Raw genomic sequence first — 115343 nt, 5'->3', positions numbered from 1 at the left:
CAACAAGGAAAGCTTCCACTAGGAAAAGAACTTGCCGAAAGACGTAATCTCTCCATAAAATCTGAATACTTAGGAGGTGATGGAAAACCAATCGACGTTACGAAATTGCGACAAGGAACCGAAATAATTGCCAAAGTAAGTGTTACCAATACTTCGGGAGATTGGATTAATAATGTGGCCTTAACGAAAATCTTTCCAAGTGGTTGGGAAGTTGTAAACACAAGTTTTTCAGAATTGGGAGGTGGCGCAACTGGAAACGCTCGTTACACCGACATTCGTGACGACCGCGTGAATTTCTTCTTTGACTTAAATAGAAATGAAACGAAAATTTTCACGGTAAAACTGAATGCTTCCTTTTTAGGAACGTATTATTTGCCGGGAACACAGGTTGAGGCTATGTATGACAATTCGTATTATGCACGGAACAAAGGGATGTGGGTGACTGTTGAGTTGTGATTTGTTCCTAATGCCAATGAAATATAACTGTGTCACGCTGAGCCTGTCGAAGCAGTCGTGGGTCTTCAACAAGCTCCGACTAAAATCGTTCTGCAAAATTTAAATTGAAATAAATTTGTCACGCTGAGCCTGTCGAAGCGTTTTATGATTAATTAAAATATATGAAATTCTATTTCACATATATCCTTCAATGCTCCGATAATTCCTATTACACAGGAATGACAAATGATTTAGAACGCAGACTTGTGCAGCATAATGAAGGAATAAAAAAAGATTGCTATACTTTTAAAAGGAGACCAGTAGTGCTAAAATGGCACTTACAATGTACAAATCCAACGGAAGCAATAAGGATTGAAAAACAGATAAAAGGTTGGTCACGAAGAAAGAAAACTGCATTGATTGAAGAGAATTGGCAAGATTTAATAGAATTTTCAAAAAATTATACTGAATACGGGCATCCTGATAAGAGAAACCCGTCTTCGACAGGCTCAGACTGACATTCGAAAACCTCATAATAAATTGAAATATAAATGTCAGTCTGAGCTTGTCGAAGCGCAACACACGAGTCTTCGACAAGCTCAGACTGACATTTGTCTACATAATTGATTTTAGGAATTAAAATTGAAAAGAACAACTTTAAAAAAGCATTTTAAAACCCACAAAATAAAACTCAGCATCGCGTTAGTTTTATTCGTGGTTTGGCTCTTCTGCCTTCCCTCGCCATTATTTGAGGTTCCCACCGCAACCGTTGCCGAAAGCAGCAGCGGGCAAATGCTGGGCGCACGAATTGCAGACGATGGGCAATGGCGATTTCCGCAAATGGATTCGGTGCCGGAACGGTTTGAAAAATGTATTCTTTACTTTGAAGATGAGCATTTTTACTGGCATCCCGGTTTTAATCCGGTTTCTATTTCAAAAGCACTTTATAACAATCTTACTACCGATTCCCGTCGCGGTGGGAGTACAATTACTCAACAAGTAATCCGTCTTTCCCGACAAAATAAAGGACGAACTTATTTTGAAAAATTAATTGAAATCTTTCAAGCCACGCGTTTGGAAGCAGGTTTTAAAAAGAAATCGATTCTGAATTTATATGCTTCGTATGCGCCTTTTGGCGGAAACGTAGTTGGATTAGAAACTGCGTCCTGGCGCTATTTCGGGATTCCTGCAAGCGAATTGAGCTGGGGGCAATCCGCGGCTTTGGCGGTGCTTCCGAATGCGCCATCCCTTATTTTTCCCGGGAAAAACGAAGAGATTTTAAAGAAAAAAAGAGATGCTTTATTATTAAAACTTTTCAAAAAAGGAGTGATTGATGAAACCACGTATCAATTGGCATTGGACGAAAAACTACCTGGAAAGCCGATGCCGTTGCCCGAATTTGCATCGCATTTAACTGAGAAAATTCGAAAAGAGCATCCAGGAAGACGAATTGAAACAACCATTGATTTTTCACTTCAGCAAAAGCTAAATAATATTGTAAAAGAGCATCATTTTTTGTTGAGTCAGAATCAAATTCAAAATGTTGCTGTTTTGGTGATGGATGTGAATACACGTGAAGTTTTGGGCTATGTGGGCAATTCACCAACTACAAAAGAACACAATAATTATGTAGATGTTATTGAAAAACCACGAAGCACGGGTAGTATTTTAAAACCATTTCTATTTGCTTCAATGCTAGATGCTGGTGAGATTCTTTCGAATACTTTAGTGGCCGATGTTCCTACTTCAGTGAATGGATATACACCTGAAAATTTCGACAAGCAATTTAACGGGGCTGTTCCAGCGAGCGTCGCACTTTCACGCTCCTTAAATATTCCTTCAGTTAGAATGTTACGCGATTACGGATTGCATCGATTTTATAATATTCTAGGAAAAATGAATCAAAAGTCTGTAAATAAATCTGCTGATTATTATGGTTTGTCTATGATTTTAGGCGGTGCAGAAAGCAGTTTGTGGGATATTACAAAAGCGTATGCAGGAATGGCTTCAACCTTAAATTTCTTTAACACTTCTTCCAGCGAATACCGAAAAAATGAATTTGTGGAACCCGTTTATGTGAAAAATCACAAGGAAATTGACTTCGGAAAAATTCAGCAAAATCCGTCGGTTTGGAATGCTGGAGCAATTTATGAAACCTTCGATGCAATGCAAAAAGTGAACCGCCCCAGCGGTGAAGAAAACTGGGAGTTTTTTACAAGCAGTCAGCCGCTGGCTTGGAAAACAGGAACGAGTTACGGTTTTAAAGATGCCTGGGCTGTTGGGGTTACCCCAAAATATGCAATAGGCGTTTGGGTTGGAAATGCCGACGGCGAAGGGCGTCCAGGTTTAACGGGAATTCAAGCTGCGGCTCCCATTTTGTTCGATGTTTTGAATGTTTTGTCACAAAGCGGTTGGTTTAGTATTCCGTATGACGAATTAGTTGAGGTTGAAATTTGTTCAAAAAGCGGTCATCTCGTTGGACTTTTTTGTGACGAAATAAAGAAGGAATGGATTTCGAAAAACGGTGCGAGAACCGAGGCTTGTCCGTATCATCAAACTGTTTTCTTGAATACTTCAGAAAGTTATAGAGTAAACTCTTCGTGTTATTCCCTTTCAGAAATGGTTCAAAAGAATTGGTTTGTGCTACCGCCGGTTATGGAATATTTTTACGCGTCCCTTCATCCAGAATACCATCCTTTGCCGCCTTTTGCGCCTAATTGTAGACAGGATGGTGAAAAGTTGATGGCTTTTATATATCCGAAGAAAAATGAAACAGTGTTACTTCCGAAGAACTTTGATGAAAATATAAACGAAGTAATTTTTAAACTTGCGCACCGATCATCAGAAAATATAGTTTATTGGTATTTAGATTCAAAATATATCGGGAAAACGGAAACGTTTCACGAGTTGGCTATTTCCCCAAAACCAGGAAATTATATTCTAACAGTTGTAGATAGCGAGGGGAATGAGTTGAAAGAGGGGGTCCAAATTAAAACACTTCAATAAATAAAAAAAGGACTTAAGACAATAGGACTTAAGACGTAGGACAAAATGGATTTACATTAATAAAACCTTTTTGAAATCTACGCTGTCTTATGTCCTACGTCTTTTAGTCCTAGGTCCTTTTTTAAATATTATTTCTTAACAAATCGAACAACGCTTGAGTTGTTGTCAGAAGTTAGTTTCACTAAATATGCTCCAGAAGCAAAATCTGAAACATTAATGTTAGCTGTGTTTTGAATTTCTGAAGCGTAAACTTTTTTACCTGAAACGTCGTAGATTTCAAGTTTGTAGCTTGTAGAAGCATCGCTTAACTGAACAGTAATTTGGCTGTTTGCTGGGTTAGGAAATAAGTTGAATTTAACATTCTGAAAATCTTCAGTACTTAAAACCACGTTGTCGTAACGTACAACGATTACTTCAGAACCTCCTGTTGGAGCGTAAGAGTAACCAGCAAGGATAATTTTATTGTCTGGCTGAAGTGTGATTGCTGTACCGTAATCTTCACGCTGATTAAAATCTGTACTTACCATACCATCAACTCCGAAAGTACTGTCTAAGTTTCCATTAGTGTCAAAACGAGCCATTGCAAGGTTATATTCAGTTCCGCGAATAGTATATCCAGCAATGATTACTTTACCATCGTCCTGTAATACAATATCGTCTGAATAATTAGGACCATCTTCTAAACGTGCTGTAGATACACCGTTATCTCCAAAGCTATTGTCAAAAGTTCCATCTTCATTTAGACGAACTACTGCCAAATCGTGTTTTAGTCCTATGTTGCTAATCCATTTATGGCCTCCTAAAAGGATTTTTCCATCTTCTTGTATAGCAATAGCTTCAGTAAAATCGTTTCCATTTCCGATATTAAATGAAACCTTTCCTTCGGTTCCAAAAGTATTGTCTAAGCTTCCATCACTATTTAATCTAGCAAGAGCCATTTCAAAAACGTTCTGGTTGTTAATTATAGAACCACCAAGTACAATTTTTCCATCGTTTTGAACTTTCAGATCCTTCACGAAGCTTGGGGCATTAACAAAATTTACAATAGACCAACCATTTGAACCAAATGTAGCATCTAAAGTTCCGTCAGTATTAAATCTAGCAACGGTGAAGTTATCATTAGTGTATCCACCAACCAATATTTTACCATCGTCTTGAATAGTCACAGCTTCTGAAACATCAGTATCATTATCAACAAGTGATACTCCATTTGTTCCAAAAGAACTGTCGAAAGTTCCATCTGTGTTTAGGCGTATTGCAAAAATATCACCTGAAACATTATCCCAAGTGTATCCGCTCATAACGATTTTTCCATCTGCTTGAAGGGCTACATCTGTAGCGAATGATTTTGCACTACCTACAGGCATAAGTGCTTTTCCATCTTCTCCAAAAGAAGTATCGATTGATCCGTCTGTGTTAAATCGAGTAGCGACAGCAATGTAAGTTGCAGGTTCGCCAGCTTGGCCAACCACAATAATTTTTCCATCTGGTTGAACCACAGTAGCACGTGCAACATTGTATGTGCCATTAATCACTGTGTTAACAAAACCATTGTTTCCAAAAGATTCGTCTACTACACCAGATTGTGCATTTGTAGCTATAGTAGCTACCATAAATAGAATTAGTAAGTAAAATTTGTTCATTGTATAGGGATTAATAATTATCGCGTGAAATTATTAATTATTCGTGGATTTTTTAAGGAAAATCAGGGTTTTAACGTATTGAGAATAAGAGTTGTATGTCTTGTATTTATGGTATTTATAGAGTTTTATGTTAAATCGAATTATATAAATAAAATACCTCATAATTTTTTAAATTATTAATCTTTAAACTTTGAATTTTATACTATCTAAATAGTGGCTATTTTATTCAAAATAACTTTAACAAAAATTTAAACTCTGTTTAGTTCGGTGTTTTGCGAACCAATCATATCTTTGCACTCTTATTTAAAAAATATTTTGAGTAAAAAAGATAAATTAATAGAGAGAATGGGTGTGCATTTGGAGCACAAGGAGCAATTAGCTCCTTTAGCGGCTCGAATTCTTGCTAGCCTAATTTTAAAAGGTAAGAAAGGTGAGACTTTTGAAAACTTAGTATGTGAACTTAAAGCGAGTAAAAGCACAATTTTTACTCATCTTACTACTTTGCAAGCTTCTCATCGAATTACGTATTACACCAAAACAGGTGATCGTAAAAAGTACTTTATTCTAAGTCCAAACGCTTGGGTGCAGTCTATGGATGAGATGATAAGTAGTTGGAATGAGGAACGTGATATTCATTTAGAGATTATTGACTATAAATCGGATATGAATAAAAGTTTTCCAGAAGATTCAGAAGAGAAGTTTGATATAAACTTTCACCATGAATATTTAAACTATTTAAATCAGGCTTCTAGCATGATGATAAATTTACGTACAAAACTAATTGAAAACCATAAAAACGACTAATTATACAAAGATGAAAAAAATACAATTTACTTATTTGCTTCCTGGTTTAGTAGGGCTTTGCTTGTTTTTTGCCAGTTGTGGTAATGATCAAAGTCAAAACCAAAGAGCTCCACAGGCACTTCCATTTCCTGTAGTTACAGTTCCTTCACAAACCGTTACAGCTTATGCTACGTATCCTACAAGTTTAGAAGGTATAATTAATAGTGAAGTGCGCGCTAAAACTTCTGGTTATATAACTCATGTTTTAGTAGATGAAGGACAAAAAGTAAGAAAAGGACAAACACTTTTTAGATTGGAAACTCAATCTTTAAGTCAGGATGCCGCTGCTGCAAGAGCTAATGTTAACGCAGCTCAAGTTGAAGTAAATAAGCTAAAGCCACTAGTTGAGAAGAACATTATAAGCGGTGTTCAACTTGAAACAGCTAAAGCTAAATTAGCTCAAGCACAAAGTGCTTATAACTCTATCTCAGCAAATATTGGTTATGCTACCATTAAAAGTCCAGTAGATGGTTATGTAGGTTCTATTCCTTTTAGAGAAGGAGCTTTAATAAGCCCATCTTCTCAAGTGCCATTAACAACTGTAGCCGATATAGATAAGATATATGCATTCTTTTCATTAAATGAAAAAGCTTATTTAGATTTTATCGAAAAGAATGAAGGAAAAACTCTTGAAGATAAAATAAAGAACCTGCCGAAAGTTCGTTTGATTTTGGCTAACGGTACATTATATGATCAAGAAGGAACTGTAGAAACCATTAATTCTCAAGTAAACCCTTCTACGGGTACAGTTTCATTTAGAGCTGTTTTTGACAATCCAAATAGGTTGCTTTCTAGCGGTTACAGTGGAAGAATTCAACTTCCAAATACATATGAAAATGCAACAGTTGTTCCTGCATCTGCTACATATGAAAGACAAGGGATCACATACGTTTATAAAGTACAAGGAGATACTTTAGCTACTACAAGTGCTATTAATATTTTAGATCGTGTTGACAACTTAGTGATTGTAAAAGACGGTATAAATCCAGGTGATAAAGTTGTTGCAAAAGGAGTTGGAAAGCTTAGAGACCAATCGCCAATTATTGCACAGCCAGCAGATTTTGACAGTATTGCAAAAGGATTAGAAAAAGTATTCAAATAAGAAGAAACTATGATCAAGAAATTTATTGAACGACCTGTTCTATCTAGTGTCGTTTCCATTATCATATTAATATTGGGGGTTTTAGGTATTACAACGCTACCTACCACTCAGTATCCAGAAATTGCTCCACCTACGGTACAGGTTTCTGCCAACTATCCTGGTGCGAACGCTGCGACAGTACTTGAAAGTGTGATTGTTCCTATTGAGGAACAGATTAACGGGGTAGAAGGGATGACTTACATCACTTCAACAGCAAGTAACAACGGTAGTGCAAGTATAAACGTGTTTTTTGACCAAGACGTAGATCCAGACATTGCTGCGGTAAACGTACAAAACCGTGTGGCACGTGCTACTTCATTATTACCATCAGAGGTAACCCAATCTGGGGTAATTACGCAAAAACAACAAACTAGTGCCTTAATGTTCATTACAGTTTATTCTGAAAATGAAGACTATGATGGTACTTATATCCAAAACTATTTAAATATTAATGTACTCCCAGAACTGAAAAGGATTAATGGAGTTGGGGGTGTAAACGTATTTGGAGGTAAAGATTACGCAATGCGTATTTGGTTAAAACCAGAAAAATTAGCTGCTTATAATCTAGAGCCAGCAGATATTACTGCTGCTATTAGAGAGCAAAGTAGAGAAGCTGCAGCAGGGTCTTTAGGACAAAACAATGCAGAATCTTTTGAATATGTTTTAACCTATAGCGGTAGATACAAAGAAGCTTCTCAATATGAAGAAATTGTAATTAAGTCGTTAGGAAATGGAAAGTTCCTTACTCTTAAAGATGTTGCTGAGGTTGAATTAGATGCTCAAAACTACGGATCTATATCATTCACCAATGGTAATCCAGGGGTGAGTATGGCTATCTATCAAACAGCAGGTTCTAATGCTCAGGAGATTATCCGTACTGTGCACGAGAAGTTTGAGGTTATGGAAAAAGACTTCCCAAAAGGAGTTAAGCATATAGTTAACTTTGACTCTAACGAGTTTTTGGAAGCTTCGATTAGTAAAGTAATAACAACACTTATAGAAGCATTCTTATTGGTGTTCTTAGTAGTGTTTATTTTCTTACAGGATTTCCGTTCAACTTTAATTCCTGCTATTGCGGTGCCGGTTTCTATTGTAGGTACCTTCTTTTTCCTAAATATGTTTGGGTATTCAATTAACCTGTTAACATTATTTGCACTCGTACTAGCAATTGGAATTGTAGTGGATGATGCTATTGTAGTTGTGGAAGCGGTGCATGCTAAACTTGAAGAAGGAGCAGAAACAGCATTAAAAGCAACTCACTCAGCAATGGATGAAATTACTGGGGCTATTATCTCAATTACCTTAGTAATGGCAGCAGTATTTATTCCAGTAACTTTTATTACAGGACCTACTGGGGTATTCTATGAACAGTTTGGTGTTACGCTTATTGTGGCCATTGTAATTTCGGCAGTAAACGCATTGACATTAAGTCCTGCATTATGTGCTATATTCCTTAAAACTCACGATGAAGAAGTTAAAAAGAAAAATCTATTAGGGCGTTTCTTTAGCAAGTTCAACACTGCATTTGCTGTTACAACTGATAGATATATGAGATCTTTAGGATTTTTATATAGGCACAAATGGATTAGTGTTGTCTTCTTAATTATTTGTGTAGTAGGAATCGTTTGGGCTTCTAATACTACTCCTACAGGTTTCGTTCCTGATGAGGATAGAGGGCTTATTTTCGCAAACGTGGAACTTCCTGCAGGTGCTTCATTAGACAGAACAGTTGGAGTTACTAAAGAATTACAAGAAAAAATTAAAGATATTCCTGGAATTAGAGATATCTCGTTAGTAAATGGATTTAGTATTATTAGTGGTTCAGGAAGTAACTACGGGATTGGTTTCATTAAATTAGATAATTGGTCTGAAAGAGAAGATGATGAAAGATCGGTAGAAGCAATTACCGGAAAACTTTTTGGTGTTGCCGCAACTATTCCAGATGCTAAAATTCTATTTTTCCAACCTCCAAGTGTACCAGGATTCGGTATCTCTTCAGGTTTTGAAATGAAAGTTTTAGATAGAACTGGGGGTAGTTTTAACGACCTTAGTATTGCTACTCAAAACTATCTGCAAGAACTAATGCAGAGACCAGAAATTATGTATGCGCAGTCTTCTTTTAATACAGATTATCCGCAATACGAAATAGATGTTGATATTTCTAAAACTAAAGAAGCTGGGATTAGCGTGAGTTCAATTCTTACAACCCTACAAGGATATATAGGAAGTATTTACGCAGCCGATTTCTCTAGATACGGAAAGCAGTATCGTGTGTTTGTACAAGCATTACCAGAAGATAGAACGTCTGTTGAAAGTTTGAATCAGATATTCGTACGTAACTCACAAGGTGAAATGGCTCCAATTACAGAGTTCATCACGTTAGAAAGAGTATATGGACCTCAATCGGTAACTAGATTTAACCTGTTTAACTCTGCAAGTGTGAACGGTGCAGCGGCGCCTGGATACTCTTCAGGAGATGCTATTAAAGCAGTTCAAGAAGTAAGTCAAAACTTGCCACAGGAATATACTGTAGCTTTCTCTGGACTTACTCGTGAGGAGATTTCAGCAGGTAGTCAAACTACATTTATTTTCATTCTTGTTTTACTATTTGTGTATTTCATTCTAGCAGCACAATACGAAAGCTTCTTAATTCCATTCTCAGTAATATTCTCTGTGCCAGTGGGTGTTTTTGGAGCATATATAGTTACAAAGTTTTCAGGATTGGAGAACAACGTTTACTTCCAAATTGCACTTATAATGCTTATTGGATTATTAGCGAAAAACGCGATTCTGATTGTTGAGTTTGCGCTTCAAAGACGTAGAACAGGACTTTCGCGTATGACTGCTGCATTTGAAGGTGCAAAGTCTAGACTTAGACCTATTTTGATGACATCGTTTGCCTTTATCGTTGGACTTTTACCGTTAGTTTTTGCTACAGGTATTGGAGCACGTGGTAACAATGCAATTGGAACAGGAGCAGTAGGTGGATTATTAATTGGAACTATATTCGGAGTATTTGTAATTCCTATTCTATATATCTTTTTCCAATGGATACAAGATAAAATGAATAAAACCCCAGATACATTTGAAGTTGAAGTTCAAGATGAAAAATAAAAGAAATCATACTATGAAATTTTTAAAAGGAATTGCAATTGCAATGGCTTTCTTAACGCTTCAATCTTGTTTTGTAGCGAAAGAATACAGCAGACCTGAATCAGTGGTGGAATCTGATAATTTCCGTACTGAAAACTTGCCTCAGGATAGTTTATCTATGGCAACAGTGTCTTGGAAAGAGATTTTTACAGATCCGATACTTCAAGGTTATATAGAAGAAGGGCTTAATAATAATATGGATATCCGTATTGCATTACAGCAAATTGCAATAGCAGAGGCTTATGTAAAACAAGGTAAAGCAGGATATTTCCCAACATTGAATGGTACTGCTAGAGTTGTTCATCAGGAACTTTCAGAATCAAGTAGATTTCCTGGTCAAAGCTCTTCAGTAGATCAATTTGAGGTATCTGGCGGACTTTCATGGGAAGCAGATATTTGGGGAAAAATTAGAAGTACTAAGCGTGCTTCTGATGCTACTTATTTGCAAACCGTAGCTGCTCACCAAGCAGTAAAAAGTAGATTGGTGGCAAATATTGCAGCTACATATTATCAGCTTTTAGCTATTGACGAACAGATTAGAGTAACCGAAGAAACAATTAGTGCTCGAACTGAAGGAGTTGAAACCACTATTGCTCTTAAGGATGCAGGTATTGGTAATGAAGCTGGAGTGAAACAAACGGAAGCTCAGTTATATACGGCTCAAGCTATACTGGTAGACCTGAAAAATCAAAGTAGGTTAGTAGAAAATACCTTATCTATTTTATTAGGAAGTTCTCCTCAACAAATTACTAGAGGTACCTTAGATAATCAAAGTATTGAAATTCCACTAGAAACAGGAGTTCCTTCACAATTGTTAAGTAATAGACCAGATGTGATAGCAGCTGAATATGGTTTGGTAAATGCTTTTGAACTTACAAATGTTGCAAGAAGTAGTTTTTATCCTTCACTTACATTAAGTGCTAACGGTGGTTTCCAAAGTTTGGATCTTGATAAACTTTTTAATGTGAATTCATTATTTGCAAGTGTTGTAGGTGGGTTGACGCAGCCAATTTTTAACGGGCGTAAGATTAAGACGCAATATGAAGTTTCACAAGCAAGACAAGAACAAGCTTTGTTGAACTTTAAATATGCACTTCTTATAGCTGGAAAGGAAGTTTCTGATGCAATGTATTCTATCGAAGCTGCAACAGAAAAGATTTCAATTAAAGAACGTGAAAACGAAGCCTATAATTTAGCTACTGAGTACTCAGAGGAATTATTAGATAATGGAATGGGCACTTACTTAGAGGTTTTAACCGCTCAAGAACGTGCATTAGGTTCTAGTTTAGATTTAGTAGCAGCAAAAAATAATCGTTTACAAGCAATTGTTGATTTATACGAAGCCCTTGGTGGTGGATGGAGATAAAAGTTTTTTTTTGATTTGGTTGGTTAGTTGATTAACTGTCCTAGTATTTATTGCTAGGGCAGTTTTTTTATTTCCAATTTTTGAAAGGATTTAAACTCAATTGTGAGTTGTAATATCTGATATCGCCTGTAACTTCTTTTCCTAACCATTCAGGTTTAGTAAAAACTTCATCTTCTGAATTAAGTTCTACTTCAGCCATAACTAACCCTTCATTTTCTCCCATAAACTCATCGATTTCAAAAATGTGATCCCCTACTGAAACTTCGTAACGAGTTTTTTCAATTATACCTTTCTCACAAAGTAGAAGCAATTCTTTAGCTTCATTTAAAGAAATTTGCTTTTCCCATTCAAAGCGAGACAATCCTGATTTATTGGACTTGCCTTTTATAGTAATATACCCGTTATCTCCCTTTAATCGGATGCGGACAGTACGTTCAGGATGTGTGTTTAAAAACCCTTGTGCAATTCGTGTGCGCTTATGAGCTTCTTTTTTAAAAGCTTCGGAAGTAGTTAAGAATTTACGTTCTATTTCTTTCATGTTTATTTCTACATTATGTTGTCAGGTTGAGCGCAGTCGAAACCTCTTAGTAGTCCTCGACTCTGCTCGAAAAGACATTTTTAGCCTACAATTTCTTTAATTTTTTCAGAAGTAATTATTTTTTCAGAATAACCATCTTTCGATAAAATACGCATGGCTTCAGCAATTGTTTCGGCTTCTATCATTTTGTATTTCGCAGGAATTAAAAATCCAAAAACCTTCATAAAAGCCTCTGCTAGATTTTCTCCAAACCGAGATTCATTTCTATTTCCAACAATCAAGGAAGGTTGTAAAATGTATGTGTTTTCAATTTTCTGGAGTAAAATATCACGTTGCATTTCTCCTTTAGTCTTATTGTAAAAAACACTACTATTTTCTGAGGCACCTAATGCTGAAATAACGATAAATGTTTTAATATCGTTTTGTTTTGCAAGCTTTGCAGCAGCAACAGGAATCCCATAGTCTATCTTTTTATAAGTATCTTTATTGGGCGTTTTAGATTTTGTGGTTCCAATACAACAGAAAACAACATCGGCTTTAAAGATTTCAGAATTATTTTCTAACTGAAACATATCTATAATATACTCTTCGATTTTAGGTGAATTTATTCCCACGGAACTACGAGAGAATAATTTAATTTTATCATAAGTATCATCCTTCAGAAGTTTTTCTAGTAAAATACTTCCAGTGAGTCCTGTTGCTCCTAAAATAATAGCAGTTTTTTTCATTCTATAAATATACCTACAAGTTTTGAATACCTTGTTAGATGGTATTAAATTTACATTATGCAAGAGTCTTTAATTGTTCGTAAAATAATTCACATCGATATGGATGCATTTTACGCATCTGTAGAGCAGTTGGATAATCCAGAGCTGCGAGGCAAGGCAATTGCTGTTGGAGGAAGTTCGGAACGAGGAGTGGTGAGTGCAGCAAGTTATGAAGCTCGAAAGTTTGGAGTTCGGAGTGCAATGAGTAGTGTAGCGGCAAAAAAACTATGTCCGGAACTCATTTTTGTAAAGACTAATTTCGACCGCTATAAAGAAGTTTCAAAACAAATTAGAAAAATATTTTTTGAGTATACCGATTTGGTAGAACCCCTTTCCTTAGACGAAGCATATCTTGATGTTACTGAAAACAAAAAAGGAAACCCGAGTGCTACAATGATAGCGACTGAAATTCGTCAAAAAATTAAGGATAAGACTGGTTTAAACGCCTCTGCGGGGATTTCAGTTAATAAATTTGTAGCTAAAATAGCAAGTGATATCAACAAGCCTAACGGGCAAAAAACAATAAGTCCAGAAGAGGTTATTCCATTTCTAGAAACGCTAGATGTAAAAAAGTTTTATGGTGTTGGGAAGGTGACAAAGGAGAAAATGTACCGTTTAGGGATTTTCACAGGAATGGATTTAAAAAATCAATCTTTGGAGTATTTAAATGAACACTTCGGAAAAAGTGGACAGCATTATTACAATGTTGTTCGAGGTATACATAACAGCATGGTGAAGCCTACCCGAAAGCAAAAATCATTAGCGGCCGAGCATACTTTTTCAGAAAATATATCATCAGAAATTTTTATGATGGAACGCCTAGAAGAAATTGCAGCTGAGGTGGAAGGACGAATGCTAAAACGCAAACTTGCTGGGAAGACAATTACCCTTAAAATTAAGTATAGCGATTTCACTTTACAAACTCGCAGTAAAACAGTTCCGTTGTTTATATCGTCTAAAGAATTGATTTTAGAAGTAGTTAAAGAATTGTTATTCCAAGAAAAAATGAAAGAGTCGGTACGATTGTTGGGAATTTCAATTTCGAACCTAAACAATGAGGTATCAATTAAAAAATCTGTCCCAAGCGAATCGATTGATGTACAATTAAAACTAGAATTTTAAGTATGTAAAAAAGCTACTTACCTTTATACTAATTAAAAACTCCAAATTATGAAGACTGTAGCTATCTCTATTTTTGCCTTTTTAGGTTTCGCATTATTATTTTCTTGTAAAAGTGATGTAAAAAACAGCGAAGAAATTCAAGCTGCCGTAACCGATTCTATTCCGGTAGAAACCACTCCGGATTATATGTATGTTACTGCTGTAAGTGGATTAACTTTACGAGAATTTCCAAATTTGCAAAGTTCAAAATTGGCTGTTATGCCTTTGGGTACAAAAGTGAAAATTTTAAAAGCCGAAGGAAAAACAACCATGAATGTTGGTGGGATAGATGGAGCAATGGATGAGGTTGAATTTAACAACAAAAAAGGGTATGCTTTTAATGGCTTCATGTCTAAATTTTATCCTCCTGGAGAAAATGCAGTTGCAAAAAATTATGCCGAAGAGCTCAAAAAAGATTTCCCAAAAGTAATTTATTCTGAAGCCACTGGCGGAACGGCAAGCAAGCCCACAAATACAGAGACCATAATTTTACCTACAGATAAGTGGCACGAGGGGTTTTTTAATGCACAGCAACTTTTCAATATTCCAAGGGCATTTGCCTTTCCAAATCCTAAAGGTGCAAATAGCGAAACGCAACATAACAACAATAAAAAGAAAACCGATTTTATAAGCGAATTAGTGATTTCGCGTGAAGAAAATGAGCTTAAAAAAATAGTGTATAACTACAAAACTACTGGTTTTGGGTATACGGTAAATATTACTAAAGAAGCAAACGGAATGAAAATCGAAAAGGTTGAATTTACCGATTAATAAATGAATACATAAACAAAAAATGGTCCGTGAGGACCATTTTTTGTTTGTTATAATAAACCTTATACCTGCGAAACTCGCAATGTATTTACCATTCCTTTATCTACAATAGGCATCGCCGCAAGGTTGATTAAGTATTCTCCTTTGGTTACAAATCCTTTTTCCGATGCAATTCTGTTTACATCTTCTACGGTTTCATCTGTACTCACATATTTATCGTAATAGAACGCTTTTACGCCCCATAAAAGATTTAGTCGAGCAAGAATACGTTTATTGCTAGTAAAAGCTAAGATAAACGCTGAGGGACGCCAAGCTGAAATTTGAAAAGCAGTGTACCCACTATTTGTTAGTGTACAAATTGCTTTAGCTTCAATTTCGTTTGCCATCAATGCTGCGTGGTAACAAATAGATTTGGTAATGTAGCGGTTAGTTTTTACTTGTGGCGGATTTTGTGGTACGCGTATTAAATCGGAATTTTCTACGCTCTTTAAAATTTTAGCCATTGTTTTAATAACTGCAACGGGATAATTACCTACCGAAGTCTCCCCAGAAAGCATCACCGCATCTGCACCGTCCATTACAGAGTTTGCAACATCGTTTACCTCTGCACGTGTTGGTGTTAATGATGTTATCATTGTTTCCATCATTTGGGTTGCGATAATAACAGGAATTCGTGCGCGCTTAGCAGTTAAAACCAATTCTTTTTGAATTAGCGGTACTTCTTCAGCTGGAACTTCTACTCCTAAATCACCACGAGCAACCATCAAGCCATCGCAATAAGCTACAATTCGGTCAATATTTTTAACAGCTTCGGGCTTTTCAATTTTTGCGATGATTGGAATTTTATAATCACAATGTGCTTCAATAAGAGCTTGTAATTCCTTTAAATCATCTGAATTTCGTACGAAAGAAAGTGCAATCCAATCTACTTGTTGCTCTATTGCAAATACAGCATCAGCTTTGTCTTTTGGTGTAAGTGCTGGAAGGGAAAGCTTGGTATTTGGTAGGTTTACACCCTTTTTAGAGCGTAAAGGTCCACCTTGAATAACCTTTACTTTTACTTCATTTTTCTTATTAGTTTTTAAAACTTCAAAAATAAGTTTACCGTCGTCAAGTAGTACTCGTTCTCCAACTTGAACATCTTTAGGGAAATTGTCGTAATTCATATAGACTTTTTCCTTTGTGCCTTCAAATTCTTCACCAGTACAAAAACTAAGTTCATCTCCTGGTTGCAGGACAACCTCTTCTTTCATTACACCTACACGAAGTTTAGGGCCTTGAAGGTCACCTAAAATGGCAACATGAAGACTTAATTCGTCCGAAAGTTTACGGATTGTTGCAATATTGGACTTAACGGTATCGTAATCTGCGTGTGAGAAGTTTATTCTAAAAACATCCACACCCTCTAATATCATACTTTTTATGGTCTCTTCACTATTTGTTGCAGGACCAAGTGTTGCAACTATTTTAGTTCTTTTTTGGTTTAACATTTAATCAAAAATTAAATTGTTCTTAGATTTTATTTTTTCGGTTTCTACAAAATAGGCCGAAATAATTTGTTTTATTTTATTGATTTCTGAAATTAAAGACTCAATCGGAAAACTTCCATAATCGGTTTGAATCTTTAAAAAGTAATCTACATTTTTCATTTCTGGTAATAAGTAATGAGTTGTTGCTTTTTCTGAAACTGACTCAGAAAATAAGCCTCCCGAACTTTGTAAACTCGCCTCCATCATTTTGCACTTATTTGCTACTAAATAAAAGCTATTGTACTCTTTTAAGTCTTCATAAGCATAAAGTGGAAACAAGATTATTTTTCCATCAGATGAAAAATCTAAGTCTTTTTTACTTCTTTTAAACTTAGTGTTTAAAAATTGGTTTAGCAAATAGGCTAGCTTATAATCCTCTTCACTGCAATGTATAGCCACTAATGAGAAAGGATCTTCCATTTCATCATCATATAAAAGTTTGTGGGTAGCCATTTTTTTGAATTTTTGGTTTAGCAGTGAGTATTGCTAAAGAAATAGATTATTAAAGTACAAAAATAAGCAAGTTACACCTTGTTTTATTTAAATACAATGTTATTATTTATACAGCGACGTATTAAATTATGTATTAGTTTTTAATGTATAAAAACCAATTATAGATAAATACGAAAAGTGTAGAAATAGTAAGATTAGAATAAGTAGTAGAAAGTATTTTAAAAAGAAAATTGTCGAAAAGTCTAATGCTTTTCAGTGTCAACTTTTATCTTAAGCTTATAGAATGCTCTTTTGGCTGCGCGTTCTTCTGCTTTTTTCTTGGAAGTGGCTCTTGCTTTCGTAATCACTTCATTGTCAAGTTTTAATCGAACGGCAAAATGTTTTAATTGATCTTTGCCATTGTCTTCATAAGTCTCAAAATTGAACTGCTTTTTATTTTTCTGACACCATTCAATAAAAAGACTTTTGTAGCTAATTACCTTTCCTTCTAGTTTTTTAATATCTACGTAAGGTTTGATAACTCTTTTTTGAATAAATTTCTCACAATACTTAAATCCTCTGTCTAAGTAAATTGCACCAACTAATGCTTCAAATACATTTCCGTAGATATTTCCGCTAAACTGTTGAGTTGGAATTGTAGTTTTTAGAAACTTTATAAGTTGTAAATCGCGGCCTAGTTCGTTTAAATGTTCACGACTAACCACTTTACTTCTCATTTTTGTAAGATATCCTTCATTGCCATCTGGAACTTTTTTAAAAAGGTGTGCAGCTATAACTGAACCCAGCATAGCATCCCCCAAAAATTCGAGACGTTCATAATTTTGTGGTTGCCCATCATCGTTTTTTTCATTTGTAGAACGATGCGTAAAGGCAGTTTCATAAATAGAGATATCCTTCGGTCTAAAGCCTAGTATTTTTTTTAGAGAATTGGAAAATTCCCCATTCTTTTCAGAACGGGAAGAAAATATGTTTTTAAAAGAAGCCATTTAGGCATCGATTTTTTTAAAGAGCACACAAGCGTTGTGCCCGCCAAAACCAAAAGTATTACTCATAGCCACGTTAATCTCGCGCTTTTGAGCTTTATTTAAAGTTAAGTTTAAAGAGGGATCTATATTTTCATCTACTGTAGTATGGTTTATAGTAGGTGGAACAATCCCATGTTTCATAGCCAAGATAGAGGCAATAGCCTCAATGGCTCCGGCAGCACCTAATAGGTGTCCGGTCATAGACTTAGTTGAATTAATATTAATATCTTTAGCGTGTTCACCAAAAACATTTACAATTGCTTTCAACTCAGCTACGTCTCCTAGTGGAGTAGATGTACCGTGAGTGTTTATTGTATCTACGTCATTCGGACTCATATTAGCGTCGCGTAACGTATTCAACATCACTCGTTCTACCCCGATACCGTCTGGATGTGGAGCGGTCATATGATAAGCATCGCTGCTCATGCCACCACCTACAACTTCGGCGTAAATTTTTGCGCCACGCTTTTTAGCGTGTTCGTATTCTTCTAAGATAAGTGCACCTGCACCTTCTCCTAAAACAAATCCGTCACGAGTAGCATCGAAAGGGCGTGAAGCCGTTTCTGGGCTTTCGTTACGAGTTGATAATGCGTGCATTGCGTTAAATCCACCCATTCCTGCCATTGTTACTGCTGCTTCACTTCCACCAGTTACAATAACATCACAATGACCTAAACGAATATAGTTTAGAGCATCAATTAATGCATTTGCAGAGGATGCACATGCCGAAACAGTTGTATAATTTGGCCCCATAAAGCCGTGTTTTATAGAAATGTTTCCTGGTGCAATATCCGCAATCATTTTTGGGATAAAGAAGGGGTTGAAACGCGGCGTTCCATCCCCTTCTGCAAAGTTTATCACTTCATTTTGAAAAGTTTCTAACCCGCCAATTCCTGCTCCCCAAATAACACCAACGCGGAATTTATCAACCTCATCGAGGTTTAATCCAGCGTCAATTATAGCTTCATCAGAAGATACAAGTGCATATTGGGCAAAACGATCGAGTTTTCGGGCTTCTTTCCTGTCAAAATGATCTAATGCGTTGAAATTCTTCAGTTCGCAAGCGAATTTTGTTTTGAACTTTTCGGGATCAAAATACGTAATAGGGGCGCAGCCGCTTTTACCAGCCACAAGGGCATCCCAATACTCTTGAATATTGTTACCAATAGGGGTAAGTGCACCCAATCCTGTTACTACAACTCGCTTTAACTCCATGGAAGAATCTTATTTTGCTGCTTCTATATAGGAAATTGCTTGACCTACTGTAGCGATGTTTTCTGCTTGGTCGTCTGGAATCTGGATATCAAATTCTTTTTCAAATTCCATTATAAGCTCAACCGTATCTAGTGAGTCTGCTCCTAAGTCGTTTGTGAAGCTAGCTTCGTTAACAACTTCATTTTCGTCTACACCTAATTTGTCTACGATAATAGCTTTTACTCTTGATGCAATGTCTGACATAATTCTTGATTTTAAATTTTAATTATAAGTGGCAAAAATAAAATATTTTAATTGAAAACACCATTTAATGTTGAAAATGTGAATTTAGTAATTTTTATCCATTTCACACGAGTTCAAAATTTGGAAACCAATTTAAACATTTTTGGGCGAAGTGAAACCCTATTGCCGTACTTTTGTTATTAATTTGTAAATAATACTTCTGAAAAACTTAGGAAAACTGAAATGAAGAAACGAATTGTAATTTTTGCGTCGGGTAATGGTACCAATGCCGAGAACATAATTAAATACTTTCAACGATCCCAATCTGCCGAGGTCGTTCTGGTGCTTTCAAACAAGAAGGATGCCAAAGTATTAGATAAAGCTAAAAGCTTGAATGTACAAGCGATGAGCTTTAGTAAAAGTGAGTTGTTTTCTGAAGATGGAGTATTAAATATATTAAAAGAAACAAACCCTAACTTAATAGTGTTGGCAGGTTTTCTTTTAAAGTTTCCTGAAATTATTCTAAAAAACTTTCCTGAAAAAGTAATAAATATACACCCTGCATTACTTCCGAAATATGGAGGAAAAGGCATGTATGGCAGTTTTGTACACAAAGCAGTAATGGATAATAAGGAAAAGGAAACAGGGATAACTATTCATTACGTTAACGAAAATTACGACGAAGGAGCGATTATTTCACAGCATAGTGTTACCCTTTCTGAGAATGAAACAGTAGATACAATTGCAGAAAAAGTTCATAATTTGGAATATAAATGGTTCCCTAAAGTAATAGAAGACATCTTACTTAATGGCTAAGAAAAAGAAATATTATGTAGTTTGGTTTGGTAATCCCACTGGTGTTTTTGACAGTTGGGCAAAATGCAAACGCGCAATTGATGGTATTGCAGGAGCTCAATATAAAAGTTTTGAGTCTTTTGAAGAGGCCCAGAAAGCATATAATAAAGAGTATGCAGATTATAAAGGAAAAACAACCAAGAAAACGCTTTCAAAAGAGCAGCTAAAAAAAATTGGTGAGCCTAATCTATATTCTATAGCAGTAGATGCTGCATCTAGTGGTAATCCTGGAGTTATGGAATATCGTGGAGTAGATACACAAACCAAAAAACAATTATTTCATCAAGGGCCTTTTAAACAGGGAACAAATAATATAGGAGAGTTTTTAGCACTCGTACATGGTCTAGCTTTTTTAAAGAAAAACAATAGCGATCGTATTATATATAGTGACTCGCGAATTGCTATGGGTTGGGTGAAAAAGAAAAAATGTAATACTAAGCTTAAGCAAACGGCTAAGAATAAAGAGCTTTTCGAGCTTGTTGCTCGAGCAGAAAATTGGCTAAAAACCAATACTTACACTACTACGATAGTAAAATGGGAAACCAAAGCATGGGGTGAAATTCCAGCAGATTTTGGTCGAAAATAAGCTTATAAGTTAATTTTCAGTATCCAAATTTTATTAAAGTACTCTAAATCCTTTGTTTTTTGCCATTTGTCATAAATTGGTAGTATAGAATTATTTTTAGCGATATATATATAGTGCCAATTATTTGCTGGGTTAATATAGGTTTTAGGTGTGTATCCTTTTTCTGCTAAATATTTTGACCAGCTTTTAGCATTGTCTAATTCTGCAAATACATTCGTAATAAGATAATAGCCAGAAACTAAACCAGGGATATTAACAGATTCGATGTTTAAAGTTCTTAACAGTAGTTCTTCTTCAGAAAGTTCTAAGGGTTCGCTCCCTACTTCTTTTTCAGCCTTGTTATTTAATGATGTTGCTTCTAAGTTAGCGCTAGTTGTTTTGGGTGTAAAGGCTATTGTGGAATTATCATCTTGAGCTTCTCTTGTTTTTTCTTCTAAATATTCCTTGTTTATTTCAGTTTCAAAAGCTGCAAAAAACATGTAGTAGCGGTCTTTTTTTGTTTCAAACTGAAGCTTTACCTCTGTAGTGGAATTGTTTAGTAGGTTGTTTTTTGGATTGGGAATTTCCATCTTCAATAAATCGAATCCTAAGGTATTTGTACTAGCAGGATTTCTTTTAGAAGAGTTTTCGCTGCCTAAAGTAATAGAGCTGTTAAAGAAATTCTTTTTATCTCTCATCGGTGTACTTAGTGCTTCAAATCTTCCTTTCTTCTTATTGAATATTGAAACTTGATCAGACTTTATATTTCTGTCGCCTTCCATAGCAGCTAACGCTATTGTAGTTTTAAAGTCGCCTTCTTCCTTACTTTTAAAATTCTTGAAATTTATTGTTACTGCATTGTTGCTTACTTCAGAGAGTCCATTATATGTAGTAAAGTATTTAGGGCTTTCATTTTCATCTTCATAAACAATATACAATAGCCATCCAGCAGATCCACCTCCTAAAATCTTACCTTCAGTTGCTTTAATGTTTGCTGCAGTATAGGTGCCATTGCGTGAAGTTAAGTTTTGTATCGTTTCGGTAATATCGGCATAACATACATAAGGAGAGTTTTCAATAAATAAATTTGATGAATAACTATCAAAAACTACCTCTCCAACTACATCTTCATAAGTGCCATTTGGAGTTTTAAACTTAATTGAATTTACAATAGTGTCTCTTTGGCCTTTTCCTACGTGAACTAATTTGTTTCTTGATTCATGTAAAGCACTTGTTTTGTAAGGATATAGCCCATACCAATAAAGTGCAGCATGTGCAATTCTAGCCCCATTTTTTAAATTTGATATGTCTGCCTGACTTGAACTAAATGTAGAAGGATCGCCGTCAACATCAATATATTTCATATTCACTTCATCGTTAGAAATTTTAGTATTCATTAATGGGTTGGTGGGGTGGTGTCCTAAAATATTATTTCCGATGAGAACAGAGTTTCCGTGCAGAAATATTTTTTTGTTTTCTTTAAATCGAGCGCCTTCTTGTGCAGTAGTTGTAATAAATATAAAAAAGCAAATAATTGAAATAAATGAGGAGATTTTCATGCCGAGGGATTAGTAAATTTGCAAGACTTTAATAATCCTCTAAAGTATAGAATTGTTAAATAACATCCAATTTCTTAAACACAGAGTTTTATATCTTTTTTAAGAAATAAAAATTCATCCTCAATAAGCATGGTTTAGTCCAAATATTTTGGCTTAGTTTTTATTAATTATGGTAGATGAAGCTTGGTCTAAGCACATAACAGTTAAATCTGCAATATTTACATGAGGTGGGCGTGTTACAGCAAACCATATAATATCTGCAATATCCTCTGGTTTTAAAGGTGTGTATCTTTGGTAAACTTGATCAGCTTTTTCAGTATCTCCTTTAAACCGGACCTTGCTGAATTCGGTTTCTACTAATCCTGGATTTATAGCACCAACTTTAATTCCTTTTCCGTTTAAATCGATTCGCATTCCTTGGTTTATGGCGTCTACAGCGTGTTTACTTGCGCAATAAACGTTTCCTTTAGGATAGACTTCTTTCCCTGCTGTGCTGCCGATGTTGATAATGTGACCGCTTTTACGCTCAATCATATTTGGAAGAATTGATTTTGAAACGTACAATAATCCCTTCACATTAATATCTAACATTGCATCCCAATCGTCAATACTTCCTTCGTCTATATTTTCTAATCCGTGAGCATTTCCAGCATTATTGATTAATATATCAATGTTCGAAAAGTTCTTCGGAAGTGACTTTATTTCTGAAATAACTTCTTCTTTATTGCGAACATCAAAGCTCAATGTGTGAACTTCTGTCAATAAGGAAAGCTCCTTCGCTAAAGATTCTAATCTGTCTTTTCTCCTTCCGCAGATAATTAATTTAAGGCCGTTTTTGGCAAATAGTTTAGCTGTTGCCATCCCAATTCCAGAAGTTGCTCCGGTTATAAAAGCTATTTTATTTTGCATTTTTCAGAATTTCTAATGTTATAATTATAAGTTTTTAGGAAGGTTAAAGTTGGTTAAAAGCAAGGTTAAAAATTCCTAAAGAGATAAAATTTTGATATTCATGTCAATATGTTTGTAAAACTAATTCTAAAAAAATAAAAATGAAATCCCTTTTTAAATTAAGCTTAATAGCAATGTTGTTTGTTGGGTTAGCATCTTGCAGCAACGATGATGATTCTAATCCAAATATTAATGAAGGCAATGCAAAGTTGGCCTTAAGATTAACCGATGCGCCGGGTGATTACGAAGCTGTATTTGTTGATGTTGAAGAAGTAGTTATTAAATATAACGGTGGACAAGAAGATGTTGTACTAGGCATTAATGCTGGTATTTACGACTTGTTGGAGTTAACTGCTGGTGTAAATGTGTTGTTGTATGATGATGAAGTTCCTGCTGGGAAGATTAGTCAAATTAGAATGATTTTAGGCGACGAGAATTCTATAGTGGTAAATGGAGAAGTTCATCCATTGGCAACTCCAAGCGCACAACAATCTGGATTAAAAATTCAAGTAAACGAAACTTTCGAACCAGGTATTTTGTATGAATTCATGCTCGATTTTGATGTTGACAAGTCTATTGTATCCCAAGGAAATGGTGGTTACAGTCTAAAACCTGTAATTAGAGCATCATCGGTTGCTGAAAGTGGAGCAATTTCTGGAAAGATTTTTCCTGCAGGTAATTTAACAATGATAACTGCAGTAAACGGACCCATTGAAATTTCAACTTATGCGAATGCACAAGGAGATTTTCTGTTAAGTGCTGTTCCTGATGGAGTTTATACTGTAACTATTCAAGCAGATTTAGCTTTAGGCCTTCCGGCTGTTGTTGTTGAAAATGTTATTGTTGAGCAAGGAGAAGTAACCAATATGGGGGTGATTAATTTATAAATCTAGAAATTAGATGTTTAGCATTAACAAAAGGGGAAAACTTTAAGTTTTCCTCTTTTTTAATTTAACCAATTGTTAACAGCGTTTTTAGCAATTATTGTACAATTTGCAGCAACTTTTTAAAAAGCATTCTACATTGAATCTAAATACAATATGGAAAACACAAATTCGACCTTTGACATAGGAGCGTTAAATGAAAAAATTGAGAGAGAAAGTGCCTTTGTGGACATTCTCACCATGGAAATGAACAAGGTTATCGTGGGCCAAAAGCATATGGTAGAACGCCTTATGATTGGTTTGCTAGGGCAAGGACACATCCTCCTTGAGGGGGTTCCTGGTCTTGCAAAAACACTTGCAATTAATACACTCGCAAAAGCTGTTCACGGCAGCTTTAGCCGAATTCAGTTTACGCCAGATTTGCTTCCTGCGGATGTTGTGGGAACGATGATTTACAATATGAAAGTCAACGACTTTAGTATTAAAAAAGGACCAATTTTTGCCAATTTTGTTCTTGCAGATGAGATTAACCGTGCCCCAGCTAAAGTGCAATCTGCGCTTTTAGAGGCGATGCAGGAAAAACAAGTTACAATTGGGGAGACTACTTTTAAGCTAGAAAAGCCATTTCTTGTAATGGCTACTCAAAACCCAGTTGAGCAAGAAGGTACTTATCCTTTACCTGAAGCACAAGTGGACCGTTTTATGCTGAAAACAGTTATAAAATATCCGCAAATCGCTGAAGAACAACTAATCATTCGTCAAAACTTAAAAGGTGGATTTGAGCAAGTAAATCCTGTTGCTTCTGTAGAACAAATTTTAAGAGCTCAAGCTTCTGTTCGTGAAGTTTATATGGATGAGAAGATTGAAAAATATATTCTAGACATCATATTTGCAACAAGAACTCCAGAAAATTATGGTTTATCAGATTTGAAACCACTTATTAATTTTGGAGCATCTCCGCGTGGAAGTATCAACCTAGCTATAGCTGCCAAATGTTACGCATTTATCCGTCGTCGCGGTTATGTGATTCCAGAAGATGTGCGTGCTGTTGTACACGATGTACTTCGCCATAGAATTGGTATTACCTACGAAGCAGAGGCAGAAAACATCACTTCAGAAGACATCATCAACAAGATTGTTAATGTAATTGAGGTACCGTAAGATTTGCGAATTTAGAATGCCGATTTACGATTTTAATGCTGTATAGCAGTCGTAAATCTAAAATCGTATATCGTAAATAAAAGCAATGGATACAAAAGAACTTCTCAAAAAAGTACGAAAAATCGAGATTAAAACACGTCGCTTAAGCGATCACGTGTTTGGTGGCGAGTACCACAGTACTTTTAAAGGTCGTGGTATGACGTTTAGCGAAGTTAGAAAATACCAATTTGGAGATGATGTTCGTAATATAGATTGGAATGTTACAGCTCGTTACAATGAGCCTTTTGTAAAAGTTTTTGAAGAAGAACGAGAGCTTACCCTTATGCTAATGGTAGACATTAGCGGTTCTGAGTTTTTTGGAACACAAGAGCAATTTAAAAATGAAATAGTAACTGAAATTGCTGCAACGCTGGCCTTTTCAGCAATGCAGAATAATGATAAAATTGGGCTAATTCTTTTTTCGGATGACATTGAATTATTTATCCCACCCAAAAAGGGAAAGTCGCACGTACTAAGAATTATCCGAGAACTAATTGAATTCAAACCTAAGAGTAACAAAACTGATATTTCTAACGCATTAAGATTTTTAAGTAGCGTAATGAAAAAGAAAGCTATTGTTTTTGTGCTTTCCGACTTTATTGCAGACAATTATCGAGACACCTTGAAAATTGCAGCAAAAAAACACGATGTTACTGGAATTAGAATTTACGATAAAGCCGAAGAAAACATTCCAAATTTAGGGATGGTTCAAATGGAAGATCAAGAAACAGGAGAATTAATTTTAGTAAACACAGCCTCAAAAAGTGTCCGTAATCAATATTACAGTTATCATCGTGAGCGTGTAAATTACTTTACCGAATCTTTTACAAAAAGTGGGGCAGGAGCTTTGAGTTCTAGGGTTGATGAAAGTTATGTAAAGAAATTATTAGGCTATTTTAAAAGACGTTAGATTTTAAACTTGAGATGTTAGATTTTAGACAAAATAATAATCAGAACTACAGAAAGTTGAGCTTTCAGAGCAACCGCTATTTTCTTTTTTCTCTATTCTTTGTGTTATTTTCTTTCCTCTCAAATGCTCAAGTAAGTTTTTCTGTAGATTCTACGAAAATCAAAATTGGAGAAGAAATTCTTTATACTATTAAAGTAGAAGCCGATTCTTCTGATATTGTTAGGTTTCAGGAAGAGCAAACTTTTATGCCTTTGGAGATGATAGAATCTTATAAGGCAGATACTACTTTTGAAGGGGCTAAATATCAGCTCATTAAAAAATACGGCTTAACGCAGTTTGATAGTGGTAAATACACCATTCCTCCACAGATTATCTTTATCAACGAAAAACCATTTTTTACTGATTCGGTTAAAGTAGAAGTAAACGATGTAATTATTGATACTACTAAGCAGAAAATGTTCGACATTAAACCTGCGGTAGAAGTAAAAAATCCACCTTTTAATTGGCTTCAACTTTTGTACTGGTTAATTCCAATACTTCTTATTGTTGGTCTTGCAATTTATCTATTCAGAAGAAAAAAGAGAAAAGATGCTGAGCAAAAGCAATTACCTCCTTATGAAGAAGCAATTGTAGCGCTTAAACAACTTGATAATTCTCAGTTGCTCAAGGAAAATAAAAGTAAAGAATACTATAGTAATCTTACTGAAATTGTAAAACGTTATCTCGATCGTGAGGTTGATGAAGCTGCGCTAGAAAGCACCAGTGATGAGCTTATCACAAGACTGATGATGCATAGAGATGCTGGTAGTTTCGATTTCGATTTGGAAACTATTCGCAAGCTTGATGCAATTTTTAAACGTGCCGATTTGGTGAAATTCGCTAAAATGAACCAAGAAACCGGTCAAGCGGTTGTAGATAGAAAAACTATAGAAGAGATTATCAACGAAACTCATGAAGCTGTTCCGGAGCCAACAGAAGAAGAGTTGTTAGAAACTCAAGAATATCTTGAAAAACTGGAGAAGAAACGCAAGCGCAGAAAGTTAATACTTGGAATTTCAGGAGTACTTGTAGCCATCATTTTAGCAGGTGTTGTTTATGGAAGTATAACAGGTTTTGACAATCTAAAAGATAAAGTTTTTGGTAACGAACTAAGGGAGCTCTCTGAAAATAGATGGATAAAAAGTGAATACGGATTTCCAGCTGTAATTATTGAAACGCCTGAAGTGCTTGTGCGTGTAGAAGCACAAGATGCAAATGCAGAAAATAGTATGATAAGTGGAAAAGATTATTTCATTTATGGTGAAATGAAATCTCCATTGCATATTATGGTTTCAACAACACGTTTTAGTCAGAAACAAGATATTGCTTTAGAAAATGCTTTGGAAGCTGTTCTTCAAGATTTAGAGCAACGAGGTGCTAAAAACTTAATCGTAAAACGAGACGACTTTGAAACTGATAAAGGAATAAAAGGAGTAAGAGCCTATGGTGAATTCAATGTTCAAGTTTCAGATTCGAAAGTTTTAAAAGAGAAAAGCACATACGAACTATTGCTTTTTGCTCAGCAAAATGGCCTGCAAGAAGTGTTGTTAGTATATCAAGACGATGGCAAATATGCCGAAGAAATTAAAGAAAGAATTATAGCTTCAATTGAGCTAGAAATTTCAGAGAAAGATGGGCAGTAATTTCGAATTTGTAAATCCGCAGTTTTTCTGGCTGTTTTTGATACTACCAGTGCTTGTGCTATGGTATTTATGGAAGCGAAAACAACAAACAGCCTCTTTAAAAATATCATCTGTACAAGGTTTTAAAACAGGAAGAAACTGGTTGGCAAAATTAAAACCTTTGCTATTTGTATTACGTCTTTTAGCGCTTTCAGCAATAATTGTTGCTTTAGCACGCCCAAGAACAGTAGATGAAACTACAAAGACCAAAACAACACGTGGGATTGATATTGTAATGGCAATAGACGTTTCTGCTAGTATGTTGGCAAGAGATTTAAAGCCCAATAGATTGGAAGCGTTAAAAACTGTTGCCGCTAGGTTTATTAATGGTCGTCCAAATGATAGAATTGGTTTGGTGGAATATGCGGGAGAGAGCTTTACAAGAACCCCAATTACAAGTGATAAAACTATTGTTCTATCTTCTTTAAAAAATGTAACCTATAACACTACGATTGAAGGAGGAACTGCAATTGGGTCGGGATTGGCAACAGCGGTAAATAGACTAAAAGATAGTCGTGCCAAGAGCAAAGTAATTATTTTGCTTACAGATGGTGTAAACAACTCAGGGTTTATCGATCCAAAAATTGCAAGTGAATTGGCAGTTGAATTTGGTATAAAAGTTTATACCATTGGATTGGGAAGTAATGGTATGGCGATGTCTCCTATTGCAATTCGTCCAGACGGTGGGTTTCAATACGGGAACGTTAAGGTTGAAATCGATGAAGCTTTAATGAAGGATATAGCCAATAAAACAGGCGGACAATATTTCCGTGCGACAAATAACACCAAGTTAGAGCAGATATACGAGGAGATTAATAAACTAGAAAAAACCGATATTGAAGAATTCAAATTCACAAACTACGACGAAATGTTCCGTCCAGTTGTGATTTTCGCTTTGATTCTATTAGGGCTTGAGTTTTTGTTGCGAACAACAATATTTAAAGGATTTTTATAAAATGGATCAGTTAGTATTAGAAAAACCAATTTACTTCTACGTCCTCATCGCCATTCCGGTGATAGTGGTGGGTTTTCTATTGCTTTTAGTTTGGAAAAAATCGATACAAAAAAAGTTTATCGATAAAGAACTATTAAAGAAATTAAGTCCAAACCGTTCTATTTTTAAATCGACTTTAAAAATATTCGTACTGTGTCTGGCGATAGCTTTATTGAGTGTGGCATTGGTAAATCCCAAAATTGGAACTAAATTAGAAACAATGAAACGCGAAGGTGTTGATATTGTTTTTGCTTTAGATGTTTCCAAAAGTATGCTTGTTGAAGATATTGCGCCCAATCGATTGGACAAATCTAAGCAACTCATTACTCAGATAATAAATGGTCTTGCTGGAGATAGAGTGGGAATTATTGGTTATGCAGGTAGCGCATTTCCGCAGGTGCCAATTACAACCGATTTTGGCTCGGCAAAACTTTTCTTAAACGGAATGAACACCGATATGGTTTCCTCTCAAGGTACTGCCATTACGCAGGCAATTGAAATGGCACAAACGTTCTACGACGATGAGAGCCAAACCAACCGAGTGATGTTCTTAGTTTCAGATGGAGAAGATCACGAGGGTAATATTGCTAAAATTGCTGAAGAGGCTGCAGAAAAAGGAATAAGAATTTTCCCTATTGGTGTAGGTACTATTGAAGGTGGACCAATTCCAATTAAAAAGAATGGAGTACTACAGTATTATCTTCGCGACAGAAATAATGAACAAGTTATAAGTCGATTAGGTCAAGAAACTCTTAAAAAGATAGCTCAAACTACTAATGGTGAGTATATTGATGGAGCCAATACAAAAGCTGTAGTAGATAGAGTAAAATCTATTTTAGGTGGAATGGATAAAAAGGAATTTGAAGCCAAACAATTCACAGATTTTAAAGATCAGTTTCAATGGTTTTTAGCTGGGGCACTATTTTTGCTGGTTTTAGATGTATTCTTTTTAGAAAGACAAACGGCTTGGCTTAAAAAATTGAATTTGTTTAATGAAAAGGAAAAACAATAAGATGATGTTTGTAGAAAGAACGTTTTTTCAGAATAATAAGATATTTAGAATTGTAATGATTCTATGTATATCTATTATTTCATTGAATTCATTTGCACAGCAGTCAAAAGAGCAAATAAAGGAACTTAAAGCTGCTCAGAATTATTTAAGTGAAGCGCAACAAATGCTTCAGAAAGAAAAATTTCCAGATGCAGAAGCAAATTATAGGCAAGCAATTTCATTAAACCCAAAAGATGAAACTGCCAAATACAACTTAGGTACTGCTTACTACGGAAAAGAAAAAAATGCAGAGGCAATGCTTCGTTTTAAACAAGCAGCAGTTACAGCTACGACCAAAGCTGAAAAGCATAGAGCTTTTCATAATTTAGGGAATACGTATATGAATGAAAAGAAATATACTGAAGCTGTAGAAAGTTATAAGAATGCACTTCGAAACAACCCTAACGACGATGAAACTCGTTATAATTTGGCATTGGCAAAAGATTTATTAGATAAAAATCCGCCACCACCAGAAGATCAAAACGATAAAAACGACGACAAGAAAAATCAGGATAACCAAGATAAACAAGACCAAGACGACAAAAATAAAGACGGCGATAAAGGCGACGAGGGCGACCAAAAAGACGATAAGGATAAAGGTGATCAGAAAGATAAAAAGGATGAAGGCGACAAAGATAAAGATGAAGGAAAGTCTGATAAACCTAAAGATTCGGAAGGAGATAAGCCACAACAGCAACAACCTGTTCCTGGTCAACTTTCTCCTCAGCAGGTAAAAAGTTTGTTGGAAGCAATGAATAACGAAGAGAAAAAGACGCAAGAAAAGATTAATGCTGAAAAGCAAAAAGGCGCCAAAGTGAAATCAGATAAAGACTGGTAGATTATGAAGACGAAGAGTTTGTTATTTCTTATAGGATTTGTGTTGTGTAGTATTGCTGCATCTGCACAGGTTCAATTTGATGCCAAGGTTAGTAAAAAAAGACTCGGAATTAATGAACGTTTACGAGTAGATTTTGAGATGAATCAAGATGGCGATAATTTTAGACCGCCTAATTTTGAAAACTTTAGAGTAGTTGGTGGTCCAAACCAATCTATTAGTAACTCTTGGATTAATGGAAAAAGGAGTTTTTCAAAAACATATTCATATTTTTTATCTCCTCAAACACGTGGAAATGTAACCATTGGTCAAGCAACGATTGAAATTGACGGAGAAACTTATAAAACGCTTCCAATAGAAGTTGAGGTTACTGCGGCTGTGGAAACTCCAAAAGATGGAAACAATGCCGATTATGTTGCGAGTGAGAATGTTCATTTAGTAGCCGAAGTTTCTAATGCTACACCATATTTAAATGAAGCCATTACGGTTACATACAAACTTTATGTTTCACACGATGTAAGTATCACTAGCCAATGGCGTGAAATCGACACCCCAAAATATGCCGATTTCTGGAGTCAGAATATTGATAACCAAAATAACTTTAAGGTTATGGAGGGGAAATATAACGGTCAAGATTATCGATATGTAATATTGCGAACTACCGTTTTATATCCTCAAAAAACTGGAAAATTAGACATTGAACCACTTACGTTAGACGTGCCAGTAGATGTTCAAGGAAACAGACGGGATATTTTTGGACGTAGAATAATGCAGCGAGTTAACAAAACAATTTCTGCAGGGAAAAGAACAATTGATGTTAAGCCGCTTCCTTTAGAAGGAAAACCAGATGGATTTAATGGGGCTGTTGGCGATTTTTCTTTTGAGGTGAACACAAATAAAACTTCTCTCAACGCAAACGAATCACTTGAGTTAGATTTAAAAGTTTCTGGAAATGGGAATTTAAAATTATTTACAATTCCTTCTGTAAAGCTGCCAAACACCTTAGAAGTTTATGAGCCTGAACACAGCGAAAATGTAAGAACTACAGTAGGAGGAATGCAAGGGTCTATTTCAAATGTTTATACTATAGTTCCTCAGTTTAAAGGAAGTTATCCTATAAACCCAATAAGTTTTTCATTTTTTGATCCTAAGACTGAAAAATATAAAACTATCACTTCCAAAGGATTTACTATCGAAGTAGAAAACGGCCCAGTTTCGGCTACAGCGCCTGTTGCTAGCGGTGGCGACACAAACAAACAAGTCGTTCTTTCAAAAGATAATTTTAAATACATCAAATTAGATGCTAATTTAAAGTCAAAATCGGAGAAGCCTTTCTTTAAATCAGCTTTGTTTTGGTCGTTGTTAGGGGGTCCATTTTTATTGATTCCACTATTTATTTTAGCGGGTAAAAAACGTAAAGAACGTTTAAGCGATGTTGAAGGTAATAAGTTGCGTCGTGCAAATAGACTTGCTAAAAAATACCTTTCGGAAGCAAAACGAAACACCTCCAATCCAACTGCATTTTACGAAGCTTTAGAACGTGCTTTACACAATTATCTTAAAGCTCAGTTGAACATCGAGACTTCCGAAATGGAAAAGAGTCTAATATCAAATATGATGTTAGAACGAAAGGTAGAAGCTCCAACAGTGGAAAACTTTATTGGACTACTGAAAAGTTGTGAATTTGCCCGTTACGCCTCTTCGTCTGAGGCTTCAGTACAACAAGATTACGCAAAGGCGGTAGAAGTGATTTCGAATATCGACAAACAAATTGTTTAATTAGGAAGGCTGAATTCAGAATTATGAAAACCAATATTTTAAATATAAATAGTTTATTTCAGAAGAAACTCTTCATTTTAACAATGATGTTCTTTCTTTCGTTTTCTGCATTTGCTCAAAATACAGCACTATTTGACCAAGGAAAAGAACTTTATAAAAATGGAAAGTATCAGCAGGCAATAAATGCTTGGATGCAAATTTTAGAGAGTGGACATCACTCTGCCGAGTTGTATTTCAATTTAGGAAATGCACAATATAAATTAAACCACATCGGACCGAGTGTGTATTATTACGAAAAAGCTTTACAGCTTGCACCAAACGATGCGGACATAAAAAACAATCTCGCTTTTGCTGAAAATGCACGAATTGACGCTATTGAACCACTACCAGAAACATTTTTTTCAAAATGGTATTCGAGTATAGCAGGAATTTTCACGTTTAATGGGTGGGCGATTCTTGCTGTGGTGTCTTCATTATCATTCGTAGCATTGTTTCTGTTATACTACTTTGCTTTTGCCGAAAAGAAAAAACGCCTGCTTTTTGCAAGTTCAATGTTTGCAGGATTATTTTTATTAGTCTCTTTAACAATGGCTTTTTTAACTTATGACGATTTCACAAAAAAGCAACCTGCAATTATTTTTGCAAGTGAAATTGAGGTAAAAACAGAACCAACAATGGGCAGCAATGTTGCTTTCGTTCTACACGAAGGCACAAAGGTTCAAATTTCTGCTAAGGATGGTAATTGGTATCGAATCACTTTAGCCGATGGAAAAGATGGTTGGATTCCTGCTTCAGACTTGAAACAATTATAAAATTTAGACTTACTTCTTATTGAATGCTATCTTCTTTTTCTTCAAAAGGAGAATTGATTTCTGGCATGTCAATATCTAATTCATCCACTTCTTTCAAGATGGCAGGAAGAATAGCCGGAGCTATTGATGCAACAGGTTCGTATAGGACCGAGGCTTCTCTTTGTTCCGGAGAAAGTATGCTATAATTTTCAGAAGCGTTTACAAACATAAAGATTACACTTATTAAGAAGGCAAATTTTAAAGCATTGAAAACCCCGCCAAAAAGCTTGTTAAAAATTCCCATCATTGCAAAATTGGCGACTTTTGTCAACACTCTTCCAAGTATGCTAAATACTAGCATTATCACCATAAAAGTGATTAAAAATGAAGCTAGACTAGTTAAATCATCACTCCAATCGAACCATCGCTCAACATATACCCTAGCGTAATCTGAAAAATACATAGCGCCATAAACACTTGCTACCAAACCAATTAATGATGCCAATGTTTTTAAGATTCCCTTTCTGAAACCCATAAAAAAGGCGATGATTAAAATAATTCCAACAACAATATCTATAGTATTCATATTTAAAAATTTTGATAAATATACAGTTTTCCAAATTCTGAATTCTGTATTCCTATTTCAGAATAGTAAAATGTATCTTTGCAGCTTAAATTATATATAATAAATGGCACGCGACGAACAATTAAAGGAAAGATGGGAGACTGTAGTGAGCATGTTGAGCAACCGCTTTGCAGATGGCGAAGTATTAGATCTTGATGCCATAATATACCTTGTTGGATTACAAGAGTTAGGTCAAATTCATAGAAGATTTAAAAAAGACGAAAAGTTAGACTTGATGCATATTGCAATTTGTCGACTTTTAGAGCCTTATGGATATTACGAATTTGATTATTTTGATGACCAAGGTTGGCCTCACTACCGTGTTTTGGAACAGCTTCCACCACTAAAAGCTGGTGAGCAAAGCGTTTTGATGAAAGAAGCTATTGTGCAATACTTTCTGGAAAAAGAAGTAATTGCATAATTCGTTTTTTAACAAAGATTATCACTAAAAGTACCAATTTAAAGATAGATTCTAGCAGTAAATAAATTATCTGAAAATGATAGAAACAGTAAAAAAACACATTGCCGAAGTACAAGCATTTTCTTCAACTAACAAAGAAGAAATAGAGAGCTTTCGTATAAAGTATTTAGGAAAGAAAGGACTTTTAAATGAGTTCTTCGCTGAGTTTAAAAATGTTCCAAACGAACAAAAAAAGGAGTTTGGCCAAATAATAAACACACTTAAAAATACAGCTCAAGAAAAAATAGATTCACTTAAGCAAGCCCTTGAAGACAGTGCAGAAGCTAAAGGTATTTATGGCGATCTTTCTCGACCAGGTGAGGCAATTCCATTAGGATCACGTCATCCTATTTCTATCGTTAAAAATAAGATTATTGATATATTCTTGCGCATTGGTTTCAACGTATCTGAAGGACCAGAAATTGAAGACGATTGGCATAACTTTACTGCTTTAAATTTACCAGAATATCACCCTGCTCGCGATATGCAGGATACTTTCTTTATCCAAACCAATCCAGATGTTTTGTTGCGCACGCACACTTCCTCTGTTCAGGTTAGGTATATGGAAGACAATAAACCGCCAATTCGTACTATTTCTCCGGGTCGTGTTTATAGAAATGAAGCAATTTCATCTCGCTCACATTGTTTCTTTCACCAGGTTGAAGGATTGTATGTGGATAAAAGCGTAAGTTTTGCGGATTTGAAACAAACTCTTCAATATTTCACAACAGAAATGTTCGGGAAGTCGAAAATTCGTCTTCGCCCATCATACTTCCCATTTACAGAGCCAAGTGCTGAGGTTGATGTATATTGGGGCCTAGAAACTGAAGCCGATCACAGAATTACAAAAGGTACAGGTTGGCTAGAAATTGGTGGCTGTGGGATGGTAGATCCAAACGTACTTAAAAATTGTGGTGTAGATCCTGAAGAGTATTCCGGATTTGCTTTTGGAGTAGGTGTAGATCGTATTGCAATGCTATTACACCAAATTCCAGATATTAGAATGTTTAGCGAAAACGACGTTCGCTTTTTAGAGCAGTTTAAAAGTGTTCTTTAAAAAAGACTAAGACCACTGTGCTTTGAGACATATGATTTTTAATACATAATTCCTACAAGGCGTCGTTTAGTATATTGACGATAAAGAAGATACCTTGTAAGTCTTATAAGAGTACCTTAAAATTTTAAAACCTTGTATTATGAAGAAATATCTTGTCATTGCCTTATTGGTCATTATTGCAATCGCTATTGCGTATCTAACTTTTGTAATTGCCTATATTAAAATAGTTGTTGGAGCCATTTTATTAGGTATATCTGCCATATCACTTTTGGCAGTATGGATAATGTGGAAAATTGAAGATTAATTATGCGAAAAGATATTGAAATACCTCAAGCAAAAAACATTAATATCGTTGCTGTAAAAGAATGGGACGAAGAGTTAGCTGCAGACTTGTGGACGGTTTATTTTGTAAATAACAAAGAAGAAGAAATCGATACTGTTTTAGTCATGTCACGTGGTAACACTGAAGACAAAACAACAACAACTTTACGTCGAAATTTAGGGAATGTTGCACCAAAATCATTCGCTAAAGTAGAATTCATTTCTGATGAGGTTTTAGGGTTTACTAACGAATATCTAGTTACATTTTTTGCTGAGAATAAGCTCTTTGAGCAAAAATTTGTTTTTGCCCCAAATAGTATATCTGATGAAAAATTAGAAGCTCTTCCTGTTTTCGAAAGTAAAGGGATTTTAGCTAATTAATTTCGGGATGCTTAGCGTTGAAATTGATTCATTTTCCTACACAGATAAAACCATTTTAAAGGATATTTATTTCACTTTAAAACCTGGAGAACATCTAAGTGTTATTGGGGAAAGTGGATGTGGTAAATCTACACTTTTACATCTTGTCTATGGTTTACTTCATTTAGATAAAGGAAGCATTTATTACAACGACAAAAAACTTCTAGGACCTACCAAAACTCTTATTCCTGGTGAGCCATTTATGAAATTGGTAGCACAGGAATTCAATATTATGCCGTTTACAACTGTTTCGGAAAACTTGGGTTCACACCTTTCTGGTCTTAATGAAGAAAAGGATACTGAAAGAATCGACGAGCTTCTTGAAGTGGTAGAAATGAAGGTGTTTAAAGACACTTTAGTGAAAAACCTAAGTGGAGGGCAAAAGCAGCGAGTAGCCTTGGCAAAAGCATTGGCAAACAAGCCAGAAATACTTCTACTTGATGAGCCCTTTAGCAATATTGATACTTTCAGAAAAAATAAATTGCAGCGAAAGATTTTTGGCTATCTAAAACAAAATAACATCAGCTGTATTACAGCCACCCATGATAGCGAAGAAGCACTGGCCTTTTCTACTGAAATTTTAATGCTTAACAAGGGTCAAGTTGAAATGAAAGGCGCTCCAGAGTTCATTTACAAAAACGTTGCAACAGAGTATCAAGCAGGTTTTTTTGGAGAAGCAAATTTACTTCCGAAAAATTTATTCAACGAAAGTGCATCTTCTGAAAAGATCATTGTTTTTCCGCACCAACTGCGATTATCTTCACAGAATACAAGTTTTAAAATAAGTGTTCAAAAAAGCTATTTTAAAGGCGATCATTATCTTATAGAAGGTGTTTGGAACAATCAAATAGTTTATTTTAAACACAATCAATCTATTGCAGTAGATACACTTGTAAACCTTTCCTATTACCTTTAAGTAAATTTTCTCGACAAGAGAACCCATTTTAGAACATAAATTAGGATAAAAGCTTTATTTTTAAGCAATGCTCCCTCAACTCTATAACAAATGAACTGGATTTTAATTGCCGAAATAGTTTATATAATTATAGTTCTCCTGGTATGTGTTCGGGTGGTTTACGACACACAAAACACAACAAAAACTCTCGCTTACCTTCTCGCTGTTATTTTATTACCTCTAGTTGGTATTATCATTTACTTTACCGTTGGTATTAATTACCGAAAACGGAAAATGTATAGCAAGAAAATTTTCAATAACCCTGAATTGGAAATGACAATGCGAGAAAGGATTCTAGAAACTTCACAAATTATTTTTAAAACGAGAAAAGAATCTGTAAAAAACTTTGAAAAGCTCGCTACTCTAATTCTCAATAAAAGTTTAAGTCCAATTTTTGAAGGTAATGATGTAACCTTATTGCTTAATGGGGAAAATAAATTTCCGCGTGTTATTGAGGCCTTAAAAAGCGCTAAAAACCATATTCATATTGAGTATTATATTTTTGAAGACGATGATATAAGTTGTCGGATTATCGACCTTTTAATTGAAAAAGCAAAAGAAGGTGTAGATGTAAGATTTATTTACGACGACTTTGGAAGTAGACCAATTCGGAAAAAACAAGTTCAAAGAATGCAAGCAGCTGGAATCCGTGTTTTTCCATTTTACAAAATAAAGCTCATCAGTTTTGCGAACAGAATAAATTACCGAAATCATCGAAAGATTATTGTTGTAGATGGAGTAGTAGGCTTTGTAGGAGGAATAAATGTTAGTGATAAATACGTTAATAATTCCAAAGACAAAAACAAGTTGTATTGGCGTGATACGCATTTACAAATTGAAGGTCCTATTGTAAAAAGCTTACAATATGTGTTTATGGGTGATTGGAATTATTGCTCTGGCGAAGCCTTAAAACCAACTAAAGTCTTTTTTCCTGATGATAGTACAATTCCTTCAAAAACAGATAAGGTTGTTCAAATAGCATTCAGTGGGCCAGATTCAGATTCCCCACTAATTCAACAAAGCTTGTTACAAGCAATCAGCTTAGCCAAAGAGGAGATACTTATTACCACACCTTATTTTATACCTGGTGATACTATTTTAGAAAGTTTAGTAATAGCGGCAGCAAGTGGCACTAAAGTCAATTTGTTAGTGCCAGGTATTTCAGATTCTAAATTTGTTAACTATGCAGCCCGGTCGTATTACGGACGTCTAATAAATGCAGGTGCAAATATTTATCGATATCAAAAAGGATTCGTACATGCTAAAACCATGGTTGTTGATAAACAACTTTCAATAGTTGGAACTGCAAATATGGACATCCGTAGTTTTGACCTTAATTTTGAAGTCAATGCAATAGTTTATGATAAAGAAATTGCAGAAGAACTTCACACTGCTTTCTACAATGATTTAAAAGATGCTATCGTTATTGATGCTAAAAAATGGAATGACCGATCTAACCTTACCCAAATTCTTGAAAAATTAGCGGGATTATTTTCACCACTGATGTAGGAATGAGATTAAACTGCCACAATCATTTTTCCTTTGTTTTTACCATCGAATAGGTCAATAAATGCCTTTGGAATATTGTCGAAACCTTCAACTATGGTTTCTAAATAATTTATTTTATCCTCTTCCATCCATTTAGCCAATTGTTTTTGAGCTGGCCCAAAATCTTTTACAAAATCCCTCACAGTAAAACCCTGCATTAAAAGACTGTTCTTGATAAGTTTGGTTTCAACTCTTGGCCCTTTTGGAGTTTTAGTTTCATTGTATAGTGAAATTGCACCACAGCATACCACGCGACCGTATTTATTCATATTTGCTAAAGCAGCATCCAAAATTTCCCCTCCAACGTTATCGAAGTAAACATCTACTCCATTCGGGCAAGCGTCGGCAATAGCTTTATGCATATTGTCTGTGGTTTTATAATTGATAGCCTTATCAAAGCCAAATTCTTCTTGTATTCGGTTTGTTTTTTCTTCACTACCCGCAATTCCAACAACATTACAACCTTTTATTTTTCCAATTTGGCCAACAACACTTCCTACGGCTCCAGCAGCTCCAGATACTAAAAGAGTTTCTCCTTTTTTAAGGTTTCCTATTTTTTCGAGCCCTAAATAAGCAGTTATTCCTGTAAGACCTAAAACACCTAAATACGCTTTTAAAGGCGCTTTATTTCGATCTACTTTATTTAAACCATTCCCGTTGGAAGTTTGAAATTGCTTCCATTTTAGCATCCCATTTACAAACTCGCCTTTTTTAAAATTTTTATTTTTAGACTCAACAACTTCAGCAATAATACCAGACTCTAATGGTTCATTAACTTTAAAAGGTTCGATATACGATTTCTCATCGCGCATTCTTCCACGTAAATAAGGATCTACGGATACGTATTTAATTTTTAATAACACTTCACCATCTTGAGCTTCAGGCATTGTTTCTTCTGTAAACCCAAAGTCATCTTGAGTAGGTTTACCAACTGGTCGTGACTTTAGAATTATAACTTTATTTTTCATTTTTCATAATTTTATAGATAATAGCTTAAAGTTAAGGTATTAACACGCATTTTCACTGTGAATAAGTTTATTTAATAAAAGAATAACAAAGTTTCTTTTCAGAAAAGAACAAACTTACGAGGCGTAGTCAATATCTTTGCAACTTGTGAATTTTAACTAATTGAAAACATCTCAAAACATAGTAAGGGAAACTCTTAAAGAACTTTCGGAATACTTTAAAAGTACCGATTTTTCTAAGGCTATATTATTGGGAATTGCTTTAACGATTCCAATTATAGTAGGGTTAAAACTCGACATGCTAGAAATTGGGATAACCATTACAGTAGGGGCGATGCTTGCTTCCCCAAGTGATGTAAGCGGAGGTATTCGACATAAGATAACAGGGATTCTTCTTGCTACTCTGTTATCGATGATAATTAGTTTTATAGGCGGCTACCTTCATCTTTCATTGTGGTTGTTATTTCCTGTTTTAGGAATTTTAATGTTTAGTATTTCCTACTTAGCTATTTATGGTTTTAGAGCATCGTTAATCAGTTTTTCTGGCTTGTTTGCTTTAGTACTTAGTTTTTCAAATATTTCTAACGATTTGCAACCTTATGAAAGAATGTTGCTTATCGGGGTTGGTGGACTTTGGTATGCTTCGCTTTCATTATTGCGACATTATATCTTTCCGAAAGCACCTACGGAATATTATCTTTCAAAAACAATTAAGCTAACAGCAGATTATTTACGCACCCGTGGCAATTTGGTTAAGGAAAAGAAAGATAGAACAGAGCTTTTAAAAAATCTTCTCCACCTTCAAACAGAACTTACCACAACGCACGAAACATTGCGAGAAATTTTAATTTCTTCTAGAAAAGGGTCAGGGAAGTCTGATTATGAGGGGAAGCGAATGCTAATATTCGCTCAGTTAATCGATATGCTCGAATTGGCAATGACCAATCCGGTGAATTACTCGAAAACAGACGAGTTGTTTAAAAAAAATCCGAAGCAATTAGAAGATTTTCAGGGCTTGTTGTTTGCAATGAGTGATAGGTTAGTGACTATCTCAGATTATCTTTCAAGACCTAAAAGACTCCCTAAAAGTACAACTATTGAATCCTATTTAGAATGTGTAAAGGAGGATGTATTTTCTTCTGAAGAGGTTTATGATGAAGATTCTTTAATGCTTAGAAACTTATATAAGTATCAAAAAGAACAGGTTAAAAAAATAGAAAAAATAGAGTGGTTGCTCAGTAATCCTGATCGTCGACAAATTCCATTTATCAAGCATGTATATGCCAAGCGATTTTTAACTAAAGAGAATTATGATTTTGAAGTTTTAGTAGAAAATTTCAATTTAAAATCTCCAATATTTAAACACTCTTTGCGCATTGCAGCGATGACGATGATAGGATATGGCGTAGGGATTATATTTAAAATTCAAAACCCATATTGGATTTTACTTACTTTAATAGTTATAATGCGTCCAACTTTTGGGCTTACCAAAACCCGCTCAATTGAACGTACAGTTGGTACTCTTATAGGTGGAATTATAGCTGTTGCAATTGTTTTAATCACACAAAACACCACTGTTTATGGTATCTTAGCAATTACTTCATTGATAATTGCTTTTTCGATGATACAGCGCAATTATCGTGCGTCTGCCACTTTTATTACCCTAAGTGTTGTTTTTATTTATGCATTATTACGCCCCGATACATTTAGCGTTATTCAGTTTAGAGTTATAGACACTGCAATAGGAGCAGGGTTGGCTACATTGGGGAATTTACTCCTTTGGCCCGCTTGGGAAATAGAAAGTATGCAAAAGACTTTGGTGAAATCTTTACATGCGAATCGAGTTTATCTAGAAGAAATAATTAGTTATTACAATACAAAAGGAGAGGTTTCTGATAAGTATAAAGTAGCTCGAAAAAAGGCGTTTTTAGAAATGTCCGATTTGAGTTCAGCTTTTCAACGAATGACACAAGAGCCAAAGTCTAAACAAAAGAACTTAGATAAGGTGTATGAAATTGCAATGCTTAACCATACATTTTTGTCGTCTTTAGCATCATTGAGCACTTATATTTTAAATAATCCAACTACTCCTGCAACAGATAATTTTAATAAGGTTTCTAACCGAATTGTTGAAAATTTAAAGTTTGCTGAGGCTATACTTACTTCAGAAAAATATTCTGAAATAAATCGGGAGCTTGTGGAACCTGAAGATATTTTTGAAGTTACTTATGGTAAAAGCATAAATCTTTCTGAGGTTGGTGGTTCAGAAAAAGACAAAAAGCTGGTTTCAGTACTCGAGGAAGAACATTTAATTCGGGAACAGCTTAAATGGTTGTTGGAAATGAGTAAAAAGATTCCTAAAGTGTTATCGGAAACTCAATTCTAGAAGAATTACAGGACTTTTTTAATTTTATAATTATTCCCATTTAAAGTAAAATTTTCTCCTTTTTGTTTTCCCGATAAAAGTTGTCCTACCGGTGAATTTAATGCAACACATAAATATTCTGTATTGTCTATGGTAACAGCGCCAATAGAAATACTGATAAAATAATTGAACTTATCTGTGTTGATTAAACTACCCAAACGAGCATAATCTGAAGTAGCTTTTATATCAATCTTTTTTAGAAGGTTGTCTAGCTTTTCGATTTCTTGTAATTGTCTTCCAGTATTTTCGCGATCAATCTGAAGCATTGCTCTAGCGGTTTCGTGTTTATCTCCGGCGCTACTTTTAGACTCATCAAATAATGATTCTTCAATATCGGCAATAGTTTGCTTTATTTTTAAAAACCTGGCCCCAACTTGATTTTGACAGTGGTGAAGCAACTCAGATTTAATTTCTAATGCTGTCATTTTTTCTTATTTTCTTTAACTTGTTTTTCTAAAGTAAACGGACCAAAATAGCGCATTTGTTTCATAATCCATTGTGTTCTTCTGCCTACGTACGATCCCGGAGGATTTGCGCTATAACGTTGCGGACTAGGTAAAATTGCAGCAATCCTTGCAGCCTGTTCTGTCGAGAGGTTTTTTGCTGACTTTTTAAACCAATACAGCGAAGCAGCCTCAGCTCCATATACTCCAGGCCCCATTTCAATACTATTTAAGTAAACTTCTAATATTCGTTCTTTATCCCAAATAGCCTCGATAAGGATGGTAAAATATGCTTCTAATCCTTTTCTAAACCAAGTTCGTCCTGGCCATAAAAATGCATTTTTAGCCGTTTGTTGAGAGATTGTACTTCCTCCGCGAAGTTTCTTTCCTTTTTCATTGCTTTCCATTGCCTTTTTAATGGCTTCTTGGTCAAAGCCATTATGACTTAAAAATGTTTGGTCCTCAGCACAAATTACCGCCAACTGTAAATATGGAGATATTTCTTCTATAGGAACCCAGTCGTGGCGCGTTTTGTAGTTTTCATCTCCTTCAATAGAGCGAATAGCCATTAAGGGTGTATAGGGCACAGGAATATATTTATAAAGTACTACCCAGAGAATTGAAAGTCCGAGAAAGCATAATAGGATTTTAAATAAGAATTTGAGTAGTTTTTTAATCATAAATTTTCTGTGTGCTTCTGATTGTTTTTTGTTGTTTCAGTATCTATTATTTTTTGCGAAGGTAGTTAGTACTATGCAATATTTAATATACGATATCCGAAAGTTGTTTCCCGATTGAGCTTCCTATAGCAACTCCCATTCCGCCAAGTCTAACGCCACAAAAAACATTATTTGATAATGCTTTTACAATTGGTTTTTTCTGCTTTCCTATTCCCATAATACCACTCCATCTCTTATCAATTTCAAATTTATTGTTTGGAAGAATTACTGTTTTAAGTAAGTGCTCCAACTGGTTTTGAACAAGTTCCGTCAATTCCATTTCGGTGGTTTCTTCGGTTTTAAAATCAAGATTGCGACCCCCACCAAATAGGACTCTATTTCCGATATTTCTGAAGTAATAGTATCCTTTATCTAGGTGAAAAGTTCCTTTAAATTTAAGGTTTTCTATGGGTTTAGTAACAAGTACCTGAGCTCTTGCAGGCAAAACATCTTCATCCAAAAATTGTTTAGCAAAACCATTGGTTGCAATAATTGCTTTCTTGGTCAACACATCGAATGATGAATTTATTTGAAGTGTAACACCATTTTCATTATCTGAAATTTCTGTAATTTCGGAAGCATTGAGGATTAAAATATTTTCTTCTGAAGCTTTTTTTAGAAGACCATGCATCATTTTTCCTGTATCAATCTGGCCTTCAAATTTGCTAAAAAGAAGTTTTTCCTGAATATTTTTAAATCCGAATTTATTTTCTTTCTCAGAAAATACATCAGCTTTAAATATTGAAAAAAGTAACTTGTTGATGTAATTAATCTTGGATTTACAAGATTCGTAAAGCTCAAAGTCTTCATTTGTAAAAAGCTCGTAGCCGCCGTATTCCTTGTAATCGAGTTGTTTGTCACCCAATGTATTCCGAAGTAATTGCAGGCCTTCTACTCGGTATTTTACTAATTGAATAACTTCCCCTTCAGAGTGGTTGTTTAAATCGTCTAATATTTCTGATATACTTCCGTAGCAAGCAAATCCTGCGTTTTTTGTACTTGCGCCGCTAGGAAGAATACCTCTTTCAAATACTACTACCTTACTTTTAGGATATTTTTTTCTAAGCGATAAAGCACAATTTAACCCTACAATTCCACTTCCGATAATTGCAAAATCGATGTCTGAAAGCCAAGTTTTGTATTCCCAGAAAGAGAGATTCATAGTACTAAGTTTATCAAATTAAAAAAGCATCAAATACCAAAGATAAGTTTTTGGAATTTGATGCTTCTTAAAAAGTTTGAGTACTAAGTAAAACGCTTTTTAATTCATACTTAAATTAATCTTCAACCGGTTCATCCATTTTGAATGTATCCATAAAAGCAGTAGTGTAATTTCCTGCGATATAGTCTGGGTGATCCATTAATTGACGGTGAAACGGAATTGTAGTTTTTATTCCTTCAATTACGAATTCATCTAAGGCACGCTTCATTTTGCTAATTGCTTCCTCTCTTGTTTGAGCGGTTGTAATAAGCTTAGCGATCATAGAATCGTAATTTGGCACAATTGTGTATCCTGCGTAAACGTGTGTATCTAAGCGAACCCCGTGACCTCCTGGCGCATGTAAAACATTGATTTTACCTGGTGAAGGACGGAAATCGTTATATGGATCTTCCGCATTAATTCTACATTCTATTGAATGAAGTTTTGGAGTGTAGTTTTTACCAGAAATTGGAATTCCCGCAGCAACTAATATTTGCTCTCTAATTAAGTCGTAATCAATTACTTGTTCTGTAATTGGGTGCTCAACCTGAATACGAGTATTCATTTCCATAAAGTAGAAGTTTCTGTGCTTATCTACTAGGAATTCGATAGTCCCAGCACCTTCGTATTTTATGAATTCTGCCGCTTTTACAGCTGCGTTACCCATATCAGTACGCAGTTTATCGGTCATAAAAGGGCTTGGAGTTTCTTCGGTAAGTTTTTGGTGACGACGCTGGATAGAGCAGTCACGCTCACTTAAATGGCAAGCTTTACCGTTGCTATCTCCAACAATTTGTATTTCGATATGGCGTGGCTCTTCAATAAGTTTTTCCATATACATCCCGTCGTTTCCGAAGGCTGCTGCAGCTTCTTGACGCGCACTCTCCCAAGCTTTTTTAAGATTTTCTTTCTTCCAAACAGCTCTCATTCCTTTACCACCACCACCGGCAGTAGCTTTCAACATTACTGGGTATCCAATTTCTTCGGCTACTTTTTCACATTCTTCGAAAGATTTTAAAATCCCTTCACTTCCAGGAACTGTAGGAACTCCAGCGGCTTTCATAGTAGCTTTAGCTGAAGCTTTATCACCCATACGGTCAATCATTTCAGGTGATGCTCCGATAAATTTTATTCCGTGTTCTTGACAAATTTTAGAAAACTTAGCGTTTTCTGAAAGGAATCCATAACCAGGGTGGATTGCATCTGCATTTGTAATTTCTGCAGCAGCTATAATATTAGACATTTTCAAGTAACTCAAGTGACTTGGTGCTGGTCCAATACAAACAGCTTCGTCTGCAAAGCGTACGTGCAAGCTCTCTTCGTCGGCCGTAGAGTAAACTGCTACAGACTTAATTCCCATCTCGCGACAGGTACGAATTATGCGCAGTGCTATTTCGCCCCTATTTGCAATTAATATCTTTTTAAACATAACTTTTCCTTAAATAACAAATTCCGAACCTCAAATTCCAAAAATATTGGGATTTGGATTTGGGATTTGGAGTTTATATTTATGATGGATCTACTAAAAATAAAGGTTGGTCGAACTCAACTGGAGAAGAGTCGTCTACAAGAACCTTTACAATTTTACCAGAAACTTCACTTTCAATTTCGTTGAAAAGTTTCATAGCTTCAATCACACAAAGTACATCTCCTGTATTGATATTGCTTCCAACTTCAACAAATGGTGCTTTATCTGGAGATGGTTTTCTATAAAAAGTTCCGATAATTGGAGACTTTATAGTAATAAGTTTAGAATCTGCCTCTTCTTTCTTTGCTTCAGTTGCATCGGCAGCAGGAGCGTGTTGAATTTGCGGTTGCTGCATTTGAGGTTGCGCTTGCATAGTAGGGATTTGCTGAATGTAAGTAGTTTCACCCTTACTATCATCAGAACCAGTTTTAATGGTGATTTTGATATCCTCCATTTCTAGTTTCACTTCGCTGGCACCACTTTTTGCCACAAACTTGATTAAGTTTTGTATATCCTTTAATTCCATATTAGAAAATTTAGTCTTTAGGTGGTTAAAATTATTTTGAATTGTAAGCCCATTTAAGGTAAACGGCGCCCCAAGTAAAGCCTCCTCCAAAGGAAGCAAATATTAAATTATCTCCTTTTTTAAGTTGTTTTTCATAATCGGATAAACACAAAGGTAATGTAGCTGATGTAGTATTTCCGTATTTATGAATATTCATCATAACCTTTTCAGGAGGTAGGTTCATTCTTGTAGAGGTAGCATCTATAATTCGTTTGTTTGCCTGATGAGGTACAAGCCAATCTACATCTTCTCCAGAAAGGTTGTTTTTCTTCATCACTTTTTCACAAACATCTGCCATATTAGAAACAGCAAACTTAAATACTGTTTTTCCTTCTTGATGAACGAAGTGTTGTTTGTTGTTTACAGTTTCTATTGAGGCTGGAAGTAAAGATCCACCCGCATCAATTTTAAGAAATGGTCTTCCTATTCCATCGGTACGTAGGTGTTCATCTTGAACGCCAAGACCTTCAGTATTAGGTTCAAATAAAACTGCTCCTCCGCCATCTCCAAATATTATACATGTAGTTCTATCTGTATAATCAATAATAGACGACATTTTATCTGCGCCTATTAATAGTACTTTTTTGTATTTTCCAGATTCTATGTAGCGTGCTGCTGTAGACATTCCAAAGAGAAAGCTTGAGCAAGCCGCAACTAAATCGTAAGCAAAAGCATTTACGGCACCAATTTGTGTGGCTACGTAAACACCTGTTGTAGCAACTGGCATATCTGGCGTTGCTGTAGCCATAATAACCAAGTCAATTTCTGCTGGGTCGGTATTGCTTTTTTCTAGCAGGTTTTTTGCTGCCTGTATAGCTAAATAGGAAGTGCCCTTATCCTTGTCCTTTAAAATTCTTCTTTCTTTTATTCCAGTTCTAGATGTAATCCATTCGTCGTTGGTATCGACCATTGTTTCTAGAACCTTGTTAGAGAGAACGTAATCTGGCACGTAACTTCCTACAGCGGTAATGGCTGCCGTTATATTGTTCATAAAGCGGAATTAAAATTCACTTAAAAGAGTAAAAACCCTTTAAAAGGTGTGAAAATTACTAAATTTTACTTGAATTTCGGCACTAGTATGTCGTTTTTTGACTTTTTGCAAAGTTAAAAAATAAAAAAACCCTCACGTTCCCGTGAGAGTTCCCAGTTATTGTAAATGAGTTTAAGCTTCTACTTGCTCAGTTGCATCGATAACAACTTGTCCGCGGTAGTACATTTTTCCTTCGTGCCAATGAGCTCTATGGAAAAGATGTGACTCACCTGTTGTAGGGTCAGTTGCAAGAGTAGGTGCAGTAGCTTTATAATGCGTTCTTCTTTTATCTCTTCTTGTTTTCGAGATTTTTCTCTTTGGATGTGCCATTGCTATTTATTATTTATCCGTTAATAGTTTTTTTAATGAATCCCAACGGGGATCGGTATTCTCGTCTTCTACAACCGATTCTTCATCAATTGCTTTCGGACTAAGTTCTTCAAGTTTATCTAGTATGTCGCTCTTTAATGTGCCGTCTTCTACTCCAGGGTGAATTTTTCGTGATGGCATTGCCAAAACAATCGATTCATAAATGAATTGCTGAATGTTTACTTCATAACTTCCGTGAGGAATAATTAGCAAATCTTCATTCTCATCATTGTATTCTTCTCCAAATTTTACTACAAATTTGTATGATCCTGAAATTTCCTGATCATATAATTCGTTTGTAATATCACAAGCAACGTTTACACTTCCGTCATAGATTAATGTAAACTCTAATAACGTGCTCGTTTTATCCAGCAATACGTTGAGATTAATAGCTGCGTTATTAAATTCGTCATACTCAAAATGCTCAAAGAACGCTTTATTTAATTCAAAGTTAAACTGGTGTTTTCCTAACTTCAACCCTACAAAAGGGATGGTAAATTCTTTCAATTCCTTCATTATCACACCTAAATTTAAGACCTTAACCTTACGGATAAGGCGGGTGCAAAGATAAAAAATTATTTCAAATGCAAATTAGTTTTTCTATTTCTTTTTCGAGTAGCTTCTTTTACGTGAAGTTTGCAAAGGATTTTTTGAAATTTCCTTGTACTCTTCGCGTGTGTTATAAATTGAAATAGCGCTAAATACAGCTTCTCGAAACGATTCAAAATTAGCTTCGTTTTTACCCGCTAAATCAAACGCTGTCCCATGATCTGGTGATGTTCGGATTCTATTTAAACCTGCTGTAAAGTTTACGCCTTTTCCAAAAGCTAATGTCTTAAAAGGAATTAATCCTTGATCGTGATATGAAGCGATTATGGCGTCAAAATTTTTATAATTTCCTGATCCAAAAAAACTATCGGCAGCATAGGGGCCAAATACCATTTTGCCGTTTTTACGAATATTGTCTAGTGCTGGACGTAATAATGTATCATCTTCGTCGCCAATTACACCATTGTCGCCAGTGTGTGGATTTATCCCTAAAACGGCGATTTTTGGTTTTTCGATGGCAAAGTCTTCAATTAGTGTTTGATGGATGGTATTAATTTTATTGTCAATTCGCTCACGAGTAATGTTTTTTACTACATCTTTAACAGCAACGTGATCGGTTAAAAGGCCTACTCTCAAGCTTTCCGAGATAAGAAGCATTAAGCTATCTCCTTGTAATTCCTGTGCTAAATAATCTGTATGCCCTGGAAAATTAAATCCTTCAGATTGAATATTGCTTTTATTTATTGGCGCTGTTACTAATGCGTCAATTTTACTTTCTTTTAGAGCTGCAACTGCTGCTTTCAACGATTTTATGGCGTATTCGCCACCTTTTTCATTCTCTTCACCAAAGGAAACGTTTACGTGTTCTTTCCAGACATTTAATACGTTTATTTTCTTCGGAATTAAATCTTCTATTTTGTCTATTCCGTGGAAGTTGATATCCGTTTCAAAATGTTTTTTGAAAAAAGACATCAATTTAACTGAAGCAAATATCACAGGGGTGCAAAACTCTAGCATCCTAGAATCTTCGAAGGTTTTTAAAATAATTTCACTACCAATTCCATTAATGTCGCCTATTGAAATTCCAACAACTATTTTATCTTCTGTACCCATTTTTTAATTGTTATTTTTGCACTACAAATGTAACTAACACATTGTGCATTTTGATTATAATATTTTAAATAAAACGAAATCAATTTTCTTTTCTTCTATTATCAAGGAATAGAAAGAAGATTTATATAGTTCGTTTATGCTTGAATGCGTGCTTTAAGATATAATGTTAAACATATTTTCAAAATCCACAACTAACTTCAGAAAAAAATCTAACAATGTTCACAGGTATTATAGAAACTCTAGGTGAAGTAGCTAAACTTACAAAAGACGGTGAAAACCTTCATATTGAAATAAAATCTCCTTTGGCGAGTGAGTTAAAAATAGACCAAAGTGTTTCGCATAACGGGGTGTGTTTAACTGTTGTTGAAATAAAAGACGATGCCTATGTGGTTACAGCTATTCAGGAAACTTTGGAGAAAACCAATTTAAATACGCTAAAAAACAACGCTCTTGTAAATTTAGAAAGAGCAATGAAGTTGGGAGATAGGCTGGATGGGCATATTGTGCAAGGTCATGTTGATGGTGTAGCCGAATGTATTAATATTAAAGAAGCTGACGGGAGTTGGGTTTACACTTTTCAATATTCTTATTCGGAATTTAGTACAGTTGAAAAAGGTTCTATAACGGTTAATGGTGTAAGCTTAACTGTTGTTGATTCAAAAAAATCACAGTTTAGTGTGGCAATAATTCCATATACTTATGAGCATACAAACTTTAAAGAAATTAAAGTTGGTGATAAAGTAAATTTAGAATTTGATATAATTGGGAAGTATGTTAAGAACCTAATGCAGCCCTATTCATAATCTGATTTCTTCTGTAAAGAATATAAATTCCAAACATCAATCCTGCCACAAGTAATATCCATAGGTTGTCATCAATTGGTAGCTGAGGGCCTTCTGGATCGCCATCACGAGCGGGTGGCGGAGGACCTTTGGTTTCCGTAACCGACTGCAATGCAAGAAAAACTACCGTATATAAAAATGATATCATGAATGTTATATAATGGTGGGGACGGTAAACAAGTGCCTAAAGTAATAATTTTTTAACTACTCTACTAAATTATTTTAACAACATTCTGAGATAAATTTATCTTTTTAAGAATAACCCGAGTAAAACAGTAAGAATTTCTATAAAAAAACAAAGTCTTGCAATGCAAGACTTTGTTTTGTGGTGGTCCCACCTGGGCTCGAACCAGGGACCACTTGATTATGAGTCAAGTGCTCTAACCAACTGAGCTATAGGACCGGTTAAGAGGATGCAATATTACTACTAATTTTAAAACTCTACAAGAAATTTATTCCTTAATTTCTTGACAAAGTTCAACTAAAACTCCGTTGGCAGATTTGGGGTGGACGAACGCTACTAGCTTATTATCAGCGCCTTTTTTAGGGGTTTCATTGAGTAAAATAAACCCTTCTTTTTTCAATCTTTCCATCTCAGATTTAATATCATCGACTGCAAAAGCTATGTGGTGAATTCCTTCGCCACGTTTTTCAATGAATTTTGCGATAGGGCTTTCTGGGTTGGTAGCTTCTAAAAGTTCAATTTTGCTTTCTCCACTTCTAAAGAAAGAAGTTTCAACACCTTCGCTTTCCACCTTTTCACTTTTATACGGTGCGCTGCCTAGCAATGCTTCATAAACCTTGTTAGCTTCTGAAATGTTTTTTACCGCAATGCCAATATGTTCTATTTTCTCCATTTTATTACTTGTATCTGCAAAAATACAAACTTATTTCTATTATAATTCTACAAGCTTAGCGGTATAAATGCACTCGATACAGTTTTATGTTCTATTTTTGCAGTATGGAAGAAAGTAATAGACAAAAAAAGATAGCCAGTGTTTTGCAGAACGACTTGGCGAATGTACTACAAGGAATGCTACGCGAGGCGGGGCAAACAGGTATAATTATATCGGTAAGTAAAGTAACAGTAACCACAGACCTTTCTATATCAAAGGTATATGTAAGTGTGTTTCCAGCAGATAAGGCTGAGGCAATTGTTGTTGAATTAAATAAAAACAAACCTCATATTAAACATCAAATAGCGCAGCTTACAAAGCATCAACTTCGGAAAATGCCAGACCTTACATTTTACAATGACGACTCTTTAGAATATATAGAAAAGATAGATCGTGCAGTAAAAGGTGAGGATAATCCGCTGAAAAACCCTGATTTACTTCCGAAAAGAAAAAAGTCATAGCTTGAATTTTTCCCTCTACATCGCAAAGCGTTATTTGTTTTCAAAAAGTAGCAACAATGCCATTAATATTATTACTGGTATTGCAGCGATTGGAGTGGTAGTTGGTGCAATGGCTTTGTTTATTGTGCTTTCAGGATTTTCTGGCTTAAAAGAATTCAGTCTTCAGTTTACAAACGAATTTGATAGTGATTTAAAAATCCTTCCTGAAAGTGGAAAAACCATTTCTTTTTCTGAAGCACAAAAGCAACAATTAGCGAAAATTGAGGGAATCGAAGTCTTTTCAGAAATTATTGAAGAACGTGTTTTTCTACACTACAGAGGAAAAAACCATATCGCCTATATAAAAGGGGTGGATTCGGTTTATGGGAGTGTAAATCCTGTAGATAGCATTATGATTGCTGGATTGTGGTTTGAACCTTCACTTAGCGAAGTGGTTATTGGCTTAGGAACCTCAAGTAAGCTCTCATTATATCTAAATGATTACAGTAATCCATTAGAAATATATGTTCCTAAACCGGGTATAGGGCAGTTAAATGCTCTAGATCCCACAAATGCATTCACGAAAAAACGGACTGTAGTTTCAGGAGTTTACAGTGTTAATGAGGATTTAGATTCTAAATATGTATTTACCGATATGGATTTTGCCAGAGACTTACTATCGCTTGATGAATCCAAAATTTCTGCAATTGAAATAAAGATGCTTTCAAATGCTTCAGAAGAATCTGTTAGGGCAAATATTGAAAAAGTTTTCCCTGAAGGTGTTGTTATTAAAAACCGAATTCAGCAAAATGACGCGCTTTATAAAATGCTGAACACCGAAAACATTGCTGTATACCTAATTTTTACTTTAGTAATGATTATTGCACTTTTCAATGTAGTGGGATCTATAATAATGATGATTCTAGACAAGCGAAAAAACATAAAAACACTCTATAATATGGGAGCCTCGCTTAGAGAAATACGCCGTATCTTCTTTTTGCAAGGAACATTAATGACTGTGTTAGGTGGTATAGTAGGGATTTCTCTTGGGGTGCTTGCTGTTTTGGCGCAATTAAAGTTTGGATTCGTAGCAATAACTAGTACTCTGCCTTATCCCGTAAAGCTAAATCTGGTAAATATTATAGTAGTGTTTGTAACCATAAGCGTTTTAGGAATTATCGCATCCAAAATAGCCTCGAGTAGGGTACGAGAGAAGTTGTTGGTTTAGAAGTATTCAATTTTAATTGTACTACAAATATTTAGTGTTGAAATTAAAGATTAAAAAACTCAGTTTAGTCGATGATAACTGGGGTATAAACAACACCTATTGAGTGATATCATGTTGTTAAGCTTCACAACGAAATTTAATGATTAAGAAATTTTCTTAATCACCAACATATAAATAGGCAAGTCATATGTATTAAGTCTTTCAGTCCCGATAGCTATCGGGATGGTCTTACATCTTAAATTAAACAACCAAGTATTCGGGGTCTGCACCTAGACTTACCAATGCTTCACAAATTTCTTCTGTAAAATCTTGTGGGCCACACACGTAAAAACGAGAATCAAAATTTCCAATAGTTTCAATAAGGTATTTGCGGTCTATTCGGCGTTCGCGAAAACCGATTACTCCTTCTTTAGTAAACACATTTTTATAGGCGGGGCCTAGCATTTTTGTCAATTCATCGTGAAGTATAATATCGTCTTTTGTTCTGTTGGAATACAACAAGGCTACTTTGCGTAGATTTCCACTTTCAAAAAGCGCTCTAAAAATTGCGATAAATGGAGTTATCCCAGTTCCGCCAGCAATAAAAATACCTGGTCCTTTATATTTTATAGTCCCAAAAACCTCGTGAAGTAGAAGCTCTGCTCCCGTGTTGAGTTTTCCCATTTGAGCGCTAACGCCTTCGTGTTCATCGTATATTTTTACAATGATCTCTAAATAATCCCAATGTTGTAAAGAAGTAAAGGTGTAGGGGCGTAGCTGATTTTCCCAGCCAGGAATATTTATAGAAATAACTGCCGATTGGCCGGGGGCGTAGGTGAAATCTTTCGGTTTTTCTAGTACAAAACGTTTTACGTTATGGGTTATATATTGATTGCTTATTATTTTGAGGGTTTGCATTAGGCCAATTTAAACGTCAAAGATAGAAAGGTTTTTAATGAAAAACAGTTTATTTATTTAAACAAACATTTAATCATCAAAAACTTTAAAAATGTAAGCAGAGTCATCGCTTATTATTTTTTAATATTTTTCACAATTCTATTGTAAAAAACAAAAAATAATAATTTTCTTATAATTAAATTGGAGTATATCTAATAAAATTTGATTTTTAAAAATCATAACTTCCCAAAAATATAAGTTTAACCTTTAAATTTTATGTTATGATTAAAAATCTTGCCCTCCAGTTCTATTGTAAAAAAATTAATTATTAAAAAATAAAGTCATAAAAAATATAATCTTAATTATTGTAACCCTTATCATTATAAGTTGTAATAAAGAAAACAATCCATCTGAAAACGATTCAAGAATATATAATCTAAATTTAGAATTAGTCAATTCTGATGGAAATGCCCATAGAAATGGTGATGTTGAAATATCTGGAAATACATTTGCTCGTGAATTAGATCAAATTACTAATGAACAGTACCCATGGTATGGATTGGGAAAAATTGAAAATGAAGCAACACTAAACATTAATAGTATATTATTTGGGGGGCCTTGTGGAGCGCAAAATTGTCCTTCAGAGTTTGTTTCCTTACCATTTGCTTCTGGTGCAGAAGCAAATGACATTGGTGAAAATGAAACTTTGGAAAAAGATAAGTATTGGTTATTACGCTATGGCACTGAAGATGTAGACACACTTCGTATTAATGATGTCCTGATCAAAAATCCATATTCTCGCAATTTCAGATTTTTCATCAATGGAGAAGAAATAGATGGCAACAATTTTATTTTTGATGAATTTGCCGTAAAAATTCAAAAATAGAAATTAGCATTACTTTAAATAGAACAGAACCTTGCAGTTTTAAACTGCAAGGTTCTGTTTTATTTTCTAGTAAATTTTAATGCCAATACATAGGCAAATTTTATTTTGAGCGAAAACGAAAATTTAAATAAATTCATAATTCGCAAACTCTTCCAAAACCTCATCAAAAGCTTCAAAAACCGATGCAGAATCATCGCTAGTTACCATTTTCATTCGGTATTCCTTAAAGTTTGGAATTCCCTTAAAATAGTTGGTATAATGGCGGCGGGTTTCAAAAACGCCTAGTTTCTCCCCTTTCCAGTCTATTGCCATTTGTAAGTGACGTTTGGCGGCTTCAACGCGCTCAAGCATCGATGGGGGTGGTAAGTGTTCGCCAGTTTTAAAATAGTGTTTAACTTCTTTAAAAAACCATGGGTAACCAATACTGGCACGGCCAATCATTGCCCCGTCTAAGCCATATTTATCGCGCATTTCCATCGCTTTTTCGGGTGTATCAACATCTCCATTTCCAAATACAGGAATATGCATTCTTGGATTGTTTTTTACTTCGGCAATAGGAGCCCAATCGGCATTACCTTTATACATCTGTGCACGAGTACGACCGTGTATAGAAATTGCTTGGCAGCCTACATCCTGTAAACGTTCGGCAACTTCCATAATTTTTATACTATCGTGATCCCAGCCTAATCGTGTTTTTACGGTTACAGGCAGTTTTGTGTGCTTTACCATAGCTTCGGTAAGGCTTACCATTAAATCTACGTCCTTTAAAATTCCTGCACCTGCGCCTTTACTTACTACTTTTTTTACGGGACAACCAAAGTTAATGTCGATAATGTCTGGACCGCTGGCTTCTACAATTTCTACACTGCGCAACATAGATTCTAGAACAGCTCCAAAAATCTGAATTCCAACGGGGCGTTCCTTTTCATAAATATCAAGCTTCATCACACTTTTTGCAGCATCCCGAATAAGTCCTTCCGAAGAGATAAATTCAGTAAAAACCACATCGGCGCCTTGTTCCTTACAAAGTGCACGGAAGGGCGGATCGCTTACGTCTTCCATTGGGGCTAGTAATAATGGAAAATCAGGCAGTTGTATGTTTCCTATTTTTGGCAATTCTTTATTATTTGAGAATGCAAAAGTAGTAAATATCAGTATAACAAATTAATAGTCTGTAAATAAGATATAAGTCTGTTTGGTTAAAGGCTTGTCCGAGAGAACGAATGATTTTGAAATCGAAATCGAAATCGAAATTGAAACTGAAAGAACTAACTACAAAGTTCAACCTATGTTAGGGGCGTACATGGTTCTTGACTCTAGATGCTAGATTCTTGGTTCAGATTTCTGACTACTAAATACCCACCCCTAACCTCTAAAAAACTCCAACCTCACGCGTTATAGAATATTTTCTTTCAATCTACCAATTATTTACTGTTTCATAATGCCTGAAATAATCACTCTTTTAATCTATATTTGCAATTCGTAGCACGAAGAAGGATTAATTTATGAAGAACATCAGAAACTTTTGTATTATAGCGCATATTGACCACGGGAAAAGTACTTTGGCCGACCGACTATTGGACGCCACAGGTTCCGTTACTAGTCGTGAAAAACAAGCGCAACTATTAGATAGTATGGACTTGGAGCGCGAGCGTGGTATTACTATTAAAAGTCACGCGATACAGATGGACTATATGTACAAGGGTGAGCAATACGTATTAAACTTAATTGACACTCCTGGGCACGTTGATTTCTCGTACGAAGTTTCTCGTTCTATCGCTGCCTGCGAAGGCGCCTTACTAATTGTAGATGCTGCACAAAGTATTCAAGCGCAAACGATTTCTAATTTATACTTAGCGCTAGAAAATGATTTGGAGATTATTCCAGTATTAAACAAAGTAGATCTTCCTTCGGCTAATGTTGAGGAGGTTACCGATGATATTGTAGACCTTCTAGGATGTAAGCCAGAAGAGGTGATTCCAGCTAGTGCAAAAACAGGGCTTGGTATTGAAGAAATACTTAGCGCTATTATCGAGCGAATTCCACCACCAACAGGAGTATTGGATGAGCCGTTACAAGCCTTGATTTTCGATTCTGTTTACAATCCATTCCGTGGTGTTGAAACGTACTTTAGAGTTTTAAATGGTGAAATAAAAAAAGGGCAGCACATAAAATTTATGGCTACCGGAAAAAGTTATTACGCCGATGAGGTTGGAACTTTAAAATTAAAACAACTTCCAAAAGATTCGATTAAAGCTGGAGATGTTGGGTATTTAATTACAGGAATTAAAGAGGCTAAAGAAGTTAAAGTAGGTGATACCATTACCGATTCAAAAAATCCGACAGTCAATATGATTGAAGGGTTCGAAGATGTAAAACCTATGGTTTTCGCTGGAATTTATCCTGTAGATACTGAGGATTATGAGGAGTTGAGAAACTCAATGGAAAAACTTCAGTTGAATGATGCTTCTTTAATATTTATTCCTGAAAGTTCTGCAGCTCTTGGATTTGGTTTCCGTTGTGGTTTCTTGGGAATGCTCCACTTAGAGATTATTCAAGAAAGATTGGAAAGAGAGTTTGATATGACGGTAATTACTACCGTGCCAAACGTATCATACCATGCATTTACTAATAAAGAGCCGGATACACCAATTTTGGTGAATAACCCTTCCGACTTACCTGAACCTTCAACTTTAAATAGAGTAGAGGAACCATTTATAAAGGCCACAATTATTACAAAGTCAGATTTTGTTGGTTCTGTAATGTCTCTTTGTATTGAAAAGAGAGGTGAAATTACAAATCAGACATATTTAACTACCGAACGTGTAGAGCTAACTTTTGATATGCCTTTGGCAGAGATTGTTTTCGACTTTTACGATCGATTAAAAACAGTTTCTAAAGGTTATGCTTCTTTCGATTATTCTCCAATAGGAATGCGTCAATCTCACTTAGTTAAGGTAGATGTGTTATTAAATGGAAACGTTGTAGATGCACTTTCTGCTTTGCTTCACCGAGATAATGCTTATGATATTGGAAAGAAAATTTGCGAAAAACTTCGCGAACTAATCCCAAGACAACAATTTGATATTCCTATTCAAGCTGCTATTGGAGCAAAAATTATTGCTCGTGAAACAGTTAAAGCACTTAGAAAGGATGTTACCGCAAAATGTTATGGGGGTGATATTTCTAGAAAGCGAAAACTTCTTGAGAAGCAGAAAAAAGGTAAAAAGCGTATGCGTCAAGTAGGGAATGTTGAAATTCCTCAGGAAGCGTTTATGGCTGTGCTTAAGCTAAATGACTAATTTCCGCAGCTAGCACCAGTTTCTTCTAAACCAGAAATATAAGTTCCGTAGGGAGTCCCTGTATCTTGTCCGTTTACAGAAGCATTGCCATTGCTTTCTTCACACACTTCAAAATCTAATGTTGAAGGTGAAGAACAAGTAGTGCAAGATCTTCCGTCGTCTTTTTTACAAGAGGAAACGAAAAGGATGCAAATGATTCCTGAAATATAATAGACTTTCTTCATTTTTTTCTTTTTAACTAAAAACGAAATTATCAACGGTTTATTTCTCAGATTTACCTTCGTTCTCGGAACGCGTAGCATTTACTACATCTTCAAAATCCATAGGTTTTCCTAAGTAAACTAAATTACTTCCTTCTTCAGTTTCTAATTCAGTAGGGGAAGTAATCAGGTCTAAAAATCCGTCTGGGTGTTTTAAAAATAGCGGGATTGCATTTTTATCTTCACCAACAATATTGAGAACTCTTAAAAACTGATTGTGATTTTCAACAGGAATTTCTTGTATAGACGGGAATTCTTGGGCAACTTGTGCAAATCGAGAATAATCGTGGGTGTAAGAGAACAATTCTTTAATCGATAAGTTTTTGTTCTTCTTCATTTCATCTGAAGTAATTAACCTAAATGTTCCATTTTCCCCAAAATATTTTTCAAATCGGTTAATTGCTTGCTTGTTAATTTCGTCACTACCCGTCATGGCTAGTATATATCCCACATCATTTAACTCTATATTGTCTGTTAAATCATCGGTATAAATATTCGCAGTAAAGGCTTCTAATCCTAATTCTTTAGCTCTATTGATATTGAGCTGATTTGAATCTACAAGTACCACGTGGCGATCGTGTTTATGTAAATAAGTAGCAATTAATCTAGATGCTTTTGAAGCCCCTACAATTAAAATTCCTTCAGACTTTTTAAGGTAAACTCCCATCCATCCAGCAACTAATCTGGCAGTAGTTGCGTTTAAAATTACCGTAATTAAAACCACAGCAAAAACTAATGGTGTAATGTATTCTGCACCCACAACACCTTTTGTAACTAGCTTTGTTCCAAATAAAGATGAAATACCAGCAGCAACTATCCCACGAGGACCTACCCAGCTTATAAAAAGTTTTTCATTTATTTTAAGTGAAGACCCAATAGTACTGGCGAAAACGGTTAATGGCCGCAGTAAGAAAATAATAATAGCTAATAAAATGGCAGTTTTCCAGTTGTAAACAAGAAGCAAATCTTCAATGCTAATATTTGCTGCAAGTAAGATAAATAGAATTGACACTAGTAAAACACTCAGTGACTCTTTAAAGTAAAGGAGTTCCTTAAGGCTGGGAAGATCGCTGTTACCTAAAAACATTCCCATTACTACCACGGCTAATAAACCAGATTCGTGAGCAAATAAATCGCTGATTACGAATACCGCCATTACCATTGAAAGCGCAACAACATTAGATAGATAATGAGGTACAAGTTTCTTTTTAATGGCAAAATAAAGCGCATATCCCGCAGTAATACCAAAGGACATACCTATTAATACAATTTTTCCGAAGTCTAGTAATGCTTGCTTAGTATAGCCCGAATCGCCTTCAACACTTATAAACTCATAAACAAGTACAGCTACAAGTGCGCCAATAGGGTCAATTAAAATACCTTCCCATCGCAACACTGCAGCAACGTCTTTTTTCAGTGGAATATTTCTCAAAATAGGAGAAATAACCGTCGGTCCTGTTACTATAATCAAGGCTGAAAATAGAAACGAAATTCTCCAGTCTAATCCAAAAATATAGTGTGCAGCCGCTCCAGCTCCAATAAATGTAATCGCGGCACCTATACTTATGAGTTTACCGATTGCGGGCCCTACTTTAGAAATCTCATCGCGTTTGAGCGTTAGTCCTCCTTCAAAAAGTATAATTCCTACCGCTAGTGATACAAAATAGAAGAGATTCTCCCCTGGGAAGAGACCTTTTTCCCCATTCCAAATTGGTTGAAGCCACTGGCTACCATCAGCAGAAATAAGTGTAGAAATTGGTCCTACTAACAAACCAATCATAATTAAAGGTAAAATGGCAGGTATTTTAAATTTCCAAGCTACCCACTGAGCCAATATTCCTAAAATTATAATTCCTGCAAGTTCTACCATAAAAAACGGGGTTTTGGCAAATTAAAAAATTTTCTCTTCCACTGAAAAAGAATAATTTGTTAAAAATAGTATAATTATTTTTACTTGGGCCTTAGGAGTGTAACGCTTTTGTTATTTTGCAACTCATTTCTTCAAATTATGCAACTATTTCCAATTGAAGCCGGTAATTTTAAATTAGATGGCGGTGCAATGTTCGGCGTTGTACCAAAAACCTTATGGACCAGGACGAATCCTGCGGACCAAAATAATATGATTGATATCGCTGCGCGTTGTCTTCTTATTGAAAATGGCGATCGATTAACACTTATTGACACCGGAATGGGTGATAAACAAAGTGAGAAGTTCTTCGGTTACTATTTTAGATGGGGCGATCACAACCTTGACAGCTCTTTAAAGAAACATGGGTTTCATCGTGACGATATTACCGATGTTTTTATGACACATTTACACTTCGATCATTGTGGTGGTAGTGTTCAGTGGAATAAAGACCGAACAGGCTATGAAACTGCTTTTAAAAACGCGACATACTGGAGCAATAAAGACCATTGGAAGTGGGCTACAGAGCCTAATAGACGTGAGCAAGCTTCATTTCTGAAGGAAAACATTTTACCAATGCAAGAAAGCGGGCAGCTTAAATTTGTTGAGCAACCAACATCAGACTTTTCAGAGGCTAAGGAGCTAGACTTCGGAATTCTTTATGTTGATGGACATACCGATAAACAAATGATTCCGCATATAAACTATAAAGGAAAAACGTTGGTTTTTATGGCAGATTTGCTTCCTACGGCTGGTCATTTGCCACTTCCGTTTGTAATGGGGTATGATACAAGACCGCTATTAACCCTTCCCGAAAAAGAAAAATTTCTGAACAAAGCTGCAGAGAACAATTTCTATCTTTTTTTAGAGCACGATGCTCACAACCCAATTATTACAGTAAAAAATACCGAAAAAGGAGTTCGACTTAACGAAACTTTTTCCCTAACAGAATTCTTTAACTAACACTTTAATTACTATAAAATGAAAATTTTTAAGATCTCTTTACTTGCAGTTGGTTTTTCAACTGTCTTGGCTAGCTGCGGTGGTGCCTCAGCAATAATTGCTACTCCAATCGAAAACATAGATGCAAATCCATTAAAAACAGCTCCATTAACCGATGCTGAATTAAAGAACTGGCCAATGATGGATCTTGTGGCCGATACAGTTCCTGGAATGAGTGTGGATAAAGCATACAAGGAATTAATTGGAAAAAGAAAAGGAAAAACTGTTATTGTAGGTGTTATTGACAGTGGTGTAGATATTGACCACGAAGACCTTAAAAATGTTCTGTGGACGAATCCTGGTGAAATACCTGGAAATGGAATTGACGATGACAATAATGGATTTATAGATGATGTTTACGGATGGAACTTCCTAGGTGATATCACTGGTGAGAATATGGAGTTTGTTCGTATTATCAGAAAACTTAAACCAAAATATGAGGGTAAAACCGAATCTTCAATTAGTGCAGCGGATAGAGCAGAATTTGCTATCTATCAAAAAGCTTTAGCTGAGTATGAAAAGGAAAAGGCTGAGGTTGATATGAATAAAGCTCGTTACGGGCAAATGCTTTCTCAAATAAAACCAGTGCACCAAGCAATGGCGAAAAAGCTAGGTAAAGAAGATTACACTAAAGAAGATTTAGCTGCTATTAAAAACCCTACTGCTGAAGAGCAGCAACAAATAGGAATGCTTAACCAAATGTTGAGCTTCGGAGACTCTATTCCTGAACTTATCGAAAATATTGAAGGAGGATTAAAGTACTTCAATTCTAGAGAGCAGAATCATTTTAATATGACAAAAGATTTCCGTGCAGTATTAGGAGACGATCCTTATGATATCACTGATAATATTTACGGTGATGGTAATGTTGCTGGTCCGGATGAATTAAGAGAAGAAGCTAAACACGGAACACACGTAGCAGGAATTATCGCAGCACAACGCGACAATGGAATTGGAATGAATGGTGTAGCTAATAACGTTCAAATCATGTCGGTTCGTGCAGTGCCAGATGGTGATGAGTACGATAAAGATATTGCATTAGCTATTCGTTATGCAGTAGATAATGGAGCTAAAATCTTAAATACTAGCTTCGGAAAATACTACTCTCCAAATTCAGAGTGGGTTTACGATGCAATTAAGTATGCTGCTTCAAAAGATGTATTAATTGTAAATGCAGCTGGAAACGACGGGTTAGATTTAGATACTGTAAACGTTTATCCAAACGATCAAGTAGACAATGGTCCAGAAATGGCAGATACTTTCTTAACCGTTGGTGCGCTTAACTATAAATATGGAAGTGAACTAGTAGCAAACTTCTCTAACTACGGAAAAAACAATGTGGATGTTTTTGCACCTGGGGTAAAAATTTATTCAACAACACCATTAAGTACTTACGAATATTTACAAGGAACATCTATGGCAGCACCTGAAGTTGCTGGTGTGGCAGCTGTAATTCGTTCATACTACCCAGAGCTATCTGCGGTTCAAGTAAAGCAGATTTTAATGGATAGTGGATTAACTTCAACTGCAAATGTTATTTTAGGAGGTGAGCAATCGAACACTAAACCATTCTCAGAAATTTCAAAGTCTGGGAAAATGGTGAATTTGTATAACGCCTTAATTATGGCAGATAAAATGAGTAAATAATGAAAAATATTTTTAGCGTATTATTTATAACAGCTTTAATTTATGGTCTTTCGGCAACCCTTTATTCGGCCACTGCACAAAACAATAAGTGTTATTGGCAACAAAGAGTTGATTATAAAATGAACATCGATGTAGATGTTGAAAAATATCAATATAAAGGGACTCAGGAGTTGAAATACACAAACAACTCTCCTGATACATTAAACAAAGTTTTTTATCACTTATATTTTAACGCATTTCAACCTGGAAGTGAAATGGATGTACGCTCTCGTACCATTGCCGATCCAGATAGAAGAGTAGGTGATAGAATTTCAAAATTGACATCGGAAGAGATCGGGTATATTAAACCAACCTTTTTCACTCAAGATGGTGAAGCAGTTAATTACACTGTCAAAGGAACTGTGATGGAAGTGATTTTGAATAAGCCTATTCTTCCAAATGAAACTACAGTATTTAATATGAAGTGGGACGCGCAAGTACCTTTACAAGTACGTCGTTCAGGTAGAACAAGTGCTGAAGGTGTAGCATTAACTATGACACAGTGGTACCCAAAGATAGCTGAGTACGATTTTGAAGGCTGGCATGCACATCCATATATTGGACGTGAATTTTACAGTGTTTGGGGAGATTATGACGTAACTATTACAATTGATGAAAATTATACAATTGGAGGTACTGGATATTTACAAAATCCAGCCGAAGTTGGTCATGGTTACACACTACCAGGTCAAAAGCCAATGCATCCTAAAAACGGAAAGTACACATGGCACTTCTTAGCGCCAGACGTTCACGATTTTGCTTGGGCGGCAGACGATAACTACATCCACGATACTTATGAAGGTCCAAATGGGGTTACACTGCACTTTCTTTATAAGGACAATCCTGAAATTGCAGAAAACTGGAAAAACCTTCAGAAAAAGACTGCAGAATTAATGGAGTTTTTCAATGAACATATAGGTCCTTACCCTTATGAGCAATATTCAGTAATTCAAGGAGGAGATGGCGGAATGGAATATGCCATGAGTACCATGATTACTGGAGAACGTGATTTTGGAAGTTTAGTAGGTGTTACGGCTCACGAACTTGCACATATTTGGTTTCAATTTGTGCTAGCAACAAACGAAAGTAAGCACGAGTGGATGGATGAAGGGTTTACAGTTTACATTGCAGATGAAGCAATGAATTATGTAATGGAAGAAAACAAAGCAAATCCACACGCAGGTTCATATAGAAGCTACTTTTTTAATGCAACTAGTGGTCAAGAACAACCACAAACCACTCACGCAGATAGATATGCTACAAACCGAGCTTATAGTATAAATGCATACAGCAAAGGTTCTGTTTTCTTAGCACAACTTGGCTACGTGATTGGTCCTGATAACCTTTCAAAAACTTTAAAGCGTTATTACACCGATTTCAAATTTAAGCATCCAACTCCAAACGATTTTATTCGTACTGCTGAAAAAGTTTCAGGGTTTGAATTGGATTGGTATTTAACAGACTGGACCCAAACTACTAATACGATAGATTATGGTGTTAAAGCGGTTGAAACTGAAGGTAAAAACACCAAGGTTACTTTAGAAAGAATTGGTTTAATGCCAATGCCTATTGATCTATATGTAACTTATGAAGATGGATCGCAAGAGTTATTTTATATTCCACTTAGAATGATGTGGGGAGAAAAACCAAACCCTTTTGCTGAATTGAAGCGAACCGTTTTAGACGACTGGGCTTGGGCATATCCTACCTATACATTCGAAATTAAGAATGGAAAAAAAGTTAAGAATATGATGATAGATGCTACGCAAAGAATGGCAGATATCAACCCAGAAAATAACTTTTGGGAGAAAACAAAAAACAAGAGTTTAATAGAAGTAAATAAGAAAAAGCCTTAAAACCCATTAAGGATTTTTGCGGCCTCTGCCAAAGTATCATCGGTTTTTGCAAAGCAGATTCGGATTTGTTTAAAATCTTTTTCAGCCTTGTTAAAAACCGATGTTGGTATGGTCGCAATTCTATGTTCTTTAGTAAGTCTTTCTGCAAAGACAATATCACTCTCATTTGAAATTTCAGAAAAATCTAACATCTGAAAATAAGTTCCCTTGGAAGGAATAATTTTAAAACTAGATACTTTCATTAAGTTGAGAAAGAAATCACGCTTTTGCTGGTAGAAATCCGAAAGCTTTAAATAGTGGCTATCATCTTTTAAGTAAGTTGCAAATGCTTTTTGAAAAGGGTGATTAACGCTAAAAACTAGAAATTGATGCACTTTTTGAAATTCTTTCATTAGAGGTGCAGGTGCTACACAATATCCAATCTTCCATCCTGTATTGTGAAATGTTTTCCCAAATGAAGCTGTAACAAAACTGCGGTTTGCTAAGCTTTCAAATTTTGAAGCACTTTGATGTATGTTCCCATCAAAAATAATGTGTTCGTATACCTCATCACTTAAAACTAATAAATCATTTATTTCAGCTAAATGCTGTAACTGAAGCATATCGTCTTCAGAAAAAAGCATTCCACTTGGGTTATGCGGACTGTTGATGATAATCATTTTAGTAGATGAAGTAATTTTATCTGCAACCTCTTGCCAATCTACTTTATAGTAAGGTGGTTTTAATTGAATTGTAACAACTTTTCCACCAAACAACGCTACTGTAGGCGCATAACAATCATAAGCAGGGGTGAATATAATTACTTCATCTCCTTTTGAAATTGTCGCTGAAATTATTGTAAATATTGCTTGAGTTGCCCCAGCAGTTACTGTGATTTCTGTTTCTGGGTTATAGAAATGATTGTGAAGTTTTTCAATCTTTTTTGAAATTTCCATTCTAAGTTCAAAATCTCCAGCCATTGGTGCGTATTGATTGAAACCCTCTTCCATAGCCTGATCTACAAGAGCATTTAAAGCAGGATCAGTAGGAAAGTTTGGAAATCCCTGCGAAAGATTAATGGCGTCGTAATCTGCCGCCATTTTACTCATAACTGAGAAGATGGAGGTCGAAATATTTGGGAGTTTTGAGTTTTTAATCATATTGATTGAAGTTTTATACTTGAATGTGCTTGTCTAAGTTACTATTTATTTCAACCAATAAAAAAACCCTCGCTCCCGATAACTATCAGGACTGCAAGGGTTTTAATGTTAAATTTGTAAATCTAAAATCTACAATCGTAAATCAATTAATATCTGTAGTACTCAGGTTTGTAAGGTCCTTCAACAGTTACACCGATGTATTCGGCTTGATCCTGGCGAAGCTCTGTAAGTTCAACTCCAATCTTTTCTAAGTGAAGTTTAGCAACCTTCTCATCTAAATGCTTTGGAAGCATATAAACCTCGTTCTCATAGTTTTCAGCATTTTTCCAAAGTTCGATTTGAGCTAATGTTTGGTTTGTAAAGCTGTTACTCATTACAAAACTTGGATGACCAGTAGCACAACCTAAGTTTACTAAACGACCTTCAGCTAAAAGAATAACATCTTTTCCATTGATAGTATATTTATCAACTTGTGGCTTAATTTCAACGTGAGTATCTCCGTAGTTTTCTTTTAACCAAGCAACAGCAATCTCGTTGTCAAAGTGACCGATATTACAAACAATAGTTTTATCCTTCATCGCTTCGAAATGCTCACCGCGAACGATATCTTTATTTCCTGTAGTTGTAATTACAATATCTGCATTGCCAACAACAGTTTCTAATCTTTTCACTTCAAAACCGTCCATTGCAGCTTGTAAAGCACAAATTGGATCAATTTCAGTTACAGTAACGATACTCCCCGCACCTTTAAACGAAGCAGCAGTTCCTTTTCCAACATCACCATATCCACAAACCACTACACGCTTTCCAGCAAGCATAACATCAGTTGCACGGCGAATTGCATCTACAGCACTTTCACGACATCCGTATTTGTTATCGAACTTACTCTTTGTAACACTATCGTTAATATTAATAGCTGGCATTGGTAAAGTTCCTTTTTTCACACGCTCGTAAAGACGGTGAACACCAGTTGTAGTTTCTTCAGAAATTCCTTTTACACCATCAGCAAGTTCTGGATAAGTATCCAATACCATATTGGTAAGGTCACCTCCATCATCAAGAATCATATTTAAAGGCTTGCGTTCTTCCCCGAAGAAAAGCGTTTGCTCGATACACCAATTAAATTCTTCCTCTGTCATTCCTTTCCATGCGTAAACTGGAATTCCAGCAGCAGCAATTGCAGCGGCAGCATGATCTTGAGTAGAGAAAATATTACAAGAGCTCCAAGTAACTTCGGCTCCTAGAGCAACTAATGTTTCAATAAGTACAGCAGTTTGGATGGTCATATGTAAACATCCAGCAATGCGAGCACCTTTTAACGGCTGTTCCTTCCCGTATTCTTCACGAAGAGACATAAGACCCGGCATCTCAGCTTCTGCAAGCTCAATTTCTTTTCTTCCCCAGTCTGCCAGAGAAATATCTTTTACTTTATAGGCCGTATAAGGCACAGTTTTAGTTGACATATTTATTATATTTATACCCTTTAATGCGGATATCTGTTAATATTTAATTTTGATTTTCAGACCGCAAAAATACATAATATCCCTCAAAAGTCTATGCCACTTTACAAAACTATAACAGTTAATTCCAGCACTAAAGTCTTCATTTGGAAGATTGAAGAGTCTCTTGAGGCCCTTTCCGATGGAATTGAATTGACAGAGAATTGCGCCAATCGTGTAAACAATATGAAGAGCGAATTGCACCGCCGTGGCTTTATGAGTATTAGACACTTAATGGCGTTGGAAGGTTATACCGATTTTGATTTGTATTACGACGAAAATGGAAAACCCCATTTAAAAGATGATAAACACATATCAATTACTCATTCGTTCAATTTCGCTGCAATAATTATCAGTGATAAAGAAGTGGGAATAGACATTGAAAAACAACGAAACAAAATTCTGAGAATTGCTCATAAATTTACACCAATTGAAGAGTATAGAACTATTGCTAATGAGGATGCCATGATGCGAAAGCTTACAATTGTTTGGTGTGCTAAAGAATCGCTTTATAAAAGTTATGCTGAAAAAGGAGTTAGCTTTTTGGAAAATATTTATGTAGATGAATTTAACTTAGATGAAAATCAAACAACTGCAAATGTAAATTACGAGGGCAAAGAACAGAAATATACTGTAGATTTCTTCGAGTTCGAAGGTTTTACTTGTGCTTATGCTCTTCAAGCTGAAGCGTAATACATGGGTGATTCTTTGTATAAATATTTTCAGAAAAATATTGCTGTAGGTAAAAAACAACTTGCTATTTTAATCGATCCAGACAAATTTGATATTTCTGAAACTGAATTGTTTCTTCATAAAATCCCTAACGATACTACACATCTTTTTGTTGGGGGTAGTACAGTTGAAATTGCGCAAACTGAAATAACAGTAAAAGCTATAAAAGCTAAAACTAAACTTCCTATTTTTCTATTTCCAGGCGACTTTTCACAAATTACCAACGAAGCCGATGCACTTTTATTTTTAAGTCTTCTTTCAGGAAGAAACGCAGAATATTTAATTGGGCAACAAGTAAAATCCATTTCAAAATTGAAAAATTCTAACTTGGAGATTATTCCTACAGGATATATTTTAATCGATGGAGGAAATAATTCAGCAGTATCAAAAGTAACAAACACTCAACCGCTGTCTCAGGATAACATTGAAACGATTGTTGATACTGCACTTGCAGGACAATATATGGGCGCAAAACTCATCTACTTGGAAGCAGGTAGTGGAGCTAAAAATGTTGTAAATTCAAAAATTATTTCAGAAGTAAGAAAAAATATAAGTATCCCGTTAATTGTTGGTGGTGGTATAAGAAGCGAAACACAAAAACAGGAAGCTTATAACGCCGGAGCAAATATGGTTGTTATGGGAACCGCGTTTGAAGAAATTCCAAATAAATAATAAAGCATATTCTCTGTTTCTCTGTGATATAGTGACAACAATAAGGACGAAACTCTAAATTGCCACTGCCTGTATGCCGTGGGAGGAAATACTATTTATAATTGTAACTTTGAAAAAAAATAATAATGAAAATCTCAGTTGAACTAACCTTAAGCCCGCTGCAAGACGATTACGAACCAGCGATAATTGATTTCATTAAAAGCTTACGAAACTCTGGACTTACAGTTCTCGAAAACCCCTTAAGCACTCAAGTTTTTGGGGAGTATGATGAGGTGATGAACTTACTTCAAAAAGAGATGAAAATTGCTTTGGAGGCCGTTGAAAGAGGCTTGCTTTACATAAAAATTGTAAAATCTGATCGCAGCGACTATGAGCCCCATTTTTGATTGGTTTTTTCAACAGTATAATGAGGTTCCTACGCTTATCTTAATTCTTGAACTGATTGGAATATTTTTTGGAATATTGAGTGCATGGTTTTCTAAGCAGAACAATATTTTAATTTATCCTACGGGAATTTTAAGTACTGCCATTTTTGTGTACATTTTGGCGTATTATGGCTTATTAGGTGACTTGGTAATCAACGCTTATTATTTCTCAATGAGTGTTTATGGTTGGTATATATGGACCCGTAAAGTAGATGCAGAGCACTATACTCCAATAACAACCACCACTTTCAAAGAAAAAAAGATATCCACCTTTATATTTATAGCAACGTTGGGTTTTATATATACTATTTATCAGGTTTTTGATAAGTGGACTGATTGGACTGCCTATGTAGATACATTAACTACGGGAATCTTTTTTGTGGCAATGTGGCTCTTGGCAAGAAAAAAGCTTGAGAACTGGATTTTTTTATTGATCGGTAATCTTATTTCCATACCCTTATATTTTTATAAGGGTCTAATATTTACATCCTTTCAATTTATACTATTTGTAGTAATTTCCATTTATGGATATCGCGCTTGGCAGAAAAGTTTAAACAAACCTGAAAAAAGCCTTCTCAATTGATAAAAGTAGTTTTATTTGGTCCCGAATCTACGGGTAAAACCACCTTGGCAAAACAATTGGCAGCGCATTATAAAACGCATTGGGTGCCTGAATATATGCGGGAATATCTTGAAGAAAAATGGAAAAATAATGGTGAACTAGTTACAAAAGAGGATTTAATTCCTATAGCCAAAGGGCAATTAAATCTAGAAAAGGAAATTGCCAAAAAATCTGACAAGTTGCTTTTTTTGGATACGAATTTGTTAGAGTTAAAAGTGTATTCAGAATATTATTATGATGGATATTGTCCAGAAGAAATAAAATCTGAAGCAACCAAAAATAATTATAGTATCTACCTACTAACTTATATAGACATTCCTTGGGAAGCAGATGTTTTAAGAGACAGACCAAATAATCGTGAGGAAATGTTCAGTATTTTCGAAGCTGAATTAAAATCGCAAGGTTTCCCTTATAAAGTATTAAAAGGGAATGAAAAAGAACGATTTAGTAAGGCAGTTGAAATAATTGACAAATTATTGATGGAATAGATACTCTTTGTGAATTTTTCGTCTCTGCGGTAAAAAATATTACAGAGCAAAGGCGCAGAGGACGAAGAGGAAAAATCAAATTTGAAAGCAAACATGTTTACAGAAAAAAATATTCAACAAATAAAAGCTCACGGCCTCTCAGAAGGTAGTGTAAAAGAGCAACTTCAAATATTTAAAAATGGAATTCCGTTTGCCAATGTAGTAGAACCTGCTTCAGCAAATAAGGGGATAAAAGTTTTTTCTGATGAAGAACAGCAGCAATTTGTAAATCTATTTGAAGCCAATAAGGCTAAGCTCGACTTAATGAAATTTGTTCCCGCCTCTGGAGCAGCAACGAGAATGTTTAAATTTCTGCATCAGTTTTTGGAAAACTTCCATCCAGATGAGGATGATATCGAAACATTTATTCAAAAAGAAGAAAATAAAGACTTAAAAACATTTTTTTCTTCTACTGCTAAATTCGCTTTTTCACACCTTGTAAAAGCTAAGTTAAACGAAAAATATCCCGATTTTAAAGACTTTAGTTTAGGGAAAAGATATTATTTGTTTGTTCAAGAAGTACTAGGGGAATCTGGATTAAACTTCAGTAATACACCTAAAGGACTCGTTCCTTTTCATAAAGACGGGGAAGATTTTATTACTGCCTTTGGCGAACAATTGTATGAGGCTGCCTACTATGCAACATCTAATAATGTTGCGAATTTGCACTTTACCGTTTCAGAAGAACACCAAGAAAAGTTTAAATCTCGCTATAATGAAATTCAGGATTCAATAGAAGCTAAGACTGGTGTAAAATTTAATATATCGTATTCTTTTCAAAAGAACGAAACCGATACAGTTGCTGTAACCCCCGAGAACGAATTGTTTTTAGATGATAATGGAAATATTGTTTTTCGTCCTTCAGGGCACGGAGCGCTTCTAGAAAACTTGAACGACATTGATGCTGATATAATTTTCATCAAGAATATCGACAATGTAGTGTCTGAAAATTATGTTGAAACAATTGCTTTTCAAAAGAAAGTTCTAGCTGGAAAATTAATTTCACTTCAGCATAAAATTTATAGTTATGTTGAAAAGCTTCAATCCGAAAATACTTTAGATGAAACACTTCAGGAAATTTCACAATTTATATCTGAAGAGCTAAAGGTTCCTAATATTTCAGTTGATAAGGAAACACTTTTAAATATTCTCGAACGTCCACTTCGTGTTTGTGGTGTGGTTGAAAATACCGGTGCTCCAGGTGGGGGTCCATTTCTTATAAAAGATAAACATGGAAACCAGTCATATCAAATTGTAGAAATGTCTCAGATTGATATTAATAACCCGCAACAAAAAGCTTTGGTGGATAAAGCAACACATTTTAATCCAGTCGATTTAGTTTGTGGGGTTCGGGATTACAAAGGCAAGAAATACGACTTGTTAAAATATTCAGACCCTGACACCTGCTTTATTTCAAATAAATCTCATCAAGGGAAACCTATAAAAGCCTTGGAGCTTCCAGGTTTATGGAATGGGGCAATGGCAAATTGGAATACAGTTTTTGTTGAGGTGCCACTTATTACTTTTAATCCTGTGAAAACAGTAAACGATCTTTTAAACGAAGCCCACCAACCAAAGTGATAATAGAAACTCTAATATCGGAACTTGCCTTTAAAGCCGTTCGCAGTAGTGGTCCGGGAGGACAACACGTGAATAAAACAGCTTCAAAAGTTGAGGTTACTTTCGATTTAGAAAACTCTCAAGCGCTTTCGGAAACTGAAAAAGAACGACTTCGATTAAAACTCTCTTCAAAAATTACTACTGAAGGTTTAATCATATTACAATGTGGTGAAACGCGAAGCCAACATAAAAATAAAGCTATTGTAATAGAGAGGTTGATAGACTTACTCAAAACAAACTTGAAAGTTGCAAAAAAACGTAAAAAGACTAAACCATCTAAAAGTGCCATTGACCGTCGTTTAAAAAGTAAAAAAGTAATCGCTTTCAAAAAAGTCAATCGAAAACCTCCCCAGATTGATTAGAGATTACACATTAAGTGTGTAATTTTTACACGGTTGTATCGCTTATTACACAATTATTTTTCATTTGAATTTATCCTAATCAGTTGTTTTGTTGGTGTTTGTGGGCTTTGCATAGAGTGTCCTTTCTGTGGCACTAATTTTTCTATATACAATTCAACAAACAAACTTAGTAAACGATATATATAATATTTAAAAAACAAAAACTATGAAAAGATTAATTTTAAGTACAGCGATAGTATTAGGAGGTTTAACTGCAGTAACTGCGCAATCTGATAAAGAGGTGACTGCTATGAATGAGCAAAAGTCTGCTACTTTAACTCAGGTTGAAGAAAAAGTAGAAGCTGCTCAAGACTTAAAACTTTCTGCGAACGCTGTTCAAGATTTTAAAGAAGTTAAAGCTTCTGAACTACCTGAAGCCGTACAAAATGCCGTAGCTAATGATTTTGACGGCGCATCTATTTCTAAGGCTTATGTGAATGCCAAGGGAGATTATAAAATCGAACTTACTACTGCAGAAGCAAAAAAGGCAACTGTATATGCAAACGCTAAAGGTGAGTGGATTAAAAATGAATTAAAGAAGCAGTAAGCTGCAGGTATTTTAGATTCAATACTTCTTTAAAAAGACGCTCTTAAAAGAGCGTCTTTTTTTATGATAATTTTAGAGATTACCCTCCTATATAGTCGCTATTTTTACCTTTTGAGATAATACGATGGCGCAGAAAATACACATAGTAGAAGACGATCTAGCATTTGGAAAAATGCTTGGTTCCTTTTTGGAGCGTAAAGGCTTTCAAATTTCAATTTCGTCAACAGGAGAAAGTGCTCGAAAAGCAATAACCGAAGGCGATTTTAACCTGCTTATTACAGATTTAAAACTTCCAGATGACTCTGGTTTAGACCTACTAGAATTTGCTCAAAAAACTTCTCCAAACACCAAAGTAATTCTAATGACCGGTTATGCTGAAGTTGATACTGCAGTAAAGGCAATTAAAAAAGGTGCAATAGATTACATTTCAAAGCCATTCCGCCCCGAAGAATTATTAATGATAATTGAAGAGGATTCTTTAAAATCAAAGTCGGAATATACAGACGATTCTGTCAATAAAAACGAGTTTAAAAAAGTAGAAACTCCTCAAGCAAAACCAAATTTTGTTGTTGGGATAAGTGAATCATCCAAAAAATTTAACGAGTACATAAAACTCGTTGGCCCTACGGATATGTGTGTGTTAATTCAAGGGGAAAGTGGAACAGGAAAAGAGGTTGCGGCAAAAGCTATTCACGATTTTAGTTCAAGAAATAATAAAACCTTTGTAGCAGTAGATTGTGGTGCAATTCCTAATGAAATTGCAGCAAGTGAGTTTTTTGGTCATATAAAAGGAAGTTTTACTGGCGCTGTTAACGATAAAAAAGGTCATTTTGAAGCTGCAGATGGCGGAACACTTTTCTTAGATGAAGTGGGAAATCTTTCTTATGAAAACCAGATTCAGTTATTGCGTGCTTTACAAGAGAGACGAATAAAACCAGTTGGTAGTAACACAGAAATTGAGGTAGATGTTCGAATTCTTTCAGCTACTAATGAAGATTTATTAAAAGCTGTTCAAGAAGGGAAATTTAGAGAAGATTTGTATCATAGATTAAACGAATTCTCAATTCATATTCCTTCATTACACGAACGTAAAGAAGATTTGTTTTTGTTTATTGAATACTTCTTAGCCGAAGCAAACGCATCTTTAGGGAAAGAGGTACTCGGGCTGTCAAAAGAAGTAGAGGAGGCCTTCAAAGCCTATTCTTGGCCAGGTAACTTAAGAGAGTTGAAAAATGTAATTAAGCGTTCGGTATTGTTAACCAATTCAAGTTTAATTCCGTTGGAGGTAATACCACGCGAAGTGATTTTTTCTGTAAATAAAAAGAATGAAAAAGTTGATTTTTCAAAAGAAACCAACGAAAAGCAATTAATTCTTAATGCGTTAAAAGAAGTTGATTTCAATAAAACTAAGGCTGCCAAATTGCTTAATATTACTCGAAAAACACTTTACAATAAATTGGAATTATATAATATCGAACTTTAATCTTATCGATTATTAAGTGCTTGTTGTAGCAAATCAAATTTTTCCACTAGCTTATTAAAATCGCTTCTCATTTCTATCTGAAGTTCATTTGATATTTTGGCAGTTACTTCTGGGTATTCTTCCATTTTTTCTAAAATAGCAACCACATCTTTAGCTTGAAGTTGTCTCGTCATCGTAAGCATTCTATGTGTGATTTCTTTAACTTTATCGACATCGTTATCTTCAATTGCTTTATCAATAAGCTGTAAATCGGTTTTAGTTTGCTGATTGAAAATATTTAATACTTCTTCTAAGGCTTCAGGAGTACTCAAAAATGAATTTAGCAGCGATAAATTAAAAATGTCACCACTCTTTGAACTTTCATTTGTGGTGTTACTTTCATTAGAGCCTTCTGATGCTTCCCATTGGTTAGGGAATAAGTGTTTTAGAATATTAATTAAGTCTTCTTTTGAAAAGGGTTTCGCAAGCATTTCAGCAAAACCTTCTTTTAAATAATATTCACGATTGCGCTCTCTACTGCCTGTCATTGCTATGACTGGCTGATTATTGTAAGCTTTGATTTCCCCTTTCTTTAAATTTTCTAATAGCGTAAAACCGTCAGTATTTGGCATTTGAATATCGGTTAAAACAAAATCGGCGTTTGTATCCACACGAGATTCAGAATCGGCATTTTTGAGTTGTTCATAACTACTGAATGTTTCTGAGTCTATATTCAATTGCTCCAAAATCTCTTTCAAAAGTGCACGCATTGTTTGGTCATCATCAATAATAATGGCTTTTAAACCATTAAAACTACTTACAACGTTTTTGGTTTTTGTAGGTAAAATTCTATTGCTATGCTGCAATGGAAGCGTTAAGGTGAATGTACTTCCTTTCCCTAAAACACTTTTTACTTTTAAAGTCCCGCCTAAAAGTTCAGTCAGCTTTTTAGAAATTGCTAATCCCAATCCATTTCCACCAAATTTATGGGCTATTTCAGTTTCAGCTTGGGTGAATTCATTAAATATGAGTTCTTGCTTTTCTTTTGAAATACCAATTCCCGTATCAATAACTGAAATTTGAATATTAGAAATTTCGTTCTTCTTACTAACTCCTGTTTTCGCCTTTGACAGTTCTTCAACTCGAATTTCAACACTTCCTTTTTCAGTAAACTTAAAAGCGTTTCCTAATAGATTATTTACAACCTGCCTAATGCGAAGTGGATCACTCTTATAAAACTTGTTCTTGATAGATTCTGAAATTGAAATCTTAAGTGCTACCGGTTTTTCAATGTACTGTTGATGTACAGCATTTGCGGCATTTTCTATTATGTTTTCTAATGAAAAAGCCACATTCTCAAGAGGTAGTTTTCCAGCTTCCAACTTTGAGAAATCCAATAAATCGTCAACTAATTGAGAGATAAATTGTGAGCTCGATGTAATTTGAGATAGGTAGTATTTTTGTTTTTCAGAAAGTGAAGAGTTTTCAATTAATTCTGAATAACCACTGATGGTATTTAACGGGGTTTTTAAATCGTGGCTTACAGTAGAAATAAGTTGTTCACGACTTTTTAGTAAAGTTTCAGCATAGTTTTTAGAAGCTTCTAAATTCTTTTTATATCGATCGGCTCTAAAAAAGTCTGAAAGAATAAAATAAGAAAAGAGCAATACAACGATACCACCTAGTAATCCAGCAAATTTCAATATGTCGCCAGTTCGTTTTATCGAAGCTTCGCGTTTCTGTTTTTCAATGAGGTTGTTTTTAGAAATTTCACGATCGAAACTCGCTATAATCTCCCTAAGTTGTTCAGAAATATTAAGGTCATTCCTGATGAGTTCATTTTCTTGTTGATTTAAAGATTTTCGAATTCGAGAATTTAATTTTTTAGCTTCAGCCACTATATAGCGAGAAGCTATAAGCATAGAATCTACAGTTTTAGACCTTACTTTGGCGGTGTCTCGAGTGGAATCTCTATTGAGGTAATCGGCATAATTCTGCCAAATACGACGTTCATTTCTACTTAGCTGCGAAGGATCTTTAATTAATGATTCAACCGAATTTAATCCAACAGAAGCTTCGAGCTTTCTTACTTCACGCATAATATCATCTAGCGAAGTATCCTTTTGATTTGTAAGCCTAAGGATTCGAAGTTGTTCTATATTTCTGTTTTTCTCTTCAATTAGAGATTTTACACTGTCTAACTGTTTAATCTGAAAATCATTAACAGTAAGGGATTTTATTTCTTTAATCTTTTTGAATAGTGAGTCTGTTTTAACTACGTATTTTTCATAGTCTTCTTCACTTTCAGAAAGAAGTGCAAGTCTCGAAAACCCATCTGTTTCGTAAACTAGATTGATTAATGTTCCTGTTTCAATAAATTTTTTCTCACCTGTTTTTTCAATATTTTCGGCAGTGTAGTTTTGAAATTCAGAATATAAAAAGAATCCAACAAGCACTGCTAAAGCAATCAAAACCAAGTAACTCAGTATGATTTTAAGTGTGAATTTATTTCTTGAATTAGCCATCGTGTAAATGTAATTACAATGCGATTGTATAAGTATTAAGGAATTGATAAAATCAGCTGTAAAAACTTATTCAAAAATAAGGATGGAACTGCTATTTATTATCAATAATGTGCTATTAAAACATCACAAAATATATTCCAAATAAATATATGGACAGCCTTTTTACTTGGTTGTATAGGACTATCTTAAAGGTTTTGAAATATTATGTTTATGTCTAAAAGTAATGTACTTTTGCCGAACATCTCAAAGGGGTGCAGATTTTAGTTAAGAGTTATTAGAAATGAGCGGAGGTTGAAAAACTTTAAACTCAAAACTTTGAACTCTGAACTTGAAGAAGCTGAGATTATACCCAAAGAACCTGAGCAGGTAATGCTGCTAAGGGAAAATTATAAGGTACCCCTGTGATATTGCGCGACGCGATATTTTCAGGGATTTTTTATTTAAAACCATTTAATAAACCAAGAATAACGCCCCTTTTATTCGTAAACTTTAAACTATTACGAATGAAAAAGTTATTGATTTTTTCAGTATTTGCCTTTTTTAGCTTCATCACATTTGCCCAGGAACATATTGTTTCAGGAACTGTAACTAGTTCTGATGGGGAGCCCTTGGCTGGAGCTAATGTTATTTTGAAGAGTAACAGCGGAACAATTACCGATTTTGATGGAAACTATAGTGTGACCGTAAATCAAGGAGTTCAATCAATTGTTTTTAGTCACTTAGGCTATAATGCCGAAACTAGATCTATTGTTGTAAATGGTGATATGGAGTTGAATATTACTCTTTCAAAAACCACAGAAACGTTGGATGAGGTTTTAGTTCAAGCTATTCGCGTAGATGCCGATTCACCAATTACCCACTCAAATATTGGAAAAGAAGAACTGGAAAAAAGAAATCTAGGGCAAGACATCCCTTATATGTTAAGTTATATGCCGTCTGTAGTTACTACTAGTGATGCTGGAGCAGGAGTGGGATATACTTACATCCGTGTTCGTGGTAGTGATGCTTCTCGTGTAAATGTTACGCTGAACGGAATACCTTATAACGATTCTGAAAGCCAAGGTACTTTCTGGGTTAATTTACCAGATTTCACATCTTCAGTACAAAGCTTACAGCTTCAAAGAGGTGTTGGAACTTCTACAAACGGTTCTGGAGCTTTTGGTGCAAGTTTAAACTTGTTAAGCGATGCAGTATCAAATGATGCATATGGCGAAATCTCTAATTCTTTTGGAAGTTACAATACACATAAACACAACGTTAAATTTAGTACTGGATTACTTTCTAACCATTTTGAAGTATCGGGTAGATTGTCAACAATTAAATCTGATGGCTATATCGATAGAGCGAGCTCAGACTTAAAATCGTACTTTCTTCAGGCTGCATTTGTGGATGACAACACTTTAATTAAAGCCTTAACTTTTGGAGGGAAAAATATTACTTATCAGTCTTGGAATGGTCTAGAAGATCCTGAGAAACTTGAAAATGATAGAACCTTTAACTCTGCAGGTATGTATACCGATGAAAATGGAAACATACAGTTTTATGATAACGAAATAGACGATTACGCTCAAGATCATTATCAGTTATTATGGAATCAGCGCTATGATAGTAATTGGAGTACAAACTTATCTTTCAACTACACCAGAGGAAAAGGATATTTTGAACAATATAAAGAAGATCAAAAGTTTAAAACTTATGGATTTGAGCCTCTATATATAGGTGGTGACACAATTAATAGAACCGATGTAATCCGTCGTCGTTGGCTAGATAATCACTTTTATGCAGCTAATGCCACTGTTAACTACAAAAACAATAGTATAGATTTTACAGGAGGTGCATTTTACAGCTATTATACTGGAGATCATTACGGAGAAGTAATTTGGGCGAGATATGCTAGTGCTTCAGAAATAAGAGACCGTTATTACGATAGTAATGGGGAAAAGAGTGAGTTTACTATTTTCTCAAAAGCTACTTACAGATTAAACGATAGGTTAAGTGTATTTGGAGATTTACAAGGAAGATTTTTAAACTATAACACTACAGGTATTACTTCTGATTTGGTTTTAATGGAGATTGATGAAGATTACGCTTTTTTTAATCCAAAAGCTGGTTTGACTTATAAATTGAATCCATCAAATCAATTTTACTTCTCTTATGGTAAAGCGCATCGTGAACCTTCAAGAAATGATTACGAACAAGGAATTACTACTCCAGAAAAATTAGATGACTTTGAGTTAGGGTGGAGATTTGGTTCTGCGAAAACAAAAGTTAATACAAACATTTACTATATGCACTATAAAGACCAATTGGTGCTTTCTGGTGAATTAAATGATGTAGGAGCTGCTTTAAGAACAAGTAGTGGGAAAAGCTACCGTTTAGGCCTTGAAGTTGATGCAGAAATTCAACTTTTGAAAAACCTAAGAACTCTTCCTAATATCGCTTTAAGTACAAACAAAAATATAGACTTTGTTACATCTCGTGATGGGGAGCTTGTTAATCTTGGAAAAACAAATATTTCATTTTCTCCATCTGTAGTTGCTGGAAATATGCTTGAATATTCACCAACAAAAAACTTTCAAATAGGCTTGCTTTCAAAATTTGTAGGGGAGCAGTACATGGGAAATATTGATAGTGAAGCTTCAAAGTTGGATAGTTTCTTTATTAACGACCTTAATATTGTTTATATTTTAGATAACTTACCTTGGGTTAAAGAAATTGTTTTCTCTGGATTAGTGAATAATATTTTCAATGTAAAATATGTGTCTAACGGATACTTCTACACTTGGGATGATGATTTCAGTAATCCTGGAACGGTTACTACAATAGAAGGTGCGGGTTATTATCCGCAGGCAACTACAAACTTTCTTTTAGGAGCTACAATAAAGTTCTAAATAAAAACAAAGACTCCGCTAATTTTAGCGGAGTCTTTGTTTTGTAAATTATCGTAAGAGAGTCTTGAGTTAACTTAAAGTGTTAGTTATTTATAATAACATTATTTCCACTTCTTTCAGCTCTATATTGTTGCATAGGATATTTTAAATCAGGTTCTGAAATATGTCTCCCTGATGTAATATAGTATGAGTTTTCATCGTTAGGACAAGGACAAGATGCTGTAATACCATCTATATCCATACGCGAACAGTTGCTAGGAGCGTGATTTGGATCGGTAAGGTCGAAAGCCAAATACATTTGTTCGCTAACACAATACACAACGATTCCCTTTATTCCTTGGTTAACAATTACATAATTGCCAGGAAAACGCAAAGGGTTGTATTCTGGGAGGTTTAAGTTTAGATTTAAGCTTACTAAGGGATCGGTTAAGTAAGGATTGCGTTCACGTTTATCGTCGCTTTTTGAACAAGAAGCAATTACTATCGTGATTATCAGTAAATAAAGTGTTTTTTTCATTAAAATGAATTAAATTTAAAGTTCGAAATTACAACAATTTACATAAGATGTAAATTTTTAGTATATTTGTTTGATATAATCCCATCATCGCATGGGATTTTTTCAGTTTATTAAAGTTAGTCCCGCACGTGTCGGGATTTTATTATATATATAGAATATGTATGTTTTACATACACAAACGATGAAGTTATGAGTAAAGTATCTTATTACACAGCCGAAGGGTTAAAAAAATTAAGAGATGAAATAGATCACTTACGTGATGTAGAGCGTCCGAAAGCTTCTAATGCTATTGCTGAAGCCCGTGATAAAGGTGATTTAAGTGAGAATGCCGAATATGATGCTGCCAAAGAGGCACAAGCTATGTTGGAGATGAAAATCTCTAAACTTGAAGCTGTGCTTGCTAACGCCCGTTTGATAGATGAATCTCAATTAGATACTAGTAAAATACTGGTTCACTCTACTGTTAAGATAAAAAACCAAACCAATGGTATGGAAATGACCTATAAATTGGTAGCTCAGAGTGAAGCAGATTTAAAAGCTGGAAAAATTTCAGTAGATTCACCTATCGGAAAAGGTCTTTTAGGTAAGAAACAAGGTGAAGTGGCTGAAATTCAGGTTCCTAACGGAATACTTAAATTTGATATATTAGAAATCTCAAGAGATTAAATATGGCGTCAATTTTCACAAAAATCATTGAAGGAGAAATCCCCGCTTATAAAGTAGCAGAGGACGATAAGTTTATTGCTTTTTTGGATATAAACCCCAACTCTAAAGGACATACCCTTTGTGTGCCAAAAGAAGAAATTGACAAGATATTCGATATGGGAGAACATATGTATCTACAATTGATGCAATTTTCCCGTAAAGTTGCTCATGCTATAGAAAAATCTGTTCCTTGTAAACGTGTGGGCATGGCAGTAGTTGGCCTTGAAGTACCACATGTTCACGTGCATCTTATTCCATTAAATGAAATGGATGATATGCGTTTCACCAAAAAAATAGATATGAAGGATGAGGAGTTTAAAGCATTAGCAGCTAAAATCGCTGAAAATTTAAATTCATAAAGCGTTCATCAAAAAGTAAATACTCAAGGCAATTAATATAATTGCTGCAATTAGTACAATATAGAATAGCGGTTTTACCTGTAAATTATGTTTATTGGTTTCCGCTATTTTTTTGTTGTATTCATAAACCCGTTCAATGTCTTCAGTCCAATTTACTGGATAAATTATAGTAGTACAAGTATGGCAATAGAGCTTTTCCTCCATTTGTTTTACAGGCTTTTTATAAAACGGAGTTTCTATTTCATCTTGAAAAAATGTAAATTCAAGACCGTCTGTCCCAAAACAGTTTGGGCAGTTATTTTTAGAACGTGCAGTATGCAACGTATGAGTTTTTGTCGACATTTTTAAACGTTAGTTTTAAGAGCGATTTCCATAGTAGTTCCTTCGTTAGGAACACTTTTCAACACACGAATTTTCCCCTTGTGATATTCCTCAATTATACGTTTTGCAAGTGATAATCCCAAGCCCCAACCGCGTTTTTTTGTGGTATGTCCAGGTGTGAATATTCTTCTAAACTCACTTTTGGTAAGTCCTTTTCCTGTATCAGAAATATGTACATAAGCAAATCTTGAATTTTGCACTATAGAAATACTTATCTTTCCTTTTCCACGCATTGCATCAATCCCATTTTTAACTAAATTTTCAATCGTCCAACTGTATAGCTGTGGATTCATTTGAACGTATATTGGATTTTCAGGAATATCAAGTTGAAATTCTATGAGCTTTGAAGAACGCTTTTGTAAATATTCAAATGTTGTTTTTGTTTCTTCAACTAAATCGTGTTTTTCCAACTTTGGAACAGAACCAATTTTTGAAAATCTATCTGTAATCTTTTCAAGCCTTAAAACATCTTTTTCCATTTCAGTAATATATTCAGGATTTACATTTTCAGTTTTTAGAATTTCAGTCCAACCTACCAAAGATGAAAGTGGAGTGCCTATTTGATGCGCTGTTTCCTTTGCCATTCCAGCCCAAAGTCTATTTTGTTCGGCAGATTTGGATGTTTTGTAGAATAGGTAAATAGCTAAAATGAAAAGAAAAATAATTAAAATCAAAAAAGCTGGATAATACTTCAGCTTGTTAATAACTGGTGAGTTACCGTAATAGATTGTGGCAAGTAGATTGTTTTCATTTCGAATTTCTATTGGAGTGTATTCCGAAGAAAATTGCTTGATTAACTTTTCTTTTTTCTCTCGCGTATTTATATCGTTTGGATCAATATTTCTATCGGTATATATATCTTCTTTATGCGTATATAATATCATTGGAGTAGTAACATTTCCTTGAATAACCGTAAGGATTACATCTCCAACTGGAGCATCGAGACTGTTGTTTTGCAGAAAATCATTGTATGCAGCAGCCCATATTTCCATTTTAGCTCGCTCATTTTCTTTAAGTTGATTAAAGAAAATATAGGTGTTCCATAAAATAAGCCCCACTATAAAAACTGAAGCGATAATAAAAGCCCAACGTGAAAACGTTTTTTTCTGAAGCATAAAGAAAATTTTACCTGAATAAATATAAAGCAAATATGTTGATATTATTGTACAATCAAGTTTTTACAAGCTATAATCTTTGATACCTTTGCATTCTATGATTTCTATAGAACCACACGAATTATCAACAGCAAAATTACACGGTTACCTATTAGGGGCTGTGTCTCCAAGGCCAATATGCTTTGCGAGTACAATCGATAGCGAGGGAAATGTAAATCTTTCGCCATTTAGTTTTTTTAATGTTTTTAGTGCCAAACCCCCTATCTTAGTGTTTTCACCGGCAAGAAGAGGGCGTGATAACACCACAAAACACACTTACGAAAATGTTTTAGAAGTACCAGAAGTGGTCATAAACATTGTAAGTTATGATATGGTGCAACAAGTGTCACTTTCTTCTACGGAGTACGACAAAGGTGTTAACGAATTTATCAAAGCCGGATTTACCGAAGAGGCTTCAGATTTAATTACACCTCCTCGTGTTGCTGAAGCACCAGTGCAATTAGAGTGTAAAGTAAACGAAGTAATTTCACTCGGTAAAGAAGGTGGAGCTGGTAACTTGGTTATATGTGAAGTTGTAAAACTTCATATTAAAGAAAACATTCTTGATGACGACGGTGCTATCGATCCATTTAAGATAGATACAGTTTCTCGACTTGGAGGAAATTGGTACAGTCGCGCAAAAAACGGACTCTTTGAAGTGCCAAAACCGTTGAGAACCCTAGGAATAGGGGTGGATAAGCTTCCTGAAGCTGTTAGAAACAGCAAGGTATTGACTGGTAATGACTTAGGGGTGCTGGGTAACGTTGAAAGTTTTCCAAATACAGAAGAAATACGTACTTTTATAGATTCTTCAACAGAATTAAAAGATTTAATATCTTCAAACAATATTGAGGCAATTCATAAAAGAGCTCACGAGTTCCTAAGTGAAGGGAATGTTAGCGAAGCTTGGAAAATTTTGCTAGGAAATCAGGCATAAAAATTGCCTTTTTGTAAAGAAGAAAAGCATTAGAAATAAAAAATACCAATAACACAGTAACATAATTACGGATGGAATTACAAGGAAAGATAAAATTAATAGACGAAACAAAAACCTTTGGAAGCAATGGGTTTAGAAAGCGTGAAATGGTGATTACAACTGAGGAGCAGTATCCACAGACTATAATGATAGAGTTTGTTCAAGACAAAACTGATTTGCTAAATGCATACAAAGTTGGACAAGATGTTAAAGTTAGTATCAATATACGTGGTCGTGAATGGGTAAACCCTCAAGGGGAAACTAAGTACTTTAATAGTATTCAAGGCTGGAGAATTGAGAATTTATCGCAAGCTGCACCTGATACTTCAGGAATGCCTCCAATGCCACCTGCAGATGCTTTTGAGCCTGCAAACGACTTTAAAGAAGAAGATCACGACGATCTTCCTTTTTAAAAATACTTATTTAAAAAATAGTATTAAACATATAAACCTCGATGCGTATTAAACGTTTCGAGGTTTTTTGTGAAACATATTTAGCAATTTTGAACAATGCATTTCTTAACTGAAAAACTTTGGTTTCCAAATATAGAAGAAGCAACGTTAGATGGGCTTCTCGCTATTGGTGGTGATCTTTCTATCGAACGATTATTACTAGCATATAATTCTGGTATTTTCCCTTGGTATGAAGATGGACAACCAGTGCTTTGGTGGAGTCCAAATCCAAGAATGGTTCTAATGCCAAATAAGTTTAAAGTTTCTAAAAGCCTGAGAAAAACCATTAGAGACAAAAAATTTACAATTACTTTCAATGAAGATTTTAAATCTGTTATCTCATACTGCGCCTCTGTTCCACGAAAGGGTCAAAATGGTACTTGGATAACTAAAGAGATGCAACAAGCATATATAGCGTTGCACAATGCGGGTCACGCTGTTTCTGTTGAGGTTTGGGAAGGCGATAAGCTAGTGGGTGGCCTATACGGAATAGACCTTCCAAATAAGAAAGTATTTTGTGGTGAAAGTATGTTTAGCCTAGTAAGTGATGCTTCAAAAGTTGCTTTTTATCACCTTTCTGAGTTTGTAAAAGCAAAAGATTATAAATTAATCGACTGTCAGATCTATAATGAACATTTAGAAAGTTTAGGCGCAGAAGAGATAGAAAGAGACGATTTTCTAAAAATACTAAAATCTAAATAGAGTTATTTGTGTTAAATTGAACAAAATTGTCGTTTAATCGCTTTATTTTCAGTTTTTTTGTGGAAGGATGATCCATACTATTAAGTTTTAGTATAAAGATTGTTTGAAAGTAATGTTATCCCTCACATCTCCAATGACTTTAAAACAAACATTTTTTACTGTTCTTTTGATTGCCTGTGTCTCAACCATTTCTTATTCTCAAGCTAACACTAAAGTTATGGATGTAAATAAGGATATTGATGTAGTACGAGTTTATGAGCAGGTAGTGCGCGAAGGGTACGGAACACCGTTTATATATAAACACTTAGCAATAGCTTATTATTATAATAGCGAATATTCTAAAGCAATTACTTGGTTCCAAAAGCTTTTTTCTGTTGAGAAAAATACAGATCCTGAATTAGATTCACATTATCGTCAAGCTCTGAAAGCAGTTGCTGCAGCAGATTTATTGAAGTCTAAGAAGAATATTTATTAGAAAAATCAAACTTGTTGATAACGGAAACAATCAGCTATATGATCGTTTACCATCCCTACCGCTTGCATATATGCATAAACAACAGTACTCCCCATAAATTTAAAACCTCTTTTTTTTAAATCCTTACTTATAGCATCACTTATGGGAGTGGTTGCAGGAACATCTTTGTGGTTTTTCCAAATGTTTTTAATAGGTGTATTGTCAATAAACTTCCAAATATAATTGCTGAAGCTTCCAAATTCATTTTGAATTTTCATAAAAGCCTTGGTGTTGGATACAGCAGAATTTACCTTTAATTTATTTCGGATAATCCCACTGTTTTGAAGTAATTCATCAATTTTATTCTGATCGTATTTGGCTATTTTCTTGTAATCGAAATTATCAAAAGCCATCCTGAAGTTTTCTCTTTTTTGAAGAATAGTAATCCAACTTAATCCCGCTTGAAAGCTTTCTAGGATAAGAAATTCAAACAGTATTTTGTCATCCTTAACTGGCACTCCCCATTCTTCGTCGTGATATTTTATATACAAAGGATCGGTGCCGCACCAAGCACAGCGTATTTTATTATTATCCATAAGTTGATTCTTTAGATGGAAACTACCCACTACAACTTCGTTAAGTGGACAAATTATTGTTGCCCTGGGAAATTGAAAGTTATTGTACCCAATTGTTTTTCTTTTGAAGCGTCGGTTGTAAAACGAGCTTGCTTTGAATAATCAAGAGCGGCATCTATCAAACATTGATTGGAAGTTGTTGATGCTGATTTGTTGTAGGAGTTTTTTACAACTTTCCCGAGATTATTTACCTCAATATTTATCACCACCTTTCCATAGCCATAACAAGTATAAACAGGATTAGGTAAATCTATATCCTGGCGGTTTACTAATCGATAACTAATAGTTGTGTTTCTATTGCCACCTTTTACAACAGCCTCACCTTTATCATTACTGTCGGTATTTGAAAACTTTGTTTTTTTCTCTCTTTCAGGTTTAGAAACTTTAGTTGAGATGTTCCCGTTCAAGCTGTTTTTAGAATTCTCCAAGGCTTCTTGCATTTCCTGAAGCTTGCCTTCGGTTGTTTCAGTTAATTCTCGATCTTCACTTTCAAAAGGGGATTTATATTTTTCTGCTTCATTAAAAGCTTTGTTTGTTTCAATTCTACTAACTTCTGGAGTTAGCTGCGCGATTTCCTCTTCTTTCTCTTCAGGCAATACCTCTTCTGCCATTTCAACCTCATAGGTATCATAGTTGAGTTCTTCCTTCTGCTTTGAAAGTTTTATGCTAAATAGAAATAGCACTAGACTTCCTGTAAGAAGTGAAGTTATTAAAAAAGCTTTATATGAATAATTAAAATTCATTTATGCAAGTACTGAAATTTTATACAAAATTCCACAAAACACTTGAAAATTAGGGCTCTATTAGAGATATTTTAACTAGGAAGCGAAGATTCGAAGTCTGAGATGCTTATAGCATTCGCTACAGAAAAATCACCAATCTTTGTTCTGCGCAATGCAGATAGATGAGCACCATTGTTAAGAGCCTTGCCAAAATCGTTAGCTAGAGAACGGATGTAAGTGCCTTTACTGCAAACCACTCTAAAGTCTACATTTGGAAGGTCTATTCTTGTTATTTCAAACTCTGAAATAGTTATTTTTCTAAAAGGAATTTCAACTTCTTCGCCATTTCTAGCAAATTCATAAAGGCGTTTCCCGTCTTTTTTCAACGCTGAAAATACTGGGGGTTGCTGCTGAATTTCACCTATAAATTCCTTAGTTGCCTCGTGTATTTGTTCTGAAGTGATTTCGGAAATATCGAAATTCTGGTCTATTTCAGTTTCTAGGTCGTAGCTGGGTGTAGTAGCTCCAAGAGTGAAAGTCCCTGTGTACTCTTTTTCCTGAGCTTGAAAAGTATCGATTTTCTTTGTAAACTTTCCCGAACAAATTATTAAAAGACCAGTTGCTAATGGGTCTAAAGTGCCGGCGTGACCGACTTTAATTTTCTTAAATCCGAAAGATTTTTTAATTAACCAACGCACCTTGTTTACCGCTTGAAATGATGTCCATTCCAATGGTTTGTCGATTAATATTACTTGGCCTTCTTTGTAGTCTTCTCCTGTCATTTATATGTATAAGCTGGTTACTATTGCAATAATACCAACTATCACACAGTAGATTGAAAAATAACGTAGTTTACTCTTTTTAACTAAGGAAATCATCCAAGTACAAGCTATAAGTCCGCAGATAAACGCTGCAATAAATCCGACGCTTAAAGTTCCAAAATTAGTGCTTTGCGTTGTAATATCACCGCTTAGTAGATCCTTTGCAATTTTTCCAAAAATTAATGGGACAACCATTAAAAATGAAAACCTAGCAGCTTTAGACTTGTCGTTTCCTAATAAAACTGAGGTTGAAATTGTAGCCCCACTACGAGATATACCGGGTAGCATAGCAATTGCTTGAGCAACCCCAATAATAATTGAGTCTTTGAATGTTACAGGTTTTCCAGTGTTTTTTGCAAGATCGGCAAACCATAAAAGTACTGCTGTAACAATTAGCATAGCCCCTACAAAAGCAATACTTCCGCCAAAAAATGACTCTAATTCTTTTTCAAAAAGCAAGCCGATTACAACAGCTGGAATCATTGAAAGAACAATTTTTGTTATGAATTGAGTTTCTTCGTTCCATTGAAATTTAAATAGCCCTGAAACAATTTCAATGATATCTTTTCTAAACACTACAATGGTACTTAAAGCCGTAGCGAAGTGAAGAATTACAGTAAAAAGTAAACTTTCTTCTGGGACTGATGTATCTCCTAATATTGCTTTTCCTAATTCAAGATGACCACTTGAAGAAACAGGTAAAAATTCAGTAAATCCTTGGATAGCTCCAAGAATAATTGCGTCTAGATAATCCACTAATTCTGTTCTTTGTTATCAGGTTTTAATAATATGGCGTAAACTTCTATTGCAAATCCTATTAGGACTAACGCAGGAGCTAAACGGATTCTTCTCCAATTATAAATTTCGGGATTAAAAACATTTGGGTCATCACTTCCACCGCCAGTCATTAAAATAAATCCCAATGCGATAAATGCAATGCCAATAAGCATAAACTTGTAGTTTTTACGTTCAAACACAAAGTCTGGCTTAAACCCTTCTTTATTTTTTTTCTCTCCCATTTTTAATATTTTTTATTTTCCACTCACCACTAATAATACAAATCGTCAGTTCTTAGGTTTAAGAATCGTTGCGTAGCAATAAAAGTACTTATCCAGGTAATTAAAACCCCCATCAAAAAGATGAAGATAAATAAACCTGCAAGCATAATTTTATCGCCTAACAATTGAAGTTGTGGGAAGCTTTCGTTTAAGTAATACAGCACCAACCCCATTCCAATCATAGCTACAATAGCACCAATAACTCCTAGACGTACACTTTTCCATACAAATGGCTTGCGAATAAACTTTTTGGTAGCACCTACCATCTGCATTGTTTTAATTGTAAATCTCTTTGCGTAAATACTAAGGCGAATACTGCTATTTATTAGTAAAACAGCTATAAATGTAAAAATTCCGCTAATCACTAAAATCCAAAAGCTGATGCGTTTAACGTTGTCGGTAAGTTGTGCAATTAAAGGTTTGTCATATATAACATCGTCTACAAAACCTTTTTCTTTCAGCTCTGTAGTGATTTCTTCCATTTTTTGTGGCGTTACGTAATCGGCTAAAATGTATACGTCAATACTATTTTGAAGTGGGTTTTCGCCCAAATATTCTATAAAATTCTCTCCTAAAGTCTCTTGGTGTTCCTTGGCAGCGTCTTCTTTTGAAACAAATTCAGCGCTTTTGGTGTACTCTGCTAAAGCCAAACTTTGTTTGAGTTGTGTGATTTCAACTTCTTTGGCGCTGTCTTTAAGGAAAACAGTAATTGCAATTTGTTCTTTAAAGTAGTCTGCTACTTTTTTAGAATTTAAAACTAACAATCCCAGTAATCCCAATAGAAATAGCACTAGTGATATACTGATTACTACTGAAAAGTAGGAAGAAATCAATCTGCGTTTTTGATATTTTTCAAAAGAAGCACTCATAGGGTTTGTAGAATTTTGCCGTAAAAATACAAGTAATTTTGCATCTTGCACTAAACAACGTTTAAAGTTTTGACTTTCGTACAATAGCAGTAAATTTGTGCCCAATCTCCTGAACATAAACAAGGGGCTGTTTTTTTACTTGAAACTAATAGAATGAGCAAATATCACTTCAACGAAATAGAAGCAAAGTGGCAAGAATATTGGGCCAAAAACCAAACTTTTAAAGCTGAAAATAGCAGTGGAAAGCCAAAATACTACGTTTTGGATATGTTTCCTTATCCTTCTGGAGCAGGACTTCACGTAGGACATCCACTTGGTTATATTGCTAGTGATGTTTACTCAAGATTTAAGCGTCATCAGGGTTTTAATGTTTTGCACCCGATGGGTTATGATTCTTTCGGACTTCCGGCAGAACAGTATGCAATTCAAACAGGACAACATCCAGCGGAAACCACAAAAGTGAATATTGAAGGTGGAGTTGATAAAAATGGAAATGAAATTGAAGGCTATCGCAAACAATTAGATAGAATTGGCTTTTCATTCGATTGGAGTCGTGAAGTTCGTACTTCAAACCCTGAATATTACAAATGGACCCAATGGATTTTCTTACAACTTTTTGAAAGTTGGTATGATAACGATGTGGACAAAGCACGTTCTATCGAAGAATTACAAGATATTTTTTCTGCTGAAGGAAACAAGAATGTAAATGCAGTTTGTGATGAAGATGTCGAGGTTTTCACTTCAGAACAATGGAAAGAGTTTTCTGAAACTAAGAAACAAGAAATCCTTTTAAAATACAGGCTTACATATTTAGCTGAAACAGAGGTAAATTGGTGCCCTGAGCTAGGGACCGTTTTGGCGAATGACGAAATTGTAAATGGTGTTTCTGAACGCGGAGGTTATCCAGTAGTCCGAAAAAAGATGAAGCAGTGGAGTATGCGAATTACTGCATATGCACAACGCTTATTAGACGGTCTTAAGGATATCGATTGGCCACAGCCTTTAAAAGATTCTCAAACTAATTGGATTGGAAGAAGCAAAGGAGCTTCTGTTAAGTTCAAAGTTATGAGTTCAGGGTCAGGAGAAAACTCACCATTTGAAATTCCAGTGTTCACAACCCGTCCAGACACAATTTACGGCGTGAGCTTTATGGTTTTGGCACCTGAGCACGAATTAGTTTCAAAAATTACGACTGCTGAACAAAAAGAAGCAGTTGAAAATTACATAGCTGTTACAGCAAAACGCAGTGAGCGCGAGCGTATGGCAGATGTAAAAACCATAACAGGAGTTTTTACAGGAGCTTATGCAGAACATCCATTCTCAGGGGAGGCAATTCCTATTTGGATTGGGGATTATGTATTGGCTGGATATGGAACTGGTGCTGTAATGAGCGTTCCTTGTGGAGACCAACGTGATTATGATTTCGCAAAACACTTCAACTTACCAATTCCAAATATTTTTAAAGGAGTAGATATTTCAGAGGAAGCGTATTCCGATAAAGAAAATACAGTTATCACAAATAGTGATTTCTTAAACGACTTAAATTATAAGCAGGCAACAGAAAAAATCATCGCTGCTTTAGAAGAAAAAGGAGTAGGTGAAGGTAAAATAAACTACCGTTTACGCGATGCAGTTTTTAGCCGACAAAGATATTGGGGAGAGCCATTTCCAATTTTCTACAAAGATGGAATGCCACAAGCAGTACCAACTGAATGTTTACCGCTGCACCTTCCTGAAGTGGAAAAATACTTGCCAACCGAAGAAGGCGAGCCGCCATTAGGCCGTGCAGAGAATTGGGCTTGGGATACAGAAAACGCTACTGTGGTTAGTAATAAACTTGTAGATAATAAAACTATTTTCCCTCTTGAGTTGAATACTATGCCTGGGTGGGCCGGGAGTAGCTGGTACTTCTTCCGTTATATGGAAGATGCCAAACGCAATGAAGTTTTCGCTTCTAAAGAAGCTATGGACTACTGGCAAAATGTAGATTTGTATATAGGTGGTAGCGAACATGCAACAGGACATTTATTATACAGCCGCTTTTGGGTGAAGTTTATGAGTGATCGCGGATTGGTACCTGTAGAAGAACCATTTAAAAAGCTTATCAACCAAGGAATGATTTTGGGTGAAAGTGCGTTTGTTCATAGAATTGAAGGGGAAAACAAATTTGTTACTGCTTCTTTGGCAAAGGATTATGTAACACAGCCAATTCACGCAGATGTTTCACTAGTAAACATTCAAAACGAACTGAATATCTCTGCTTTTAAAAATTGGCGTGAAGAGTTCAAAAATGCAGAATTTATCACTGAAGAAGATGGAACTTTCAAAGTTTCTCGCGAGGTAGAGAAAATGTCTAAGTCTAAATACAATGTAGTTAATCCCGATGATATTTGCGAGCAGTACGGAGCTGATACATTAAGGATGTACGAAATGTTTCTTGGACCTCTAGAACAAGCAAAACCTTGGAATACTGCAGGAATTACAGGAGTACATGGTTTCCTTAAAAAATTGTGGAAGCTGTATCACTCTGGTGCAGATGAAAGCTTTAATGTTTCTGAAGATGCGGCATCAAAAGACAGTATGAAAACCCTGCATAAAACAATAAAGAAAGTAGAAGAAGACATTGAAAACTTTAGTTTTAATACTTCTGTTTCATCTTTTATGATTGCAGTGAATGAGCTTTCAGCACAAAAATGTAATTCAAGAGAAGTATTAGAGCCTTTAGCTATTCTAATTTCACCTTATGCACCTCATATTGCAGAAGAGCTTTGGAATAAATTAGGTCATTCTGAAAGTATTGCTACAGTATCTTACCCAAAGTTTGATGAAAAACATTTGGTTGAAAGCAGTAAAGAGTATCCTATATCATTCAATGGGAAAATGCGCTTTACTTTAGAGCTTTCTTTAGATTTAACGAAAGACGAAATAGAATCTGCCGTAATGTCACACGAGAAAACAGCTCAATATTTAGAGGGTCGTACGCCTAAAAAGGTGATAATTGTGCCTGGAAAAATTGTAAATATTGTAGGATAAATTTTTGCACGTTTTTTGATATATTGTTTTTGAAAACTTTGTGTCTTGTAGAATTACGAAGTAGATTTACAAAGCACAAGTTATAAAAGTTATAGAAAAAGAAACAAACAAACCTAAAACATTAAAATTATGATGGGATATTATGTAATTGCTGGGATTATCTTTTTGGTAAGCTGGTATGTTAGCAATAAGCTAAAAAGTAAGTTTAAAAAATACAGCAAGATCCATCTTCAAAATGGAATGAGCGGTAAAGAAATCGCTGAAAAAATGCTTGCCGATAATGGAATTACAGATGTAAGAGTTATCTCAGTTGCGGGACAATTAACAGATCACTACAATCCGGCAGATAAAACAATTAATCTAAGTGAGCCAGTTTATATGCAACGAAATGCTGCGGCTGCGGCTGTAGCTGCACACGAATGCGGTCACGCGGTACAGCATGCTACTGCTTATAGTTGGTTGCAACTGCGTTCTAAAATTGTTCCTGCAGTAAGTGTATCTAGTAAATTATCCAATTTTGTGATTATGGCTGGGCTTATTTTATTTGCTACTGGTTCTGCTTTTGGAACTTGGGTATTTGGAATTGGTATAGCCTTATTTGCAGTGACTACTGCCTTTGCTTTTATTACACTTCCAGTGGAATTTGACGCTAGTAAAAGAGCGTTAGTTTGGTTGGAGACAAATAATATGGTGACACCACAAGAACACGAAGGAGCAAAAGATGCTTTAAAATGGGCGGCTAGAACTTATGTAGTAGCTGCAATTGGGTCTTTAGCAACCTTACTATATTTTATCTCAATATTCCTTAATAGAGATTAATATCAAACTATATATAAACAATAAAAGCCTGCATTTCTGCAGGCTTTTATTGTTTATAGCTTTAAATTAAGTGATTATCCTAAGTGAAGGTTTTCTGGGTTGTAGCCTAAATACTTCACTTCTTCCTCTTTAAAAATTACACCGTGATCTTCAAGTTCTTTTAAGATTGGTTCGTAAACCTCTTTAGCAATAGGACGCTGAACTCCAGGTGTAGTAATTTCACCGTTAAGGATTTTTATTGCTGCGATAGCAACAGGTAATCCTACGGTCTTTGCCATTGCGGTATGGGTTTGATCTTCACCAATTAAGGTCATATGACTATCGATTTGATGTTTTTCCCCATTTAGTTCATATCCAAACTTGTGGTACATCACAATCATATCTTTATCGTCTTCAGATAAAGTCCATTTTTCTTCCAATATTTTTTGAAGAGCCATGGCAGGCGTTGCATTCTTAATACCAATAGTTTTCTTATCGTTGAAAATGTCTAGTTCCTCAAGTTTTTCCCACATTAAATCGTCTTGATCGATTTTTAATGCATAGCGAAGCTTAAGTTCAACTGAATCTGTTGGAGAATAAGCTAAGAATAAATTCACGAAATCACGATAGGTTAAGTTTTCAGAGTCTGGGATAGTATAAGTGTCATCCGTCATTCCAAGTTGAACAAACATATTCCAAGCTTTGCTAAATCCAACTCTTCTTATGGTTCCGCGATATAAAGTAAGAATATCTTCAAGTCCATAAACAGATTGATATTGCAGTGAATTTCTGTTTGCTAACACCTCAAACTTTCCATAACCTTCAATATTGATAAATTCGGTTCTACGGAAAAGTCTGTGATAAGGGATGTATTTGTACTTTCCTTCCTGAATAAATTCAGCAGCGCCACCTTGACCAGCTAAAACTACGTTTCTCGGATTCCAAGTGAATTTATAATTCCATAGGTTGTCATCACTTTCTGGAGCAATTAATCCACCACAAAACGATTCAAAAAGAAGCATTTTACCGCCTTTTGCTCTAATTCTGTCTATTATTTGCATCGCACTCATATGGTCAACACCAGGGTCAAGACCTATTTCATTCATAAAAATTAGTCCTTTTGCCTCAGCTTTAGGGTTAAGGGCTTGCATTTCTTTGCTCACATATGAAGCGGTAACCATATTTTTTCCAAGCTCTAGGCAGTCTTTAGCTACTTCAATATGATAGCGAGCTGGAAGCATGGAGATTACTATATCACTGTTTTTAACAGCTTCTTTTCGTTGTGCGTCATTAAAAACATCTAGTAGTATCCCTTTTGCATTAGGGTGATTTTGAATTAACTTCTTTGCAGATTGTACTGAAATGTCACCAATGGTTATAAAAAGATTTTCTTCTTCACTTTTGTCTAGCAAATACCGAATTAAACTTGTTGCTGATCTTCCTGCACCTATTATTAATATGTTTCTCATTGGGAGAGTTTTTTTGTTAACTTTGAAGTTTATTTAAGAAGGACGAAATTACTAATTCCAAATTTTAAAAATGACAGTTTTTGATAAAAATGTAGCTGCAACAGCCTCGATCATTTTAGCAATTACCATCGGTATTGGAGCATTCGGAGCGCATAGTTTAAAAGAAGTGTTAAATTCATCATCTCTCATAACTTTTGAAGTTGGTGTGCGTTATCAAATGTATCATGGCCTTGCAATTTTATTTTTAGGACTAGTTCCTTTAATTCCGCAACCGCTTAAAAAAAGAATATTCTGGCTGTTTATTACAGGCATAATATTTTTTTCAGGTTCAATATATTTATTGTCAATGAATGAAATTTTATCATTTGATACATCAGTAATAGGTTTTATTACTCCTATTGGTGGTTTATTGTTTATGGTAGGCTGGATTTTGTTAGCATTTGGAATTTTAACGTTAAAGAAGCGATAAATTTATTTTAAATTCAGAAGTCTGTATAAGAATTGTTATTTTTGTACACTTCAAAAAACTAAAACAAGTTATGGTGGGTAATAACCAAACTAAAAAAACGATTTCCATAGATGAATATGGAATCAAAAATGCAAAAGTTAAGTATCAACTTTCATCTCAGGAACTTCACGAGGAAACTTTACAAAAAGGTCAAGGGAAGGAATCTATTACGGGTGCCCTAGCTGTTAATACTGGGGAATTCACAGGAAGATCTCCAAAAGACAGATTTATTGTAAAAGACGATGTTACTCGCGATAAAGTATGGTGGGGAAATATAAACATTCCATTTCCACCAAGTATGTTTGACGCGCTTTACGACAAGGTTGTAGATTATCTTTCTGGTAAAGATGTATATGTTCGTGATAGCTATGCTTGTGCCGAAGAAGATTACAAACTTAACATCCGTGTAATTACTGAGACTCCATGGTCTAATATGTTTGCTCACAATATGTTTCTTCGTCCTACAGAAGAAGAACTTGCAAGCTTCGATCCAGAGTGGTTAATTGTAAATGCACCAGGATTTATGGCAGATCCTGAAGTTGATGGAACACGCCAGCACAATTTTGCTATCTTAAACTTTACAAAAAAGATTGCACTTATTGGTGGTACTGGGTACACAGGTGAAATTAAGAAGGGAATTTTCTCTGCTCTTAACTTTATACTTCCTGTTTACAAAAACACAATGCCAATGCACTGTTCTGCCAATGTTGGAGAAGATGGTGAAACAGCTATTTTCTTTGGTCTTTCAGGAACAGGAAAAACTACGCTTTCTGCAGATCCAGAGCGCAGATTGATTGGTGATGATGAGCACGGTTGGACAGCAGATAACAAAATCTTCAACTTTGAAGGTGGATGTTACGCAAAGGTTATTAACCTTTCTCAAGAAAACGAACCAGATATTTACAACGCTATTAAGCCTGGGGCTATCCTAGAAAACGTTGTGATGAATGATAAAGGCGAAGTAGATTTTGCCGATACAACTATCACACAAAACACGCGTGTAAGTTATCCTATTTACCATATTAACAATATTCAGAAGCCATCTATGGGTGAAAACCCGAAGAATATTTTCTTCTTAACGGCTGATGCTTTTGGTGTGTTACCTCCAATTTCAAAATTAACTCCAGGACAAGCTGCTTACCACTTTATTAGTGGGTACACTGCAAAAGTTGCTGGTACTGAAGAAGGGATTAACGAGCCAACACCGAGCTTCTCAGCTTGTTTTGGTGCGCCTTTCATGCCACTGCACCCTACAGAATACGCAGAAATGCTAAGTAAAAAGATGAAAGATTCAGGTGTGAATGTTTGGCTGGTAAACACTGGATGGACAGGTGGTCCTTACGGAGTAGGAAACAGAATGAAATTAAAGTACACTCGTGCAATGATTGCTGCAGCATTAGAAGGTGAATTAAAAGATGTTGAGTTTGAAAAACATCCAATCTTCAACTTAATGATGCCTAAATCTTGTCCTAATGTACCTTCTGAAATCTTAAATCCGAAAGATACTTGGAAGAACAAAAAAGCATATGATATTCAGGCTAAAGAACTTTCAAATTCATTTAAAGAGAACTTCTCAAAGTTCGAAGCTTATGCTAATGATGAGATTTTATCAGGTGCTCCAGCTTCAGAATAATTATTGAAATATATAGATACAAAAAAGGCTTACCATTTGGTAAGCCTTTTTTTTGCAATTAATCGAAGTGAATATTATTTCTTATTATTAACTTCTTTTATGTATTTCTCCAATGCCATAGTCATAGATGGTGTTTCAGGTGTTGGAGCTTGTATGTCTACGCGTAAACCTAACTCAGTAGCTGCCTTTACTGTAGTATTCCCGAAAACAGCAATGCGAGTGTTGTTTTGCTTGAAATCTGGGAAGTTTTCGAATAATGATTCTATTCCGCTTGGGCTAAAGAATACCAAGATATCGTAATAAACATCGCGAAGATTAGATAAATCGCTAATTACTGTTTTGTAAAAAGTTGCTTCTTTCCAATCTACTTTAAGTTCATTTAGTACCGCTGGCACTTCAGGCTTTAATTTGTCTGATGTAGGTAATAAGAATTTTTCATTCTTATACTTCTTAATAAGAGGAGCTAGTTCTGGGAATGTTCTTTGCCCAACATAGATTTTTCTCTTTCTATAAACTACATATTTTTGCAGATAGTAAGCTACAGCTTCACTTTGGCAAAAATATTTCATAGAATCTGGAACCTTAAATCTAAGCTCTTCTGCAATACGAAAAAAATGATCTACAGAATTTCGACTTGTAAGAATTAAAGCCGTGTATTTTGTAAGATCAACCTTCTGAGTGCGGACTTCTTTACTAGAAACGCCTTCAACGTGAATGAAAGGAACGAAATCTATCTTTACCTTCTGCCTCTCAATAAGGTCAAAATAAGGCGAGTTTTCAATTTTAGGCTCAGGCTGGGAAACCAAAATAGTTTTCACTTTCATAAGGAATTGTGATTTTTTAATGAGACAAAATCCGATCTAAATAAACAATTTATAAAGGATTATATAAGGTGCTATTTCAAGTGCGCAAAGATACAAAATAAAATACAAGAAATTACCTAATATTAAATCTCCATTTTTTTTATAACTGTATAACAGTACAATAGCGTTTAACACTAGTAAAATGGAGGTAAAGATGAGTATTGAAGTAGCTGTTGGTGGATAAATATAAAGGAAGAATAAATTGCCAATAAAGAATAAAATACCCAGATAGTTTCGATAACTAAGTTTTTGATACAAATAGTTGTTGATAATCAGGTCTAATGAAAAGATGTTTGCTATGATCTTTTCTAGTGAAAATTTAATTAAAACAAACAAACTATAAGCAGTGCAAATTTGCACAAAAAGCCACTTATTGTTCTGAACCTCAGATGGATTGAAAACGGTATATAATATGTAAGCGAAAATCGAAACACTTATTATTTGCGTTGCAAATAACAGCATGTTGAAAGGATGTTTTAACTCATCACTTTTTCCGTGTACAAAGAAATATTGATTGGTAATCGGGAGTAAAGAGAACTCTTGAAATCTACGAGGATAAAAATATTTTGCAACGGCAAATAGAGCGAAGCAGCCAACAAGCAAAAATGTAGCCCAATCTGAAGAGATTATTATTCTTTCGCTAAATTCCACGCAATAAATTTTTAGCAAAGGTACGGTAAATTATAGTTTCAGATTAAAGCGTCAAATAGAATTATCTTCACAATTATTTGAGCAAAAAAGGGTACATTTGCGCTAAAATTGCAGTATGTCTAAGGCGTTAGTGGTGGTGCCAACCTACAATGAAATTGAAAATATAGAGCGACTTTTGCGCACTATATTTTCATTACAGCGCGAATTTCACGTTTTGGTTGTAGATGACAACTCCCCTGATGGTACAGGACAAGTGGTAGAAGCAAATTTTGATACTTACCCCGAAAAACTTTTTATATTAAAACGTACAAAGAAAACAGGTTTAGGTTCGGCATATATTGCTGGGTTTAAATGGGGATTAGCTAATAATTACGATTATATCTTTGAGATGGATGCCGATTTTTCGCATAATCCAAACGATTTAATTCGCTTGTACAATGCTTGCCATAAAGACGGTAACGATATGGCTATCGGTTCGAGGTATGTTACCGGTGTAAACGTAGTAAATTGGCCAATGAGCAGGGTTTTGCTTTCTTGGTTAGCTTCAAAATATGTACGTCTTATCATGGGAGTAGATATTTATGATACTACGGCTGGTTTTATTTGTTATAAAAGAGAAGTACTGCAAAAAATAAATCTGAACAACATACGTTTTGTGGGGTACGCATTTCAAATTGAAATGAAGTTTAAGGCTCACCTAAGTAATTTTAAAATAACAGAAGTACCGGTAATTTTTACCGATAGAACAAAAGGCGAATCAAAAATGAGTTCTGGAATAATTTCTGAAGCTATTTTTGGTGTAATTGCAATGAAACTCAAAAGTGTATTTAATAGAAAAAAATTCAATGAAAGCAGTTTTAATTAAGAATGCGAATATTGTAAATGAAGGGAAAATCTTTAAAGGCGATGTGCTTGTAAATGATGGACGAATTACGGAGGTGTCGGAAACAATCAGTATGAAAACTGCCGATACTAAAATCATTGATGCTGACGGAAGCTATTTATTGCCAGGGATGATTGATGACCAAGTACACTTTAGAGAACCAGGGTTAACACATAAAGCAAATATTGAAACTGAGTCTAAAGCCGCAGTTGCTGGAGGTATTACTTCATTTATCGAAATGCCAAACACAGTTCCTCAGGCTACCACAATCGATTTGCTAGAAGAAAAGTTTGAGATAGCTTCTAAAAGTTCTTGGGCTAACTATTCGTTTATGTTTGGTGGAACCAACAATAACTTGGAAGAAATTCTAAAAGTAGACCCTAAAAAAGTAGCAGGTTTAAAACTGTTTCTTGGTTCTTCAACAGGAAATATGTTGGTGGACGATCCAAAAATATTAGAAGAAATTTTCAGCAAAACAAACTTGCTAATTTCTGCACATTGTGAGGATGAGGCAACTATAAAACAAAATTTAGAAAAATATAAAGCTGAATACGGTGAGGATATTCCAATTGAAATGCATCCAAAAATTAGAAGTGAGGAGGCTTGTTATATTTCATCGTCTAGAGCAATAAAACTCGCTCAAAAAACTGGAGCTAGACTTCATGTATTTCATGTTTCAACAGAAAAAGAAACTCATCTTTTTAGCAATAAAAAGCCATTGGCAGAAAAGAAAATTACGGCCGAAGTTTGTGTGCATCACTTATGGTTTACAGATGAGGATTATAAAAGCAAAGGCACTAAAATTAAATGGAATCCTGCTGTAAAAACTCAAAAGGATAAGGATGGATTGCTAAAAGCACTTTTGGATGATCGCATAGATGTAATAGCAACAGACCACGCGCCACATACCTTAGAGGAGAAAAATAATAACTATTTAAACGCACCTTCAGGGGGACCTTTAGTGCAGCACGCATTAGTAGCTTTGTTGGAGTTATATCACCAAGGAAAGATATCTCTTGAGAAAATTGTTGAGAAGACAGCTCATAATCCGGCGATATTGTTTCAAATAAAAGAACGTGGTTTTATTCGCGAAGGTTACAAAGCCGATTTAGTTCTTGTTGATTTGAATTCACCTTGGAATGTGAAAAAAGAAAATATTCTTTATAAATGTGGTTGGTCACCTTTTGATGGAAAAATCTTTAAATCACGAGTTACCCATACCTTAGTAAATGGTGTTGTAGTTTACGAAAACTCAAAATTCCCAAACAAAAGCAACCCAGAAAGACTTACTTTTAATAGATAATGAAACAATCACTCATTTTAATATTTTTCGTTTTAAGTGCTTTAGGCTGTCAGGATGTTAATATGCCTGAAAAGCCCGAAAACCTCATTGCTAAAGATAAAATGATTGAAATTCTTAAGGAAACTTATCTAATTAATGCGGCTAGAAGTGTAAATAACAAGGCAATTATTTCAAAAGGCATAAAGATAGATTCTATGATTTATGCTAAGTATCAAATTGATAGTTTACAGTTTGCAAAAAGTAATGCATATTATGCTTCCGATGTGAATAGTTATATGGTAATGATTCAAAAAGTAGAAAGTGAATTATTGTCTATGCGGGAAGAAATGGATAGCATTATTAAGTTAGATAGGGCTAGAAGAGACAGTATTAGTGAAAGATTAAATTCGGCTAATAAAGTCGACAGTTTAAATTGATGCTTGTTTAATTTCAGTTACAATTCTTTTTAGTGTTTCATCGGTTGGTGTGTACTTAAAATCGAATTGATTTCTTAGTTTATCTGTATTGTAGGCAGTATTGGTAAACATTGACAAGACATTAGCTTTTACAACTTTTCTCTTGATGTTAAAAAGCTTATTCAGTAGCCAGTCTATTCCGCTAATAAATAGCATAATTCCTTTAGAAAGTTTCTTTGTAGGTGGTTTCTTTTCAAATAGTACAGCTAGTTTGGATAACAACTCTTTAAAAGTAATGTTTTCACCTACTACAATATACTGTTCATTCTTAATCTCAGAGTTCATCAATAAGATCATTGCGCGCACTACGTCTTTTATGTCTACAATGCCCATCGATCCACTAGGGTAAAAAGGAATTCCTTTGGCGCCTAAACCTACTATAACTCCGCTACCATCATTATTCGGGGAGGTGCCGAGGATTACTCCAGGATTAACTATTACGGCATCTAAGCCTTCCTGAGTACCGCGCCATACTTCCATTTCAGCACCGTATTTCGTAATAGCATAAACGCTGTTTTTTTCATCAGAATTCCATGGTGTTTCTTCAGAGATATATTTATCTACTATGTTGCTTCCTAAGGTAGAAACTGAACTAACATAACATAACTTCTTTATGTCGTTTGCAAGAGAAATATTTACAATATTGGCTGTGCCTTCAATATTTACTTTTTTGAGAAGTTTGTATTCTGAAGGGTCGAAGCTGATTATTGCGGCACAATGATAAACTCGTGTGATATTTTTAAAAGCTTCTGTTAGTGCAGGAATATCGTTTACACTAGCTTCTACCCATTCAATTTTATTGTAAAGTGAATCAACATCCGAAGTGTATAATGCAAAGATTTTTTTTACAGAATTTAAATCGCTTTTTGCTCTGTGAATTGCTCGCACTTTTTCATTTTCCTGTAAAAGAAAATATAAAAGATGTGAGCCTACTAAACCTGTACCACCAGTAACTAAAATCATAAAGCTAAAATAGTCAAAAGGAATTCGAATTCGAAATTCAAATTCAATTATGTTTATAGTACAATTGAAGCAACTTGTTCGAAGGAAAATAGCTTCTTGTATAATAAATATTTGTTGTTTGTTTTCAAAGTGAATTGCACTTCTACATGCTTAGTGTAACATAACTAATTCAAATTATAATTCTTGAACATTGAATCTTTAATCGATAAACGTATCTTTGCACCCTTAAATTCCGCAACAAAGCACTGTACAAAAAAAATACAAAATGAAGCTAAAAAATTTCGTTGAAGAACTACAATGGCGAGGCATGATACACGATGTAATGCCAGAAACTGAAGAGCACCTTATGGAAACCATGCGTTCTGCGTATGTTGGATTTGACCCAACTGCAGATTCGTTACACATTGGGAATCTTGTTCCTATTATGCTTTTGTCGTTTTATCAGCGTTGCGGACATAGACCTGTTGCTTTAGTTGGTGGGGCTACAGGAATGATTGGGGATCCTTCAATGAAGAGTAGCGAACGAAATTTGTTAGATGAAGAAACCTTAAAAAGGAATCAAGAAGGTGTTAGAAATCAATTATCACAATTCCTAGATTTTACTTCAGGAGCTGAAAATCAAGCTGTGCTTGTAAACAATTACGATTGGATTAAGGAATTTTCTTTCCTTGATTTTATTCGTAACGTTGGTAAGCATATCACTGTAAATTATATGATGGCTAAAGATTCTGTAAAAACTAGATTGAGTGGTGAGAGTGCCGATGGTTTATCGTTTACAGAATTTACTTACCAATTGATTCAAGGATATGATTTTGTTCATTTGAACAGAAACTTAGACTGTACCTTACAAATGGGAGGTAGCGATCAATGGGGAAATATTACAACTGGTACCGAGCTTTTAAGAAGAATGGACAGCACAAAAGGCTACGCTCTTACGTGTCCGTTGATTACAAAGAGCGATGGAACTAAATTTGGAAAAAGTGAAGGCGGCAACGTTTGGCTTGACGCTAATAAAACGTCACCTTACAAGTTTTACCAATATTGGTTGAATACTAGTGATGAAGATGCTGAAAAATACATTAAGGTTTTCACGTTCTTAGATAGAGATACTATTGAAGCTTTAATTGCTGAACATAGAGAAGCACCACATATGCGTTTGCTTCAGAAAAGATTGGCTCAAGAAGTTACAACTACAGTGCACAGTGAAGAAGAATTTGAAAATGCTGTAAAAGCTTCAGAAATTTTGTTTGGAAAATCTACTTCAGAAGATTTAAAACAATTAAATGAGCAAACATTTCTTGATGTTTTCGACGGAGTGCCTCAAGCTGAAATATCTAAGGAAGACATTAAAAATGGAGTTGATATTATCGGCGCATTAGCTGAAAAAACAGGATTTTTAAAATCGAATGGTGAAGCTCGTCGCGCTTTAAAAGAAAATTCAATTTCAGTTAACAAAGAAAAAGTTTCAGACGATTTTACTGTTACTGAAAACGATTTGATTAACAATCAATTTGTTCTTTTACAAAGAGGTAAGAAGAATTATTTTATTATAAAAGTGGTATAAACTCTAAGCGGTTTAAGTTAATTCCAAAAAATTAAAAATCCCCGGCATTGAATGCACGGGGATTTTCAGATTAACTAACCAACCAAATTATGAAAAATCATCACTTTTTCATAGAGGATATGTCGTAACGTTTTTGAGTTACTTACGTTTACATATAATAAAATAATGTTAAAAAAATAATTAAAAAACCATCAGGTTACAACCGCGCACATCGCTGTTGTCGAAGCGGCCTATAACTTCGAACGTATCGTCACAAAAAGTCTTCCCTAAGTCTTGTGTGGCAATAAAAGAACAGGAGTAAAGATTGGCAAGATCGATTACATTTATACCTCCAGTTTTTTCAATGGTATAGGTAAGCGCATCTTCAGTGTCGCGAGTTAGAATTTTCATCCAAGGCGGACAAGAAAAAACACCATTCCCAATAGAATACGCTTGTGAAAGTAATTCAGTCATCCCGTATTCACTGTGAATTTTTTCTACTCCAAAGCCATTTTTTAAGATTTCGTGTAACTCCTCTTTTATCATTTCTTTCCTTCTGCCTTTCATGCCTCCAGTTTCCATAACAATAGTATTTTTTAATTGAAAATTTCTTTTTTCAATTAAATCCAACAAAGCGTAAGACACACCTATAAGAATTGTTTTCTGCTCTCTTTGTTCTAGAAACTCAAGTTTCTCAATTAGTTTATCAGTTTCATAAAGGTAGAAACCGCTATTAGGATTGTTACTTTTGTTAATTAAATCTTCTACCATATAAATAAGTGAAGATCCTTCCCGCTCTAAATAAGAGGGAAGAAGAGCTAAGATGGTATATTCTTCTGGATTCCCGTATTGGTTTTTAAAAGCCTTTAAGAAACTTGTTTCGTACAATTTTAAGCTTCCAACATAATGCTTACTTGTAATACTTCCAGTAGTCCCACTACTTGTAAAAATTGTTTCTTCCACTGAGTTTTTAGCAATTATCTTGTGGCTTTTGAAAAATTGAATAGGAAGAAAAGGAATTTCTTTTAAAGATTTCACTTCTGAAGAGTTTACATTTAGATAGTTACAAAACTTCTGATATACCTCTATATTTTCATATTGAAAGCGGAAGACCTCCAATGCAATTTTCTCAAATTCTTCGGGAGAAGTGATATTGAAAATTTCCTTTTCGAGCATATTTTTAAGGGAGTAATTTTTTTCAAAAATAGATAAATAAAAAAGCCCTTGCCAAAACAAGAGCTTTAAAAGTTTTATTCTCGAAGCTTTATCTAACGATAAGCTTTTTAATGGTGGAATTCTTTCCTTGTTCAATATTCAAAATATAAACACCACTGTTCAAATTAGATATATCAAGCCTATCGCCTTTTATTGTTGTTGATAATATTTCTTTACCCAGTATATCATAGATTGTGATTTTTTTATTGTCATTCAGGTTGGATGTTATATAGATATATCCTTTCTCTGCTGGATTTGGGTAAATGTTAGCTTTATACTTTGAAAAATCTTTTACACCTATTGCGCCATCAAAAACAATATTATCAAACCAAAACGATTCTGAGGTAGCATTATTTCTTCCTTCAATCACCAATTGTACAATAGTATCGGGAGATAGTTGTGCTTCTACAGTTTGCCATTGTAAAACATATTCACCTTTAGACGAGTCGAACGGAACGAAGTCATCAAGATTGCTGCCTGTTGAATTGAATAAATCAATTTCAACTTGGTTGGTTAAATCCTTCACATAGATTCTAAGTCTATCGTGTCCAGATTCGTTAATAGTTCCGTTGCCTTCATAATTCCCTTTAGTAGGATTACTATTAATAGATAAAAGAAAATCAACAAAAACCACAGGTGCAGATACTCCCGATAAATCAACATCGTCAAACTTTAAAATAAAGTTTCCATCAGTATCACTCATTCTATATCCATTAGCACCATCTGTAAAGGTTACAGTTGAAGAAGGTTTAGTTTTGGTTACGCCAACGAAATCTCCATCGGTAGAGCCAACGCCTGGAGTGTCGTAAGGAATGTATGAGGCTTTAAAACCTAGTTCTATGCCTGTACTTGTAAAATTCACAAGAGGTTCATTGGTGTTGTTAAGCAAGTCGTGTGCAACATTGGGGTCGCCTGTATCTGTGTACTTCCCAGCAAACACCTCTGGCTCTTCAAAGCTAGTACTTGCTATCTGAGAAAAAGTTACAACACTAACGAGGAGTGCGGCAAATAAAGTAATTTTTTTCATGGCAAGATTTTTTTGTTGATTAGTAAATATACAAAATAAATCAATTAAATAACTGAAAATCAGTATATTGTGATTGTATTAAATTTATTTCGTATTAATTTGTTAGTTAATCAAAATGTTACCCTAAGGTTATCTTATAGTTAACAATAAACGTGCTAAAGTTATCCTGCGATTAATAATAGTATCTTTACAGCATCAAAAAACAACTGGTTTTAAGTATGAAAAAAAAGGATATAACAATTTTATTAGTAGATGACGAACCAGATATTCTTGAAATAGTGCGATACAATTTAGCGCTAGAAGGATATAAAATTGAAACTGCAGAAAATGGTGTTGAGGCAATCGATAAGGCTAAAAAAGTAAAGCCTCATCTTATCATTATGGATGTTATGATGCCTAAAATGGATGGCATTGAAGCGTGCGAAAAAATAAGATCTATTCCAGATTTATCAGAAACAGTGATTACGTTTTTAAGCGCTCGCGGTGAAGATTTTTCACAAGTTGCTGGCTTAGACGCTGGAGCAGACGATTATATTACAAAACCTATAAAGCCAAAGGTTCTTGTAAGTAAGGTAAAAGCTTTGCTTCGCAGGTTTAAGGATGAGGAAGAAAGCGATAAAATGAAATTAGGTGATCTAGTTATCAATCGCGAAGAGTATAAGATCTTGCTAGGAAATGAAGAGATAATGCTTCCAAAGAAAGAGTTTGAACTCCTAGCACTACTTGCATCAAAACCGGGTAAAGTGTTTAAGCGTGAGAATATTTTAGATAGTATTTGGGGAAATGACGTTATTGTAGGAGGTCGAACCATTGATGTACACATTCGTAAACTTCGCGAGAAAATAGGCGACGAAAGGTTTAAAACAGTTAAAGGTGTTGGTTATAAATTCGTGATTTAAAACACCTACTGTTATCTTCTTTTCTTTAATTTAATAAATTGAAAAGTTAACCGACCTTCTATAGATGAAAATTTCAAAAAAATATAGATTTGCCGCCTCCACAGCATTTTTGATAGCGCTATTCTCAGTTTTGGGATTGGTTGCTTTTCAATATGCTTTAAAGGAAAGCATTACGGGTTGGTTACTGCTTTATTTCGTAATTCTATTTTTCATTTCGTATATAATCCTTCAGTATCGGGTTGAAAAATTTATTTATCTGCGAATAAAGAAAATTTACAAGGATGTAAGTGTTTTATACGAAAAGGACTTTCCTCAACCTTCTGTAACTACAGATTTGGAAGGCCTAACTAAGGAAGTTGAACGCTATGTAAACGATAAAAAAACCGAAATAGAATCCTTAAATATTCGTGAGAATTACCGAAAAGAATTTATGGGTAATGTTTCTCACGAGCTAAAAACCCCATTGTTTACAGTTCAAAGTTATATTCTAACGCTGTTAGACGGAGCGTTAGACGATAAAAAAGTACGAAAAGAGTATCTTAAAAGGGCTAGTAAAGGAGTAGAAAGACTTGCTTATATCGTAAATGAACTCGATATGATTGCAAAGTTGGAAATAGGTGGGCTTGTTCTTAAAAAAGAGGATTTCAATATAATAGAGTTAGTTCAAAGTATATTCGACTTATTAGAAATGAAAGCCGCGAAGAAGAATATTTCTCTGGTTTTTGATAAGGAATACAAAGAGCCAATTATTGTAAATGCCGATAAGGAAAGGATTGAACAAGTGCTAACAAACTTAATTGTCAATTCAATTAAATATGGTAGGAAGGAAGGTACTACCGAAGTAGGCTTTGATAATATCGGTAAAAATAAAATTCTATTAAGGATTACCGATAATGGAGAAGGGATTTTACAAGAAAACCTAAAGCGAATTTTTGAACGTTTTTACAGAGTAGATAAAAGTGGTTCTAGAAAAGAGGGTGGAAGTGGACTAGGACTTTCTATTGTAAAACATATTGTTGAGGCTCATAAAGAAAAGATTTATGTAGAAAGCCAATACGGAATAGGATCGGAGTTTTCATTTACGCTCGAAAAGGGAAAATAATTCCGAATAATTAATAGGCTGTTGGACTATTTGCTCCAAGCCTTTATAGTTTTCTACTGCATCAAGTTTATCCAAAGAAAAATTTTTCTGCTTACAAGAAGGGGCGATTCCAAGATTCTTTAACCGATTCGCCAAATATTTCTGTTCGTATTGTCCAGGTGTCGGAATAAAATATGCTTTTTTTTCTAATACCGTTAAGTCCATTAATGTAGTGTAGCCAGATCGTGAGATAACTAATTTGCTTGAATTAATAGCATCTTCAAGTTCATTACTCATCATAAAATTCACTGTTTTTATATTTTCGAAATCTTGCCATACCTGTTCATTTTCTATAACACCTCGCACCATTAAAACATTCTTATCAGTTTTTTTAAATGTCTGTTTTAGTTTCTCTTCAAAAATTGAGCGTTGCGGTTCCGGACCAGAAATAAGTACTAAAACATCGGTGGTTTTAGGTAGCTCGTTTTTCATCATTCTGCTGGAGATGCCAATGTATTTTATTGGAAAAGGATGGCGTTTTAAATGTCCTAATTTCCCGCTGAGGTTCATAATTAAATCATCTACATCTGGTACCCAGCAAACATCAAATTTCTTGATGATCTTTTGGTGGATTTTACTGCTTAAATAAGAAGTGCCTCCCGACAATACGTTTAATTGATGTGTTATGAATACGGAAGGAATTCCTGCGTTTCTTACGCCGAACCTATTGTCGCTTATAATTCCATTGATTTTTCCAGTATCGACTAAATTTTTTACAATTCGTTTTTCCGCTGCAATTGCTTTTTGAATTCGAGGAAGTTTTAGAAACATTTTCCACTTAAAATGACTACCTTTTTTGGGGTAGGTGATGTTGTATGAAGGTAGGTTTAACGATTCAAGAAGTGGAAATTCTTTTTGGAGAATTTTTAGAGCTTCTCCATCCGAAGCAATTAACACATTGTAATTGTATTCTAGAAGTGCGCGGATAATGGGGATACACCGTGTAGCATGCCCAAGCCCCCAATTTAATGGAGCCACTAATATTGTGTTGTTTTTCCGCATAAAACAAAGGTAGCAATAATTGCCGCGAAGTTATATTTCATTAATTTTGTCAACCTGCAAGGGAACAGCTTATGGTTTACACGTTTGTGTTTATCAAAGTTGCAGTTCGGGCAGGAAATAATCGGGTAAATCCAATAAAGGCTAGAAACCAAATATTCAATAACTCATAACTTTATATACATTGGGAAGTAAAAATAAACTGAAGCGCTTTAGAGAAAATGAAACTTTTGATAATGTGGTGCAACCCTCACGAGAAGAGGTAATAGGCGATTTACTTAAGCTTAAAGGTAACTGGCGTAAAAATTTCTTTAAAAACGATAACCCTTTGGTTTTAGAGCTAGGTTGTGGTAAAGGAGAGTATTCGGTAAGTCTTGCAAAACTAAACCCGAAAACTAACTTCTTAGGAATAGATATTAAAGGAGCCCGTTTTTGGCGCGGTGCAAAAAGTGCCTTGGAAGAAAACCTAGACAACGTTGGTTTCCTACGCACCCAAATCGAACTTGTTGATCATATTTTTGAGGAAAATGAAGTAGATGAAATTTGGATTACGTTTCCAGATCCGCAAATAAAATACAAGCGTACTAAGCACAGATTAACAAACGAAGACTTTTTAAATAAATATAAAAAGATATTAAAGCCAGGTGGAGTAGTGCACTTAAAAACTGACAGTGAATTTATGCACGGTTACACTCTTGGTTTGCTTCACGGGCTACGTGAAACTATTGAATATGCACATCACGATGTATATGGAAGTGATGGCGCACCAGAAGCAGTTACTAATATTCAAACTTTTTACGAAAATCAATATTTAGAGAAAGGAAAGAAGATAACCTATATTAGATTCAAATTTCGTTAGAAATAAAATTAGTATATTCACAAAAAGAACACCCCTGAATGACATTAGTTTACAATTTTTTAATAGGATTTCTAGGGTCGTTTTTAGGTGTTTTGCCTCCTGGGTTAATAAATATGTATGCTGCTAAAATTAGCATGAAGGAAGGCAGAAAACGAGCTTTTCTTTTTGCTTTAGGTGTTTGTATTACTGTAATGACTCAAACGTATATAGCGCTTATCTTAGCGCGCTATATCGAGCAACACCCTGAAGTGGTTAGCATGCTTCAGAAAGTGGCTTTAGGCATATTTATTAGCCTAACAGTTTACTTCTTTTTTATTGCAAAAGATACCCGCCGGGAGATTCGTGATCGCGAACACAACTCTAAAAGAAATAGATTTTTCTTAGGAATTTTTATTGCAATGCTAAATTTACTGCCGCTACCATACTGGATGTATCTAAGTATAACTTTTTCTGCTTTCGAGTTATTTTCCTTTTCACAACTCGAAATTTGGATGGCAGTTATTGGTTCCGGAATAGGAACTTACTCTAGTCTTGCCTTATACGTTCAGTTTTTTAGACCTAAGGAACATTCTAAAAAGTTGAGTTTGAATATGAATTATGTAATCGGACTTGTAACTGCGGCCATTTCCATAATTACATTATTTAAAATTTTAAGAGAAATCTAGAATGTCTGATACAGGCTTTTTTGAAAAAGTTTATCAAGTTACAGCACTTATCCCATACGGACGGGTAACTTCATACGGAGCTATTGCAAATTACTTAGGAGCATCAAGAAGCGCGCGGATGGTAGGATGGGCATTAAACAATAGCAACAAAGCTGAAGTGCCCGCACATAGAGTTGTAAACAGAAAAGGACTGTTAACAGGGAAACACCACTTTAAAGGTTCTAACTTAATGCAACAACTTCTAGAAAGTGAAGGCGTTGTAGTGGTTGATAATCAAATTCAAGATTTTGATGAAATTTTCTGGGATCCAGGGAAGGAGTTGTAGGTTTTTTTGGATAGACAAACCATAATTTTTGCATAAACACAACAATTGTTCTTGATCCAATAAAATTCCCTCAAAGAATAAAACTGATATTAATAGCTATGAGAAGTGATATATAATCAAATAGAAATTAAAATTAATTTATTGTAGAATTTCTCTAAATTCTCCCTCAGTAAAAGGAATGTTTAAATCTATTAAATCCGTTTGAGATATTTCCCGAGAATATTTTAATTGAGAAAAATCTTCTAAAGTCAATTCTAAATTGAATATAATTTTTACATATCTTAATTCCTGAATGTAAAACTGTTTCACAAATTCATCTTCGAAAAGAAAGTATCCCGCACTATAACAATACCTATCTACAAATTTTTTATGTAAAGGATTAAAAGTGTTTCGGTCTAAAGCTAACCGGTCTTGAATAAAAACATAAAGCTCGTTCCCTTCACTTCTTGCAAACCGTTTGTAACTTTTACCTACGTCAATTTTTTTAAACCCTGTATTAATCAAATCAACCATTTTTTCTCTTTTTGATTCTATGGATTGACAAAAAATAGAAGTGCTAAAACATAACAGAAATAATACTAAAATATTTTTTTTCATAAATAACCAATTGAAGCGTAAATATTATTATTTACAAATTATTTCTGCAAAGCAATTTGAATAGAGTTTAAATCTAGGTAAAACTTACAAATTCTCTAAAGAAAGCATTGCTGTTTTTTCTATTAAAGGTTTAACTACACAAAATATACGCAAAACAAAAAAAGCCTCTCCGTGTGGAAAAGCTTCTCATCGGTCTATTTCTAAACCACAAGCCACCTTAAAGTGACTCAACACAACTTCTTTTACTACTTCGCGTTTACTTAGCGAAGTCGAAGTAGCGGTCTGGACGAGACTCGAACCTTGCTCAACGAGTCCAATCACTGTGGCATTTCTGCCAAATATTTTTATCTATGTTGACGATTTGTGAACTAATTCTCGTGAGTTGTAGTTCAATTTGTTTCGTCTGATGCAAAAATAGTAATTCTTTTCAATTAATAACATTTAATATCAATAAAAATTAAATCCTTTTATCCTCATACGAATTCATTGCCTGTTCAGCACATTCCCCTGCATTTTGCGAAAAGTTCCATTCCAAAAGTCTTGGATACCATCCTCAATTTCTGCTTTCCCTTCCCTACCCGATCCGCTGCACCGGACATGGACGCTTCATTCCAATCCGAAATTTTAAACGTAGTCCGCTTTAAATCCGACTGAGAATCAAATTTGTTACTTATATCCTATTCAGCATTTTCCCCTGCATTCTGTGAAAAGCACCTTTCCAGGAAAAGAGCCTTTCTACAAAGCTCTTAGCAACAACTCCGAGTATCTCGATACCCACTCCACTTATCCGATCATTCCTAAAAAAATCGGGAAGCGGTAAAACTCCATTATAATCTATATCTTTGAGTGCTTAAGACTGCCTTATCCTACTAAAAACCAAGTTCAGTTTTTAAACCTGTTCAGCACATTTCCTCTACATTTCGCGAAAAAACTACATTCCGGGAAAAGCACTTCACTACAAAACTCTTGGACACAACTCCAAAGCTTCCGATTTCCATTCCACTTGTCCTCACATTCCCGAGAAAATTCGGAAAGCGGCCAAACTCCATTCCCATTTACACCTTTGAAGTTAAGTCCGTTTTAAATATTCGAAATATTTCTTATTTTTTTCACTTAATTCTATCTGTTTAAGCTATTTCGATAGCGTTCATCTCTTATTTCCGCATAATAACCTGATAATTTATAAGATTTGGCGTGCTGTGTTTGTTTAATAAAAGATAAGCCAAGATTAAGCATATACGGGGTTTTATGCTGTTGCACAATTACCGATTCGGTATCATCATCGTTCTTAACTGATTCAAAATACTTTAATTCCAATTTCTTTTGATTTTTAAATTTGTTGGATTTTTCCAGCAATTGTTCAAATTGAAGGTCGGTTACATTATTTGTGGAATACAAAGCCTTATTTGCATATAAACATGTTAAAACATTCAACACTTCTATATCTTTTTCGTTCATTACTATTTGACTGAATTGTTTTCTATTTCCTACTTTATATACTTTGGGATCGTACATTAACGCCATTAAATCTGGAGCTAATGGATAAAAAATCTGTAAACCTTTACTTGCCATACCATTGTGTCCGTAAGGAAATTTTCGTGATTCTAAAAATTGATTGTATTTTGATATTGGATTATCACTTGTTATAATTTTTTTGGAAGTATTGTTAACGAGTAGCTTAATTTGCATATCCATCATCATTGGCAGGCTCTTAAGCAGAATGTCCAATGTTTTTTCAATCGCGTCATCGTACGCGAAGGAATATTTGTCATATTCAAATTCTTTGAATTGAGATTCAAATTTCATTGCAGTTTTCATTGTTTTATCAATCATATTATTGAACTCATCTGCATTTGCTCGCGTACGATAGGCTTGAAGTAAAATAAACAGCCAAATCCAATAATATTCATCAGACTTATTTTTAGGTAAAGTCTTTGTCTTAACTACTTTCTTTAGAATAATGGAAGTGATATCCTCAATGTTACCAAACCATTTTTCTCGTTCTAAATCCTTACCATAAAAATAAGATTCTTGTGCTTGGCCGGCTAAATCTGCTTGTTGAATAATTTCACCTGATTTTTTTAAGCATAATTTTAGGTGTTTTCCATTATTCTTATTACTGAAAAATTTCAAATAGAATTTTGGAACGTAATGTTGTTTCTTTTTTTCTGCCATAAATATCGAAATTGATTGCTAATTTAAATATTATTATTTTTTTTATTTTTTCAAACAGAACATTTTCAAATTCAATCCCACTCAGCCCATTCCCCTACATTTCGCAAAAAGCTTCATTTCGGGAAAAGAGCTTCCCTACAAAAAATTCTTGGACACAATCCCCAATTTTGACTTTCCATTCCGTTAACCCGGTCCGCTACGCTGGAACGGGACACTTCATTTCCTAGCCAAATTCGTGAATTAAGTCCGCTAAAATTGAGATAAATAATCAATCAATATCAGCGCAAAGGTAAACTCGTAAAAGACACCCATCAAAAGACTACGGCATAAAGCCATCACACTATCTAACGCTTATTTATTCCGTTTACTTTTGAGCTGTGATTTTAGCTTCCGTTTAGGTACTGGTAAAATATTGTTTAACTAAAAAATATAACATTATGAAACAAGTATCTGTAAAACACAGCATTTCATTAGAAGAAGCGGAAGAACATTATCAATTGAGTAGTGAAAATTACTCAATTGATAGTGCAGAGAGTCATTTAGCTTATTACAGAGATAAACATCCGCTGTACTACCGCACACTTTTAAATCATTATTCAAAATAAAATCTCACATTATGGAAAATTTTAATTTAGTACAACTTGATTTTGGATTCGAGTGTGAACCTTTACCATCACAGGAGAAAACATCAAATTCAAATAAAAAGCGAAGTAACGATTTCGTTTTCAATTTTATGGATTGTCTTACCAGCCTCATCATTGTTTTTAAATCTTCTTGGCAAGATACAATACCAAAAGACACACTTATAAACATAAAATTATCACGACTATTATGTTCAGTGAAGCAAGAAGAAATGGCATCGCTTAGCGAAACTTTAGCATATATGATGCCCAGAATTTATGAAGCACCAATGCCTACCGATTGGTTAAATATTTATACCTGGTTAGGTCTTAAGTATGTAATTAAGTTTAAGAATAGTGGACAATTGAATGCAATGACTGAAATAGCACCGAGCAAACTTTCAGAATATGAAATGGGGCTTTAAAATAATTTGAGAAGATGGATTTATGATAAAAGAAGAAGGCTTTAAAAGATAAATTAAAAAATGCTGAAAAATCAGAGATAAAGATATTATCTGAAAATCAGAAAGTACTTTTTTGAAGAATGAGTTGAGGCTGTTATAACCAACAAGCCAAATAAATTGCGGGCTAAAATACTTTCGTATCTGCGGATAGAGAGAGATTCGAACTCTCGGTACAGTTGCCCGTACGCCTGAACTTCAATCAGGAGCCTTAGACCACTCAGCCATCTATATTTTAACCCCTAATTTATCCTTTTTTTGAATAAACTGGCTTGAGATAACTAGTTCTAAAGCCTATGGGTGTGAAATTATGTATTCCTAATAAGTTTGCAATTTCCTTCGTTGTAGCAGCAGTAAACCCCGAATTATTGATTCCATCAACAAATCTTCTTAAATTATCTTTCAATAAATTTAAAGAATCTTCATCGATAACACGAGTGTTTTCGCTTGTATTTACATTCCACCCTTTTATGTTTGGCGGTTGCAATGTAACCAAATTATGATTAGCTGCTGGTCCGTAGAGATTCTTAAACCACTCGCCAGAGCCTAGAAGTTGATTGATGTTATCTCTAGTAATGACATCGTGGATTGCTCTTGATTTTGCTTCTAGTACTAAAT

114 protein-coding genes and 2 tRNA genes (2 of these 116 cut by a window edge) are annotated in these 115343 nt (G+C 34.9%); 66 read left to right on the top strand and 50 right to left on the bottom strand.

Features of this window, described 5'->3' with window-relative positions; all coding sequences use genetic code 11:
- The 3 genes from G3A46_RS00825 to pbpC all read left to right on the top strand — a co-directional run.
- A protein-coding gene (locus tag G3A46_RS00825) for an MG2 domain-containing protein (RefSeq protein WP_165144915.1) crosses the window boundary here: on the top strand, positions 1-456 show its 3' portion. The gene continues 5193 nt to the left of window position 1, outside the view; 456 of the gene's 5649 nt are visible here — the last part of the coding sequence; its start codon lies beyond the left edge, outside the window; its stop codon occupies positions 454-456.
- 161 nt (positions 457-617) lie between these two features.
- Positions 618-953, top strand: coding sequence for a GIY-YIG nuclease family protein (locus tag G3A46_RS00820; RefSeq protein ID WP_165144912.1), 336 nt, complete (start codon positions 618-620; stop codon positions 951-953).
- 124 nt (positions 954-1077) lie between these two features.
- On the top strand, positions 1078-3441 hold the full coding sequence (gene pbpC / locus G3A46_RS00815; protein ID WP_165144909.1) for a penicillin-binding protein 1C: 2364 nt from the start codon (positions 1078-1080) through the stop codon (positions 3439-3441).
- A 128-nt stretch (positions 3442-3569) separates the two neighbouring features.
- On the opposite strand, the gene G3A46_RS00810 is transcribed toward pbpC, so the two are convergent.
- Entirely contained in the window at positions 3570-5084 is a 1515-nt protein-coding gene (locus tag G3A46_RS00810; protein ID WP_165144906.1) for a T9SS type A sorting domain-containing protein, read from the bottom strand.
- Positions 5085-5399: 315 nt separating this feature from the next.
- On the opposite strand from G3A46_RS00810, the gene G3A46_RS00805 reads away from it, so the two are divergent.
- The 4 genes from G3A46_RS00805 to G3A46_RS00790 are packed head-to-tail and all read left to right on the top strand — an operon-like array spanning position 5400 to position 11587.
- Positions 5400-5888, top strand: a complete 489-nt coding sequence (locus G3A46_RS00805; RefSeq protein WP_241836846.1) for a transcriptional regulator — start codon at positions 5400-5402, stop codon at positions 5886-5888.
- Between the two features lie 10 nt (positions 5889-5898).
- The gene (locus G3A46_RS00800) at positions 5899-7029 is read left to right on the top strand and encodes an efflux RND transporter periplasmic adaptor subunit (RefSeq protein WP_165144903.1); all 1131 of its coding nucleotides are present in this window, start codon (positions 5899-5901) and stop codon (positions 7027-7029) included.
- A 9-nt stretch (positions 7030-7038) separates the two neighbouring features.
- Positions 7039-10182: an efflux RND transporter permease subunit gene (locus G3A46_RS00795; RefSeq protein WP_165144900.1), complete on the top strand. Its 3144-nt coding sequence runs from the start codon at positions 7039-7041 to the stop codon at positions 10180-10182.
- Between the two features lie 13 nt (positions 10183-10195).
- A complete protein-coding gene (locus tag G3A46_RS00790; RefSeq protein WP_165144897.1) occupies positions 10196-11587 on the top strand; it encodes an efflux transporter outer membrane subunit in 1392 nt (463 codons plus the stop codon).
- A gap of 67 nt (positions 11588-11654) precedes the next feature.
- Here G3A46_RS00790 and G3A46_RS00785 read toward each other — a convergent pair whose 3' ends face one another.
- Complete coding sequence (locus G3A46_RS00785) at positions 11655-12125, bottom strand: CYTH domain-containing protein (protein ID WP_165144894.1); 471 nt, start codon at positions 12123-12125, stop codon at positions 11655-11657.
- A gap of 80 nt (positions 12126-12205) precedes the next feature.
- Positions 12206-12853 carry an NAD(P)H-binding protein gene (locus tag G3A46_RS00780; protein ID WP_165144891.1) on the bottom strand — a complete coding sequence of 216 codons (648 nt, stop codon included), beginning with the start codon at positions 12851-12853 and terminating at the stop codon, positions 12206-12208.
- Between the two features lie 57 nt (positions 12854-12910).
- Between G3A46_RS00780 and dinB the strand changes: the two genes are divergently transcribed.
- Positions 12911-14014, top strand: coding sequence for a DNA polymerase IV (dinB, locus tag G3A46_RS00775; protein ID WP_165144888.1), 1104 nt, complete (start codon positions 12911-12913; stop codon positions 14012-14014).
- Between the two features lie 48 nt (positions 14015-14062).
- Positions 14063-14824 carry an SH3 domain-containing protein gene (locus tag G3A46_RS00770; protein WP_165144867.1) on the top strand — a complete coding sequence of 254 codons (762 nt, stop codon included), beginning with the start codon at positions 14063-14065 and terminating at the stop codon, positions 14822-14824.
- Between the two features lie 62 nt (positions 14825-14886).
- On the opposite strand, the gene pyk is transcribed toward G3A46_RS00770, so the two are convergent.
- The 5 genes from pyk to G3A46_RS00745 form a co-directional block, all read right to left on the bottom strand.
- Positions 14887-16314: a pyruvate kinase gene (gene pyk / locus G3A46_RS00765; RefSeq protein ID WP_165144864.1), complete on the bottom strand. Its 1428-nt coding sequence runs from the start codon at positions 16312-16314 to the stop codon at positions 14887-14889.
- A complete protein-coding gene (locus G3A46_RS00760) occupies positions 16315-16806 on the bottom strand; it encodes an IPExxxVDY family protein (protein WP_165144861.1) in 492 nt (163 codons plus the stop codon).
- Between the two features lie 242 nt (positions 16807-17048).
- Positions 17049-17792 carry a ribonuclease III gene (gene rnc / locus G3A46_RS00755; RefSeq protein WP_165144858.1) on the bottom strand — a complete coding sequence of 248 codons (744 nt, stop codon included), beginning with the start codon at positions 17790-17792 and terminating at the stop codon, positions 17049-17051.
- The gene (gene fabF / locus G3A46_RS00750; RefSeq protein WP_165144855.1) at positions 17793-19046 is read right to left on the bottom strand and encodes a beta-ketoacyl-ACP synthase II; all 1254 of its coding nucleotides are present in this window, start codon (positions 19044-19046) and stop codon (positions 17793-17795) included. It lies immediately after the preceding gene.
- Positions 19047-19055: 9 nt separating this feature from the next.
- Positions 19056-19289, bottom strand: a complete 234-nt coding sequence (locus G3A46_RS00745; RefSeq protein WP_014781833.1) for an acyl carrier protein — start codon at positions 19287-19289, stop codon at positions 19056-19058.
- Between the two features lie 222 nt (positions 19290-19511).
- Here G3A46_RS00745 and G3A46_RS00740 point away from each other — a divergent pair, with 222 nt between their 5' ends.
- Both G3A46_RS00740 and G3A46_RS00735 read left to right on the top strand, forming a co-directional pair.
- Positions 19512-20084: a phosphoribosylglycinamide formyltransferase gene (locus G3A46_RS00740; RefSeq protein WP_165144852.1), complete on the top strand. Its 573-nt coding sequence runs from the start codon at positions 19512-19514 to the stop codon at positions 20082-20084.
- Positions 20077-20709: a ribonuclease H family protein gene (locus tag G3A46_RS00735; RefSeq protein ID WP_165144849.1), complete on the top strand. Its 633-nt coding sequence runs from the start codon at positions 20077-20079 to the stop codon at positions 20707-20709. Before G3A46_RS00740 ends, G3A46_RS00735 begins: the two co-directional genes overlap by 8 nt.
- A gap of 2 nt (positions 20710-20711) precedes the next feature.
- Here G3A46_RS00735 and G3A46_RS00730 read toward each other — a convergent pair whose 3' ends face one another.
- Positions 20712-22247: a hypothetical protein gene (locus G3A46_RS00730; RefSeq protein ID WP_165144846.1), complete on the bottom strand. Its 1536-nt coding sequence runs from the start codon at positions 22245-22247 to the stop codon at positions 20712-20714.
- 153 nt (positions 22248-22400) lie between these two features.
- Positions 22401-23156: an SDR family NAD(P)-dependent oxidoreductase gene (locus tag G3A46_RS00725; RefSeq protein ID WP_165144843.1), complete on the bottom strand. Its 756-nt coding sequence runs from the start codon at positions 23154-23156 to the stop codon at positions 22401-22403.
- Between the two features lie 140 nt (positions 23157-23296).
- On the opposite strand from G3A46_RS00725, the gene G3A46_RS00720 reads away from it, so the two are divergent.
- The 9 genes from G3A46_RS00720 to G3A46_RS00680 all read left to right on the top strand — a co-directional run bounded on the left by G3A46_RS00720 (position 23297) and on the right by G3A46_RS00680 (position 33381).
- Complete coding sequence (locus G3A46_RS00720; protein WP_241836845.1) at positions 23297-24082, top strand: DUF4382 domain-containing protein; 786 nt, start codon at positions 23297-23299, stop codon at positions 24080-24082.
- Positions 24083-24235: 153 nt separating this feature from the next.
- Positions 24236-25240 carry a MoxR family ATPase gene (locus G3A46_RS00715; RefSeq protein ID WP_139853964.1) on the top strand — a complete coding sequence of 335 codons (1005 nt, stop codon included), beginning with the start codon at positions 24236-24238 and terminating at the stop codon, positions 25238-25240.
- A gap of 85 nt (positions 25241-25325) precedes the next feature.
- The gene (locus G3A46_RS00710) at positions 25326-26189 is read left to right on the top strand and encodes a DUF58 domain-containing protein (protein ID WP_165144840.1); all 864 of its coding nucleotides are present in this window, start codon (positions 25326-25328) and stop codon (positions 26187-26189) included.
- A 14-nt stretch (positions 26190-26203) separates the two neighbouring features.
- Positions 26204-27871: a DUF4381 domain-containing protein gene (locus G3A46_RS00705; RefSeq protein ID WP_165144837.1), complete on the top strand. Its 1668-nt coding sequence runs from the start codon at positions 26204-26206 to the stop codon at positions 27869-27871.
- Complete coding sequence (locus G3A46_RS00700; protein ID WP_165144834.1) at positions 27861-28865, top strand: VWA domain-containing protein; 1005 nt, start codon at positions 27861-27863, stop codon at positions 28863-28865. The genes G3A46_RS00705 and G3A46_RS00700 overlap by 11 nt, the downstream gene beginning before the upstream one ends.
- 1 nt (position 28866) lies before the next feature.
- The gene (locus G3A46_RS00695; RefSeq protein WP_165144831.1) at positions 28867-29916 is read left to right on the top strand and encodes a VWA domain-containing protein; all 1050 of its coding nucleotides are present in this window, start codon (positions 28867-28869) and stop codon (positions 29914-29916) included.
- Positions 29897-30793, top strand: a complete 897-nt coding sequence (locus tag G3A46_RS00690) for a tetratricopeptide repeat protein (protein WP_165144828.1) — start codon at positions 29897-29899, stop codon at positions 30791-30793. The genes G3A46_RS00695 and G3A46_RS00690 overlap by 20 nt, the downstream gene beginning before the upstream one ends.
- A gap of 3 nt (positions 30794-30796) precedes the next feature.
- A complete protein-coding gene (locus G3A46_RS00685; RefSeq protein WP_165144825.1) occupies positions 30797-32569 on the top strand; it encodes a BatD family protein in 1773 nt (590 codons plus the stop codon).
- A 23-nt stretch (positions 32570-32592) separates the two neighbouring features.
- On the top strand, positions 32593-33381 hold the full coding sequence (locus G3A46_RS00680) for a tetratricopeptide repeat protein (RefSeq protein ID WP_165144822.1): 789 nt from the start codon (positions 32593-32595) through the stop codon (positions 33379-33381).
- A 16-nt stretch (positions 33382-33397) separates the two neighbouring features.
- On the opposite strand, the gene G3A46_RS00675 is transcribed toward G3A46_RS00680, so the two are convergent.
- Entirely contained in the window at positions 33398-33946 is a 549-nt protein-coding gene (locus tag G3A46_RS00675; protein WP_165144819.1) for a CvpA family protein, read from the bottom strand.
- A 103-nt stretch (positions 33947-34049) separates the two neighbouring features.
- Between G3A46_RS00675 and G3A46_RS00670 the strand changes: the two genes are divergently transcribed.
- From G3A46_RS00670 to cls, 6 genes are all read left to right on the top strand, one after another.
- Positions 34050-34406: a hypothetical protein gene (locus G3A46_RS00670; protein WP_165144816.1), complete on the top strand. Its 357-nt coding sequence runs from the start codon at positions 34050-34052 to the stop codon at positions 34404-34406.
- A 76-nt stretch (positions 34407-34482) separates the two neighbouring features.
- Positions 34483-35502, top strand: coding sequence for a phenylalanine--tRNA ligase subunit alpha (gene pheS, locus G3A46_RS00665; RefSeq protein ID WP_165144813.1), 1020 nt, complete (start codon positions 34483-34485; stop codon positions 35500-35502).
- A gap of 139 nt (positions 35503-35641) precedes the next feature.
- The gene (locus G3A46_RS00660; RefSeq protein ID WP_165144810.1) at positions 35642-35806 is read left to right on the top strand and encodes a hypothetical protein; all 165 of its coding nucleotides are present in this window, start codon (positions 35642-35644) and stop codon (positions 35804-35806) included.
- A 2-nt stretch (positions 35807-35808) separates the two neighbouring features.
- Positions 35809-36204 carry a hypothetical protein gene (locus tag G3A46_RS00655; protein ID WP_165144807.1) on the top strand — a complete coding sequence of 132 codons (396 nt, stop codon included), beginning with the start codon at positions 35809-35811 and terminating at the stop codon, positions 36202-36204.
- Between the two features lie 7 nt (positions 36205-36211).
- A complete protein-coding gene (locus G3A46_RS00650; protein WP_165144804.1) occupies positions 36212-37159 on the top strand; it encodes an ABC transporter ATP-binding protein in 948 nt (315 codons plus the stop codon).
- 90 nt (positions 37160-37249) lie between these two features.
- A complete protein-coding gene (gene cls, locus G3A46_RS00645) occupies positions 37250-38707 on the top strand; it encodes a cardiolipin synthase (protein WP_165144801.1) in 1458 nt (485 codons plus the stop codon).
- Between the two features lie 8 nt (positions 38708-38715).
- On the opposite strand, the gene G3A46_RS00640 is transcribed toward cls, so the two are convergent.
- Positions 38716-39714 (bottom strand): NADP-dependent oxidoreductase, encoded by a 999-nt coding sequence (locus G3A46_RS00640; RefSeq protein WP_165144798.1) that lies wholly within the window; start codon positions 39712-39714, stop codon positions 38716-38718.
- 160 nt (positions 39715-39874) lie between these two features.
- On the opposite strand from G3A46_RS00640, the gene G3A46_RS00635 reads away from it, so the two are divergent.
- A complete protein-coding gene (locus G3A46_RS00635) occupies positions 39875-42097 on the top strand; it encodes an FUSC family membrane protein (RefSeq protein WP_165144795.1) in 2223 nt (740 codons plus the stop codon).
- Positions 42098-42102: 5 nt separating this feature from the next.
- Here the strand turns inward: G3A46_RS00635 and G3A46_RS00630 are convergent, their stop codons facing one another.
- From G3A46_RS00630 to pdxA, 9 genes are all read right to left on the bottom strand, one after another.
- Positions 42103-42561: a 3-oxoacyl-ACP synthase gene (locus G3A46_RS00630; RefSeq protein ID WP_165144792.1), complete on the bottom strand. Its 459-nt coding sequence runs from the start codon at positions 42559-42561 to the stop codon at positions 42103-42105.
- Positions 42558-43259 carry a monofunctional biosynthetic peptidoglycan transglycosylase gene (mtgA, locus tag G3A46_RS00625; RefSeq protein ID WP_165144789.1) on the bottom strand — a complete coding sequence of 234 codons (702 nt, stop codon included), beginning with the start codon at positions 43257-43259 and terminating at the stop codon, positions 42558-42560. The genes G3A46_RS00630 and mtgA overlap by 4 nt, the downstream gene beginning before the upstream one ends.
- An 82-nt stretch (positions 43260-43341) precedes the next feature.
- Positions 43342-44460 (bottom strand): FAD-dependent oxidoreductase, encoded by a 1119-nt coding sequence (locus tag G3A46_RS00620; RefSeq protein ID WP_165144786.1) that lies wholly within the window; start codon positions 44458-44460, stop codon positions 43342-43344.
- A gap of 115 nt (positions 44461-44575) precedes the next feature.
- Positions 44576-45928 (bottom strand): acetyl-CoA carboxylase biotin carboxylase subunit, encoded by a 1353-nt coding sequence (accC, locus tag G3A46_RS00615; protein WP_165144783.1) that lies wholly within the window; start codon positions 45926-45928, stop codon positions 44576-44578.
- 79 nt (positions 45929-46007) lie between these two features.
- The gene (gene accB / locus G3A46_RS00610) at positions 46008-46493 is read right to left on the bottom strand and encodes an acetyl-CoA carboxylase biotin carboxyl carrier protein (RefSeq protein ID WP_165144780.1); all 486 of its coding nucleotides are present in this window, start codon (positions 46491-46493) and stop codon (positions 46008-46010) included.
- Between the two features lie 31 nt (positions 46494-46524).
- Positions 46525-47523, bottom strand: coding sequence for a beta-ketoacyl-ACP synthase III (locus G3A46_RS00605; protein ID WP_165144777.1), 999 nt, complete (start codon positions 47521-47523; stop codon positions 46525-46527).
- Between the two features lie 171 nt (positions 47524-47694).
- Positions 47695-47892 (bottom strand): 50S ribosomal protein L32, encoded by a 198-nt coding sequence (gene rpmF / locus G3A46_RS00600; RefSeq protein WP_062620449.1) that lies wholly within the window; start codon positions 47890-47892, stop codon positions 47695-47697.
- Between the two features lie 9 nt (positions 47893-47901).
- The gene (locus G3A46_RS00595; protein ID WP_165144774.1) at positions 47902-48447 is read right to left on the bottom strand and encodes a DUF177 domain-containing protein; all 546 of its coding nucleotides are present in this window, start codon (positions 48445-48447) and stop codon (positions 47902-47904) included.
- 84 nt (positions 48448-48531) lie between these two features.
- Positions 48532-49593, bottom strand: a complete 1062-nt coding sequence (pdxA, locus tag G3A46_RS00590) for a 4-hydroxythreonine-4-phosphate dehydrogenase PdxA (protein ID WP_165144771.1) — start codon at positions 49591-49593, stop codon at positions 48532-48534.
- A 215-nt stretch (positions 49594-49808) separates the two neighbouring features.
- Here pdxA and G3A46_RS00585 point away from each other — a divergent pair, with 215 nt between their 5' ends.
- Complete coding sequence (locus tag G3A46_RS00585) at positions 49809-50396, top strand: riboflavin synthase (protein ID WP_165144768.1); 588 nt, start codon at positions 49809-49811, stop codon at positions 50394-50396.
- Here the strand turns inward: G3A46_RS00585 and G3A46_RS00580 are convergent.
- From G3A46_RS00580 to mce, 3 genes are all read right to left on the bottom strand, one after another.
- The gene (locus G3A46_RS00580) at positions 50368-50583 is read right to left on the bottom strand and encodes a hypothetical protein (RefSeq protein ID WP_165144765.1); all 216 of its coding nucleotides are present in this window, start codon (positions 50581-50583) and stop codon (positions 50368-50370) included. The genes G3A46_RS00585 and G3A46_RS00580 overlap by 29 nt on opposite strands.
- 178 nt (positions 50584-50761) lie before the next feature.
- Positions 50762-50838 (bottom strand) — tRNA-Ile (locus G3A46_RS00575).
- A gap of 49 nt (positions 50839-50887) precedes the next feature.
- A complete protein-coding gene (gene mce / locus G3A46_RS00570) occupies positions 50888-51292 on the bottom strand; it encodes a methylmalonyl-CoA epimerase (RefSeq protein ID WP_165144762.1) in 405 nt (134 codons plus the stop codon).
- 104 nt (positions 51293-51396) lie between these two features.
- Here mce and rbfA point away from each other — a divergent pair, with 104 nt between their 5' ends.
- The gene (gene rbfA / locus G3A46_RS00565; RefSeq protein WP_165144759.1) at positions 51397-51792 is read left to right on the top strand and encodes a 30S ribosome-binding factor RbfA; all 396 of its coding nucleotides are present in this window, start codon (positions 51397-51399) and stop codon (positions 51790-51792) included.
- A gap of 1 nt (position 51793) precedes the next feature.
- Positions 51794-52999: an FtsX-like permease family protein gene (locus tag G3A46_RS00560; RefSeq protein ID WP_165144756.1), complete on the top strand. Its 1206-nt coding sequence runs from the start codon at positions 51794-51796 to the stop codon at positions 52997-52999.
- Positions 53000-53239: 240 nt separating this feature from the next.
- On the opposite strand, the gene G3A46_RS00555 is transcribed toward G3A46_RS00560, so the two are convergent.
- Positions 53240-53896: an FAD-binding oxidoreductase gene (locus G3A46_RS00555; RefSeq protein ID WP_165144753.1), complete on the bottom strand. Its 657-nt coding sequence runs from the start codon at positions 53894-53896 to the stop codon at positions 53240-53242.
- 538 nt (positions 53897-54434) lie between these two features.
- Between G3A46_RS00555 and G3A46_RS00550 the strand changes: the two genes are divergently transcribed.
- A complete protein-coding gene (locus tag G3A46_RS00550; RefSeq protein ID WP_165144751.1) occupies positions 54435-54761 on the top strand; it encodes a hypothetical protein in 327 nt (108 codons plus the stop codon).
- Positions 54762-54884: 123 nt separating this feature from the next.
- Here the strand turns inward: G3A46_RS00550 and dusB are convergent, their stop codons facing one another.
- Positions 54885-55877 (bottom strand): tRNA dihydrouridine synthase DusB, encoded by a 993-nt coding sequence (dusB, locus tag G3A46_RS00545; protein ID WP_165144748.1) that lies wholly within the window; start codon positions 55875-55877, stop codon positions 54885-54887.
- Between the two features lie 389 nt (positions 55878-56266).
- Here dusB and lepA point away from each other — a divergent pair, with 389 nt between their 5' ends.
- Entirely contained in the window at positions 56267-58063 is a 1797-nt protein-coding gene (gene lepA / locus G3A46_RS00540) for a translation elongation factor 4 (protein ID WP_165144745.1), read from the top strand.
- Here the strand turns inward: lepA and G3A46_RS00535 are convergent.
- The gene (locus G3A46_RS00535) at positions 58060-58287 is read right to left on the bottom strand and encodes a hypothetical protein (RefSeq protein WP_165144742.1); all 228 of its coding nucleotides are present in this window, start codon (positions 58285-58287) and stop codon (positions 58060-58062) included. The genes lepA and G3A46_RS00535 overlap by 4 nt on opposite strands.
- Before the next feature lie 37 nt (positions 58288-58324).
- Positions 58325-60193 carry a sodium:proton antiporter gene (locus G3A46_RS00530; RefSeq protein WP_165144739.1) on the bottom strand — a complete coding sequence of 623 codons (1869 nt, stop codon included), beginning with the start codon at positions 60191-60193 and terminating at the stop codon, positions 58325-58327.
- Positions 60194-60331: 138 nt separating this feature from the next.
- Between G3A46_RS00530 and G3A46_RS00525 the strand changes: the two genes are divergently transcribed.
- Genes G3A46_RS00525 through G3A46_RS00515 form a run of 3 tightly spaced genes read left to right on the top strand, consistent with a single transcriptional unit; the run spans position 60332 to position 64773 of the window.
- A complete protein-coding gene (locus G3A46_RS00525) occupies positions 60332-61192 on the top strand; it encodes an MBL fold metallo-hydrolase (RefSeq protein WP_165144736.1) in 861 nt (286 codons plus the stop codon).
- A gap of 18 nt (positions 61193-61210) precedes the next feature.
- Positions 61211-62878 carry a S8 family peptidase gene (locus G3A46_RS00520; RefSeq protein ID WP_165144733.1) on the top strand — a complete coding sequence of 556 codons (1668 nt, stop codon included), beginning with the start codon at positions 61211-61213 and terminating at the stop codon, positions 62876-62878.
- On the top strand, positions 62878-64773 hold the full coding sequence (locus tag G3A46_RS00515) for a M1 family metallopeptidase (protein WP_165144730.1): 1896 nt from the start codon (positions 62878-62880) through the stop codon (positions 64771-64773). The genes G3A46_RS00520 and G3A46_RS00515 overlap by 1 nt, the downstream gene beginning before the upstream one ends.
- On the opposite strand, the gene G3A46_RS00510 is transcribed toward G3A46_RS00515, so the two are convergent.
- Entirely contained in the window at positions 64770-65912 is a 1143-nt protein-coding gene (locus tag G3A46_RS00510; RefSeq protein ID WP_165144727.1) for a methionine aminotransferase, read from the bottom strand. The two genes, G3A46_RS00515 and G3A46_RS00510, sit on opposite strands and share 4 nt — an antisense overlap.
- A gap of 146 nt (positions 65913-66058) precedes the next feature.
- Entirely contained in the window at positions 66059-67375 is a 1317-nt protein-coding gene (gene ahcY, locus G3A46_RS00505; RefSeq protein ID WP_165144724.1) for an adenosylhomocysteinase, read from the bottom strand.
- 93 nt (positions 67376-67468) lie between these two features.
- Between ahcY and G3A46_RS00500 the strand changes: the two genes are divergently transcribed.
- The 9 genes from G3A46_RS00500 to G3A46_RS00460 all read left to right on the top strand — a co-directional run bounded on the left by G3A46_RS00500 (position 67469) and on the right by G3A46_RS00460 (position 74440).
- Positions 67469-68104, top strand: coding sequence for a 4'-phosphopantetheinyl transferase superfamily protein (locus G3A46_RS00500; RefSeq protein WP_165144721.1), 636 nt, complete (start codon positions 67469-67471; stop codon positions 68102-68104).
- A gap of 3 nt (positions 68105-68107) precedes the next feature.
- Positions 68108-68815 carry a geranylgeranylglyceryl/heptaprenylglyceryl phosphate synthase gene (locus G3A46_RS00495; RefSeq protein ID WP_165144719.1) on the top strand — a complete coding sequence of 236 codons (708 nt, stop codon included), beginning with the start codon at positions 68108-68110 and terminating at the stop codon, positions 68813-68815.
- A gap of 125 nt (positions 68816-68940) precedes the next feature.
- Complete coding sequence (locus G3A46_RS00490) at positions 68941-69201, top strand: thiamine-binding protein (protein ID WP_165144716.1); 261 nt, start codon at positions 68941-68943, stop codon at positions 69199-69201.
- Positions 69185-69823, top strand: coding sequence for a nicotinamide riboside transporter PnuC (gene pnuC, locus G3A46_RS00485; RefSeq protein ID WP_165144713.1), 639 nt, complete (start codon positions 69185-69187; stop codon positions 69821-69823). Before G3A46_RS00490 ends, pnuC begins: the two co-directional genes overlap by 17 nt.
- The gene (locus G3A46_RS00480) at positions 69820-70350 is read left to right on the top strand and encodes an ATP-binding protein (protein WP_165144710.1); all 531 of its coding nucleotides are present in this window, start codon (positions 69820-69822) and stop codon (positions 70348-70350) included. The genes pnuC and G3A46_RS00480 overlap by 4 nt, the downstream gene beginning before the upstream one ends.
- A 93-nt stretch (positions 70351-70443) precedes the next feature.
- A complete protein-coding gene (locus G3A46_RS00475) occupies positions 70444-71970 on the top strand; it encodes a DUF4301 family protein (RefSeq protein ID WP_165144707.1) in 1527 nt (508 codons plus the stop codon).
- On the top strand, positions 71967-72371 hold the full coding sequence (gene arfB, locus G3A46_RS00470; protein WP_165144704.1) for an alternative ribosome rescue aminoacyl-tRNA hydrolase ArfB: 405 nt from the start codon (positions 71967-71969) through the stop codon (positions 72369-72371). Before G3A46_RS00475 ends, arfB begins: the two co-directional genes overlap by 4 nt.
- A 205-nt stretch (positions 72372-72576) precedes the next feature.
- On the top strand, positions 72577-72957 hold the full coding sequence (locus G3A46_RS00465) for a hypothetical protein (protein WP_165144701.1): 381 nt from the start codon (positions 72577-72579) through the stop codon (positions 72955-72957).
- Between the two features lie 124 nt (positions 72958-73081).
- Positions 73082-74440 (top strand): sigma-54 dependent transcriptional regulator, encoded by a 1359-nt coding sequence (locus tag G3A46_RS00460; protein ID WP_165144698.1) that lies wholly within the window; start codon positions 73082-73084, stop codon positions 74438-74440.
- Positions 74441-74442: 2 nt separating this feature from the next.
- Here the strand turns inward: G3A46_RS00460 and G3A46_RS00455 are convergent, their stop codons facing one another.
- Positions 74443-76944 (bottom strand): ATP-binding protein, encoded by a 2502-nt coding sequence (locus G3A46_RS00455; RefSeq protein ID WP_165144695.1) that lies wholly within the window; start codon positions 76942-76944, stop codon positions 74443-74445.
- Between the two features lie 503 nt (positions 76945-77447).
- Between G3A46_RS00455 and G3A46_RS00450 the strand changes: the two genes are divergently transcribed.
- Positions 77448-79835, top strand: coding sequence for a TonB-dependent receptor (locus G3A46_RS00450; protein ID WP_165144692.1), 2388 nt, complete (start codon positions 77448-77450; stop codon positions 79833-79835).
- Between the two features lie 82 nt (positions 79836-79917).
- On the opposite strand, the gene G3A46_RS00445 is transcribed toward G3A46_RS00450, so the two are convergent.
- Entirely contained in the window at positions 79918-80352 is a 435-nt protein-coding gene (locus G3A46_RS00445) for a hypothetical protein (protein ID WP_139853915.1), read from the bottom strand.
- Positions 80353-80541: 189 nt separating this feature from the next.
- On the opposite strand from G3A46_RS00445, the gene greA reads away from it, so the two are divergent.
- Both greA and G3A46_RS00435 read left to right on the top strand, forming a co-directional pair.
- A complete protein-coding gene (greA, locus tag G3A46_RS00440; protein WP_165144689.1) occupies positions 80542-81018 on the top strand; it encodes a transcription elongation factor GreA in 477 nt (158 codons plus the stop codon).
- Between the two features lie 2 nt (positions 81019-81020).
- Positions 81021-81416: an HIT family protein gene (locus tag G3A46_RS00435; RefSeq protein ID WP_165144686.1), complete on the top strand. Its 396-nt coding sequence runs from the start codon at positions 81021-81023 to the stop codon at positions 81414-81416.
- Here the strand turns inward: G3A46_RS00435 and G3A46_RS00430 are convergent.
- On the bottom strand, positions 81411-81758 hold the full coding sequence (locus tag G3A46_RS00430) for a hypothetical protein (protein WP_165144683.1): 348 nt from the start codon (positions 81756-81758) through the stop codon (positions 81411-81413). The genes G3A46_RS00435 and G3A46_RS00430 overlap by 6 nt on opposite strands.
- Before the next feature lie 2 nt (positions 81759-81760).
- Positions 81761-82912, bottom strand: coding sequence for a HAMP domain-containing sensor histidine kinase (locus G3A46_RS00425; protein ID WP_165144680.1), 1152 nt, complete (start codon positions 82910-82912; stop codon positions 81761-81763).
- Positions 82913-83009: 97 nt separating this feature from the next.
- Between G3A46_RS00425 and G3A46_RS00420 the strand changes: the two genes are divergently transcribed.
- The 4 genes from G3A46_RS00420 (at position 83010) to G3A46_RS00405 (ending at position 85556) form a co-directional block, all read left to right on the top strand.
- A complete protein-coding gene (locus G3A46_RS00420; RefSeq protein WP_165144677.1) occupies positions 83010-83888 on the top strand; it encodes a flavin reductase family protein in 879 nt (292 codons plus the stop codon).
- 71 nt (positions 83889-83959) lie between these two features.
- Positions 83960-84340 carry a DUF3127 domain-containing protein gene (locus G3A46_RS00415; protein ID WP_165144674.1) on the top strand — a complete coding sequence of 127 codons (381 nt, stop codon included), beginning with the start codon at positions 83960-83962 and terminating at the stop codon, positions 84338-84340.
- Between the two features lie 96 nt (positions 84341-84436).
- On the top strand, positions 84437-85081 hold the full coding sequence (gene aat / locus G3A46_RS00410) for a leucyl/phenylalanyl-tRNA--protein transferase (protein WP_165144671.1): 645 nt from the start codon (positions 84437-84439) through the stop codon (positions 85079-85081).
- Positions 85082-85298: 217 nt separating this feature from the next.
- A complete protein-coding gene (locus G3A46_RS00405; RefSeq protein WP_165144668.1) occupies positions 85299-85556 on the top strand; it encodes a hypothetical protein in 258 nt (85 codons plus the stop codon).
- 5 nt (positions 85557-85561) lie between these two features.
- Here the strand turns inward: G3A46_RS00405 and G3A46_RS00400 are convergent, their stop codons facing one another.
- The 6 genes from G3A46_RS00400 to G3A46_RS00375 all read right to left on the bottom strand — a co-directional run bounded on the left by G3A46_RS00400 (position 85562) and on the right by G3A46_RS00375 (position 89640).
- Positions 85562-86131 (bottom strand): DNA-3-methyladenine glycosylase I, encoded by a 570-nt coding sequence (locus tag G3A46_RS00400; RefSeq protein WP_165144665.1) that lies wholly within the window; start codon positions 86129-86131, stop codon positions 85562-85564.
- A gap of 53 nt (positions 86132-86184) precedes the next feature.
- On the bottom strand, positions 86185-86913 hold the full coding sequence (locus tag G3A46_RS00395) for a hypothetical protein (protein ID WP_165144661.1): 729 nt from the start codon (positions 86911-86913) through the stop codon (positions 86185-86187).
- Between the two features lie 71 nt (positions 86914-86984).
- Positions 86985-87674 (bottom strand): tRNA pseudouridine(55) synthase TruB, encoded by a 690-nt coding sequence (gene truB / locus G3A46_RS00390; protein ID WP_165144658.1) that lies wholly within the window; start codon positions 87672-87674, stop codon positions 86985-86987.
- Positions 87675-88469, bottom strand: a complete 795-nt coding sequence (locus G3A46_RS00385; RefSeq protein WP_165144655.1) for an undecaprenyl-diphosphate phosphatase — start codon at positions 88467-88469, stop codon at positions 87675-87677.
- Positions 88469-88732, bottom strand: coding sequence for a DUF3098 domain-containing protein (locus G3A46_RS00380; protein ID WP_139853902.1), 264 nt, complete (start codon positions 88730-88732; stop codon positions 88469-88471). The genes G3A46_RS00385 and G3A46_RS00380 overlap by 1 nt, the downstream gene beginning before the upstream one ends.
- Before the next feature lie 29 nt (positions 88733-88761).
- Positions 88762-89640 (bottom strand): permease-like cell division protein FtsX, encoded by an 879-nt coding sequence (locus G3A46_RS00375; RefSeq protein WP_139854408.1) that lies wholly within the window; start codon positions 89638-89640, stop codon positions 88762-88764.
- A gap of 153 nt (positions 89641-89793) precedes the next feature.
- On the opposite strand from G3A46_RS00375, the gene leuS reads away from it, so the two are divergent.
- Both leuS and G3A46_RS00365 read left to right on the top strand, forming a co-directional pair.
- On the top strand, positions 89794-92673 hold the full coding sequence (gene leuS / locus G3A46_RS00370) for a leucine--tRNA ligase (protein WP_165144652.1): 2880 nt from the start codon (positions 89794-89796) through the stop codon (positions 92671-92673).
- A 129-nt stretch (positions 92674-92802) separates the two neighbouring features.
- Positions 92803-93492, top strand: coding sequence for a zinc metallopeptidase (locus G3A46_RS00365; RefSeq protein ID WP_139853900.1), 690 nt, complete (start codon positions 92803-92805; stop codon positions 93490-93492).
- Positions 93493-93566: 74 nt separating this feature from the next.
- Here G3A46_RS00365 and G3A46_RS00360 read toward each other — a convergent pair whose 3' ends face one another.
- The gene (locus G3A46_RS00360) at positions 93567-94940 is read right to left on the bottom strand and encodes a saccharopine dehydrogenase C-terminal domain-containing protein (RefSeq protein ID WP_165144649.1); all 1374 of its coding nucleotides are present in this window, start codon (positions 94938-94940) and stop codon (positions 93567-93569) included.
- A 70-nt stretch (positions 94941-95010) separates the two neighbouring features.
- On the opposite strand from G3A46_RS00360, the gene G3A46_RS00355 reads away from it, so the two are divergent.
- Together G3A46_RS00355 and pckA are read left to right on the top strand one after the other, a co-directional pair.
- Positions 95011-95409: a DUF423 domain-containing protein gene (locus G3A46_RS00355; RefSeq protein ID WP_165144646.1), complete on the top strand. Its 399-nt coding sequence runs from the start codon at positions 95011-95013 to the stop codon at positions 95407-95409.
- A gap of 70 nt (positions 95410-95479) precedes the next feature.
- Positions 95480-97081, top strand: coding sequence for a phosphoenolpyruvate carboxykinase (ATP) (pckA, locus tag G3A46_RS00350; RefSeq protein WP_165144643.1), 1602 nt, complete (start codon positions 95480-95482; stop codon positions 97079-97081).
- A 74-nt stretch (positions 97082-97155) separates the two neighbouring features.
- Here the strand turns inward: pckA and G3A46_RS00345 are convergent, their stop codons facing one another.
- Positions 97156-97905: a uroporphyrinogen-III synthase gene (locus tag G3A46_RS00345; RefSeq protein WP_165144641.1), complete on the bottom strand. Its 750-nt coding sequence runs from the start codon at positions 97903-97905 to the stop codon at positions 97156-97158.
- Between the two features lie 805 nt (positions 97906-98710).
- On the opposite strand from G3A46_RS00345, the gene G3A46_RS00335 reads away from it, so the two are divergent.
- Genes G3A46_RS00335 through G3A46_RS00325 form a run of 3 tightly spaced genes read left to right on the top strand, consistent with a single transcriptional unit; the run spans position 98711 to position 101197 of the window.
- The gene (locus G3A46_RS00335) at positions 98711-99460 is read left to right on the top strand and encodes a polyprenol monophosphomannose synthase (RefSeq protein WP_165144635.1); all 750 of its coding nucleotides are present in this window, start codon (positions 98711-98713) and stop codon (positions 99458-99460) included.
- Entirely contained in the window at positions 99441-100781 is a 1341-nt protein-coding gene (locus G3A46_RS00330) for a dihydroorotase (protein ID WP_165144632.1), read from the top strand. The genes G3A46_RS00335 and G3A46_RS00330 overlap by 20 nt, the downstream gene beginning before the upstream one ends.
- Positions 100781-101197, top strand: a complete 417-nt coding sequence (locus G3A46_RS00325) for a DUF4296 domain-containing protein (protein ID WP_165144629.1) — start codon at positions 100781-100783, stop codon at positions 101195-101197. The genes G3A46_RS00330 and G3A46_RS00325 overlap by 1 nt, the downstream gene beginning before the upstream one ends.
- On the opposite strand, the gene G3A46_RS00320 is transcribed toward G3A46_RS00325, so the two are convergent.
- Entirely contained in the window at positions 101189-102199 is a 1011-nt protein-coding gene (locus tag G3A46_RS00320) for an NAD-dependent epimerase/dehydratase family protein (protein ID WP_165144626.1), read from the bottom strand. The two genes, G3A46_RS00325 and G3A46_RS00320, sit on opposite strands and share 9 nt — an antisense overlap.
- Positions 102200-102464: 265 nt before the next feature.
- Between G3A46_RS00320 and tyrS the strand changes: the two genes are divergently transcribed.
- Complete coding sequence (gene tyrS, locus G3A46_RS00315) at positions 102465-103763, top strand: tyrosine--tRNA ligase (protein ID WP_165144623.1); 1299 nt, start codon at positions 102465-102467, stop codon at positions 103761-103763.
- Between the two features lie 180 nt (positions 103764-103943).
- Here the strand turns inward: tyrS and G3A46_RS00310 are convergent, their stop codons facing one another.
- Positions 103944-104918: an acyl transferase gene (locus G3A46_RS00310; protein ID WP_165144620.1), complete on the bottom strand. Its 975-nt coding sequence runs from the start codon at positions 104916-104918 to the stop codon at positions 103944-103946.
- Positions 104919-105006: 88 nt separating this feature from the next.
- On the bottom strand, positions 105007-105984 hold the full coding sequence (locus G3A46_RS00305; RefSeq protein ID WP_165144617.1) for a T9SS type A sorting domain-containing protein: 978 nt from the start codon (positions 105982-105984) through the stop codon (positions 105007-105009).
- 218 nt (positions 105985-106202) lie between these two features.
- On the opposite strand from G3A46_RS00305, the gene G3A46_RS00300 reads away from it, so the two are divergent.
- Together G3A46_RS00300 and G3A46_RS00295 are read left to right on the top strand one after the other, a co-directional pair.
- Positions 106203-106883 (top strand): response regulator transcription factor, encoded by a 681-nt coding sequence (locus tag G3A46_RS00300; protein ID WP_165144614.1) that lies wholly within the window; start codon positions 106203-106205, stop codon positions 106881-106883.
- 64 nt (positions 106884-106947) lie between these two features.
- Positions 106948-107985 (top strand): ATP-binding protein, encoded by a 1038-nt coding sequence (locus tag G3A46_RS00295; protein WP_165144611.1) that lies wholly within the window; start codon positions 106948-106950, stop codon positions 107983-107985.
- Here G3A46_RS00295 and G3A46_RS00290 read toward each other — a convergent pair.
- A complete protein-coding gene (locus G3A46_RS00290; RefSeq protein WP_165144608.1) occupies positions 107959-109026 on the bottom strand; it encodes a UDP-N-acetylglucosamine--N-acetylmuramyl-(pentapeptide) pyrophosphoryl-undecaprenol N-acetylglucosamine transferase in 1068 nt (355 codons plus the stop codon). The genes G3A46_RS00295 and G3A46_RS00290 overlap by 27 nt on opposite strands.
- A gap of 181 nt (positions 109027-109207) precedes the next feature.
- On the opposite strand from G3A46_RS00290, the gene trmB reads away from it, so the two are divergent.
- The 3 genes from trmB to G3A46_RS00275 are packed head-to-tail and all read left to right on the top strand — an operon-like array spanning position 109208 to position 110872.
- Positions 109208-109882, top strand: coding sequence for a tRNA (guanosine(46)-N7)-methyltransferase TrmB (gene trmB, locus G3A46_RS00285; protein ID WP_165144605.1), 675 nt, complete (start codon positions 109208-109210; stop codon positions 109880-109882).
- 38 nt (positions 109883-109920) lie between these two features.
- Positions 109921-110547: a LysE family transporter gene (locus tag G3A46_RS00280; protein ID WP_165144602.1), complete on the top strand. Its 627-nt coding sequence runs from the start codon at positions 109921-109923 to the stop codon at positions 110545-110547.
- Position 110548: 1 nt separating this feature from the next.
- Positions 110549-110872: an MGMT family protein gene (locus G3A46_RS00275; protein WP_165144599.1), complete on the top strand. Its 324-nt coding sequence runs from the start codon at positions 110549-110551 to the stop codon at positions 110870-110872.
- Between the two features lie 138 nt (positions 110873-111010).
- On the opposite strand, the gene G3A46_RS00270 is transcribed toward G3A46_RS00275, so the two are convergent.
- Together G3A46_RS00270 and G3A46_RS00265 are read right to left on the bottom strand one after the other, a co-directional pair.
- The gene (locus tag G3A46_RS00270; RefSeq protein ID WP_165144596.1) at positions 111011-111469 is read right to left on the bottom strand and encodes a hypothetical protein; all 459 of its coding nucleotides are present in this window, start codon (positions 111467-111469) and stop codon (positions 111011-111013) included.
- Positions 111470-112588: 1119 nt separating this feature from the next.
- Entirely contained in the window at positions 112589-113644 is a 1056-nt protein-coding gene (locus G3A46_RS00265; RefSeq protein ID WP_165144593.1) for a DUF4238 domain-containing protein, read from the bottom strand.
- A 437-nt stretch (positions 113645-114081) separates the two neighbouring features.
- Here G3A46_RS00265 and G3A46_RS00260 point away from each other — a divergent pair, with 437 nt between their 5' ends.
- Both G3A46_RS00260 and G3A46_RS00255 read left to right on the top strand, forming a co-directional pair.
- Positions 114082-114249 (top strand): hypothetical protein, encoded by a 168-nt coding sequence (locus tag G3A46_RS00260; protein ID WP_165144591.1) that lies wholly within the window; start codon positions 114082-114084, stop codon positions 114247-114249.
- 11 nt (positions 114250-114260) lie between these two features.
- Complete coding sequence (locus G3A46_RS00255) at positions 114261-114689, top strand: hypothetical protein (protein ID WP_165144588.1); 429 nt, start codon at positions 114261-114263, stop codon at positions 114687-114689.
- 183 nt (positions 114690-114872) lie between these two features.
- Here the strand turns inward: G3A46_RS00255 and G3A46_RS00250 are convergent.
- A tRNA-Phe gene (locus tag G3A46_RS00250) sits at positions 114873-114957 on the bottom strand.
- 15 nt (positions 114958-114972) lie between these two features.
- A protein-coding gene (locus G3A46_RS00245; protein WP_165144585.1) for a DEAD/DEAH box helicase crosses the window boundary here: on the bottom strand, positions 114973-115343 show its 3' end. It continues 2149 nt past the right edge of the window; only the last 371 of its 2520 coding nucleotides appear in the window; its start codon lies off the right edge, out of view; it ends in the stop codon at positions 114973-114975.

This window comes from Aequorivita sp. KMM 9714 (assembly GCF_011065475.1).
Taxonomy (GTDB): Bacteria; Bacteroidota; Bacteroidia; order Flavobacteriales; family Flavobacteriaceae; genus Aequorivita; species Aequorivita sinensis.
The sequence above is the reverse complement of the archived record's forward strand: the minus strand, read 5'-3'. Positions and strand labels throughout refer to the sequence as shown.

Coding starts and splice junctions, on each gene's coding strand:
- G3A46_RS00820 (WP_165144912.1), top strand. CDS start 618: ATGAAATTCTATTTCACATATATCCTTCAATGCTCCGATAATTCCTAT.
- G3A46_RS00810 (WP_165144906.1), bottom strand. CDS start 5,084: ATGAACAAATTTTACTTACTAATTCTATTTATGGTAGCTACTATAGCT.
- G3A46_RS00800 (WP_165144903.1), top strand. CDS start 5,899: ATGAAAAAAATACAATTTACTTATTTGCTTCCTGGTTTAGTAGGGCTT.
- G3A46_RS00795 (WP_165144900.1), top strand. CDS start 7,039: ATGATCAAGAAATTTATTGAACGACCTGTTCTATCTAGTGTCGTTTCC.
- G3A46_RS00790 (WP_165144897.1), top strand. CDS start 10,196: ATGAAATTTTTAAAAGGAATTGCAATTGCAATGGCTTTCTTAACGCTT.
- G3A46_RS00785 (WP_165144894.1), bottom strand. CDS start 12,125: ATGAAAGAAATAGAACGTAAATTCTTAACTACTTCCGAAGCTTTTAAA.
- G3A46_RS00780 (WP_165144891.1), bottom strand. CDS start 12,853: ATGAAAAAAACTGCTATTATTTTAGGAGCAACAGGACTCACTGGAAGT.
- dinB (WP_165144888.1), top strand. CDS start 12,911: ATGCAAGAGTCTTTAATTGTTCGTAAAATAATTCACATCGATATGGAT.
- G3A46_RS00770 (WP_165144867.1), top strand. CDS start 14,063: ATGAAGACTGTAGCTATCTCTATTTTTGCCTTTTTAGGTTTCGCATTA.
- pyk (WP_165144864.1), bottom strand. CDS start 16,314: ATGTTAAACCAAAAAAGAACTAAAATAGTTGCAACACTTGGTCCTGCA.
- G3A46_RS00760 (WP_165144861.1), bottom strand. CDS start 16,806: ATGGCTACCCACAAACTTTTATATGATGATGAAATGGAAGATCCTTTC.
- rnc (WP_165144858.1), bottom strand. CDS start 17,792: ATGGCTTCTTTTAAAAACATATTTTCTTCCCGTTCTGAAAAGAATGGG.
- fabF (WP_165144855.1), bottom strand. CDS start 19,046: ATGGAGTTAAAGCGAGTTGTAGTAACAGGATTGGGTGCACTTACCCCT.
- G3A46_RS00745 (WP_014781833.1), bottom strand. CDS start 19,289: ATGTCAGACATTGCATCAAGAGTAAAAGCTATTATCGTAGACAAATTA.
- G3A46_RS00740 (WP_165144852.1), top strand. CDS start 19,512: ATGAAGAAACGAATTGTAATTTTTGCGTCGGGTAATGGTACCAATGCC.
- G3A46_RS00735 (WP_165144849.1), top strand. CDS start 20,077: ATGGCTAAGAAAAAGAAATATTATGTAGTTTGGTTTGGTAATCCCACT.
- G3A46_RS00730 (WP_165144846.1), bottom strand. CDS start 22,247: ATGAAAATCTCCTCATTTATTTCAATTATTTGCTTTTTTATATTTATT.
- G3A46_RS00725 (WP_165144843.1), bottom strand. CDS start 23,156: ATGCAAAATAAAATAGCTTTTATAACCGGAGCAACTTCTGGAATTGGG.
- G3A46_RS00720 (WP_241836845.1), top strand. CDS start 23,297: ATGAAATCCCTTTTTAAATTAAGCTTAATAGCAATGTTGTTTGTTGGG.
- G3A46_RS00715 (WP_139853964.1), top strand. CDS start 24,236: ATGGAAAACACAAATTCGACCTTTGACATAGGAGCGTTAAATGAAAAA.
- G3A46_RS00710 (WP_165144840.1), top strand. CDS start 25,326: ATGGATACAAAAGAACTTCTCAAAAAAGTACGAAAAATCGAGATTAAA.
- G3A46_RS00705 (WP_165144837.1), top strand. CDS start 26,204: ATGTTAGATTTTAGACAAAATAATAATCAGAACTACAGAAAGTTGAGC.
- G3A46_RS00700 (WP_165144834.1), top strand. CDS start 27,861: ATGGGCAGTAATTTCGAATTTGTAAATCCGCAGTTTTTCTGGCTGTTT.
- G3A46_RS00695 (WP_165144831.1), top strand. CDS start 28,867: ATGGATCAGTTAGTATTAGAAAAACCAATTTACTTCTACGTCCTCATC.
- G3A46_RS00690 (WP_165144828.1), top strand. CDS start 29,897: ATGAAAAGGAAAAACAATAAGATGATGTTTGTAGAAAGAACGTTTTTT.
- G3A46_RS00685 (WP_165144825.1), top strand. CDS start 30,797: ATGAAGACGAAGAGTTTGTTATTTCTTATAGGATTTGTGTTGTGTAGT.
- G3A46_RS00680 (WP_165144822.1), top strand. CDS start 32,593: ATGAAAACCAATATTTTAAATATAAATAGTTTATTTCAGAAGAAACTC.
- G3A46_RS00675 (WP_165144819.1), bottom strand. CDS start 33,946: ATGAATACTATAGATATTGTTGTTGGAATTATTTTAATCATCGCCTTT.
- G3A46_RS00670 (WP_165144816.1), top strand. CDS start 34,050: ATGGCACGCGACGAACAATTAAAGGAAAGATGGGAGACTGTAGTGAGC.
- pheS (WP_165144813.1), top strand. CDS start 34,483: ATGATAGAAACAGTAAAAAAACACATTGCCGAAGTACAAGCATTTTCT.
- G3A46_RS00660 (WP_165144810.1), top strand. CDS start 35,642: ATGAAGAAATATCTTGTCATTGCCTTATTGGTCATTATTGCAATCGCT.
- G3A46_RS00655 (WP_165144807.1), top strand. CDS start 35,809: ATGCGAAAAGATATTGAAATACCTCAAGCAAAAAACATTAATATCGTT.
- G3A46_RS00650 (WP_165144804.1), top strand. CDS start 36,212: ATGCTTAGCGTTGAAATTGATTCATTTTCCTACACAGATAAAACCATT.
- cls (WP_165144801.1), top strand. CDS start 37,250: ATGAACTGGATTTTAATTGCCGAAATAGTTTATATAATTATAGTTCTC.
- G3A46_RS00640 (WP_165144798.1), bottom strand. CDS start 39,714: ATGAAAAATAAAGTTATAATTCTAAAGTCACGACCAGTTGGTAAACCT.
- G3A46_RS00630 (WP_165144792.1), bottom strand. CDS start 42,561: ATGACAGCATTAGAAATTAAATCTGAGTTGCTTCACCACTGTCAAAAT.
- mtgA (WP_165144789.1), bottom strand. CDS start 43,259: ATGATTAAAAAACTACTCAAATTCTTATTTAAAATCCTATTATGCTTT.
- G3A46_RS00620 (WP_165144786.1), bottom strand. CDS start 44,460: ATGAATCTCTCTTTCTGGGAATACAAAACTTGGCTTTCAGACATCGAT.
- accC (WP_165144783.1), bottom strand. CDS start 45,928: ATGTTTAAAAAGATATTAATTGCAAATAGGGGCGAAATAGCACTGCGC.
- accB (WP_165144780.1), bottom strand. CDS start 46,493: ATGGAATTAAAGGATATACAAAACTTAATCAAGTTTGTGGCAAAAAGT.
- G3A46_RS00605 (WP_165144777.1), bottom strand. CDS start 47,523: ATGAACAATATAACGGCAGCCATTACCGCTGTAGGAAGTTACGTGCCA.
- rpmF (WP_062620449.1), bottom strand. CDS start 47,892: ATGGCACATCCAAAGAGAAAAATCTCGAAAACAAGAAGAGATAAAAGA.
- G3A46_RS00595 (WP_165144774.1), bottom strand. CDS start 48,447: ATGAAGGAATTGAAAGAATTTACCATCCCTTTTGTAGGGTTGAAGTTA.
- pdxA (WP_165144771.1), bottom strand. CDS start 49,593: ATGGGTACAGAAGATAAAATAGTTGTTGGAATTTCAATAGGCGACATT.
- G3A46_RS00585 (WP_165144768.1), top strand. CDS start 49,809: ATGTTCACAGGTATTATAGAAACTCTAGGTGAAGTAGCTAAACTTACA.
- G3A46_RS00580 (WP_165144765.1), bottom strand. CDS start 50,583: ATGATATCATTTTTATATACGGTAGTTTTTCTTGCATTGCAGTCGGTT.
- mce (WP_165144762.1), bottom strand. CDS start 51,292: ATGGAGAAAATAGAACATATTGGCATTGCGGTAAAAAACATTTCAGAA.
- rbfA (WP_165144759.1), top strand. CDS start 51,397: ATGGAAGAAAGTAATAGACAAAAAAAGATAGCCAGTGTTTTGCAGAAC.
- G3A46_RS00555 (WP_165144753.1), bottom strand. CDS start 53,896: ATGCAAACCCTCAAAATAATAAGCAATCAATATATAACCCATAACGTA.
- lepA (WP_165144745.1), top strand. CDS start 56,267: ATGAAGAACATCAGAAACTTTTGTATTATAGCGCATATTGACCACGGG.
- G3A46_RS00535 (WP_165144742.1), bottom strand. CDS start 58,287: ATGAAGAAAGTCTATTATATTTCAGGAATCATTTGCATCCTTTTCGTT.
- G3A46_RS00530 (WP_165144739.1), bottom strand. CDS start 60,193: ATGGTAGAACTTGCAGGAATTATAATTTTAGGAATATTGGCTCAGTGG.
- G3A46_RS00525 (WP_165144736.1), top strand. CDS start 60,332: ATGCAACTATTTCCAATTGAAGCCGGTAATTTTAAATTAGATGGCGGT.
- G3A46_RS00520 (WP_165144733.1), top strand. CDS start 61,211: ATGAAAATTTTTAAGATCTCTTTACTTGCAGTTGGTTTTTCAACTGTC.
- G3A46_RS00515 (WP_165144730.1), top strand. CDS start 62,878: ATGAAAAATATTTTTAGCGTATTATTTATAACAGCTTTAATTTATGGT.
- G3A46_RS00510 (WP_165144727.1), bottom strand. CDS start 65,912: ATGATTAAAAACTCAAAACTCCCAAATATTTCGACCTCCATCTTCTCA.
- ahcY (WP_165144724.1), bottom strand. CDS start 67,375: ATGTCAACTAAAACTGTGCCTTATACGGCCTATAAAGTAAAAGATATT.
- G3A46_RS00500 (WP_165144721.1), top strand. CDS start 67,469: ATGCCACTTTACAAAACTATAACAGTTAATTCCAGCACTAAAGTCTTC.
- G3A46_RS00495 (WP_165144719.1), top strand. CDS start 68,108: ATGGGTGATTCTTTGTATAAATATTTTCAGAAAAATATTGCTGTAGGT.
- G3A46_RS00490 (WP_165144716.1), top strand. CDS start 68,941: ATGAAAATCTCAGTTGAACTAACCTTAAGCCCGCTGCAAGACGATTAC.
- pnuC (WP_165144713.1), top strand. CDS start 69,185: ATGAGCCCCATTTTTGATTGGTTTTTTCAACAGTATAATGAGGTTCCT.
- G3A46_RS00475 (WP_165144707.1), top strand. CDS start 70,444: ATGTTTACAGAAAAAAATATTCAACAAATAAAAGCTCACGGCCTCTCA.
- G3A46_RS00465 (WP_165144701.1), top strand. CDS start 72,577: ATGAAAAGATTAATTTTAAGTACAGCGATAGTATTAGGAGGTTTAACT.
- G3A46_RS00460 (WP_165144698.1), top strand. CDS start 73,082: ATGGCGCAGAAAATACACATAGTAGAAGACGATCTAGCATTTGGAAAA.
- G3A46_RS00455 (WP_165144695.1), bottom strand. CDS start 76,944: ATGGCTAATTCAAGAAATAAATTCACACTTAAAATCATACTGAGTTAC.
- G3A46_RS00450 (WP_165144692.1), top strand. CDS start 77,448: ATGAAAAAGTTATTGATTTTTTCAGTATTTGCCTTTTTTAGCTTCATC.
- G3A46_RS00445 (WP_139853915.1), bottom strand. CDS start 80,352: ATGAAAAAAACACTTTATTTACTGATAATCACGATAGTAATTGCTTCT.
- greA (WP_165144689.1), top strand. CDS start 80,542: ATGAGTAAAGTATCTTATTACACAGCCGAAGGGTTAAAAAAATTAAGA.
- G3A46_RS00435 (WP_165144686.1), top strand. CDS start 81,021: ATGGCGTCAATTTTCACAAAAATCATTGAAGGAGAAATCCCCGCTTAT.
- G3A46_RS00430 (WP_165144683.1), bottom strand. CDS start 81,758: ATGTCGACAAAAACTCATACGTTGCATACTGCACGTTCTAAAAATAAC.
- G3A46_RS00425 (WP_165144680.1), bottom strand. CDS start 82,912: ATGCTTCAGAAAAAAACGTTTTCACGTTGGGCTTTTATTATCGCTTCA.
- G3A46_RS00420 (WP_165144677.1), top strand. CDS start 83,010: ATGATTTCTATAGAACCACACGAATTATCAACAGCAAAATTACACGGT.
- G3A46_RS00415 (WP_165144674.1), top strand. CDS start 83,960: ATGGAATTACAAGGAAAGATAAAATTAATAGACGAAACAAAAACCTTT.
- aat (WP_165144671.1), top strand. CDS start 84,437: ATGCATTTCTTAACTGAAAAACTTTGGTTTCCAAATATAGAAGAAGCA.
- G3A46_RS00405 (WP_165144668.1), top strand. CDS start 85,299: ATGGATGTAAATAAGGATATTGATGTAGTACGAGTTTATGAGCAGGTA.
- G3A46_RS00400 (WP_165144665.1), bottom strand. CDS start 86,131: ATGGATAATAATAAAATACGCTGTGCTTGGTGCGGCACCGATCCTTTG.
- G3A46_RS00395 (WP_165144661.1), bottom strand. CDS start 86,913: ATGAATTTTAATTATTCATATAAAGCTTTTTTAATAACTTCACTTCTT.
- truB (WP_165144658.1), bottom strand. CDS start 87,674: ATGACAGGAGAAGACTACAAAGAAGGCCAAGTAATATTAATCGACAAA.
- G3A46_RS00380 (WP_139853902.1), bottom strand. CDS start 88,732: ATGGGAGAGAAAAAAAATAAAGAAGGGTTTAAGCCAGACTTTGTGTTT.
- G3A46_RS00375 (WP_139854408.1), bottom strand. CDS start 89,640: ATGAGTGCTTCTTTTGAAAAATATCAAAAACGCAGATTGATTTCTTCC.
- leuS (WP_165144652.1), top strand. CDS start 89,794: ATGAGCAAATATCACTTCAACGAAATAGAAGCAAAGTGGCAAGAATAT.
- G3A46_RS00365 (WP_139853900.1), top strand. CDS start 92,803: ATGATGGGATATTATGTAATTGCTGGGATTATCTTTTTGGTAAGCTGG.
- G3A46_RS00360 (WP_165144649.1), bottom strand. CDS start 94,940: ATGAGAAACATATTAATAATAGGTGCAGGAAGATCAGCAACAAGTTTA.
- G3A46_RS00355 (WP_165144646.1), top strand. CDS start 95,011: ATGACAGTTTTTGATAAAAATGTAGCTGCAACAGCCTCGATCATTTTA.
- pckA (WP_165144643.1), top strand. CDS start 95,480: ATGGTGGGTAATAACCAAACTAAAAAAACGATTTCCATAGATGAATAT.
- G3A46_RS00345 (WP_165144641.1), bottom strand. CDS start 97,905: ATGAAAGTGAAAACTATTTTGGTTTCCCAGCCTGAGCCTAAAATTGAA.
- G3A46_RS00335 (WP_165144635.1), top strand. CDS start 98,711: ATGTCTAAGGCGTTAGTGGTGGTGCCAACCTACAATGAAATTGAAAAT.
- G3A46_RS00330 (WP_165144632.1), top strand. CDS start 99,441: ATGAAAGCAGTTTTAATTAAGAATGCGAATATTGTAAATGAAGGGAAA.
- G3A46_RS00325 (WP_165144629.1), top strand. CDS start 100,781: ATGAAACAATCACTCATTTTAATATTTTTCGTTTTAAGTGCTTTAGGC.
- G3A46_RS00320 (WP_165144626.1), bottom strand. CDS start 102,199: ATGATTTTAGTTACTGGTGGTACAGGTTTAGTAGGCTCACATCTTTTA.
- tyrS (WP_165144623.1), top strand. CDS start 102,465: ATGAAGCTAAAAAATTTCGTTGAAGAACTACAATGGCGAGGCATGATA.
- G3A46_RS00310 (WP_165144620.1), bottom strand. CDS start 104,918: ATGCTCGAAAAGGAAATTTTCAATATCACTTCTCCCGAAGAATTTGAG.
- G3A46_RS00305 (WP_165144617.1), bottom strand. CDS start 105,984: ATGAAAAAAATTACTTTATTTGCCGCACTCCTCGTTAGTGTTGTAACT.
- G3A46_RS00300 (WP_165144614.1), top strand. CDS start 106,203: ATGAAAAAAAAGGATATAACAATTTTATTAGTAGATGACGAACCAGAT.
- G3A46_RS00295 (WP_165144611.1), top strand. CDS start 106,948: ATGAAAATTTCAAAAAAATATAGATTTGCCGCCTCCACAGCATTTTTG.
- G3A46_RS00290 (WP_165144608.1), bottom strand. CDS start 109,026: ATGCGGAAAAACAACACAATATTAGTGGCTCCATTAAATTGGGGGCTT.
- G3A46_RS00280 (WP_165144602.1), top strand. CDS start 109,921: ATGACATTAGTTTACAATTTTTTAATAGGATTTCTAGGGTCGTTTTTA.
- G3A46_RS00275 (WP_165144599.1), top strand. CDS start 110,549: ATGTCTGATACAGGCTTTTTTGAAAAAGTTTATCAAGTTACAGCACTT.
- G3A46_RS00270 (WP_165144596.1), bottom strand. CDS start 111,469: ATGAAAAAAAATATTTTAGTATTATTTCTGTTATGTTTTAGCACTTCT.
- G3A46_RS00265 (WP_165144593.1), bottom strand. CDS start 113,644: ATGGCAGAAAAAAAGAAACAACATTACGTTCCAAAATTCTATTTGAAA.
- G3A46_RS00260 (WP_165144591.1), top strand. CDS start 114,082: ATGAAACAAGTATCTGTAAAACACAGCATTTCATTAGAAGAAGCGGAA.
- G3A46_RS00255 (WP_165144588.1), top strand. CDS start 114,261: ATGGAAAATTTTAATTTAGTACAACTTGATTTTGGATTCGAGTGTGAA.